We start from the raw sequence: 115,343 nt of genomic DNA on the forward strand, positions 1-115,343 counted from the left end.
GACCTCCTTCCGGAGCCGATCACACGGGAGCTTGACAGCCTGATGGATCAACTTCAGGCGATTCCGTTCAAGCAGGTCAAAGCGATTATTGAGCGGGATCTCGGAAAACCACCCGATGCCATCTACGAACGCATCGATTCAGACCCGCTTGGGTCCGCGTCAATTGCTCAGGTCCACCGAGCCAAAACGCAAGATGGGGATGACGTCGTGATCAAAGTCATCAAGCCGGGCATTCGCGACGTCATCACGTCGGATCTGAAGCTCCTGGAGTTTTTTGGCGTCTTTCTGCAGTGGATACTCCCGCGGTATCAGCCGAAGCAAATTATTGAGGAGTTTAGTGCATATACCAAACGGGAGATCGATTTCGACTACGAGGCGGATCACGCTGAGATCTTTGCAACCAACTTTCAGGACGTGCCCGGCGTCGTTTTTCCGGAAGTATACCGGACCCTGAGTACCGGAGACGTGCTCACCATGGAATACTTGGACGGCATTCGTCCGGGATCGGAGGCAGCCCTCCAACTGAGTGAGGCTGAGCGGCAGCAGGTGGTCGACCTTGGGGCCTCGGCCATCATTCGGATGCTCTACAAGGACGGCTTCTTTCATGCCGACTTGCACGCCGGCAATCTCAAAATCATTCCAGGGGATCGACCAGAGGACCTCAAAATTGGATTCATCGATCTCGGAATGGTGGGACGGTTCCGGTCCGAGTTGAAGCGCAGCATGCTGTACTACTATTACGCTTTGGTTCGGGGAGACGTGGAGAATGCAGCCCGTTACCTTCTCAATATGGCCCGCGTTGGGGAAGGGGGCGATCCACAAGGATTTCGTCGAGCCGTCTCTGACATGGCCCGTCATTTTCTGATGCGGAGCAAGCAGGGGTCGGTTAGTCTCGCGCAGGTCATCCTTCGCTCTTTGAGTCTGGGAGGGCAGTATCGGGTGTTCTTTCCTGTGGAAATGACGCTTATGGTCAAAGCACTCGTGACCTTCGAGGGGGTAGGGCGTACGCTCGATCCGGACCTGGACGTGGTGGCGGTATCGCAGCGCCACGTACGCCGCATCTTTCGGGATCGATTTGATCCGCGGGCGCTGGGATCGGAAATGCTGACCAGTGCGCCAGAGCTGGTGGACGTTGCGTTGAAGTTGCCGCAGCTCCTTACGTCTGGGGTGTCGTATTTGGAGGAATCGCTGACGGAGCAGCCCTCGAGTGACCCGTTTTCAGGACTTCGCAGCAGCATTATCGCGGGCTCGTGCATCGTGGGCGGCGTCATTTCTGTGGTACAGGGAGGCCCGGTATTGCTTTCGATCCTGCTGTTCGGCACTGGGGGAATCTTGGCGCTTTTTGGGTAAAGGCAGTTGCTAAAACCGGTCGAATCAGGACTGGAAGGAAACGGGACGGCTGTGGCATGTGTGTTCTCAAACATCCCAGAGGAGCAGCAGAGCCATGTCGGTAGTGCGACAAGGAATATGCAGAATACGGGGAGAGGAGAGACGCCGCTCTCAATATGGCGAGGAAAAGGGACATCGGATATGCCAGCATGCTCAGTGCGAGGGAGCTGTGAAACGCTCGACGCCGCCCGCTGCGTTTCTTCTCCATCAGGTCGGATTCGAGGAATGAGGAAATGAGGGCGAACGGAACGGTACCAACACACCATCATGCCGAATAGGCTCATTGTCGTGACGGGCGCCAACGGGAATGTTGGGGCTCCACTGGTCGATGCACTCGCGGAGCAGGGGATTTCTGTTCGGGCTGCCATTCACGGTGGGGAATCTGCGTTTACGGCTGACGTTGAGACGGTCCATTTTGACTTTACCGATCGGCAGACGTGGCCCTCGGCGTTCCGAGACGCACAAGGGCTCTTCGTGCTACGTCCCCCGCATCTCTCAAACGTGGAGACGACGATTCACCCGGCGCTGGATGCGGCCATCGCGGCAGGGGTTGGGCACGTGGTGACGCTTTCCGTGATGGGAGCCGGTGCCAATCCATTTTTGCCACACCGCCGGATCGAGAAGCATGTCGAATCACAGCCGGTCGCCTGGACCCACGTGCGACCTGGGCTCTACATGCAGAATCTGAGCGGAACGCACCGAGCAGGGATTTGCAAGCACGACGAGATCATTGTGCCTGCGGGAGAGGGGCGCGCCAACTGGGTTGACACGCGGGACATCGGCGAACTTGCCGCGATGGTCCTAGCGGAAGGGGCAGAACATGACAAGTGTATCTATGAGCCCACGGGGCCCGAGGCGCTTACCTACCATACCGTTGCCGGAATCCTTTCGGATGTGCTGGATCGGAAGATTCAATATGACCGTCCGGGGCTTTGGCGATATGTCCAGCACATGCGCTGTGATACAAACTTCGATCTCGGGTTCATTCTCTTCTCTTGCCTCCTCCACACGCTGGTGCGCCTGGGCCGCTCATCACGCGTCACAGACGATGTGAAGACGGTATTGGGGCGTCCACCGCGATCCCTTCGGGAGTTTGCCCAGGACTATGCCGACGTCTGGCGCTCATGAGACCTCCCTACGCTGGTGAATGGGGGATTAGCGCGGGGGCTGCCAGGGGACTCTTCCTGCCTCCTGAATGTGCCGACGGAGCGACTCGGCCAGGGACTCAAATTGTTCGGGGTGGGTTTTCTTTAGGTCCGTTTGCTCACGGGGATCTCGGCCCAGGTGGTACAGGTGGAAGGGCTCACCCGGTCGGTTCTGCAGCAACTTCCAGGGACCGTGCCGGACGGCGTGGGCCGCCTTTCCCATGTACTCTGGGCCGCCCTCCCGGCGTACCCAGAACAAGGTTCGGTCCTCACCGGAGGAAGTGGTGGTTCCGCGGAGCACGGGAAGCAGCGACCGACCATCGAGGTGGCGGTTTAGGCGTACATCCGCAACATCGGCCAGGGTCGGGTAAAGGTCCATGGTCATCCCGAGGTAGTCTGACTGGGTCCCCGCTTCTATGTGCCCCGGCCAGGTGATCGCCGTGGGGACTCGCACCCCACCTTCATACATGTCTTGCTTGCCCCCGCGAAGAGATCCGTTGCTAGCGCCGTGATAGAGCGCCCCTCCGTTGTCGGAGGTGAATACAATCATCGTGTTTTCGTAGGTGCCGGTTTGCTGGAGGGCCTCGACGACCCTTCCGATTCCGTGGTCAAGGTGTTCGATGAGGGCAACAATTCCCGTCCGCTTATCACTCAACTGAGGTTCACGCTCTGCAACCTGAGCCCGCCACTCTGCCGGTGGCTGGATGGGAGAGTGGGGAGCGTTGTAGGCCAGATACAGAAAGAAAGGGGCCCGGGACGAATCTTGCTGGAGAATGTAATCGCGCGACCAGTCGGTGAACAGCGTCGTTGCGTGGCCCTTCGGGTCAATCACGCGATCATTCCGACGCATGTAATTGTGACCGTGGCGACGGTGGGTGTAGTAGTCGTCCATCATGTCACCCAGAAAGCCCTTAAAATAGTCAAAGCCACGAGCCGTTGGGGTATTGGGAGGCTCAAGGCCTAGATGCCACTTGCCCACCATGGCCGTGTGATATCCCGTTCGGGCCAGCAATTGGGGCAGAAGCACCTCCTTTGGGCTCAGGTATCCCCAGCTGTTGCGGGCGTGCGTCCGAATGACGCCCGGCACTCCGGCGACATCCGGGTATTGGCCGGTGAGCAGGGACGCGCGGGACGGGGAGCAGACCGGTGAGTTGGCATAGAACCGGTCGAAACGCATACCGGCGGCCACGAGCGAATCAATGTGGGGCGTCTGCAGGGCGTCCGCACCGTAGCTGCTGAGATCTCCATAGCCGAGATCATCGACCATGATCAGGACAATGTTGGGTGGGCCTGAGGATCGTTGCTGTGCGTTCGCCGGAAGGAAGAGAAAAGCAGCGACAATGAAGGCAAGGGCCGAGCGAAATGTCATAAAACGGGGGCGACAGTCAAGAAATTCATGGTGGCTGCTTCATTCGCGGCCCCGAGGATATCAGAAACGAGACCAGGGCATCACCCCACTCAAAGCCCCCACGAGGTCAGTCCGAATCTCCGTCTTCAGAGGTCTCCCCAAACGTCTGCATCACGCGTGTGGCGAGAGCGGTAGACTGCTCGATTTCCTCCTCATCGGAATGGTCCTCGGCGCGGCGGCGAGCGAACAGAAGCGGATTGGTGGAGGTCGTACGGTCCTCTACACGTGCAACGTGCTCTTTCAGGCCGTCGCGGAGTGGATTCGGAAGGGTGACGGTACGGGAATCGCGCTGGTTGTCGCCGGGGAGGGTCAGGGCGGCCTCGTCCAGTCGCACATCTTCACGGCGGATGCGCAGGGCCTCGGTCAGCTCCACGTCGCAGCGGAGAAGCATTTTCGCAAAGAGGCTCTGGGTAGAGCGGGGGACCGACGCTTCTGGTTCGTCTTCTTCCTCCTCCGTACGGGTCTTGTGGACATCGGTAATGTAGAACATGATGCCGTCGAGGGCCCGGTTCCGCTCTGGAGGCGACACGTTCGGATGGGCGTCGAGAAAGTCCATAAAGTCCGATACACTGCTCATCCAGAGCCAGGGGATCCCCTGGTCCTTGCAGTATCGCTGAAAGCACACCGTCCATACCCCGTAGGTTTGGGCAAGCTTCGGTTTGATGTGGTGCTTCGGCGCGACCCGTCGGATCGCGTCGAGAATCTCGAGCTCCTCCTGATCGAGCGCAACGGTTTCTTTGTCGGGGATGGACATGGGGCAGATCGATCAAACCCGGAAGTGGTCGAGGCTGAGGCTGGCGAGGGAGCCTGGACTGTAGCGAACGCGTGCGAGCAAGGGACGATAATCCCGTGCCTCAAAACCCTTTACGTATAATGATTTATTTTGGTGCAGAGTTCGTTCTGCTTGTGCGGGCGCGTGGAGCCCTCTGAAAGGATAGGGGATGGGGGGGCTATCGGTTGAGCCACCCAGCGATGCCTCGGGCAATGGATCGAGGCGTAAATCGCACCATGGCGGCGCCGATCTTGTTGGGCCACCCGGGGACCGTAAGTGTGCGTTCCGCCCGAAAGCCTTCATATCCGGCCTGCGCCACGGTCTCCGGCGTCATGGGAACCCCCCATTGGAATAAGTGGGTTTCGTTCATGTTGGCCTTCTCGACAAAGGTAGTGCGGGTGGGGCCAGGGGCCAGACACGACACGGTCACGTTGGAAGCGTCGAGTTCGTCGGCCAGGCCTTCGCTGAAGGAGAGCACGTACGCTTTCGTTGCGTAGTAGACGCTCATGAACGGGCCCGGCTGAAAGGCTGCAGTGGATGCCACATTCAGCACGCCGCCGCGATTGCGCTCTTCCATGGCCGGCAGCAACCGGCGAGTAAGGTCCGTAAGGGCGGTCACGTTGACCTGGATCATGTCCACCTGCCGCTGTGGATCAAGATCCGAGAAGCGGCCGCGCACCCCAAAGCCTGCGTTGTTGACGAGCACGTCGACTGAAAGGTCGCGGTCGTTGAGGTTTTGGATGATAGTGGACCCGATGCCGGGAGTGCTCAAGTCGGCGGGAAGTACATGCGCGGTAATGCCGTAATCTGATTCGAGCGTTTCGGCCAGCTCCCGCAGCGCCTCCTCGGTGCGGGCCAGTAGGATGCAGTCGCTACCGGCACGAGCGAAGCAGCGGGCAAGCTCACGTCCGATGCCGGAAGACGCCCCGGTAATCAATACGGTTTCGGGGGAAACAGCCATGACGAAAGAAGGGCAGGGGCAAGTTTACAGGGGCAACCGGCGGATTCGTCGTCCGCTTGGAGGAAGATCGGCAGAAACGGCCTTTCGGGAGACAATGAAATCGGGCACGACGGGAAAAAAAGCCAAGGCAGCACGACGATCATTCCGTACCGAGGAGGGGGACAGGAGATCCCCAACGAGGGCATGTGTGTAGGATTGGATCCGACATGGAGATTGGGCGGCGAAGGAGGAGTTGCCATCTCCCTACGACCGCAACGAAACACCACTTCCGTCCTTTCGTCGGACAGGCGCGGTTTATTCTTGTCTTTTGTACTGAATGCCTTCCGATTATGGCCGATCATCCGCAGTGGGATGCGCCTCCCGAGATGCAAATCGATACCGACGCTGTGTACGAGGCGACAATCGAAACGAGCAAAGGCACCATCGAAGCCGAACTCTATCCTGAACACGCCCCCCGGACGGTCAATAACTTTGCGTTCCTCGCTGACGAGGGGTTCTACGATCAAATTGGGTTTCACCGGGTTATTGAGGGCTTCATGGTACAAGGCGGCGATCCCACCGGCACGGGACGCGGCGGCCCGGGCTACCAGTTCGATGATGAGATCGAAGGCAATCCGTTGACTCATGAAACCGGCGTTCTCTCAATGGCCAACGCCGGCCCCAACACGAATGGCAGTCAGTTCTTTATCACTCGCGCCCCGCAGTCGCACCTTGATGGCAAGCACACTGTGTTTGGCGACGTTGTCGATGGACAGGACGTAGTCGACGATATTGAGGAGGGCGATATGATCGAGAGCGTGACGGTAGAGAAGCGGTAGGGAACGATACTGGACAAAGGGGGCCGTGTAGGACGGAAGGGCGAGGTGCGTAATGCATATACACGCACGATTCCAGACGTACCGATAGGTGTCCCTCTCCCCATCGAACGTGTTCAATGCTATGAATGCCCGAAACGCCCTCATTGTCCTGGTACTGTTGACCATTGTGATGGCCCTCATTCGGTTCTTTCAGCAGGGCTGGATCATAGGCACTACGGCCACGATCGTGGTGGTTGGGGCAGGCTTCGTGGGGGGGAGCATGTACGTGGCTGGCGAAGAGGGGGCGAATCCGCGCCTTGCGCAGCTTGCCACCCGCCTGCGTGCCATTGGGCTCATCGTCATCGGGCTGGGGACACTCTTTGGGGCCATAATGCTACTCTTGTAGTTTAAGCGGGGGCACTAGTGCTGAAGGGCAGACCGCCCAGTCGCAAAACGGTCAAAGCCGAGAGTCCTGCACGCTTTTTGTCCTCTTCTCGTGGGATTTTCGGGAGAAGACGTATAGGAGATACACTCCGCCATCCGGAGGGAAAGGGGCTCGGCTTTCTCTCTTTCGGTCCGGACGTGTGCTCCATGGCCTCTCCTCTCCCGATCAGCGCTGACTCCATGTCCTTTACGCCGGCCTCGTCGTTTTGGGCGCGGCCTCTCTCGTCGCATCGTGTAGCTTAGAAGGGCTCCTCTGGCCATGGGGGACCGACATCCCCTCATGGTTTGCAGACAACCGGGCGAGGGATCCCCACCACATTTTTGCGGCAGCAACGGCCACAGCTCCGCGACTCCAGCTGGCGTCCAGCAAGGGGGCGACTAACAGAAGCACGTAGGTGTGTATCTCGACGATCGGGAATTTGTACACGCTGCTTCGAGTACAGGCGTCACCACTTTGCCCTTGACGTACGACGACTAGCAGAGTCACTACTAGACGGCCCGTCGCTTCGATGTGATATAGGCAATGTTTGGGGGAGCGAGAATCCACGTTTCGGTGTTGCCGTACGTGGACCGTCTCGTTCTCTATCGAAAATCTCTCCTCTTTTATGTCTTCCATTCCGAGCCGGACGCTTGCCGCCGGCGACACTCTCCCAATTGTTGGTTTTGGCACCTGGGACCTGTCTGAGGCCGATGTGCACGATGTTCTCCCAACAGCCCTCGACAACGGGTACACTCACGTCGATACGGCCGAGGGATACCAGAACGAGGAGGCCATTGGCGAGGTGATTGCGGAATATGAGCGCGACGACCTCTTCCTCACGTCCAAGGTGCTGCCCTCCCATCTGCACTACGAGTCACTGCTCGATGCGCTTGCACGATCGCTGGAACGCCTCGGCACGGAGTACCTGGACCTCTACCTCATCCACTGGCCGAATCCGGCAATCTCAATCCGTAATACGCTGCGTGCCCTCGAACGCGCCCACGAACAGGGCCTCATTCGAAACGTGGGGGTCAGCAACTTTAGCAGGTACCAGCTTCAATTCGCCCGGCGGATTGCGAACGTTCCCATCGTGGCCAATCAAATTGAATTTCACCCCTGGTACGTCCGGCAAGACCTGCTTGACTACTGTCAGGAGCACGACATCGTAGTGGAGGCGGCTGCTCCGCTCGCCCGAACCACAGTGCTCGAAGATCCGGTCATCAGAGAAATTGCCGACAGTCACGATGTCATGCCCGCTCAGGTGGCCTTGCGGTGGGCTGTGGAGAAGGATGTCGTGGTGCTCCCCAAGTCCACGAACCCTGATCACATCCGTGCCAATCTTGACCTCTTCGACTGGTCGCTCGATACCGAAGACATGGAGCGGATAGACCAGCTCGACCGTCAGGAGAACGTCTACATGATCGACCTGGACGACGAGGTATACGGCGTGCCGGCCTGAGCAAGAGGCGGGGCGAGAAGCCCCCGTTCTCGTTACGCCGCGCCTGTCTTGGGGGGCGGTCCCACGTACTGAGCTCGGGGACGAATCACCTGTCCCTCCTCGTACTGCTCGATCATGTGGCCCGTCCAGCCCACCATGCGGCCCAAAGCAAAGAGCGTGAGGGCGGCCCCGGAAGGGAGGTCGAGTGTGCGCTCCAGCGCCACCAGGGCAAAGTCGAAGGCCGGTGGTCGGTCGAGCAGGTCGGGCCCGACGGTCTGCGCCGCCTCGGCAAACGCCGTGCCTGTGGACATGGGCCGCGTCGCCTGCAGCATTTCGAGGATCATCTGAGCGCGCGGATCGCCGTCGGGGTAGAGGCGATGGCCGAAGCCGGGCACCGTGTCGCCTCGCCGCAGTCGCGCCCGGACCGTTGCGCGAAACTGTTCGGGTGAACCCGCTTCCTGCAGGAGTGCAGCGATGCGGGCCGTATTGCCGGTATGGCGTCGGCCACGCACGGTGGAGAGGCCCGCACTCACGGCGCCGTAGGGCGTGGTGCCCGATGACGCCACGCAGCGGACCGCGAAGGCGGTGACGTTCAATCCGTGGTCGGCACTCAAGACGAGGGCAGCGTTGAGGAGCGGCAATGCCGTTTCCTTAACCTTCCACGCTATTCCCAGCCGCTCGGCGACGGGGCCGGGACGCTCGGTCCCGTGGTTCGATTCGACGAGGGTGGTCAGCAGGTCCATCAGGCGTGATCCTGTGCGTACGATGCCCGCCTTTGATCGATCATAGGCGTGATCATCCGTGTCTTCCATTTGGGGGAGGAGCGCCTGCATCTGTCCTAGCGTCGATTCAGGATCCGACGATGGACGTTCGTAAGCTGGCAGGGAGGTCGAGTTGATGTCAATACGGTCGTCGGTGTCCCACAGCAGAGAGGCAACGTCTTCGAGCGAGTGCGTCTTGGCCAGATGGCACGCGTCATGCCCACGGTAGTAGAAGAGCCCGTCTTTGATGAGCGTGAGGGCCGACTCTGCCACCGGCAAGCCCCAGTCGAGCGCTGTGCGGGCGGCGGCTTCTGGGTCAGTCCGCTGCTGGGTCCGGCGCTTAAGCCGTTGCACGTCATCAGCTCGATAGCGGCGGGCGCGATGGCCTTCGTCGGCGGGCTCGGAGCGGAGCAGTCCTCGGCTCACATAGGCGTACAGCGTGTTTTTGGCAATGTCTAATTCGTCGGCCGCCTCCTCGGCGGTAAGGTAGCGGGGCATTGGCGGATGCGTGGAAGGATGAAAGATGAGCGGAACCGTCACTGTCCGGTTCGGCAATTCTTAAACACATTGATTCAAGAATCAAGATTGACAACATCAGCACCGAGGTCAATCTTGGGGCCACAGTCATGCTGAACCAGATGCCCTCGTTCACGATGTCTACGTCTCGCACCGTCGATGATTTTGCGACGCTCTTTCGGTACAATCGGTGGGCCAACCGCCGGCTGCTCGACACAATGCAGGCGGCCGAAACCACGCCGGAGCGTGCATTGGAGCTGTTCAGTCATGTGCTCCGGACTCAAGATCACTGGTACGGCCGCGTGCAGGACACCGAGGCTGCGACTCTCGACTTTTGGAAGACGGAGTCCCTCGCGGCCTGTGCCGAGCGTTTGGAGGGGAGCACCCGCCGATGGGAAGCGGTGCTGGACGGACGAGCGACGGAGGATCTCGACCAGATGATTGCGTACACGAACTCCAAAGGTACCCCTTACCAAACCTTTCTCCGGGATATCCTCACCCATATCGTAAATCACGGCACGCACCACCGGGCCCAAATTGCGCTCGTGCTCCGGAACGCCGACATTGCTCCCCCGGCCACGGATTATATCTTCTTCGTGCGTGAGGAATGAGCAGGAATGGGCGCGGGCTGTGGAGTTTGGCACACGGCCCCTGATCACGCCCGGGTTTGCATCCATCCCCGAATTTCTGTCTCCGAATCCAATTCAGGCTCATGCAAATGTCTCGCTGCTTCGTCCTGTTGATGGCTCTTCTGATTCTTCCCGTCTCGGTACAGGCGCAGGACACGCCGCCAGACGGGCACATCATCGAGGGCCTAGAACATCCCGAAAGTGTGGCAAAGGGGCCGGACGGAGATACCTTCTATGCCTCGAACATTGGCGCGAAACTCGCTCCCACTGCGAAGGACGGCGACGGCTCAATCGCGCGTCTCTCCGCGGACGGCTCCGTCGAGACGGCCCAGTTTCTTCCGGCGTCGGACGAGGCGACCCTCCACGCCCCGAAGGGCACGGTCGTGATGGACGGACGCCTCTACACCGCCGATATCGATCGGGTGGTGGGCTTTAGCCTCGAGAATCGGACACAAATCGCCGACATTGGTCTTGCCGACAAGGGGGTTTCGTTCCTGAACGACATTGCCGTCATGGAGCGCCAGACGCTTCTTGTTTCTGCCTCCAATCAGGGCACGATCTACCGGGTGGATCTGGAGGCGGGCACCGCGACGGCACTCGATGTGGAGATTCCTGGGGTGAACGGGCTTGCATACTCGTCTGCCGATGGCGTGCTCTACGCCGTGAATTTTGGTGGGGAGCAGGGGGGGCAGTTGTGGACCCTTACGCTGGACGAGAGTGGGGCGGTAGAGGGGAGCACCAGCCGTACTCTGCTGGAAGGAGGACGATTAGACGGCATCGTTCTGCGCCCGAACGATACAATTTTGATTTCGGACTGGGGCGTTGCGGCAGACGCAAGCCCGACCCGGGCCCTCCATCGGGTGGAAGACGGAGGTACCGGCTCGGTAACGACCATAGCGCTTTCGGACTGGAAGGGACCGGCCGACTTTACCTGCGCTCAAGGACGAGGATGCTGGATTCCGGATCTTCCGGCGAGCGCAGTGGAGGTGGTGCGTCCTGCCGAGCGGATGAAATAAGGGGAAGAGGAGATGTCAATTACTCCTCTACCATATCAAACATCGAGCGGCCTGGGTCGTCCACTAAGACGGTCCCCGGACTGTCTTCAGTGGACTCGTCTTCCGAGTCGGAGGCATTGTCAACGTGGGTCCGAAGGCGAGCGAGCGTGTCGTGCAGGTCAGATTCCTTCGCGTCCTCTTCCTCCTCGGTCAGGTCCTGCAGGCGTTCGCTGGCGGAGCGCAGGCTCTCCACAATGCTCGGGGAATCGTCGTCTTCCTTCGCATTCGTCTCCGAATCGGCCTCCGATGGGGTAGGGGCTTCATCGGGCGAGTGCGGAATGCTGTCTCCCGATTCGGGAGAGGGAGGAGATGGTTCCTCCGCCTCGCGCATCTTGGCGGTGAGGAGAGTGCGGAGCATGTGGTCCAGCGATAAATTTCGCTTTGCAGCCATCTGCTCCAGCCACTCGATTTGATCTGGCGTTAGTTTTACCTCAAGCGACTCTAGCTGGTCGGAATCGTCAAAAGCGTCGGTAACAGGAACGCGCATCCGGGACGTAGGGGACTACGAAAGGGTCAGAACTGAATCACTGCGTACGGATAAATCGGCGGATGCCCTGATGGTTTGTACCGAGATGTTGACGATTTCTGGGGCGTGTTACTGTGATGTAAACGCCCCCGATACAGTCATACTTGAATCATAAATCAGGGGGCTCGGCTGATGAATGCGAGCACGTGTTGGGCAATCGATGATCCCCGTTCTTCTTGGAGGAAGTGCTCGGCGTCGTCGAGCAGGATGTTGGGCTGATTCGAGGCAGTCGGAATGAGCGTTCGGAAAAACGAGTGGGCCTCACCCAAAATGGGATCGTTGGGCGCAAAAAGCACGAAGGCGGGTTTGGACCATTCTGCCAATCGTGCCCGCGTGCTGCGCATGATGTCCGCTCCGGGGGCGTCCGGCGTCATGGGCACTAGGAGCGGCCAGGCAACAGCTCCCGCCTTCGATTCGGGAGTAGGAAATGGGGCTTCATAGGCGGCCTCCTCCGCGTCGGAGAGGGAGGAGGGATCGGCGAGCCCCTGTTTCACGACTCGCCCGATGGGGAGGTCTGGTACACGCTCGACGAATCGACGCCATTGGAGGAAGGCTGGACTTTTTTCCTCCTCTCCCGTCGGCAAGAAGGTGTTCAGGATGACCAACCGCGCGATCCGCTCTGGGTGCCGGGCGGCGTAGGCAAGGCCCAAAAGTCCTCCCCAGTCCTGCACCACGAGCGTAATGTCGGTGAGGTCGAGTGACGCGATGAACGCTCGAAGGGTGTTATAGTGGAGCTCAAAGGAGTAGTCCTCCACCGCCGTCAATTTATCCGAGCGCCCGAACCCGATGAAATCTGGCACCACGACCCGGTGGGATTCACTCAGAGGCGGAATCATGTGACGGTAGAGGTACGCCCAGGTAGGAGCGCCGTGGAGGCAGAGAATCGGGGGGCCGTCGCCCTCGTCCACGTAGTGCATCCGCAGGTCGTCCTCCACCGTCACGTAGTTCGGCGTGTACGGAAAGTCGGGTAGACCCTCGAAGCGCTCAGCGGGGGTACGGTAAGGCATCGGCGGTTAGGGGGTGAGTGCGTGAGTAGGGCATTGTGGGGGAGAAACGCGGGAGGATTACACGTCCGGCTGTCTTGAAACGACAATAGCGGGTTCGCGACAGGCAACCATTGTGGACGTTTACAAATCACTCTGAGCAATTCGACCCCCCCTACTCACAAACATCCACACCCCTTACTCCTCAAAAATCAGGTCTTTCAAGAGAGAGGGAGGCGTTCGATCTTCAACGAAGGCACGCCCTTCTGCTTCTCCCTTCTCGCGCATCTCGTTGAGGGGGGCTTCACTCGTCACCGAGCCGTCGAGAATGATGCCGGTTGCAATGTCGGCCAGACGCTGGCCCAGGTCCCCCTCCCGCGGAAGGCCCTGTCGGGTGCCCCGTTCGAGGGTGCGAATCGTATGATTGCCTACGGGGATGTCGAGGGCACGGCTTACGCCCGCGGTGAAGCCCACGACATAGGCAGCCGGCTTGGCTTTTAGCAAGACCGGAGCATAATCGCCGGGCAGATCGCCGACCTGTAAGCGAAGGCCGTCGGCTACGGTCTCGATGGCCTCGTCGGAATTCTCATGCGGCATGGAAGAGACAAAAGGATTGATGGAAAAACGTCGGACGCCTGCTCAACGGCTCTGGACAATGCCCGTTCAGTCAAAGCACTGACCCGGCGGATCGACGCTGACGTTCGAAGAGAAGGCTGGAGACAAAAGGGAGCAGTCGTCTCATGCCCTCGTCGCCGGACCGTGTGCGTCCGGGCTACGGCGCAGAGGTTGGAGGAGTGGTGGCAACCCCTACCCGCGAGTCGGCGGCTCCATAGTAGAGGAACCAGCGGTCCTGGAAAAACACAAGTCCCTCCAGAAAGGTCGTGCCCCGCTCGTACTGCCCGGTTCGCTCGAAGGCCCGTTCGGGCTTGATAAAGGGCTGCGGCGTGCGGTCGATCAACGCCGTTGGATTCTCGGCGTCGTACAGCGCCTGTCCCCCCGAGTACGTGCGATCCGGTAGGTTTGGATCTCCAGTCTCGCCGTCATTGCCTGCGTTGTACAGTACGACAATTCCTTGATCCGTCAGGATCGCAGGCGGTCCGGCCTCCACCAGCCACGAATCGAAGTGACCGTCTCGGGGCGTCAACACTGGCTTCAGGGCTCCCGTCGAGTCTCGGAGGGGCGTCCAGTCTATGAGGTTTTCTGACCGGGCGGCGTACACGTTGGGCACGCCCCAGTACATCCAGTAAGTGCCGTTGACCTTCGTTGCGACCAGGCGGTTACCCTCGACACGACTGAGGATTGCTCCCGATTTCGTCTCACGGTCGAGGGAGGGGAAAATTGGCCCATGCTTTGTCCAGTGGACGAGGTCCGGAGAGGTGGCGACGGCCAGTTGGGGCTGGTCCCGGTCCCACTGTGTGTACGTAAGCACATAGGTTCCATCCTCGTTCTCAACGAGACGAGGATCCTCGACCCCACCGGGCCACTCATGCTGCTTCTGCTCGTCCAGCTTCGGATAAAACACGGGAGTCGGGCGACGCGAAAAGTGGAGGCCGTCGCTGCTCGTTGCCATTCCGAGCCGGGACGTATGACCTCCAATTTTCATTGTCCCTGTTTTGTCTTCGGCCCGGTAGAGCACCACGACGGAATCTCCTCGAACGGCGGCGGCCGGATTGAATGTCGCCATGGCCTCCCACCGAACGGTCCGCTTTCGAATCGGACCATAAAACGTGGAGGTGGAGTCGGGAGTAAAGAGCGGGTTCACACCCTCTGGGCGCTGAAACGGCCCGATCATCCACTCGGAGGGCGTCGACGTAGAGTCGACGGTCACGGGTGAGGACTGGCCGTGAACGGAAGAGACGCCCCCGAAAAGAGCCCCGCTCGCAAGCAGGCTCGTGAGAAGAAAAAAGAGACAGCGCTCCATTGGCATGAGGTGTAGGGACCGGACAGCGAAACCGTTTAGGTCTACTCGAACGGCTTCGTCGGCGTTTCATGCAGTCGGGCAGCGAAGGGGCTCGGATGGAGTTATTCGGTCTCTTGAGAGGCATACGGCCCGAGGTGGATCGAGGGCTCATCGTAGCCGAGGAGAGTGGTTTGTACCCAGGCCGTGGCGTCGCGCTGGAGCATGGCGAGCGACGGCACCATGAGCATGAGCACGGCGGTGCCGAACAGGATGCCGGCGCCGAGGCTCACGGCCATCGGGATGAGGAACTGGGCCTGGACGCTCTGCTCGATGATGATGGGAAAGAGGCCGAGGAACGTAGTGAGCGAGGTGAGCAGGATGGGGCGGAAGCGCATCTGTCCGGCCCGCACGAGGGCGTCGGCCCAGCTGCGTCCCTTTGCGCGCTGCTCATTCGCAAAGTCGAGCATCACGAGGGCGTCGTTCACAATGACCCCACTGAGTCCAACGATCCCGAAGACACTGAGCAGGCCCAGCGAGATGTCGAGCGCGAGGTGTCCGATCAGCGCACCGATCCACGCGAACGGAATGGTGCTCATGATGACGAGCGGCTGCAAGTACGAGCGGAAGGGAATGGCCAGCAGGGCGTAGATGGCGAACAGGGCCAGCAGGAAGCCGATGACGAGCGAACTCTGGGCCTTGCGCTGCTGCCGCTGCTGTCCGCCGAACTGGTAGGTCATGCCCGGAATATCGCGCTGGATGGAGGGCAGCACGCTGCTGTTGAGGTTGGCGGTAACGGCACTGCCGGTCGTCACCGCCGAGTTGACGTCGGCGGTGACGGTGATGACGCGGCGGCCGTCCTGGCGGTTGATTTGAGTGGGGCCGTAGCTGACCGCCGCCGTGGCCACTTCCTCCAGGGGCACGTCGGCCCCGGACGGGGTACGGATCCGGTACTCGTCCAGGTCGGCGATGGCGTTGCGTTCGTCGTCGGGGAGGCGGGCGTAGACGCGCACCTCGTTCTGCCCGCGCTGCAGACGGTACGATTCGACGCCGAAGAATCCGGCGCGCACCTGCTGGGCGAGGTCGTTCAACGTAAGCCCGAGCGTACGAGCGGCAGGCTTCAGGTTGAGCTCGATCTCGCGCTTGCCCTGGTCGCGGTCGGACTGAATGTCGAACACGCCCCCGAAGCGCTCCAGCGAATCCCGCACGGCCGTCACAGCCCGGTCCAGCCGCTCTTCGGATGGAGCCGAAATCTCGACAGATACGGGCTCGCCCACCGACACGACGCTCGCGGTGAAGGCGAGGGAGCGAGCACTCGGAATCTGGCCCGTCTTCTCCCGCCACCGCTCTTCAAACTGCACGGACGTGACGGCCCGTTCCTCCGGATCGATCATCTCGAAGCTCACCTCCGCCACGTTCGACTGCGTGGGCGTAAAGCCGGCAGCATCGGGGCCGCTCGTGGCGCGCGGCTGCTGGCCGACGGTCACGTACACGTTCTGTACGAGATTCTGTCCTGCCTGTGTCTCCAGCTCCTCAATGGCGTCATAGCCCGTTTCTTGGAGCCGAGCCGTGATATTTTCGGTGCGCTCCGGCGTGGTCCCAGCCGGCATTTCCAGCTGGGCGGTCACCAGCTTGCCCTGCACACTGGGAAAGAAGGAGAAGCCGATGTAGCCGTTCGCGACGAAGCTGAACGAGATGAGCAGCAGCGCCAGGCCGCCACAGATCGTGACGCCGTAGCGTCGGGTGGCAAAGTTGAGGGCGTCGGTGAGCGGGCCGCGGACGAACGTCCAGAGCCCCGCTGCCACGCGCCGCCGCACCCGGTTGAGGCCGCGCACGAGAAGAGCGGAGGCCTCGTCATCGCGTTTCGGACTCTCGGAGAGGTGGTACGGCAGAATGAAGAGCACCTCCACCAGCGAGAGCAGCAGCACGATAATTACGATCGTCGGGATGTCGCCCAGGAATTTGCCGATCGTGCCGCCGATGAAGAGGAGGGGCATGAAGGCGGCGACGGTGGTGAGTACGGCAAAAATCACCGGAATCCCCACGCGCTGCGTCCCCCGAATGGCCGCGTCTAGTGGATTGCCCCCGTTCTCCTGCTCCGTGAAGACATTTTCCCCCACCACGATCGCGTCGTCCACCACGATGCCGATGGAGAGGATGAAGCCGAAGAGGGAGAGGAGATTGATCGACACGTCCAGAAACTGCATCACGATGAACGTCCCGATGAACGATAGGAAGATGCCCACGGACGTCCAAAACGCGAGGCGGGGAGCGAGGAAGAGCGTGAGGGCGACGATGACAAGCAGCAGCCCCAGGATCCCGTTTTCGATCAGCAGATTGAGCCGGCTGCGCAGATTCTCCGCCTGATTCTGCCAGATGGCCGCTTCGATCCCCGCTGGCAGGGACGAGGCTAAGTCCTCATCGAGATAGGTTTTCACCGTCTCTTCCACCTGGAGGACCTGCTCGTCGCCCGTGCGGAAGACGTTGAGAATGGCGGCGGGGCGGCCGTTGAAGCGGGTGATGAGGTCCGAGTTGGTGGCGAACCCGTCCTGCACCGTCGCCACGTCACCGAGTCGGAGGGTGGTGCCGTCGGGACGGGAGAGCAAGACGAGGTCCTCAAAGTCGGTCTTCGTGTAGTTCTGCCCCTCGGTGCGGATGGTGATCTCCTCCTCGGCCGTCTCGATGTTGCCGCCGGGGAGGTCGAGGCTGCCCTCGCGCACGAGCTGGGCCACGCGGCCCAGGGTGAGACCGTAGCTGCGGAGTGCCTCACGCGACATTTCCACCGAAATCTCGTAGTCCCGCACGCCGCTCAGCTGGATGAAGGAGATCTGCGGGTCCTGCGTGAGATCGTCCTTGACGCGCTGGGCCAGCTCCTTCAAGACGCGCTCGCTGGCGTCGCCGTAGAGGGCAATCTGGAGGGCCTGCTGGCGGTTGGTGACCTCGGTGACGATCGGCTCCTCGGCCTGTACGGGGAACGCCGTGATGCGGTCGACTTCCGATTTGATGTCGGTGCGGGCCCGCGAAAGATCGGTGCCGCGCTTCAACTCGGCGGTTACGAGGCCCACGTTCTCGCCCGCGGTGCCCAGGATGCGGTCGATGCCCTCCACGCCTTCGATCCGGTCCTCGATGCGGCGGACGATGGACTGCTCGACCTCTTCGGGGGAGCCGCCGGGGTACGTGACGCGGACCTGGACGGCGTCGAGGCTAAACTCGGGGAAGACCTCCTGTACCGTAGTGGTGGCCGCGCCAATGCCGCCCAGCAGAATCAGCAGCATCAAGAGGTTGGCCGCTACCCCATTTCGGGCGAACCAGTCGATTACTTTGTTCATCTGTAGAACGTTGGCGGGTTGAAGGTTGGAAGGTGGAGGGTCGGAGGGTTCAGAGTTGGAGGGTTAAGGGTTGGATTGGTCCCAGTCGATTTCATAGCGCACCCGTCCCTCTTGCACTCTTGATGCATTGGGGCGGGACTTCAGGTAGCGGATGAGTCCGTGGATCTGCCGGGATGCTGTATCGCCGAGATTGTACGTCTTGTTGAACTCCTCCTCGCTGATGTACTCCCGATCTTTGGCGAGATACAACTGGGATTGCACCTCCGCGGCGGATCCTCGTGCGCGACCGAGCAGATCAAGGAAAACCTTTTGGGTGCGGCTGTTGAAGCCTTCCGCAATGTTACTCATCACCGACACGGCGGCCCGCCGAATCTGATCGCGAAGACCGAAGTCGCTGGCAAACGGGTCGTCGTCAGATAGACCATACACGAGATTGCAAAGTTCTCGTCCCGTCTTCCAGGCGTCCAGTTCCTCAAATCGCGTAATCGTGGCCATCGTCTCTCAGGTACGATTTTCGTCGTCGAAAGAACGCTCAACACACACAACTTTTAACTCCCACCAACCCTTAACCCCCAACCCACTAACGCTCAACCCGAACTCTCATACTGTCGGAGTGGACGCGCAGGTCGGTCGTGATGATGCGGCTATTCGGATCGAGTGTTGGGGCCAGAAACGTTTGGTTTTCAACAGTTTGAATGAGCTCGACCGGTTGCTCCACGAGCATCGAGTCGCCCACGGCAGTCCAGACGGTCGGGGGCTGGTCTGGCGCACGCGTGTGAACGGCCCGGCGTGGGACCACGTGGTACGTTCCCGATTGCCGTCCTTGTATGTCGACCGTCGCGTACGTGCCCACGGCCAGCGGCGGAGGCGCCGTCCCATACGACTCGTCCGGCATGTGCGACGCGACCGTCCCGTTGTCCTCCAACCGGTACGGATTTTCGACCCGCACCACCACATCCACCGTTCGCGTCTGCTCACTGATGGCGCCTTCGACGCGGTGAACGAATCCGTCCCACGAGAAGGAAGTGCCACCGTAGGTGTGTGACACCGTGGCGGGCAGGTCCACGGACGTGCGCCGGGCGGCGGTCGACCAGAGATTTTGGATCAGGGCCGCTTTGCTGGACGGGAGGGAGACGACAATTTCCACCACCTCCGTGCCGTAGACGGTGGCGACGGGCGTGCCGGGGGCAAGGTAGGCCCCGAGATCGGCCTGCTTGGTGCGCACCATGCCGTTGAAGGGCACCTCCAGCGTCGTGCGGGCCAGGCGCGTCTCGGCGTTGTCGAGGGCCGCTCGTGCACTTTCGAGGTTGGCCTCGGCCTGGGCCACCTGCGGCTCGTTGAAGACCAGTCGCCCGAGCTCCGTGCTGTCCGGCTCCGGCGCCTGCCCCGTCCGCTCCCGAATGCGCTCGTAGTCGCGACGGGCGGCGCCTGCCTGCTCACGGGCCTGCAGGAGCTGTACCTTTGCCTGCGTGACCTGCGCCTCGGCTTGCTGCACGGCGTTCCGGTAGTCGGTGGGATCGACTTGGGCCAGTACTTCGCCGGCTTCAAAGCGTCCCCCGCTCACGAGCGCTTCCGACACGTCGACGAGCCGCCCGGCCACCTGTGTCGTGAGCTGAATTTCACGAACGGGGCGGACGGTGCCGGTGCCCCGCACGAGCAGGCTCCCGGAGCGCACGTCTACCGGCACGGTCGACACGAGGGGCGACTGCGGCGGGGGCTCCTCCTTCGGCGGCTGGGGCGCCAAAAGCCGAAGCAAGACGACGATAGCGACGGCCCCCACGAGGAGTCCGCCTCCGATGAGGTACCACTTGTAGTTGCTGAAGTCCATGACGCAAGTCGGTTGCGAAAAAACGAACGGACGACGGTCTCCACTTCCCGTGTCCCGCTAATCCGTATGGGCGGACCGGCGGTCAGCCATACGTGGAGACGCACGCTGCACCTACTGGAACAGGCGCGGGTCCTCGACCGAGTCGGTATCGGTCCACGTGCCGCCTAGGGCACGGTGGAGGGCCAGCCGGGCATTCACGGCCGCCAATCGTGCGGCGGCGAGGCGCGTTTGGGCCTGCACGAGGCCTCGCTCCGCATCCAGGAGCGAGAGCACGTCGCCGATGCCGCTCTCGTAGCGGTCGCGTTGGGTCTGGAACGAGGCGCGCGCCGAAGCCACCTGCTCTTGCAGGAAGCGGACGCGCTGCCGCTGCTTGTCGTAGGCCACGAGCGACGCCTTGACCTCCCGAAACGCGGTGAGGACCGTGTTCTGGTAGGCGGCGGCCTGCTGCTCGTAGCGGGCCTCGGCGGCATCCAGATTGGCGCGGAGGCGTCCGCCCTGGAAAAGCGGGGCGGTTAGCTGCGCGGCAAAGTTTGCAAACCGCTGGTCGATGTTAATCAGGCTTGCGAGGTCGCTGCTCTGTGTGCCGCCGGTGGCGGTGAGGGACAGGCTCGGCAGCATCTCGGCCCGTGCCACCCCAATCTGCTGGCGGGCGGCCTCCAATCGGAGGGCACTTGCCCGCACGTCGGGCCGCTGCATCAGCAGGTCGGACGGCAGGCCGGCGGGAATCGGCGACAGGTCGAGCGAGGCATCAATCGAGTCGGGGAGGAGGGCCTGCTCTTCGCCCGCGAACCGTCCGAGGAGCGTGGCAAGCCGACTCTCGGCGTCGTACAGCTGGCTCTCCAGCTGCGGCTGCTCCGACTGCGCGGCTTCCAGGCTCTGCCGGACGGTATACAGTTGAAACGACGGCGTGAGGCCCCGCGCGTATCGATCCTTCGTAATTTCAAGGCGTTGCTGCAGCAGGTCCACCGCCTTTTGGCCCAGCGCCACCTGTCGCTGCAGCGCGGCGACCTGGAAGTAGGTGGAGATTGTTTGGCTGATGACGGAGATGCGGGCCGTCTGCAAGTCGGCCGCCGTCGCAAAATACTGGCTGAGTGCCGCCTTGCGCTGGCTCCGCACGCGCCCCCAGAAGTCGAGCTCGTAGGAGAGGCCAAGGGTGGCCTGGTAGGTGGAGAACTCGAAGCGATCCGGGAACGACTGTTGCTGTCCACCGCCGGGCGCACCGCCACCATTTTCGCCGTTGCCTCCGTCCCCTCCACCGCTCCCGATCGCCCCCCCGATGCCTGTGTTGGCCGGCTGGTTCTGATAATTCAACTGCCCGTTGGCATTCGCGCTTGGGAAGAGGGGCGCACGTGCAATCCGAAACTGCGCCGCCAATTCCTCCACGCGGGCCTGGGCGGCTGCGAGGTCAAAATTGGCGGCGAGGGCCGTGTCCACGAGCGTCGTGAGCGTGGTGTCGCCGAAGGCAGTCCACCAGCGCTGGGCGTCGTAGCGGGCCGTGTCGGCGGTTGCGGCAGGGAGGACCGTATCGGCCGGGGCAAACGTGGCGGGCAACTCCCGTTCGGCTTCCGGAGCGGGCATCGACGGGGTGAGCGAGCACCCCGGGAGCAGGAGTCCGCCCGACAACAGAAGCACGCTGAGTAGGAAGAAGAAAGCAGAACGGTGCATGGGAGAGGTCGGAAAACAAGAAGAGCCGACCGGGCGGGTCGGCTGTACATTACGGATTGGGTCCGGGTCGTTAGCTCGGCGCAAGGCCGTGGTAGACGAGGTCGAACAGGTGATCTTTTCGGTTTTCCACGAAGGCGTCCCAGTTATTCTCTGCCGGGGGATGTACGATCTTCACCGTCGGTTGGGAGACGAAAAAGAACAGACACATAGAGATAACGGAGATGACCGTATGAGTGGGGTCCACCGACCGAATCTCTCCGGCCTGAGCCGCCGAGGCAATGGTTTCCACGAGAAACTTTGGCGGAGCGTCCCCGGCCTTCATTGCTTCGCGCAGATGCGTTCCAAGAAGCGACCCGCCTGTGAGGTTTTCATTCACCATGAGCCGCATGGCGTTCTCATTCGCACGCACAAAGTCCACGTAGCCGTCGATGAAGGCGCGGAGCGTCTCTTCGAAGGTAGGCGCCTCCTCCAGCGATTCGCCAAACGACGCCATGAAGCGCTGCATCGTAAAGCCGAACACCTCCTCGTACAGTGTCTCTTTGTCGCGAAAGTAGTAGTGGAGCATGGCCTTGTTGATGCCGGCAGCATCCGCAATTTCCTGCATCCGGGCCCCACGTTTGCCCTCGCGGGCGAAGACCTGCAGGGCGGCGTCGAAAATGGCCCGCTCAGTGTCGGAGTAGTCGGCGAGCGGGTCGGCAGCGTCGGGCATGAGGCAACAGTCCATCTCAATCTCAAAAGCAGACACCCAGGCCAACGAGATGACAACCGCCTGGTTCAACCATTTGGTTAAAACAGATGGGTAAGAATGGGTGAAGGGCACCGGTCATCTGGGAATCCTGATGCGGTGACGGTCCCCGTCGCGTCCTCGACGAAAGCGGCCCTTAACCCGTTCCTCACAGAGTAGAAATGGGCATCGCCCCGGACCTGTCGTGTACCACGGACGAGAGTGCGCGCAGGGATTCTGCGCTTCGTGTTTGTATTCCGACATCAATTTCGACCTTCCTATGACGTTCGACATCCCCCTGTTTGCTTCGTTGCTCCGCCGATGGTCGCTGCTCGGCATCGGCGTGTTGGCCCTCGGCCTGGTCGTCGTGGGGTGTGACAACAACGGCGGCGTTCCCGCCGAGGAGCGCACCGTTGCGGGCATCGTGTCTCTCTCTCAGGCCAATACGAGTACGCTCGCTGGTGCCCTTGAACAGTCCGATCTCGCTGATTCACTGAGCAATGAGGATACTACCCTCACGGTATTCGCCCCAGTCGACAGTGCGTTCGACAACATCGACAAGGAGGAGTTGACCGAAAACGACGACCTGCTCAGCGAGGTACTGACGGCCCACGTCGTGCCCGGGCGCGCCCTTACCGCCGATCGGATTGAGGACGGGAAAACGGTGGTCACCATGGAGGGCGACAGCCTCACCTTGTACGTCGACGACGGGGCCGTGCAGGTGAACGGGGACGCCGTGATCACGGCCGACATTGAAGGGACGAACGGCGTGGTACACCTCATCGACGAGGTTCTTCTCAAAACTGCCGACGCGGTGGACCGCGTCCGGCTGGCGCCGCAGTTTGGCCTCTTTTCCGACCTGGTGGGAGAGGGGGAGCTTGCAAGTGCCCTTCGCGAGGAGGACCGCACCGTCTTTGCGCCGACCGATCAGGCTCTCCTGGAGGCCTTCGACGAAAACGACAACGGGACGCTCGACGACGACGAATGGCCGAACGACGCCGGATCGACAGTGCGGTACCACGCACTGCAGGCGGTCTACTTTGCCTCCGACGTGCCCCCCTCCGCCACCGAGTATCCGACGCTGGAAGGCTCGAACGTGACCCTGAAGCGGAGTGACGACACCGTCACGGTGAACGACGCCGCGGTGACGAGCCCGGACATCGAGGTAGAGAATGGAGTCCTCCATGGCATCGATGCCGTTCTCCACCCACCGAGCCAGTAGTGGGGTCGGCACGGGGCATAGCATCTCGCCAGCTCACCATTGCCCTGCGTCCTTCAGCGCCGGGCCCGCTCCGTTCCAGGAGCGGCGTCCGGCGTTTGGCGTCGCGGGGAGGATTGCGGTGAAGGGCGGCGTTTTCGGGTCTCGGCGCTTCGTACTGCGGACGTTCCCCCTACCGAATGACCCGCAGCTTGGCGAATTTCAGCTTCAGCTTCTTGTTGCCGATGTCCGAGCCGAAGTAGACAACCGCGGTGGCCTTCTCGCCCTCGCCCTCCACGGATTGCACCTTGCCGTCCCCAAATTTTGAGTGCTCCACCCGGGCCCCCGGCACGATCTCACCCTGACCCTCGTCGTAGACGACGCGCCGCCCGCTGCCGCCGTCGGTCGATTCGATGCGGCGGAGCCCGTCCGACGAGCCCTTGTTTTTTCCGTTGCCGCTCAGGTTTTGCCGGTAGTAGTGCGGGTCCATCTCGTCGTAGCTTTCGGTGGACCCGCCGCCGGACGTGAAGCGGTCGGACTCCTGCTCCAGTTCGCCACCGGCTTCGGTGCGCACCACGTCGCTATCCACTTCCTCCAGAAAGCGGCTGCGCGTATTGGAGGTCTGCTCGCCGTAGCGGTACCGGCTGCGCGCCCAGCTGAGGTAGAGGCGCTTCTCGGCCCGCGTCACACCGACGTAGAAGAGCCGCCGTTCCTCTTCGAGTTCGCTTTTTTCCTGCGTCGCCTGCTCCAGTGGAAAGAGCCCTTCCTCCAGTCCTGCGATGAAGACGACAGGATATTCCGTTCCCTTCGCGGCGTGCAGTGTCATGAGCGTCACCTTGTCCCCCTCGTCCTCCGCTTCGTCCTGGTCGGTCATGAGGGCCACCTCTTGCAGGAACGTGCTGATGGTGGCGTCGTCCGTATTCGCCACGTACTCGGCCAGCGCACTGATGAGCTCCTGCACGTTTTCCCAGCGGCGTAGATTCTCCTGCGTGTGCTCCTTCCGCAGGTCGCTGAGGACGCCGGCATCCTGGATGAGGTCGCGCGCCAGCTCGTCGGCGGGCGTGCTTTCGGCCTTTGAGGCGTAGCGGGCGATGAGGTGGCGAAACTTGTCGACCGCGTTCACGGCCCGCGTGCCCAGCGTCTCGATGCTCTCGGCCCGTTCGATGGCCTGCCAGAGCGAGAGATTGTGTTGCTGCGCGTAGCGCTGGAGCCGTTCCTGCGTCTTGTCGCCGATGCCGCGCGTGGGGTAGTTGATGACGCGCTGCAGGCTGGCGGAGTCGTTCGGATTCACCAGCAGCTTGAGGTACGCCAGCACGTCCTTGATCTCCTTCCGCTCGTAGAAGGAGGTGCCGCCGATCACGCGGTAGGGCACATTCTCCTTGCGCAGCGCCTCCTCAATGGCCCGGCTCTGGGCATTGGTGCGGTAGAGAACCGCAAAATCGCCATGCTCCATGCCTTCGCGCAGATGCAGGTCGCGGATCCGTCGCTCAATCTTCTGCGCCTCGTCCTTCTCGCTGAGCGCCTCCATGAGCGCCACGTACTCGCCCTCCGCATTGTCCGTCCACAGGCTCTTCTCGATCTGGTCGTCGTTCTGGTCGATGATCGAGTCGGCCAGCCGCAGAATGTTTTTGGTGGAGCGGTAGTTGCGCTCCAGCCGGATCGTGGTGGCCTCCGGGTAGTCCTGGTCGAACGAAAGGATGTTGGTGATGTCGGCCCCGCGGAAGGCGTAGATGCTCTGCGCGTCGTCACCCACCACACAGAGATTTTGGTGGCGGTCGGCCAGCTTGCGGGCGAGAACGTACTGGGCCTGGTTCGTGTCCTGGTACTCGTCAATGTGGACGTACTGCCAGCGCCGCTGGTACTTTTCCAGCACGTCCTCGTGCTCGTTGAAGAGCTCGATTGGCTTCAAGAGCAGGTCGTCGAAGTCGAGCGCGTTGGCCTGTTGCAGGGCGCGCTCGTAGGCCGGATAGATCTTCGCCGCCGCCTCCTGCTGATCGCCCCGCGCCAGACTCTTGTATTCTTCCGGCCCGATCATCTGGTTTTTGGCACTCGAAATCATGCGCTGTACGGCCCGCGGCTTCACCACGTCCCGGTTGACACCCGACAGCTGCCGGGACTGCATCTGCTGCTTGATGATGCGTTTCGAGTCGGAGGTGTCGTAGATGGAGAAGTCCTGCGAGTAGCCGATCTTGTCGCCCTCCATCCGCAGCAGGCGAGCGAACGACGAGTGAAAGGTGCCCACCCACATGCCGCGGGCGTCGTCGCCCACAAGGTCTTCTACGCGCTCCTTCATCTCGGAGGCGGCCTTGTTCGTAAACGTGAGCGCCAGAATGTCGCGCGGCTGGGCCCGACCGGTGGCTAGGAGATAGGCCATGCGGTGGGTGAGCGCGCGCGTCTTGCCGGAGCCCGGCCCCGCGATAATCATGACGGGGCCTTCGGTGGTCGTCACGGCCTCGCGCTGCTTCTCATTGAGGCCGTCGAGGATCCGTTGTTCGGCCTCTGGGTCGGGATCGACGGTCGTGGGCTCGTCGCGAGTGAGGTGAATGCGGCGCATGCGGGAGACGGTAGTTCAGAGAAACGGAAACACGACATCCCTATGTACGGCGTGGTCGGATCTGCGTTCGCCCCGAATGTTGCGGCGGGAGAGGCAGGACGCCGAGGGTCGGACACGATGAGAGGGACGTCAGCGCAGGCTCAGGACGTCGGGTAACGCGACGCATTCCGGGCTCCGTCTCCGGGAGGAAGAGCCGATTGCGGTTCCACGGCGGGCTCCAGGCGGAAGGCAAAGTGCTGACAGGCGAGGCCTGCGTCGGCGCAGGTGCGGGCAATCTGCGTCCGCTGTGCCTCCGAGGTGTTTCGGATAGGCACAATCACTTCGTCCACGTCGTAGGTCGCGGCGAGGTGCGAGAGATCCTCTGTGCTCCCCAGCACCTCGACTCCCTGTACTTGTAAAGCGTGTTGGGAGGGATCATCGTCCAGAAGGCCCACGACCGTGCGATCCATCCGGTGGCGGAGGTGGCGGAGGACGAGGAGGGAGGGATCGGTGCTTCCGTAGATGAGGACGTGTCGTCCGCCGCCGCGCTGCACGGCAAAATACTGGCGGAGCGCCCGGAAGCCGAACCGCGTAGCCCCAACGAGACCCGTTGCGATGATCCAGTCGAGAATGAGGGCCGACAGAGACACCGTTTCGGGGCCGTACAGGACGAACACCCCCCCGAGCGTGCCCGCCGAGGCCAGGGTAGAGGCCTTCACGAGCCGCACCACCTCCGGCGTGCCGGCGTGCCGCCAGACGCCGTGGTACAGCCCAAACAGGTAGAAGACGCCAATTTTTAGCACCACGATCCAGGGAAGGGCCTGCACCGTGAGGTCGATCTGAGCGGCCGGCGGGGTGCCCCCGAATCGCAGGTGCACGGCCACGATGAATGAGGCGACGACCACCAACAGGTCCGCGACCATGCCGCCGAGCGATTTCCAGTAGATGCCCCCGGCGATGGCCCGCATCAGAGCCCCGATTTTCTCGGTGAGACTGGGCGTATGGGGCGCAGGCGGATCGTACGACCGGCTCCCGACGAGGTACAGGCCGAACAGAATGCTTGCGACTCCTCCAAGCAGGATGAGGGCCAGGAAGAGCTGCGCCGTGCTCCAGAGGAGCGAAAGGGCCGCCAGCGCAAAGACCGCACTGATGCCACTGAGTCCAATGACGGCACCGCGCTCCGAGAGCCCAAGGCGGACGAGGCGATGGTGCGTGTGGTCGTTTCCGCCTTTCGTGACGCGGCGTCCGCCCAGAATGCGCGTCACCGTCACAAACGTCGTGTCGAAGATCGGGACGGCCAGCACCACGACAGGCACGAGCGTGCCGGTAATCGGCTCACCGGTACTCTGGACCCCAAGGGCGACCACGGCCAGCATATAGCCGAGGAAGAGGCTTCCACAGTCCCCCATGAAAATGCGGGCCGGCTTGGCGTTGTATACGAGAAAGCCCAGGCTAGCTCCCGTCAGCGTTGCCGCGACGACGGTGAGGCCCAACTGTCCAATGACGCCCCCGATCACCGCGAGGGCTGTACCGGTCACCGCCGTGAGACTGGCGGCAAGCCCATCGAGGCCATCGATGAGGTTGACGGCGTTCGTGACCCCGATGATCCAGAGAAAGGTGAGTGGGATCGACACCCAGAAGGGACCGCCTCGCCAGAAGGCATGGCCGGCGTAAAGCAAAAGGGCAGTGGCACTCACCTGGGCGAGGAGTTTAACCTCGGGACGGACATCCCAGAGGTCGTCGGCAAGGCCTACGCCGAAGATCAGACAGGCGCCGAGCCACACCGGCCAGGTATAGGTCGGCAGGGCACCGCCCCCCAGAATGCCCGTCGCTACGGCGAGAAAAATAGCAATCCCTCCCAGAAGGGCGACCGGCTGGTCGTGCCAGCGGTCCGTTTGGGGATGGGCGATCCATCCGCGGTGCCGGGCCACCCGCAGAACGAGGGGCGTAATCAGAAGACTTGTGAGAAGGGCAAGACTTCCTCCGATCCAAGGGGCGAGTGAATACCCACGGACGGATCCCGAGAGGACTGATCCCCACACGTTCAGGAGGGAGCCGTCAAATGGAAGAAGCGAGAAAGACATGCAGTGTAGCAATAAGGACGGGAACGGATTGGAGGCGAAATGAGATGCGACACCCATCACCGTTAATCAAGCCTGAAAGGTGTCCCTCAGGATAGAGGCCTCGAAGCTTTCTTATGAAGAGTTCCGAGATCTAGCGTAGAATTTCACAGTGGCGGTCTCGGAAGGGAGAGGTTCCAGGAGGAGAAGCAGTTTTGTTACTGATCAAAAACGGTGCCGATTATGAAGTCTGGGCTGTGAGACCCGTTGGCACCAAGGCTACAGGTCAGACTCTTCGTATTGTTCATGTTGATTCGAAACGGCAACTACTTTCCGTGCCTCCTCCAGGTCCTTCTCGACCATGTCGTGTGCAAGTTCTTCTAACGTGATTTCGGGAGACCATCCAAGTGCGTTCCGCGCCTTTTCGGCCTTGCCCAGCAGCTGGTGCACCTCCGTCGGGCGGTAGTAGCGCGGGTCGATCTCCACGACCGGCCGCCCGCTCTCCGCGTCGTACCCGACCTCGTCCTCATCTTCTCCTTCCCAGACCAACTCCATCCCCGCCGCCTCGAAGGCCATCTCGCAAAACCGCCGCACCGTCGTCGTCCGCCCGGTCGCCAACACGTAGTCCTCCGGCTCCTCCTGCTGAAGCATCCGCCACATCCCCTCCACGTAGTCGCGGGCGTGGCCCCAGTCCCGCTCCGCATCCAAGTTGCCGAGATAGGTCTTCTCCTGCAGGCCGGCCTGAATGCGAGCCGCCGCCCGCGTGATCTTCCGCGTGACGAAGGTCTCCCCCCGCCGCGGGCTCTCGTGGTTGAAGAGAATGCCGTTGGAGGCGTGAATGCCGTAAGCCTCCCGGTAGTTGACCACGATCCAGTAGGCATAGAGCTTCGCTGCCGCGTACGGGCTGCGCGGATAGAAGGGCGTCTCCTCGGTCTGGGGCACCTCCTGCACCTCCCCGTAAAGCTCCGACGTGGAGGCCTGGTAGAAGCGCGTCTTCTCCGTCAGGTCCAGGATCCGGATCGCCTCCAACAGCCGAAGCGTGCCCAGCGCGTCGACCTCCGCGGTGTACTCCGGCGTGTCGAAGCTGACCTGCACGTGGCTCTGGGCCGCCAGGTTGTAGATCTCGTCCGGCTGGGTCTCCTGCACGATCCGGATCAGGTTCGTCGAGTCGGTCAGGTCCCCGTAGTGAAGGAAAAAGTCGACGTCCTCCTCGTGGGGATCGGTGTAGATGTGGTCGATCCGGTCGGTGTTGAACTGCGAGGCCCGGCGCTTGATGCCGTGCACCTCGTAGCCCTTCTCCAGAAGGAGCTCTGCGAGGTAGGAGCCATCCTGCCCGGTAACGCCCGTAATCAGGGCCACCGGACGGTCTGCGCCCGCGCGGTCCTTCGGAATTTTGCTCGTGACTTCTTTGTCGGTTGGCATGAATGTGTGCGACGGTGAACGTAGAACGGAAGACGTGCAACGCAGAACGTTACTCTGTGCTGTATTCCGGGGGATCCTCACGGGCGCGACCGGAGTCGTCCCGATTCTTTAGGTGCCGGATGAGGTGATAGAGCTGACGCGACACTTTGTCGGCCAAATCAGACACGGCTCTAAACTCGTCCTCATCAAGATAGCCCTGATCTCGTGCGACGTACAACTGCGACCGCACCTCGCCGGCGGATGCCTTGGCCGTTCCGAGAAAATCGATAAATTGAGGACGCGTACGACTCTCGAATCCCTCTGCAATGTTGGACATCACACTAATCGCCGCCCGGCGAATCTGGTCTTTAAGTGTCCAGTCGTCCGTAAATCCGTCTTTCTTGCTCAGGGCGTAGACGTGGTTTGTCAGCGTTCGAGCGGACGTCCACACACGGAGGTCTTCAAATCGTTCGGCCATGACTCTCAACGCGAAAAGCGCCCGTTCAACGTTGTACGCTCAACGCCTCTTGTTCGCGGTACCAGTCGTAGGTGTTCTGGAGGCCCTCCCGAAGCGAGGTCTCCGCCTCCCAGCCGAGCGCGTCCAGGCGGCTCGTGTCCACCAGCTTCCGCGGGGTGCCGTCCGGCTTCGAGGGGTCGTGTTCAATCGGCCCGTCGTGGCCGACCACCTCCTGGATCAGGGCCATCAGGTCGTTGATCGAAAGGTCCTCCCCAACCCCCACGTTCAGCATGCCCTCCGGCGCCACCTCCCGAATCGCCTCCTCCGGCGTCTCCAGCACAAAGCGCACCGCATCGGCCAGATCCTGCGCGTAGAGAAACTCCCGCTTCGGCTCACCGGTGCCCCAGAGCGTCACCGGCGCGTCCGAGCCGTCCGGCGCAGCGCCCTTCGCCTCGTGGGCCTTTCGCAACAGCGCCGGCAGCACGTGGCTCGTCTCCAGGTCGAAGTCGTCGCCCGGCCCGTAAAGGTTGGTCGGCATCAGGGTCAACATGTCGTCCCCGTGCTGGCGGTGGTAAGCCTCGCACAGCTTGTGCCCGGCAATCTTGGCCACCGCGTACCACTGGTTCGTCGGCTCCAGCGGGCCGGTCAAGAGGCTCTCCTCCGACATCGGTTGGTCGGCGTGCTTCGGGTAGATGCAGGTCGAGCCCAGGAAAAGCAGCCGATCAACACCCGTCTCGTGCGCGGCCCGAATCACGCTCTGCTCGATCGCAAGGTTGTCCCCGATAAAGTCCGCCGGATAGCGGTCGTTGGCCAAAATGCCGCCGACGCGCGCCGCGGCCAACACCACAAAGTCCGGTTGCTCCTCCTTAAAAAACGCCCGCGTCGCCTGTGGGTCCCGCAGGTCCAGGGCCTCGGAGGTGCGGCCGATGAGGTTCGTGTAGCCGGCCTCTTCCAGGTGCGACCAGATGGCCCGCCCCACCATCCCTCGGTGGCCCGCAACGTAGATTTTTGCGTCGCTAGACGTCAAGCGCATGTTGGAATCGAGACGGATGATGAGGGGAGCCGGATTTCAAACTGAATGTATCGTAGGGGCGAGGGCCCCGAAAGGTTCTTCTTTTGGTTGAGGACATCATTATCTGCACGCGGAGGGACGGTGTAGACAAGCCGTGCGTTTGATGGTCGTCCGCTAGGCCAGAAGTGGGGGAGCTTCCGGAGATTACGTCTCCAGTACTGTTCGGAAGAGGCGGTCGAACTGCTCAATGGCCTCGGCCCGAGCGCTGGATACGGCACGGTGGGCGCGTTCAGATGCCTCGGCCCAGCGATTGGGATCTGCGTGCCATTCCTCAATGGCCTCTGCGAGGCGAAGGCCGGAGGGGGACGGAAGCACCGTGCCACAGTTGTGACTCTCAACCAGGCGGGCGGCCTCGCTGCCGGGAGGGCCAAGGAAAAGGGCAGGTCGTCCCACCCCTAGGGCTCCGTACAGCTTGCTCGGCACCACAAGTCCTTCGAGTTCCGATTCCATCGTGACGAGGTGGAGGTCGGCTGCACTCAGGCTCTGGGCAAGTTTCTCGCGGGGCTGGAAGGGAAGGAACCGGACGTTCGATAGGGAGCGTTGGTCGACCTGGGCTTGTAGCTCGTCTTTTCTGGGGCCTTCGCCCACGAAGAGGAAAAGGACCTCGGGCTGCTCGGTTGCAAGGCGGGCGGCGGCGTCGAGCACGGCGTCAAAGGGGTGAGCCAGTCCCATGTTGCCCGAATACATCACCACGAACCGGTCGTGCAGGTCATGCTGGTCCCGAAATGGATTTTGGTCGTGGGGGATGGGGGCAACCTCTGATGGAGGCCAGTTTGGAATGACCGATACCTTTGATTCGGAAAGTCCCCGTTCCTGGACGAGACGCTCCTGCATGCAGCGTCCGACGGCCACCACGTGATGATGATTCCGAAGCGCCCAGGTCGACAGGCGGCGCATTGTACGAGCGAGGAGCCCGTCGGTCCCGATGACGTCGACGCCCGCAGCCACTTCGGGATACAGGTCCTGCGCCCAGTGAACCGTTCGAGCGCCCGTGAGTCGCTCCAGAAGGGGGCCCAGCACCTTGAGCATCGGCGGGTCTGTTTTGGTGACGATCACGTCCGGCGCTGGAATTTGCAGAGCGCGTGCCACGAAGGCCGGAAAAAGAGACGCGTACGCCAGTCCCCGTTGCCACGTACGTTCCCGGGTGAAGGGAAGGGCACGAACTCGTTCAACATGCACGCCATCCTCCGTCACTTCGGTACGAGGAGCATCCGGGGCCGGGCCGGTGAGCACTGTGACCCGCCAGCCGCGACGGACGAGGGCCGGCGTAAGCTCGGAGAGGAGGGTGCCGGTGGCGCCTGAAACAGGAGGGTAGACGCGATTGAGGACGCAGAGGTGAGGGATAGTCGGAGTGGGACGGTTACAAAAGAAGCGGCGAGGTCGTCGGAGGAGAAGGTGCAATGGAAGGACATGTTTCCCGGGTCGGGGAGAGCGCTGACGAACGGATTCGACTTAGAACCTCTAACAATACCGTCCTGGCACACCGTCGCTCTGAGCTTGACTCAGAGCCCATCTACCCGAATGGTGAGGGCTCACCGATCGTTGGATAGGTTCTGGCAATCTAGATTGCCTAGATCAAGTTTGGACATCTAGATGCTGGGAATCTCAGATTCCCTGGAGCGACGAGGGAGAGTCGCTAAACCCTACTTGCCATTTTTGTTAGAGCCTCTTAGCACCTGACGCCCTCCGCGGGATTGACCCGTCGAGAAGGGAGCCCGTCCAATCTCTCAAGGGACCGGGACTCTGTCTCGATAACAGTATACGAGTCCATTCGCAACGTTGTCGGTCGGGTTTTATGATCTATCCAAACATTTCTTGTTCTTTCCACATCTATCGTTGGGGAGACGAATGTCTTTTATTGGTCGACAATTCCGAGCAACATCTCACGCCGAGGCCAGCAGCACGGCGCGCCGCAGTTCGGTCCAGCGTCCCTCCGTGGCCTCCGGATGATGTGGGTTCTTTTCCCGCAGCCACATCTCGACGGTCGTGAGGTGCACGTCGTCCTCCGCCCGGCGCGCCACCTCGCGAAACACGGCGTCGGTCGTCTCGACGTCCGGCTCGCCCATCACGTTCCACGCTATGGTCGCGTACTGTTGGGTGGTGGGGGGCACCTCGACCGTTTCGTCGATTCCGGCGGGACCGAGCGCGCGGCGACGCAGCTCGTGCTGGATCACCTGTCGGCGGACCGTAAGGGCATGGTAGCGGAGAGCCGTTTGGACGTGGGCGGCCTGCTCCTCCGCCGTCATCGGGCCCGTGGCCGCCATCGGGCCGGGATCCGGCAACTGTTCGCGCAGGGTCTCCAGCTCCTCGTCGATCGTCGCGCGCAGCGCCCGCAGGTCCGCCGGCCCCAACGAGTCTACCTGCGCGGTCGCATCGTCGCACGCCTGGCGCAGTCGCTCGCGCCACTCCGCTCGAAGGTGTTGAAGGGAGCCCGCGGCGGGATCGCTCATCGGCAGTGAAGGGGCCGTGATCGAGAATAGAGGAGGGAGAGGAAAAGCAGAGCGACAGGATGGGGTTCCATACCCCCTCGCCTATGTTTCTCGTGCTCTTGCCAACAAGCGGCTCGGAGTCCCCTCGTGCTGCAACAAGCAGCCCTGTCACACGCAACCCATTCCGGGACCCGCATGTACGTATGCACACGCCGTCGCTGTCCCCCCGGACGAATGATTCTGTGCCCATGCTTGGTGATTTGCAGGAGTTGAAGGCCTCGCACTACTTCGCCCTCATTGATGAGGACGACAACGGCCTCGTGGATGCGCGCGACTTTGAAATACGAGCCGAACGGCTTGCTGAGGCCCGAAATGTGACCGACTTCGACGCACAGGCCGAACTCCGCGACCGGGTCATGGCGTGGTGGGAGCATCTCTGCGCGGTCGCCGACCTGGACGACGACGATCGCGTGACGCGCGAAGAATGGGAAACGTACTGGGAGGCGCTGCAGGCCAGTGTCCGCCAGGCCGAGGAGGAGAAGGGACGAACGATCCAAAGCCTTGAGCGGGCGGCACGGGGGACCTTCCAGGCCATGAACATGACCGATACGGCACACGTGACCGAAGAGGAGTATGCCGCGTGGCTGGAGGCGTGGGGCGTGCCGGAAAGCAAGGCCGCCTTCGATCGCCTCGACCGCGACGACACGGGCGTGCTCACGGAGCAGGATCTCGTTATGGCCGTGAAGGAGTTTTATCTGTCGAACGATCCGCAGGCGCCCGGCAATGTCCTGTACGGAGAACTCCCGTGGTAGCCGGCCGTCTCGTCCAGCAGCTTTGACGAAGGGGCTTCTTGTCCATTTGCTCGTCCCGATATACAGCGTCGGTGGGCGACAGCATACTGCAGCGACGCCAGCGGACTGTTACACGTCATTTATCTGTTCTAAGCGATCTCAAAATTCCCCTGGCAGGTCGATCCGAGCGTGGCAATCTGAGATTGCCAAAGCCGAGGAGCCTTTCAAAAGCCATGGACTTCGGTAGGGATATTTCTCGACGATGGATATCTGAGAACGCGTTGTGCTATGGGGCAAGGCATGTGCACGGCTTTGGAAGACTGCTTCTTCCGAAGGAAAACATCACAACCGTCGCTCCAGGGAATCTGGGATTCCCAGCATCTAGATGTCCAAACTTGATTTGGAGCCCATCTACCGATTGCGGAGACCTCCTCGTCCAGTCGGATGGGTCCCAAATCAAGTTTGGGACGACAAAAAAAGCTTCTTTCTGACGTTTGGAAAGGGGCACACATACCGTCGACATATAGCACAAGCCGTTCTGAGATATCCTTGCTCGAAATGACGTGCCGTAATTTGGGAATTTTGAGATCGCGGCCTCAACTCGCATGTTCATCTGTAACGGTCCACTAGCGGCTGCGAGACGAGAACGCGCATGTGTCCCAGGACGACCCCCTCGTCCATCGAGTGGGCCCGCGTCAGTCTGACCCCCCCTTTGGAATCTCCACCCCCATATTCCCGTATCCACACTCCTCCGCTCAGCATCGGGCACGTCATTCGTACCATCAATTCACTTCCGCGACATGGCTGGCGACATTATCGACCGCAACAACGTGAGGATTGCCAGCGAGCACGGCCGGCCCATGCTCTTTGCCCATGGGTTTGGGTGTGACCAGACCATGTGGCGATACGTGGCCCCACGCTTTGAGGACGACTACCAGGCCGTTCTTTTTGACTACGTAGGGGCAGGCGAGTCGGATCTCAGTGCCTATGATCCCGACCGCTACGATTCGCTGGACGGATACGCGCAGGACGTTCTCGACGTGTGTGAGGCCCTGGACCTGGACGACGTGATCTTTGTTGGGCATTCGGTGAGTACCGTCATCGGCATGCTTGCTGCCATTGAGCAGCCCGACCGCTTCGGGGAACTCGTGCTCATCGGCACGTCGCCGTGTTATCTCAACGACCCGCCCGACTATTACGGCGGTTTCGAGCGGGAGGACCTGGAGGGGCTTTTGGAGATGATGGACAAAAACTACATGGGGTGGGCCGACTATTTTGCCTCCCTTCTCATGCAGCAGGCCGAAGAGGCCGACGACGTGGTCGAGGAGCTCGATCGGAGTTTTTGCTCCACCGATCCCCACATTGCGCGCCAGTTTGCCGAGGTTACGTTCCTGTCCGACTACCGCGACGCCGTGCCGGAGGTGCCGGTCTCGTCCCTCCTCGTGCAGTGCCGAGATGATATTGTCGCTCCGCCCGAGGTGAGCCGATACCTCGAAAAGCACCTGCCGGACACGACGTTGGCCATGCTCGATGCCGCCGGCCACTGTCCGCATCTGAGTCACCCGGCGGCCACAACAGATGCCATCCAAGACTATCTCTCGCCCAACGGGTCGACGTAACGCGACCGTCGATATGGATTCGCTCCTGGACACTGCTCCCTGCGGCTTCGTCTCGTTCACGGACGACGGCACGATTCAGGCCGTCAATCAGACGCTGCTGGGATTTACGGGTCGTTCCCGGACGGAGGTGGAGGGCACACACGTCGAGACGCTGCTCACGTCTGGGGCACAACTCTTCTACCACACGCACCTCTTTCCCCTCCTCAAGATGCAGGGGCACATTGATGAGGTGTATCTGTCCCTTCAAACCCGCACGGGCGATGATCTGAACTGCTTGCTGAACGGGAAGCGAACGCAGCGCGACGGGTGCACCGTGAACGACCTCGTTCTCGTTCCCTTCGAGGAAAGAAACCAGTACGAGGACGAAATCTTGCAGGCCAAACAGGCCGCCGAGCAGGCCAACCGGGCAAAGGATAAGTTTCTGTCGACGGTCTCCCACGAGCTCAAAACGCCCATCAGCACCATTAAAAGCCTGTCTCAGTACCTGGCGATGGGCGTGCGCGGGACGGTGACCGACGAGCAGCGGGACTATCTCCAGCGGATCGAGGATGCGGCCGATTACCTGAGCACGCTGATCGAGGACATTCTCGGTTTTGCCCAGCTAGAGGCGGGCACCGTCGACGTAACGCCGGGGCCCGTTTCGATGGCGGAGGTGTTGGCTCGGGCCGAGTCGCTGGTGGAGGTGCGGTTCGACGAGGCCAACCTGACGTACGAGCCGGCCTCGTGTCCGCCCGATCTGTACGTGCAGGCCGATCCTGATCGTCTGCAGCAGATTTTGCTTAACCTGCTCACGAATGCGATTAAGTTTACGCCTGCGGGGGGCACCGTGTCTATGAGCGTGGACACGACGGAGGAAACGGCACAGATCCATGTGCACGACACCGGGCACGGCATTCCGCAGTCGAAGCAGGCGCACATCTTCGACCCCTTCGTGCAGGCACAGGAGGGGGCAGGGTCAGAGTTGGACAGCGGGGTTGGGCTCGGACTGGCCATCAGTCAGGACCTGGTGGAGGCCATGAACGGACGCCTGGCTGTGGAGAGCGTAGAAGGAGAGGGCTCCACGTTCACCGTGACCCTTCCGCTCACTGCCCCACCGCACGGGGCGTAGCGGGACGAGCCGAGCCCGCATTGGGAGAGCCTCCGTCTATCACCGGCGGCGTTGTGCGGAGTCCGGAATGACCGTACGGGTCTTCACATTGCCGTTACGATGAAGTACGTATTGCCGACCGGTTCCCGAACCCCTTCTTTACAGGTGCCCACTTCCGCACTCCTTTACGGGAATCGTTGAGAATGAGGGGACGTTCGCGATTGGCTCGTCCGCTGGCTCGCGATGACAGGATCTTGAGGTAGCGAAGGAGCCCACCCGTCCCCATCCCTTTGGAATGGTCACAGCAGACGATTGGAAAAAGGCCGGCCGCAGGGGGAACTCATCCCTTCGCCCAACCTTCACTTTGCATGAGATTGGGCCGTTTCCCCTTGTCTTCTCGGCGGGGGACAGCATGGGGACGGATTTCGTGTCGCCGCATCATTTCTTTTCGGCGGGGGGCCTACCCGCGCCTCGTGCGGCACAGCGGCTCGATGGACATGGCTCTCGCCTGTTCTGCTCTTCCGAGTGTCTCCTCGTTTCCTGATGTCTTCTTCGAACGGATCGCCTGAACGCATTTCTGAGATGGGCTCACTCTACCCGGAGGCATCGGCCCCGACCGGGGGCGCGTCGCCCCAAGAGCATCTCCACACGCTGTGGCGGGGCAAATGGTTGATTTTTGGTCTCGTCGTTTTGCTCGGCGGGGCGGCCTACTTGTATTACCAGAGCCAGCCGCGGCAGTACCGGGCCACGACAGCCCTGCTCCTCAACGAGACGGACCGTCCGGAGCGGATGGCCGAATTTCTTCCGGTTCAGCCGTCCAACCAGGTGGGGCGCGACCTATACTTTCTGCGCAACTCGCAGGTATTCGCGCGGGAGGTGGCCCGAGTGCTTCGCACCCGCGCCGATTCGCTCCAGCCCAACGAGGGGGCAAGTCTGTTTTGGACGGCGGCGGGCACGCCGCGCTCACAGGCCGCCCTTGCGGCCCGCCTGCACGGGGCTGTGAGCGTACGTCGGGACGCGCAGGACGTGCCGGCCCTTCGGATCAGCGTGACGAGCTCACACCCGAAAGAGGCCGCTCTCGTGGCCAACACCTATGCCAAGGTGTATCGCGACCATCTGCGCCGCACCAACAGCGCCCGGATGCGGAGCACCCGGCAGTTTCTCGAGCAGCAGAAGGAGACGCTCCACGACCAGCTGCAGGCGCTCGAAGACTCGATTGCTGCGCGAGTGCGGGCCAGCGGCCAGCTCGGCCTTCTCAGTCCGGCCGACAGCGGGCTCGGGATTGTAGGAGAGGCCAATCAGCTTGCCCAGAAGATCTCGGATCTGCGGGTGCAGAAGGGGCAGGTGCGACTCGATCTCAAGATGGAGCGAGCGCTTCTCGACTCGGCCGAGGCGCGTCTCCGTCGCATACGGCCCAACCTTGCCGACCGGGCGGCCTCGATGACATCGGAGCGGCTCCGGCAGACGCACGAACAGATTGCGGATCTTGAGTCCGACCTGCAGGCCGTCAAGGCGCGAAACGAGATCCTCTCCGCCGAGATGCAGGCCCAGGTGGACAACATGCAGGCCCGCCTAGAATCGCTCCGGGAGAAGGCCAACCGACTGGCCAAGGAGTACGTGAACCAGGCGCTTTCCACTGACGCCATCAACCCGATGGGGGGGAGCGAAGGCGGGAGCCTGTCGTCCGTGGTGGACCTGCGGCAGCAAATCACGAAGCACCGCATCGCCATCACGCGCCTCTCGGCCCGGCAGGAGGTGCTCAACGAGCGGTTGGACGAGCACCGGGCGGCCCTCCAGCAGTCGCCCGACCGTACGTTGGCCCGGCTGCGCCGTCGCAAGGGCACGACGAAAGAGCTCTTCGTCTCGCTGTCGAAAAGTCTCCAGCGGGCCCAGGTGGCGGAAGAGTCGACACCCGAACAGGCGAGTATCATCCAGCGTGCTGGCCCCCCGTCTACGCCCATCGCCCCCGAGGTCTGGAGCAAGGTCCTGCTGGCCACTCTGCTGGGCGGCGTGGGCGGCTGCGGCCTCGTGCTGATGTACGATCGGCTTGACGATGTCGTGGAGGAGCCCGAGGATCTTGAGCGCAGTCCGAACGAGCTCTTTGGAGCCATTCCGGAGTGGGAGCCGGACATGATTCCGGATTCAGACAATGACCGGTCCGACTGGCCGGGCATTGCCTCGCCCTTTTCGCCAGCGGCTGAGGCGTATCGGCACGTCGCGACGAACGTCCGGCTCGGCCTTCCGCACGCGGTGACCACGCTTCTCGTCACGAGCCCCGGCGCCCGGGAGGGCAAGACAACGACCACCGCCAATCTGGGAGTGGCCCTCAGCGAGTCCGGGCGCGACGTGCTCCTCGTGGATGCGGACCTGCAGGGCCCGACTCTGCACAAGATGTTCGACATCGAGCGCACACCGGGGCTCACCGACCGGCTCGCCGACATTGACGACGGAATACGGCTCTTGCACGCGCCCGACGAGGCACAGGAGACTCCTGGGGGGGCAGATGGGGAGGCGCACGCGTTCCTGCAGCGCACCCAGCAACAGCAGATGGGACGGCTGGGCGTCCTGCCCGCCGGGACGGAGGTCCCGCAGCCCGCGCTTCTGTTGCAGGAATCCCACGTGGAGCCCCAACTTCAGACGCTTACCGAGCAGTGGGACGTGGTGCTCTTCGACACGCCGCCGGCGCTGCTCTACGATGACACCTTTCGCCTTGCGGCCCTGACCGACCTGGTGCTCCTCCTCGCCGCGGCGGGCGACACGCATCAGAGTGCCTTTCGGGACGTGCGCACGCGGCTGGAGACCGTGTGCCCGCACAGTGTGACGGCTCTTCTCAATCGTCACCGTCCGTCGCCCAGTACGACCTACGGATACACGTCCTATTCGTACCCGTCGACCCGAGCGGAAGAGGACCGAGCCGCGCGGTGGCGTCGCCGCGTCTCGCAGGGCCTGCGGCGCGTGGTGAAGGGATGAGCAGCTCCGTACGGTGTGCTCACCGGCAATAGGAGAGAGGCGCGGGGGCGAGGGGCGCATTCCTTCTCCGATCGCTTTATTCGGGAAGGGCAAGGCTTATTGTAGCGCCGCTGGACTGTGCCTTTGCGAGATTAACCGCAGGAGCGACACACCCCGGCACTGGATTTACCGTCTTCTGCAAAGGTCAATATTCTCTGTGTAGCGTCGTTGGAGTCCAACGACGCTATAATGGCTGTTCTGTGCGAGTTCGTATGCTCGCGTTCCTGACATCTGCATTCCAAGAGTGTTGGGGCACTACAGGAAGAGAGGATCGTCCGGTCGCCTTCGTGCCGTTCGAAGGAGACCGACTCACCCAGTTCTGAGCACACTCGTCACTCCGAGCGGAGCGCAGTGGAGCCGAGGAGTCTCATTGCGGGGAGGGGCCACTGATCTCGTGCACCTCTTCTCACGTCGAAAAAGTCCGACTTCCGTTCTGGGCGGACCCTGCCGGAAGCGTTATGGATTGGGGGGGGCAGAGTGTCTACACATCCTAATGCCCGTCGAAGCGTCCCCGGAGCCGGAGCCATGCCCAATCCGCCGTACTACGTCTACATCCTCAGCAACCGGCACCGGACGGTCCTGTACATCGGAATGACCAATGACCTCCGACGTCGTCTCCGAGAACACCGCGACGGGCGGGACGGAGCATTTACGACCCGGTACAATGTGTTTGACCTCGTGTATTACGAGCGGTACCCGACCTCCACCGCGGCCATCGAGCGGGAGAAGCAACTCAAGGGGTGGAGACGGGAGAAGAAGGACGCGCTCATTCGAAGGGAGAATCCCGACCTGGAGACGCTTTCGCCCCCGGTGGAGTGACGGCAGTGCTCCATTTCGAACGTCTCCGCTTCCGGTAATAAGATTCCTCCACTCCGGGCCGACAGTTGTCGGCCCTCCAGTCGGAATGACGATGGTGCGCATGACTGGCGCCTTCGCCCCATTCGTCCCTCTGGAAGATGTCAACCCGGCCAGTTCTGAGCACACACGTCACTCCGAGCGGAGCAACGCGGAGTCGAGGAGTCTTCTGAATATGAATCGGCGTCGCTCTTTGCGACGGCCGACCGTCACAGTTCGCGCACCACCGTTGCCGGGTTGCCCGCCACCACCGTCCGCGGCGGCACATCCTGCGTGACGACACTCCCGGCCCCGACGACGGCCCCCTCGCCAATCGTGACGCCCTTCAGAATGAGGCTCTCCATGCCCACGAACACGTCGTCCTCAATGACGATGGGCGCGGCGGCGCCGGCGTTGATATCCTCAGCGCGCGCCTCCGGGGTCAGGGGATGAAAGTCGAAGTCGACGATGGACGCATTGCCGCCCACCAGCACCCGATTGCCGATCTGTATCTCCTCAGCGGCGACGAGGGTCGTGCCCGTAAAGCCACAGTTCGTGCCAATGTCGATCGCGGCATCAGCCCGGCGGGTGGACAGCACGACGGGCGCGGTGGGGGCGAGGGGATTGGAACGGGGCCAGGAGCGGAGGGTGAGCCCGTTGCCCATTTCGATCTGGCTGCCGCGGTGCTTCTGGATGATGGGTCGCCCAAAGATCTTCCAGTCCTGACCCCAGGAAATGCCGTGCCACGCGAACTGGGCGCGGACGAGGGGCCAGGCAAGGCGGCGGCGCAGCTCCAGGGTCGCCGTCCAGGGCATGTTGCGGACTTTGGTCCAGGCGTTGCTCATGGAAGGCCGTCATTCATCACGAGGGGCATCGGCTGAATCGCGCAGCCGGGTATCCAGACGAGTAAGGGTCAGTAGGAGCTCGGCGTACGTGCGCTGGAGCGTGTAGTACCAGCCGGGCCAGCCGTCGAGGATTAGCCCTTGCCCGAAGAGACAGTAGAGGGGGACGAGGAGGGGGCCGAGCACGTCGGTTCGTCGCAGCCGGTCCGGAAGGTCGAGGTCGCCGCTGTCCCGCAGCTTCTCCGCTTCTAAGCGGGCGTACTGGCGCTGATTGTCAAACCAGCGATCCAGGGGCTTTCGGTCGTCGTGTTTCAATTCGGTGTCGAGGGCTTCTACGGCTCCATCCACAGACAGCCGTTGCGTGTGGCCGTCCTGCACGTACCGCGCCACCTTCTTGCGAAAAAGCACGACGCGTGGGGGGTACAGGTTGGCACGGATGGGACTTCCGAAAACGCAGTACGTGAACGTCGCCCGGTAGCCTGCAACGTCGGAGGATGGATTCAACGCCGTCATCTCCTCTACAAATGCAGTCGGAACCTGATAGTCGGCGTCGAGCGACAAGACCCAGTCGCTCTCGATCTGATCAAGCCCATAGTTCCACTGACTCGTGTGGTTGTCGAACTCACGCTGCACGAGGTCAACATTGTTGAAGGAGTCCGCTAGCTCGACGGTCGCGTCGTCGCTGTAGCTGTCGACGATTACCACGCGCTCGGCCCAGGTGAGCCGGTCGAGCGTGCGGCCGATATTGGCCTCCTCGTTGTAGGTAAGGAGGAGGGGGGTGATTTCCTCTACATTCATCCGGATGAATCATCAATGAACGATACGCTCGCGGGATTCTCTTCGAGAAGCCACTGGTAGGCGGTCTGCATCCGCTCCCCGACGGCTTGCCACGTGTACGTGGATTCCACGAGTTGTCGTCCCCGCCGTCCCATCGTCTTTCGCTCATCGTCCGTTCGGTGCAGTGCCGCATGTAAGGCTTCGCGGATCGCGTCCGGTTCCGGTTCGACCCACCATCCACAGTCGTGCTTCTCCAGCTCCTGCCAGGGGGTGCCCGTCGTCGTGAGGACGGGCACCTCCGCGGCCAGGGCCTCGGCCACGACAATGCCGAAATTCTCACTGTAGGTGGGCAGGACGAACAGGTCTGCAGCAGCGTATTTGTGCCACTTGTCGGCGTCGGGGACCGGTCCCGAAAACACGACCGTTCCGTCCAGCCCCAAATCGGCGGCCTGTGCTTCCAGCTCCACCCGATGGTCATCTTCACTGGGGCCAACCAGCTCCAGCGTCCACCTCTCAGGCCGCAGGGCCGCCCACGCGTCCAGCAGCATCGGCAGGCCCTTCTTCGGATGAATGCGCGACAGGAAGAGGGCTCGCTTTCCGTCCGTCGATGTCCCGTCCTCGGGCAGCGTGCTGGGCAACTCAACGCCGTTGGGAACCACAGCGACGGGTTGGGACATACCGAGGGCGCGCAGATTCTCAACCTCCGCCGGCGCCGTGGCGTGGAAGAGCGAGGCCTGGCGAAAGATGTGCTTCTGGTACAGGTGCCACGCGGCCCGTTTCTTCCCGGCCTGATGCGACAGCGACCAGTTCGTGACCATGCCCCGTGGTGTAGCGACGAGAGGCACACCGGCCCACCGCGCCACCCAGGCCGATATAGCATTGCTGGGCAGCCACGCCCCGTGGTCGTGAATCACATCGGGTTCCACTTCTTCGACGATATCCCACAGGCGGTGGTAGAAGCCGAGTGGACTCCGGAGCGTGCGCTGGAAACGGGTTCGCTCCTCGATGCAGTGAACGTGTACGTCGCCACCGGGAAGAATCGGTTCCTGGTCCGCCGTCGGATCTGCAGGGATGGATGTCACCAAGTGTACCTCAACGCCCTCCGCGTCCAGGGCCTCGCAGAGCGCCGGTACGCTGCGGGACGTCCCGCCGTGATCGGCGCGGGTACTTCCGACGATGTGAACGACGGTCAGCGACATTTACCAGACTCGATGGGACGTGTTATCGAGAAATGGCGAGATCATAGCCAAGTGACTTAAGCTGCTTTCCAGCGATCCGCTCAAACTCTTGGATTTCAGTTTGATTGAGTTCGTCTTTCCATTGACCAACGCTCGATGCATCGATGGACCGGTTGAGTCGATCAAATTTGTCGTGATGAGCACGCGGATCTTCAGCTCGACGGGTCATCGACAATTGTTCTTCCTCGAATGGAAGTCCGACCGCCTGCATGAGCAACACCAATTCCTTCTCTGGAGCCGACACCAAGTCCTCGTAGGCTATGTCGACAACCTGTTCCGTATTTACGCTGAGGCGCGCTCGAATGCATTTTGCCCAGTACCGAGCAAACTCGTCTACACTTTCGCCATGCGGGATGGAGGCCGAGCGGGCCGATCGGTAGCAGTCTCGCCCATCCCGGTGGATGTGGATGACGGTTGATCTTGGAAAGTGCTCTACCAAAAACGCCGTCTGTAGAATGTGTTGTGGCGTTTTTTCTACGAGAATTTGCCCCCCCCTCTCACTCCTGAATGCATGAGCGGCTGCGTCAAAGAACGCGACGAGGTCTGCATTTTCCTCGAAGAGTTTCTCCACACGGGACGGTTCCAGTCCAAAAATGCCTCGCTGTGAGATAAACACATTCTGCCACGTGAAAGCCGCCGTTTCTGCCTCCCACGTACAACACGCAGAATGATTTCCAAGCAGTACTTGCAGGAGCGTGGTCCCGCTCCGAGGTGCTCCGACCACAAAAATGTGCTTCTCGGTTGACGTGGAGGGCTGCCACCTCCAAAGTATATTCTTCACAAGATGATACGGATTTCGAAGATAAGCTTTTAGAGGATGGCGAACATTTTTGATCAGGTGTCTCCAGTTCATGGATGAGACTCTTTTCAGATAGTACTACTAGCCCAATGGTAAGGGGGAGGCTAGAAGCTGAGCGTACGTGTTCAGAAAGCGTTGGCCGGTGGCCTCCAGGGAGAAGAGTTCCTCTGTTCGCTCGCGTCCCCGCTTCCCGATCGTATCGGCGCGAGCTGGAGCACTGAGGATGTCTTGCATTGCGGCCGCAAGGCCTTCAGCGTCGCCGACCGGGACGAGTAGTCCCGTCTTTCCGTCAAGCACCGTCGTGGACGGGCCACCGCACGCCGTGCTCACCACCGGACGACCACTTGCCATTGCCTCTAAGATGGTGAGCCCAAGGCCCTCCTCGTCGGACGAGACCACGTAAAGTGCCGCGTTGCGGTATAGGTCCGCAAGCTCATCCTTCGACACGTCTGCTCGAAACGTGATTGCGGATCGAATGCCAAGTTCCTTAGCAAGATTCCAGGCGCCGGGGGACGGGGTCGAGCGACCGGCGAGTACGAGCGGAGGTGGCTCATCAATGCACTGGCTCAACTGTGCATATGCCTCGAACAAGAGCTGAACGTTCTTCCGCGGATCCGCGAACCGGCCCACAGACAGAATATATTCGCCATCGGAAGGTGGTGGGCCTGGTGTGAACTGTTCTGTATCCACGCCCGGAGGGGCGAAAATCACGTCGTCGGCTGGCACGTGGTCGGCGACGTGGTCATACATCCACTGGTTTTCAACGAAAATCGCGTCGACGTGCTGGAGCGCAGTGTGATCGAGTCGATCAGTGACTCGTGTCATCCACCGACGCCACAAGGCTGCAGGATGCAGTTGTCCATCGAGGGCTGACGTGCGCTCCTCCCGCGCCAGCGTGGCTACCTGGAGGGTCACTGGGGGAGCCACGTGCCGAGACACGTGGGCCCAAGCCGGCGTCCCGGCCACGACCTGCACCAGGTCGTACTGGTTCAGGCGCTCCGTGAGTATCGACCGGGGTTGGTAGCGGAAGTACTCAATCTCTGACGCCCACGCTCCAACGTGGTCATAGGATACGCCGTTCACGGACTCCGATCGTACCTGGACACCGTCGGCCCACGTCGACGGCGCTCGCAGATGAACACTGGCCCGGTCACTTGAGCCGAGCGCCACGGAGATGACATCTGCGTCGTACCGGTTAGATTCCGAGATCAAGTCGCGGAGGAAGTGGGCGACTGTTGCAACCCCGCCCGAGGTGGAGAGATCGGGGACGACGATGGCGATTGTTTTTGGCTTCGCCGTGGAATTCATACGAACCCGTTTCTTGGTTTTGTCTGGGCCGAAATCGGAACCGGGCGAGTTAACATCTCGGCAGTGGAGGGCCTCCGTAATAGTCAGAGATCATCAGGGTCCCGATGAATCACAGAGTCGGTGGTAGCAGCCACTCATGAACTCAGTAAGCGTGTCGGCGACTGCAGCGTTCCCGCGTTCATTTAAGTGAACGTGGTCTCGGTAAAATTTTTTCACTCCAGATCTCCGGGCCCATCCCTGAGCGAGATTGAGTACAGGCACGTGCATTGAATCTGCAACCTGAAGAAATTGATGTCTCCGGGTTGATGGTTCAGGTCCTTCTATCTTTCCGACAACCTCGCCCCTGTTCGGGGTATGCACGATTACGACTGGTGTCTCGGCCGCTTGAATATCACCAACCAGCGCTCGAAGGGAATCGAGATTTTGTTTCAGCCGAGCCTCGGGTTCAGGTGTGTTCGAAGGTGTGTCAGAATTCGATGATTGTGCCTTGCTCCCCCATTCAGGCAGGTATGGTTGAAGGCGCGGCCACAGGTAGCGCCTTCCCAACTCCCCGATCGCCAGTGTCGGGTTTTCGTTTGGATAGGAGGGATGGCGGCCCACGATCTCTCCCGTGCTTTTCGCCTGTACTAGATCGTGGGTACCGATTTGCAAAATCACGGCGTCACTCTCAAAGAGTCCATACCGGTCGACGTAGGCCTTCAGGTTCCCAATACCCCACGATCCGGCTGAAGCGTTCAGGACTTCAACCGGTGTTTTACATTGGCGATCCAGAATCTCTTCGGTCTCCTCCGGAATCGTTTGGGATTGATCCGTTAGTACGCCTCCCCACGTCACCGAGTCCCCCAGAAAGAGGATACGTGTGAACGTGGAATCCGGTCGGGTCATCAGGTTCTCACTGCGCTGGTGGTACCCGTTGATGTGCACGCGATTCGTGAATCTGTACGTGTTCTGATTCGCCTGAAACACGTACCCGATCGTCGAGTCCGCCTGAAGGAGCGGCGGTGTCCCCAGCCCCAATCCGGCCCGTAGTGACACTTCAAAGAGAATTGCCAGCAGGAAGAGCCCTATTCCCGTATATGCTGTGTATCGTGCCCATCTAGACTTCATTCCTGACCAGTCTCTTTCGCTCGGTTCTCTGACGAGGAAGGATTCACCACTTCAACCAGATGACGGACGACACGTCGGCGGTATGCGTCCCATGTGTAGTCTTTCGCAGCCGCAACGGCAGCCTCTCGCATGTCGGCAACAGCCTCAGGATGTTCGACGCACCACCGCATTCGATTGGCCAGTGCTTCTACGTCTTCGGCGGGCAGGACCCATCCACTTTCGCCGTTCGTCACCACCTCTTTCGCTCCCACGTGCTCGCTCACGAGAGCGGGAAGACCCGTGGCCATGCCTTCCACCACCACACGGCCGAAGGAGTCGAATCGCGAGGGGAGTACGAGTACGTCGGCCTGCCGGTAGGCGTGGGCCAGCTCGTCACGATTCAGATATCCAAGCCGGTCAATCTTTGGGCCACTATCTTCAAAGAGGCTCTCATCCCCCTTTCCTGCAACCAGTACCTGATGTTTCACTCCCTCGCCGTGTAGCAACTGGGACGCCTCTAGCAGAACGTCGGCGCCTTTTCGACGGTCGGCATGTCCAACGAGAAGAAATGTGAACGGGTCGCTCGGTCTCTCAGGTCGCGGTTGTTCCGGAGGGGCAAAGTCTGAGAGATTCGTTCCCATCGGCACGCTTGTCACCTGTTCGTTCGGAAGACCTGCCTCGACGTAGCTTTCTCGGGCAAGCTCGGATACAGTCAACACGTGATCGGCGAGGGCAATCTCTCGGTCTTTGTGCTTCGTAATTCGGTTGTGAGCTTCCTCCGATTCGAGAGGCTCGTACGCCGCGTCCTGCCACTCGTGATGAAAGCTTGCGGCATCGAGAATGGTCGTGGCCCCCTGCTGCTTTGCCGTCCGAAAGGTATGGAACGCCGCGTTCTCGTAACAGACGACGGCATCCACGTCTTTGGGAAGACGGGCTGCACACCAACGGTCGAACCATTCCATGGCTCGGTGCTGCCACACCACCGCCCGGGCGGGTGAGCACACGGCCTGCGCTACGCGCCGGACGAACGGCTCGACGTAGCAGTGCTGCACAACGTGGCCTGGCATCTTCAATGTGTCCTGTGGACTCCGACGGGCCAGCAGCCAGTACAGCGGCCCCTTGCTGCTGGGCAGAGCCGAGGGTACGCCCGTCCAGTATTCCGCCAGGTGCCCCTGTGCGTTTAGCGCCCGGGCCAACTGATGAGAGTGCTGCCGGCCGGGGTGAGTGACGAGGATGCGTGGTTTGCCCATTGGGGAAATCGAAAACGCGAGGTGCCGAGCGCGTGCTGAGTAGATGCGTGCCGTGACAAGTGTAGTTATCTTGTGGCGGTCGCAGCCTCCACAGGTGTTTTCTGTGGAGGAACCGCGTCTGTCCGCACTTGCTGATAGCTCCACGTGTATATCACGAAGCCAACGACGGTCCAGTATGTGATGGCTGCCATATTCGTGAATATGACAGGCAAGAGAATGTGGGTGATGCCTTTTCCGACACCGACAATGCCCACAACCACCTCGAATGCGGAGTTCGCGGCGCGGAATACCTGATAAGCCATCCAGGCCACAAAACATTTCAAACCGAAGAGCACGAGCCACCCGATTCCCCCAAGCTCGAGGACGAGACGCATGACCCCATTCTCTACATATCCTCCCGGGATCCACGATCGCCCCTGATTCCCAGATACGAGGCGAGGGGCCCCCTGGTGAAACGTCCCAACCCCATACCCGAGAATTCCTGCTCGCTTAAGCCCGTTAAGGGGGCCCAAGAGCGTGTTAATCGTTCGTTTCGACGGATCATCGTGCGCAGTCTCGACGCGATCCTGCAAGGCCATCCATCCCTCATCCAGATTCGTCTGCGCTGTAATACCAAACACCAGTCCCCCAACGAGGATTACACTCAGCACGAGCGCCGTTCCTCCCCTCTTCTGACCTAGAAGAAGTAGTCCAATGCCGGCGATGAGAATTCCAAGAATGAGAACCGGGCCGCGGGACCCGATCATCGGTAGTACGACAAGACACACACCGAAGAAAATGGCACCGCCCCAGGTGAGCAGTCGACGTTTCGTGAGGAATCCCGCCACGGCCACCGCAAATCCCAGGATCGTGTTGAATATCATGAAGGCCGACATGCCGTTCATGTATGCAAACGTTCCCGTAATCCGCGGTCGTCCCGCGACCGTCGATATGTTGGCGGTATCTGCAACATACTGGTTGACCCAGCTCGATGTGGGCTGGAAGAACTGGTAGATCCCAAGGAGCATCACCGGCAGAGCAACCAGCCCCATGTATACCAGAATAAGGTGATCGGGCGTCCATTCTCGCAAATGGGCGAGCAGCGCTGGTAAAAGGATCACGAGCGGGAGATACGCCAGATGGGCTTTGAGCCCAAGCACCCGTACCGCCACGTTCGGCTGAACGAAATTGAAGGCCTGCAGAATGACGACATACACATACAGGCCAAGTAGAACAGGGAACCATGTTCCCCGAATGGGCTGGGGATACCACCGTGAGTTTCGTCCAAGAGCGAAGAGAGTGAAGGCTACTCCGAGAACGATGTCTTTCAGTATGTAGAAGAGGAGCGACTGACTAGGAAACACCCATTTCCGCAGTGCCCCATCGAACACTGCAAGCAGAAAAAAAAGACCGGCAAGCCATTTCCAGAGCTTCATCTTACTATCTCAATAAACAACTCGGCGCAGAAGATGAAGGTAATCAGATGCAATGCGGGAAATGCGGTGACGGTCTACGTGTGACGGCATCGCTTCCCTAAGGGTCGTACGTACGTCCGAAAGTAGTGCCCGTTCGGCGGCGTCGGTTAGAGCCTCCGGATCGTCGGGAGGCACGACCAGCCCACAGTCGCCGACTGCCTCCGGCAGACCGCCAGTCTCCGACGCCACCACGGGACACCCGCTTGCAATCGCCTCCAGAGCCGCAACCCCAAATGTTTCAGAACTCGAGGGAACAAGCAGCAATTCCGAAGTCCGATAATACTCAGCTAAATCAGCGGGCTCGGTCCATCCCGTGAACTTCACGGCATCTCGCACACCCCCTTCTTCTACTCGCTGTTCCAATGCATCTCGTTCAGGTCCGTCGCCACAGATCGTGAGTGTTATGTCAAAGCCCCGTTTCCGGAGGCGTGAAAGGACATAAATTGCAAGGTCGGCCCTTTTTTCAGAGACGAGGCGACCGACGAACAGTAGTCCATTTCGTTGTTCATCCTCAACATCCAACTGGTCGAAGAGAGGACGAAAGGTGTTTGGAATACGAATGGTGGGTCCAGGTACGGTATTAGCGACGGCTCGGCTAACCGCGACATTGACCCCGAGGTAGGAGGCTCTTCGCTTGAGCCACGACCGAAGGGTAGGGGTTTCAGGGCCGGATAACAGTCCGTGATGAATGATCACCATTGGTGTGCCCGTCAACAGTGGTTCGTGAAGGCTCCGTAGGGAGACGCCACTCTGCACGAAGACATCGGCCCACTGGACGTGGCGCCGCATCGTGGCGGACGAGGGATTCCGGTCCACCGTCAGGTCGTCGAGCTCATCTTCGCCCTCCAGGGGCGTTATTGTCGCCACCCGGACTGCGTGCCCAGCATCCTGCCAGGCGGTTGCCAGCACCCGGCTCATCATTTCTAGGCCGCCGACGGACGGGTAGAACGCTCGGCTTTCGAGGAGAATGTTCATGGTGGAGGCTATTTCCAATGCGAGAGGTCCTTTCCCAACCACCTCTCAAGCTCCCGGTTGGGATCCTCATAGACCTGTTGGAGATAGGCCCGATCTTCCTCCGCCATTGACGGCTTGCTGGTATCAAACAACACACGACGGGCGAAGGATCGAAGTGTGTCGATCGCGTCCGGGAAGTACGTCTCAGCGCGTGAGAATACGATTTGCCAGGCGTTCCGAAGCGTGGCATACACCGTGCGGGAAGTGGGATACTTCGTGACGTTGTGACGCGATTCGACATCAGGGACAAACGACGCATCAACCCCAATGGTCTCATATAAATGTTGGACAACCTTCTTGGGATGTCGCCGAAGGTCCCGATGTAGGACGACCTCGATTTGGGCTCGCCTGAATGTGCGTTCGTAGCGTCGCAGGTGGTTGATGTAACGACCTTGATTGACGAGATCCCGTCCGAATTCCGTATTCTGCTCCCGAACTAGCTCGCCAAACGACTGATCGGGGTCGGCCCTCCCCGTATATAGATAAAAGTGATACTGCGAAAACGCCCGGTCGATGGGATTCCGGAGCAGGCAGATCAGCTGCACGTCCGGAATGTGGTTTACAATCCGCGCAGGTGCTTCCTCGCTCTGCAGGAGACGTGCCGTGCCCTCCCCGATGGCGGTCTCCCCATCCCAGTGCTCGAAGTGAGACGCAAACCAGTCAATGCCCTTGTGGTACCGGCGGTTAAAAAACCATGTCTCCTTGGGAAGACTAAAGCAGACATCTGGGTGCTGTCGGAGAAACTGAGACAACGCAGTTGTCCCTGCCTTCTCTGCACCTATAATCATAAAATTAGGCAAGACTGTGCTGCTTATCTCTCCAGTCTTGCCCTTCTCGATGGGCTTGTTCACCTGAGTTCACCTCCAATGAGAAAGATCACATTCCAAACGTTGTTCGGTCCACGAAATCGTATCCTTGTACACATCCCGGAGATACGTTCGTGCTTCCGGTTCCATTCCGGGGCGGTCGCGGTTCGTAAAAAGGTCTCGCGCCTTCTCGCGGAGCACATCGACTGCCACCGGAGCTATCGCTTGTCCTACCGCCTCCAATGGCTGCCACGCCCGACGAGCCCAGTAGAAAAGACCTGGTGAGGTTGGATGCTTCGTCGCGTTGTACGTGTCAGTCGCCGGGTCAAAGTCTGGGTCCACCCCGATGAATCGATACACATTCTCGACCACCGACGTGGTCTCGCTCTGCAGGTCTTCCTGCAGGATGATCGTCATCTGGTCGCGGTTGAAATAATCGTCGAAGCGAGGAATTTGCCGGTCGTATCGGCCGAGCCGAATGATCTCGTCCCGAAACTCGCTGTTTTGATCCCGGATGACCTCCCCGAACGAGGCAGGGGTGGTGGCCTTGCCGGTATAGAGGTGGTAGTAATAGTGCGAGTACGCTCGCCTGATTGGATTACGGAGCAGGAAGATCAACTTCACGTTTGGCAACCTCTCGGCAATCCGCTCGGGCGCCTCCTCCGAGGCCATGGTCATACTCGATGCCTCTCCTACCGCATCCTGTCCTTCGTACCCCTCAAAGTGAGACGCAAACCACTCCCATCCCCGGTTGTAGTGTCGCCCAAAAAAATCCGTCTCCTTCGGCTCACTCATCAACACCCCGGGGTGCTGGTCAAGGAACTTGTACAAAGCGGTCGTGCCGGCCTTATGGGCTCCGCAGATCAAAAAGGTGGGAAGCGTCATGTTCTTCTCGGTCCTACCCAGAAAACACATTCGCGTCGATTGTACGCAGGATTTCTCGCGCCACTTTCTGGCTACGTGCCTGCTCCCGGTACCACGTGTACCCCTGTCGGCTCAGGTTTTCCCAGTCAATGGATTTTGTCCCCGCTTGCTCTAGCGTCGTGTAATGCGTACCGCGTGAAAGAACCGGAGTATGCTCTGCAGACCCATTCGGAAGCACCACCGGCGGGACCCCGTGCGCCAGATACGCAGCTACAACCCCTGACTTGGTCAGCAGATCAAGGCGGCGGTGGGCAAAGCCGAGTCGGGCCCCTGCAAGCCATCGGCTCACCTGCTTCGCCGACTGAATTCCCTTTATTTTGTGTCGAATCGTTAGATCGGGAATGTGCTCCGGCCGCGGCCCGATGTCGACGAGCCGATCAACTTGTCCGGCGTCGAGCACCCGGCTAAGTGACTCCGACCGGGAATATAACATGTCCTTTTCTTGTTTCCCGCAAAAGACGACGGCATAGCGGTCTCGATGATCGAGCGGCGTGCGGGTATCCGGCTCACCAACATTTGAGAATACGGGCTGGAAGACCACTGTTGACGGCCTGGGCGTCCATTGCTGGAGTTGCTTCACACCGCTCGGACGATTGACAAACACTCTCTCGGAAAGCTGCACAAGCTGCTTGGCAACCCACCGATGGACGGGTGTGAGCCAGAAGGAACTCCTCCAGATCGGACCGGAGGCGCTAATTTCGTGAAACACCGTGACTAGTGGCATGCCGTCGTCGCCACATGCTCGCCGGAGGCCCCGTACGAGCCAGAGGGGAGCTCCTCGCTTCGCATAGCCGTAACCCGAGTATTCCAAGAGCACCACGGCCCGGCCCTTGACCTCGTCGGCCAACCGCTGTACGGTCTCGGCCAGTTCCGTCGCTGAGCACTGCCCGCTCAAGTCAAAAACGGGAAAGTCGCCCTCAATGTCTTCGGTGGACTCTTTGTTGGCGTGGACGAGCACCGGCTTTACGGCTCCGGCCGACACCTCCACGAGCCGCCGAGAGAGAATGGTGGTGTAGTCCGCTACGCCCCCAACTGTGGGTGGGAGTTCTGGGGCAATATGAATAAGCCGAATACTGCGGTCCATGATCTTTATTTCCTTTCGATCATCGACGGCTCGATAAGCTCGTACCCAAATGCTTGCACCACTCCCTCATCCACGTTCTCGTTCACGAACTCCACGACCTCTCGGGAAAGATCTCGTCTCCACTTCCGATTCCCGTAATACTGCCTGTAGAACGCAAGATCTTTTTCGTCGTCCTTCGTTGACGCTCGAACGTTCGAAAACGATTCATCCTTCGTACTCAGACCGTACGTATCCGACATCTCCTCGATCACCTCCCGCGTATTCAGCAGTACGTTCTCGTACTTCACGTTGAACACCTTGAAGGAATCGGCCAGATCGAGGTAGGTCCTGTTCTTTCTGTTCCATATCTCCACCGGACTCTCAAACTGCTTCACCATCCATCCACCCTCCTTGTACCGCACGTTCTTGCATTTCTGTCGGATGAACGCCTCCAGGTGATCCCGATTCGACAGGTCTCCGATGCCATAGGGCCTCCGGTAGGTGGATAGAAGCCAAGCATACGGGTTCTTTGTAACGGTCACAAACAATACCTCGCTCGCCCGACGCCCATCAATTTGCTCTACGTCAACGAGTCGGTGCTTCCATCCGAGGTTCTCTTTCTCGCTTAGATAAAAATAGAGATTTGCAAAATCGACGTGCCAAGCCCGTTCCCACCCAATCAATCGACTCGCGTACAAAAAGTAATTCGCGAGAATGCTAGACCATTCGGGAGGAGTACCGGGAACGAAATGGACATCTAAATTCCTCCGGATCAGCTGACGAATATAGTTTGTGCCGCTGTTTCTTTGTCCATATAGCTTAATTTCTTCTTTCCTCATATTATTTATTATGTCAGCTTTTCATAGAACTCTTCGAGTCTATCTGCAGCGTCATCCCACCGCAACTCCTGAACGCATTCATGACCGCACCTCGCAATTTGCCGGCGCTTCCCGTCATCGGCCGCGAGCGCAGTGAGCGCGCGGTGGAGGTGGGGGGACTGCTTCTGTGACAACAGGTAGGCATTATCCCCGTGACTGAGGCCGCTCGCAAATCCCACCCGCGTCGCGACCAGCGCCGCACCGCAAGCCATTGCCTCCGTCATGACCATTCCGAAGCTCTCATAGATCGAGGGGAGAGTGAAAATGGCGAGGTCACGATACCAGTCGAGGAGTGCCTCACGCTCAAGGTAGGGAATTACCTCAATTTGTGAGCGCACGTCCTTCGGAAAATTCTCCCTTACGTCCATATCACCGACCCCCACGACACTGAACATCCAGTTGGGGTGGTCTCGAAGGAAGGAGGGCACGTCGCTCTCCAAAAGGCGAATATTCTTGATGCGACTCCAGTTCCCACAAAATCCCACGCGCTTCGGCCGGTCGTACTGGACTGTCTGCCCGAGAAAGAAATCGGGAAGTGGATTCTGAATCGTGTACACTAGCTCTTCCGGGACGTACTCTCGCTCAATCAAGAATGGGACGTCGTACGTGCTCACCGTCACGATGGCGTCGGCGGCATGGAGTCCCCAGTCGTAGAGCTGCGACAGGTCCCACTGAAACCAGTGCTCAAGCTGTAAATCGTCTTCGGTCGTCTGTCGTTGGACCACCACACGGTGCTGCTCGATCCCGTTGGAGTGGTGCACGAGAGGCACTTCGGGATGGATCCACTGGAGATACAGAGCCAGTAGCCAGGTTGGCCCACCCCACAGCTCGACGAGATCATAGTCTCCCGGTCGGCAATGCCAAAATGCAAATATAGCGATCATGACCGGAAAGAAATACCGCCGGCCCCGTCGAATGTCCCCCCATGCCCAGTCGGCCGGCCCGTACGCGTCGACCGTATGACCGCGCTCACGCAGTCGTTCTACGTATCCCGTAATCACGTAGCCGCTTCCCTGGCTGGGATCGTGAGGCGTATTGCTGACGGAGAGGATTCGCACGAAATTTCTTTACTACTACAAAAACGATACACTTACTCCCTTCTTTTCGAAATATCATCCAAGGCCTCTCTGAAAGCCAATAATGCCATACATATACTCGATGGGTTTTTGGCAGCATCTCTTAACACGCAAATAGCATTATTAGCAAAACTTACAATCGATCTCTCGTATGCTATAGAATCCATTATTATTGTATAGTATTTTGACTTGGTATACTCTTTTGAGTCCCCTTCAGGCAATAGCCCACCTGATTGACCTTCTTGGTCTAAGTGGAATATATACGTTTCCTTGAGCTCCCTAATTCTATACCCTCGACTCTTTAGTCTGCTACCAAGCTCAAGATACAGATATCCTGCCCACGGCTTCTCTCGGTATCCTCCTTCTTCGGAAAACACCTTTTCTGGAAAAATCGCGGATCCATCGGCGATGGCCTTCGAGTTTTGGTCGTCCTCCGGAAGCACCGTATGCCCCTTCGGATGGATTTCACCCGGCCTTGCGATCGCATCCGAGTTCAGTCCCGTTCCGTAGTTCTTCTCCCCAATCACCCATACCGCTTTCGGGTCGGATTGAAGGGCCTCTACACACGTCTCCATGTGCCCTTCGGGAAATTCGTGGTCGTCATCCATCGTTCGGATGTGGGTCCCCCGGCAAGCCCGCGCCGCTCGGTTCCGGTTGGGGTAGAGCCCTTTCTTTGGTCCCTTCACGTACCGGCAATCGTACGTCTCCGCCACTCTCTGGACCTTTTCCACATACTTGGGATCGGAGTCGTCCGAGACTAAGACTTCGAAGGGCTGAACCCGCTGGGCTCGGAGCGATCGAAGCGTTCGCTCCAGGCTCTCGGGCCGGTTGCGTGTGACGAGAGCTACGCTCATGCGAATGTCCCTTTCGCGGAGATCACTGCTTTGGGATTCGTCGGGAACCATGCCAATTTCTATAGATCCTGCAAACAAATCTGTACACACTTCTCGAGGCGCTCTTTCTCCGCTGGAGAGTATCGCTCTCTCCACTTATGATTTCGGCTCTCTAGCTCTACGCGCTCAATGAACGACGCCATGCTTGGACTTTTTTTCAGTCCAATCGACCCCAAAATATCTTCCAGAGATCGTTCCGGGTTTGTCATGATGTCTTCGTATCGGACCTCACAGAAGCACTGCTTCTCCAGATGGGTGGCCTCTTCGACGATGCCCCTGACGAACGTCCCCCATTGGAACGCTGCAAACGTGAGCGGATCCTCGTATCGAGTCCTCCACACATTCTGCCACGGTTCCGGCCATCCTTCGATCCACCACTCCCGCTTTTCCCAGGCTCTCTCAAATGCTCCCGTCACGAGCTTTCGATGATACGACGCCGCGGCCGCGCGACCGTCCCGCCGAACGTGCACGAACACGGCGTCCGGAAAGACGCGTTTCAAGTACCGGATTCGGGGAAAATCCGTATACTTGGAGAGCAATCGGGGCTTGCCCTGGTAGCGGAGAACGGCCTGAACAGTATCCCGGACGCAATCAATCTCCCGGGAATCCACATCCTCCGGAGTTCGTCGACGGGGCGGATCCTCACCGTCTCGATCCCAGAGGAAGTCTTCCAAATGATGTCCCCAGAATCCCCAGGGCTCCACAGGCTCGGGCAGGTAGTACCGGATCTTCTCTGGGAAGCACTTCCGGCCTTGCGTGACCTCGTAATACAACGAGTCACCGAGTCCAGGAAGGTCGTACAGCCGGTTCAAAGTACTAATCGCCGGCACTTCCGGTCGGACGTGCTGATGCTGGGAGATCCAGCCCAGCTCCTCGTGCGCGGCCAGTAACTGCAGCGTGATGGTCGTTCCCGAGCGGGGACTTCCCACCAAAAAAACAGGGGGTTTCATTTTGCTCCTCAGCACACTTGAACGGCGATCGGCTCCTGCTCGGGACCAGAGATCGAAGGTCCTGCTCGTTCATCCCCCGGAGTGAACTTGACGGGTCTCCGGATCTTCCAAAGCAGAGACGTACCTCCGAATGATGTCACTCCACTGAAACTGTCCAGCTGCTTGCATACACTCCCGAGACAACTGCTCGTACGACGAGGGATCCAACGTCAAGAGATCCGATATTTTCCGACCCATGGACTCTTTCTCCGCGGCAGGGACCATCAGAGACTTCGGAAGTTTTTGCAGCATGTCCCGCGGTCCCGGCACGTCGTATGTTACGACAGGAATGCCCGCGGCCAGCATCTCGAGAACGGCATACCCGAACCCTTCGATGTAGCTCGGCAGAACTCCCACGGTGATCCCTCGCAAAAGTTGAGGAAGCTCCTCGTATGAATAGGAGGGTACGACTTCGACGTCGGACTGAAGGGGTTCGGGAATGTCCCGGAGCACCTCTGTTCGCGGCTGTCCCGTTCCCAGAAGACGGAAGGCGGCCCCGGGATGCTGCCGACGAATCGTTTGAAAAACAGGGGGCAAATCGAGCGCTCCTTTCCGCGGATTCCACACCCCAATATAACCAACTGTGGGCCGCTCTTCCACCCCGTCTTCGCTTGCCACTGAATTGAGCGCGGAGAGTCGCTGTTGGGACAACCCTCCCTGCTTCAGAACGACGTGCTTATCGGGAAAGTGCGACTCGGCAAACCGAAGTTCGTCCCGATTCATCGCCGAAATGGCGTCGGCGTGTCGGACGCTCTGTTCGATTAAAAATTCGGGCTTTGTGAGCTTGTTCGAGATATAACCGGCGAGCCGACCGAGCACAGAGCCACGGGTTCGGTTCTTCTTCCGTGATGGCGCCTTTTTTCCGTACGACTTATGATGGTGATACAACCCGTGCGAATTGTAAACAACGGTGGCGTCCGTTCGCATGTAGCGTTTGGAAGCCGGTAGATTCCCCTGATCAGCCTGAATCAGATCGTAGGACGTCTCTGAGTGCCGCACGTGCTGCACGGCCTTCCACGGAAACAAGGCCCCCCCGAAGTATCGAACGAAAACATTCTTTTCAGGAAACGCGTCTTCAAAGGTATACTTGTCCACACGATGCCCCATCTCGCGGAGGTGCTCCGCAAGCATGACGTTTCCCTGAGGTCCCCCAGCACTTTTCGTCCACGGCATGTGCGAAACAACGAGAACGTCCATGTCTATTCTATCCGATTTGTCATTTATCTATACATATTAAATTCCCTGCTATCGTATTTTTCAATTCTGCATTCTTTCACATATCTCTTGGCGATGATATCATCTATCTCATCTTACTATACTGATTAATGCCTTCCCCTTCTATCATTCCGTGATCATACTCTACATCGATAAAGCAACAAATCTTTCTCGTGGCTGCCTCCAGACTGGTCACAAGGTCATAAAAACGCACCAATCTCTTTACCTCACCGTACTCCTGTTTTGCACGGTGGATTGTCCGTACGGCCTGAGCCCATAGGTACTTTCCTTTTTTCGCCGTTCCCGGTCCGTACCGCCGTCGGATAGAATCAATCACATGGTTCGGGTTCCGCAGCATGGCAACGACCGTCGCTCCACGTTCTTCAATATACGTACGAATCGTGTCTCTTCGATCGGCCCGCCAGTGTGCATACGAAACGGGGAGATGGCGGGGGCAACCGACGAATGCTCGCATTGCATCTTCGAGTCGGGTCCACAAGGAGCGTTCGTCTATCGGAGAATCCAGAGTGATGTGGCTGGGAACACACAGCTTGTCTCCCCACACCTTCATCCCAATGCTCTTCTCCGCTCCCGGACCGTGATGCTCCGAAAGCATCCCAACATCACAGTGTGCAGCGATTATTGCTGCACACTGTGACGTGCCCGAGCGAGGCGCCCTGATACGAGGCATACATCACGTTCAGATGGCTTGTCATTCATATCTCACATGCCGTATTCGTCGTGAAAATCACTTCCTAACACATCAAGAGCACGGTTTACCTGCTCAATATTCCGACTCGAAAGCTCATTCTTCCATCCATATAGACGCTTCTCTCTGGAAACGTCTTTCCGTTCGGACTGTGTGGATGCACTCTCCTCAGCGAGAAAATCCTTTGTTGTCTCCGTTTCTTCAGGAAGAACTCGTGCGAGGTAATCCGCCCCGTGTCTCACCAACCGTTCGTAGCGGACCGGTATCACCATTCCCTCGTCTTCCAACTGTCTCACGTACCGTTCTACACATACCCAGTATCCCGTCAGACGCGCCGCAATTCCTCGTCGGTTGAGTTTCCGAAGCGCGTCGGCATCCTCCCGAAATAACTGTTCTCTTCCATCTCCGACCTCAAGAAGTTGCTCCACCAGCGAAAGGTCCGCTGGCCACTGCCAGTTTGTCCGCAGTATGCTGGCCACAACGGCACGCGGATCTCGGCGAATGTGCAGAATTGTGGGCCCAAACTCATTCCGGATTGCCGGAATCAGGAAATGTGCTCTCGTAAACTTTACCGCTACTCGGGTTCTCATTGCCTCCCGGAGACGGTGTGCGATTTTCCCCCAGGTCCCGTTTATCCCCAGTTTGTTTTCCGCGTCGTACCGCGGGGTCCGCGGGTACACTCCCGAAATCGACGACACGAGGGCTCGCCGAATGTACGCTCGGAGCGGACTCCCTTTTTCAAAGTGCTTGTCGGCGTAGGGCATGAGGGGAATCCGAAATGAGCGACGGAGGTCAAGCCCGTATGTCGAAGACAAAACAGAGGTTCGGTATGGCGCAAACTCGGAATACAGCGGCTCTAGGATCGGCTTGGCGTTTCGAGCTCGAGCAATCGATTGGAGAAGCCACGTAGTCCCGCTCCGCCAAAACCCTGTTACGACGATAGCTTCTGAAGGGTAAAGTGTCCTTCCGATGACCGAATCGATAGCCCATTCGGGATGCCGAAGACACACAAGCCGATTTGTATCTTCATAAAAGCAGGTCATCCCAATCCGAAGTGGTTCCTTGAATGATTGGCCTATTCTCTATCAGCCCTGGTTTGTGTAAGAGCCGACGGCCGCTTTTTGGGTGAGTTTTTTGTACGCGCGGAATGCTTCTGGATCATATGCGTCCAAATTATAGCTTTGAACGTCACGGTGGGCGACCGAAGGATCGATTTTCTCACGCTCATACTGACGCGCTCCACTGTGCCCCTCGATCATATCCAACGAGAACGGAAGACCTAAAAACACGCAGATATCCGACATAACAACCTTCGGCCGTTCCACCAGATCCACGAACCGGACGAGGTGTGTTCTATCAGGATACTCTTCACTGGCCCGACTAATGGTGCGAGCAGCTTGGGACCACCTCTCTTTTGCAAGGTCAACTGTCGACGCTGGCCCCCGCCGACGAATGGAGTCAACGACGTGGTCGGGATCCCGTATCATCGCAACTAACTTTGCTTCCTTCTCTACGTAGGTCCTGATCGTATACTGCTGAGAAGGAGGGGGAGGATACGACTCCATAAACTGTGGTCGACGTCGCGGACGACCGATTACTGCACGAACCCCGTCTTCGAGCCGACGCCAAAGGCTTCGATCATCCGGAATTGGATCCAGCCTAATCTGATTCGGGATGCAAAGCTTATTTCCCCAGACCTTGACTCCCGGAATCGTGTGGCCTGCGTGCCCCAGGTCCTCAATTACCATTCCCACATCCGGATGAGAACCAATCATTGTGGCACAGAGCGTTGTTCCGGATCGGGGAGAACCGACGAGAAGACACCCAGTTCTAGTTTGAGACATTTGCCGGTTCGTTGTAGAATAAAGAATCTTAAGAGACCGTCCTAGAGCGACTGCATCTCCACCATCTCTCGAAAGTCCCCATCCTCGCGCATCCGGAGTTCGTCGTACGTTCCGGCTTCCACGACGCATCCTTCATCAAGCACGTACACCCGGTCGGCATTCTTGACCGTTGAGAGCCGGTGGGCGATAATCACGACTGTCACCTCGCCCTTCAGCGCATCAATACTCTGCTGGATGTGCTGCTCGGAGGCGGTGTCAAGGTCACTCGTGGCCTCGTCTAGAAGGAGCAGGTTCGGCTCTTTAAACAGCTCTCGAGCCACAAAGAGGCGTTGGCGTTGCCCACCGGAAAGGCGCACGCCGCGGTCTCCAACCACCGTCTGATACCCATTCGGTAACTCCCTGATGAAGTGGTGTGCGTGGGCCCGTTCGGCGGCGTGGACCACCCGTTCCCGCAGGGCCGGATCGTCTTCAATGTCTCCCTGCCAGAGACTGATGTTGTTGGCCACCGTATCGTCAAAGACGACCGTCTCCTGCGAGACATAGCCGACTTGGTCCCGCCAGAAGGCGAGATCCACCTCGTCGTGCGGCACGCCGTCGATCGTGACCGTGCCCGTGCGGGGCTTCAGCATGAGCGTGAGCAGGTCCACGAGCGTCGACTTCCCGGCGCCGGATTCGCCCACCAGTGCCACCGTCGTGTTCGCTGGAATGTCGATGTTAATATCCCGCAGCACGTCGCCGTCCTCCTCATTGTAAGCGTAGCACACGTTCCGCAGCTCGATGCCCTCGTGGAGGACCTCTACTGCCTGGCGACCGCTCCTCTCCTGGTTCGCGAGGACGCCCTCAAACTCGTCGTCCACCATCTCCACCGATCCAATTTTATCCATCGTTCTCTGCCATCCACTCTGCAGTGAAATCATTGACTGCATGCCGCGGTGAAAAAGAAGCAGGGCCACAAAGATCGGCGCGATAGGATCGTTGAAGACGGCCACCTGAATGGCGATGAGCGAGACAATCAGGAGAACCGATACTGGTTCTTTCAACGCACTCGTAAAGGCCCCCGCCGTCCGCTGGCGCAAGATGTATCCAGTAAGCCGGTTCACGCTGTCGACCACACCCTCACGCAGATGCTTCGTCTGTCCGGTGGACACAATGTACTTGAACGCCTGGAGAGACTGAACGAGTAGCTTATTGAGCGTGCTCATCTCTGCGGAGCGCTTCCGTGAGAGCCGCCGCACGTAGGCATTTAAGTACTTGAAGAGAAATAGAAGCACCGCCCCCACTCCCATCGCCATGAGGGCAAATCGCCACGCAATAAAAAACGCGCCCGTAAAGTAGCTGACGGTGTTAACGGTCTGACTCGTGAAGCCGATGAAGCTCTTGAACGATTGGAAGAACCGGTTGACCTGCTGGTTGATGACGTTAATGAAGTGCCCCGCGTTCTGACGGATGTAGTACCGGTAGTCCATCCCGGTGTACGCGTCGAACAACTTCGTCTTCAGCTCGCGCAGGAGCTGGGCCTGCAGGTAGCCCTGGTATCCCCCTTTGGCGAACTGGAGTGTGCCTTTGGCCACGAACGTCACCGCGATAAACGCCAGGATGGCCACCATCGAGTCGGCAATGCCCATCCACGTCAGCAGGTCGTGCAGGACCTCCTCCGCCCAGCCCATGTCCTCGGGGTCCCCCCCGGACTGCGATGCCCGAAGCAGTGGGAGCAGCAGTGTGATGCCGAACACCTGGGCGACGGCCGTCGCCACCGTAAGCGCAAAGATCAGGTACATGCGCCGGCCGAGGTAGCGGCGGTAGATCCTCAGGTATCGAATGAGATCACTAAACGTCTCCATCAGCTAGAACCAATGATGAGCATTCGAAAAAACGGAGGCGTTCTCCGTCCGGGCTGGGGGACTACGAAATGACTTTCGAAACCGGGGTGTCTTCGACGAGGCAGTCCCGCAGAGCCCGGCCCGTGCGCACGAGAGGATGCTGTTGCCCAATTTCGTCCTCGAATCGCTCTCGCGAACGGGTCTTCAGGCGCCTGCGCTGCTCGGATGGCAGTGCATGATACCCCCGTTCGTCTCTAATGGACTCGACGTTCTCCTCCGTATGATCAAACCGTGCGAACGTAGTTCCGAACTGTCGGTTTAGCGCCTCAATCACTGTACCAAAATCATCGATAACCACCTCGAAGGGGGCTACGACGACGTGTTCGCGCACAGGTTCGATCCGCTCGTAGAACGCAATCCAGGCACGAAGTTGGACGAGGTGCGAAATTGCGAGGAGCGACGACCGTGTTTCCGAAACAACGCTGTTCTGCAGTTGAAGGGCACGAAAGGAAACCACCGCCTCCACAGGATCTCGAACGAGAACAATGGTGGGAACTCCCCGGTCCACAGCATCGAGAATCGGGGCGGGGGCGTGATTGTGGTGGGCAACTGTCAGGGGCTCCTCCTGTGCTTGCTTGAAAGCCCCAACGGCAAAGCTGTTGGCCGAGCGCGGAAAGCCCTCAATGCAAATATCCGTGTCGTCGTTCACTAAGCGGTCCTGATAGCCGTCGCGGTATTGGAAAACAAGATTGTAGAGCGTTGGGTGCTGGCCGACGAACTGCCGAACCCGATGCTGCAGTATCGTTTTGGCGCGACGAAGGAAAGACATTTCTCTCTCGGTAGTGAAAAGGTAAGCACCAGTGCGCCTCAGTCTGGGTCAACATGTCAGCTGTTTCACCAGTGCCGGAGGCTCTTCTGAACTGTCCCGCGCTCCGTGTCCTCGTAGTAATCCTGCAGCTGCTGGTAGGCGTAGGCGTACCCGTAGTTCGACCCGTCGCTGTAGAGGATAGATGAGGCGTCAAAGTGATTGAGGACGCAGCCGATGAGGTCCGCATCCACGTCCGTGATCCGGTCCACCGTGTGGTCGAACGCGTGCCCGTCCGTCTCGCCGGCCCGTGCCACGAGGATCGAGCCGTCACAGTGCGGGGCCAGGCCCAGCATGTCGCTGAACAGGAGGGCGGGGGGCGTATCGATGAGAACGTAGTCGAACTGCTCGTCGAGCGTGTCAATCAACTGTTTCATACGCCCCGACCCCAGGAGTTCGGCAGGATTCGGCACCTCGGCCCCCGCCGGAAGGACGGAGAGGTGGTCAATACCGGTTTCAAACTGTTCAAACGATGGGGCATCCTCGTACAGGATGGACGAGAGGCCCGGCTCCCGATGGAGCCCCAGGAGTTCATGCAGCCACGGGCGGCGCAGGTCCGCGTCGATGACGACGGTGCGTTCCCCGGCACTCGCCAGCGCCAGCGCGAGATTTGCGCAGGTCGTGGTCTTGCCGGCGCCTTTATCGGCACTGCTGACGGCAAGGGTATGCACCTCGTCGTCCGGCCGGGCGAACTGGAGGTTGGTTCGGATCCGGCGGTACGCCTCCGCGGCGGCAGACATCGGACTCACAATCATCGCGAGTGTGGTGCGGAGCTCTTGACCCTCCACCTCGATCGTGTCCTCGCCGCCGAACTCGTCCTCAATCTGCCGCGTCATGGACGGCACCACGCCCAGGACCTGATGCCCGTGGTCGCGGAGGTCGGCGGGCTGGTGGATCCGGGTGTCGAGCTGCTCCTTGAGAATCACGAGCCCACCGCCCAGAACAAGCCCCAGCATGAAGGCCAGCATCAGGTTATTGCGCGTATCCGGACCCACCGGGTATCCGGGGCCGGCCGGCCGGATCACTTCGGCGTACCCCATCTCGGACTGCTCCGCGAGACGGGCCTCCTGCAGCTTTTCCTGTACGAAACTGTAAATCTGCTCGGCGGACCGGCGCTCGCGTTGCAGTTGGGCCAGCGCCATTGACCGTCGGGGAATCTCCTGCAGCGACTGCCGATTTTCCTGCAGCCGGTCGCTGATGGCCCCAATGCGGGCCTGGAGCCCGTTAATTTCGATACGTTTCTGGGCGATCTCCCGGCGCTGCTGCGCCACGTATGACACCCCACTCGGTCCACCGTCCTCTCCGGAGGACGAGGCCACACCCCCGGCGGACAGCGATTCTTCTACGTAGCGGTTTGCCAGCGAATCCGTTCGGCGTGCCAGCGTCTGTGCCCGGGTTTTCATGCGTTGGAGCTCCCGGCCGAGTTGGCTGGTCGGCTCCAGGTCGGGATTATTGCGTTCCACCCGGTCGATTTTCGACTCTAGCTCCGCTTGTTCGGTCTGGAGGGACGACAACCGCTGCCCGAGGCTCGACGACAGCCGCTCGGCCAGCTTCGGTTCAATCGTGCCGAGCTCTTCTTTTTGTGTCTCCAGCGCCGCCTGCTGCATGTCGAGTTCGATGCGAAGCTCGGCACGCTGGGCCTCCAGCTCCGAAATCTGCTGCACGACTCTGCCGGTCTCTTGGTCGAGAGAGACCGCGTTCTCGCGCTGCATGTACTCCTCAATCTTCTGCTCGGCCGCCTGCACGTCTTGCCGCAGCGTGTCGGCCTGCTCTTCTAGAAACTGACGAGACGCGCGCAGGTCCTCCCGGCTGCGTTCCTGTGTGCGCTGGATGTATTCCTCGGCGTACAGGTTGGCCACCAGACTTGCTTCGTTCGGGTGGTGGCTGGAGGCAGAGATGTAGAGAGCGTCCGTCTCCTCACCGCTGGGTTGGGCACTAATCATGTTCTGCACCTGTCCCGCCACCGCGGAGATCGACCGTTGCTCACCCTCGGGACCGCGCAGAATCTGAAGAGGCTGTCCGGTGTCCGGATGCGTACCCATACGCTGGAGCTGTCGCGCGACCCGATTGGCAATGGTGCGCGACTGCCGAAGGATGAGGAGTTCGTTCTGGAGCGTCTGATCTTGTTGTAGGAAGGGGGACGTACGTCCTCGTCCCAGCCCAGAGAGCACGGAGGATTGCTGGTTGCGATCCACCAGAAGCAGGCTGGAGGTGCGGTACGTCGTAGGAATCGTGTACATGTATGCCGCAGCGGCCAGGACGACGGCCGTCACCACCCCGAGAATGATCCACTTGCCCTCCCAGAGCGTCTGGATCAGGTCGTGCAGCTGCGAGCTGCGCCGCGAGGTCGTATCCTCGTACAGTAGGTCCTCCACCGAGACCGACTGCGAAGAGCCGGGGTGTCCATTTGTAGACGCCATGTCTCAAGCCGGACCAATGAAAAGGATACGAGCGATGAAGGGCGATACTCGGAGGGGGCTAGACCCGCGTAAAGATGCGGAGTCCGAGCAGCGTGAGAGTGCCGAGCGTCGAAAGAACCGAGAGCACGTCCCGCCAGCCGAAGGGTTGCTTGGGCCGCACCGTCTCAACCACGACAATATCGTTGTCTTGAAGGGACGGGTAGGACGGACTCCCCCGCAACATTCGGTCCAGTTCCGACTCAAAAATTTGGTTTCGCCCGTCTGTGCCGGGGCGGTAGACGCGGACGGTAATGGTGGGCGCCTTCCGGTCCTCAACGCGGGCCTCCATCGGCGCTCCACCCGCCATCGTCAGCAGCTTGTCCAGGTCCGTTGTGTCGGGCACCTCGTAGACCCCAGGGCGGGGCACGGTTCCCCACACCGAGAGCTGTACGGTCGCCTCGCCCGGGCGCGCATGGTAAAAGTACGCAACGTTCGACTTTGTCTCCTCCACTCGGCCGAAGGCTTGCGCCCGGAGGGCCTGGGGGGCAACAAGGGCCCCGCAAACAACAGTGAGGAGGAGCGCAACTCCCCAAGCTTCCAGACGCATGGACGAGACGGTGCGCATTCCACAGTGGAACTGTACAGTGGGCGAAGTGAACGTGCGGCTCTATGCGTGATTTCAGTATCCGTTCCAAGTCGACGGTTCAGTTTCGTGGGAGTTTTCCTGTCGACGGTCCGTCCGACGCCTGTTCGGCGAAGGGGCACAGGCGATTGGGGGCGGGTGTGCCGTCGCCTTGAAGAAGCGATCCGGAACGGATCGTTTCCCCGTTAGGTAGGACGACTCCTGTTCCTGTTTCCGTTCTGATGGATCACAATGTCCACTGCAGACTCCGCCCCACCTATGAGTTCGCGCCGCCGGATTGCCGCGTTTATTGGCAAGGTGCTGGCGTTCTATGGGCTCTGGTACGTGCTGTACGATCTTTGGCTGTTGCCGGCCGGCACAGTAGACCAGTGGCTGTCGCTCAATGTGGCATCGGTGAGTGGAGCGTTGCTCAACGGACTTGGGTTTGAGGTGAGTGTGTCGGCGCGCGGGCTGTCGCTGCCGGGCGTGCCGGGCATCTATATTGCCAACGGCTGCAATGGGCTCTCCACGCTCGGTCTCTTCGTGGGATTCGTGCTGGCTTATCCCGGCAGCGCGTGGCGACGGGTGTGGTTTCTTCCGCTCGGCATCCTTGCGATCTACGCGACCAACGTGGTGCGCGTCGTAATTATGCTCTTGAGCCAGAAGTACTGGCCTGCGGCCTTCGAGCCGCTTCACGGCTTTGGGCTCACCACCATCTTCTACGTTGTGGTCTTTGGCCTCTGGGTCGCATGGGCGAACTACGGGGGCGATTCCGCCGCTGCTCGTGTCGATGGTGCGGATCCCACGCCCGCGGTCTCCCCGTCGTAAAGGGGGCACCTCGGGGTTTTTGGACCCATCCGTTCGAAATGCTCAATCTCCCACACCAAGATGGCCTCCTGGCTCCACCGAATTTTGCTGGCCGGTCTGCTGCTAGCAGCCTATCTCTTTGCCTGGACGCCGGCCCGCACCGCCTGGGTGACTCATCTCGCCACGCCCGTGCTGGAGTACAGCACGTCTCCAGAAGTGCAGGTCTCGGCGCGCGCCCGTGTCCACACCATCCGGGTACAAGCGCCCAGCGGAGCGAAGCTCACCTACATGGCACCGGCCGGCGTGAAGTTTCTCCTCCCTGGGCTCTTCCTCACCGTCTTTGTAGTGGCTCGTCCCCGGCTTGGTTTGTTCTTCGGCGGTCACCTTTTTCTGGGCGGCGTGGTTCTCCTCCTGGCCGTGGGCGGAGTGACCGGCATGCCGGGCGGACTGATTCTGGCCGATTTCGTGCAGCAGTACGGGATCGACGCCTACAGCCTCACGATGCCCACTCTCGTCCTGGTACGTTCCCTGAAGACACAAAATACGTAAACTTCCGCTTGACGAGTCCATGTAGCTCTCTTACCTTCCGAGTTCCAGTTTCACCCTTTCCGCTTGTAACGACGCTCTTTTTTAGTCGTCCTCTCCACACAAATGGATGCGGAGCTTGGTATCAACATGTGACCGGCATACATGTTGTAGTAGCCTATGTTGACCAGAGCAGTTGCTGCTTTCGATCCTTAGGCCACCGTGTCAGGTTAGGAGCCTCCCGGCCCTCTCCAATTTACTGATTTTTTATACTACGAAGTTTTATGACTGGTTTAATTCCCATCCGTAGTAACCTCTCTGTTGTCTCCGGAGTGAAGAAGACTTTCTTCATAATCTTTATCTCCTTGGTTGCCTTTCTTATTCCTGAGGACAGCTATGGACAGTGTTACGCTGTAAGCGGCGGACTCTGGGAAGATTCAGCAACATGGGCGGATAACTCTGGGGGTTCTGGTGGCACCTGCTCCCAATCGGAGGGCTACCCGAGTACAACATCCGAGGACGCTGTGATTGAGGGAGTAATTGTGGACGTAGACGTGGATGCTTCTGATACTCTCAAGGTCGGAAGCATAACTGTCGATGGGGGAATTATCCAGCCTGAACAAAAGCTTAGCCTCACCTCTCGTGTTCTTTATTCTGACGGGACACTCACAGTTAACGACCCTGGCTCGACTAGCGAGTTCACCTCTCAGAATAGTGACGCTCTTCTCGATGTCGTCATAACGGGAGATCTCAAAAACAATCGAACTGTAAACGTCGGAAATGGGATAATAAACGCGCAAGGGGCCTTCAGTGAAAACAACGGACCTAACGGATCAATAACGCTCTCCAACGGTGGCGTTCTTGATTTCGATGGTACCTTCAATAATAATTCCGGTGCGTCTCTTGATATTGGGACTGGTGAGCTCAAGCTCGCCGACGCCTTCGACAACTCGGGAAGCTTTACCGCTTCGGCATCAGGAGATCAGGTAGGACTCGTTCGGTTCGACGGGGGCGGGGCTCCTCAGGGCCTAAGCGGCGACTTTTCCGGAGGGAAGTCACTTCAATCAGTCGTCGTTTCGGGTTCGGCGTTTGTGGACCCGGCCGACGACCTCACATCCGCCAATAGCAAGCCCGTCGTTCTTGCGGACTCGTTCATCGTCACGGATGGTGCCACGTGGGGTAACGATCCTGAATCTGCTGACATGCAGTACGAGGGATTTAATTTCTCGATTAATGGAACTGGCCAATTTTATTCAAACAAAGTATCGTATAACAACACGAACTCTGATAGTGGCAACCCGGTTTTTGCCTCGGGTGAGGTATTTTCGCGAGTCGTGATCACCGGTTCTGGCACGTACGTTCGTGTAAATGAAGTATTTACCGTGAACGACAAACTCACAGTTTCCAGCGGTGACCAACTCGACCTTGAGTCTCCGGGGACACTAACTATAAATGATGATTTTGAGAATAACGGAGACTTCACGCCAGGCTCCAATAATGTCGCCTTCCGTGGCCAAACCGACACGGGTGGAGGAGACCCCAGTTCGACCAGTTGTAGTGGTATAGAGACGGACGATGGGGATTGCGAGCAAGACTTGATTGGCTCGGGAGACTTTTCCTTTGGCCCTGTCGACATCGACAATAACGACACCCGAGTCGTTCTTTCCCAAGCCGACGAGGTGGCCAACACCCCTGTCATTTCGACGCTAACGATCGATCCAGGAAATGACAATTCTAACGTTCAGTTTGTCTTAAACGACTCAGACTTAGACGTCACCGGGGACATCAATAACAACGGGTCGTTTTCGGCCGGAAATAAGCTGGTATCCTTCGTCGGGGGCACGACCCAGACGCTTAGCAGTCCGGATGGGTTCGACTTCGGACGGGTTCGTCTCTCGAACGGAAGTGATCCCGCCCTTGAGCTCAGTTCGAGCACCTTTAGCGTCGATAGTCTCGATATCGAGAATGGGCGCTTCCTCGTAAACAGTGGGGATGTGCTCCGTGTCAGACAGGAATTGCGTCTTGCTGGCGGGAATTCCAATCGGGTCAGCGTCGACGTGACGAATGACGGACGCGCCGTCCTCACGAATACGGGCATTCTCGAGTACTATGACAGCAATGACGACAACACTCTCGACGGTCGGGTCCGCGGGACGCTGGTGAAGCGACGTGACTTCACCCAGGGAAATCAGTGGTACTATACGGCGTCTGCAGTTGGGACATCCTCTTCCACCGACACCGTGGAAGAACTTTGGGAGCTTGGGCAAAGCACGAACGACCTGTGGACACAAGGCTTTACGGGATCAGATGCTCCGAACGCCAGTTCCGATAACTCCAACGTCCTCTACTATGACGAGTCGGCCGACGGTCCCGCTGATGAGAACGACAATGGGTGGACTTCGGTCGGGAGCGCCTCGGATGCTCTGGTCCCCGGGAAGGGATATGGCATATATGCCTACAGTGACGAGAATTACGACGGCACGCTTGAGGGATTTCCGAAAACCATTGACACCGATGTCGAGCCCCGTGATCAGATCTCGTTCGATTACAGTGCCGACGGTCCCGGTTTCAGCGTGACCGACAACGAGACCAACGATGGCAGTGTTGACCAGGCCGAAGGATGGAATCTGCTCAGCAACCCATACCTTACGACCGTCGACTGGGACGACTTCACCCGGACCAACTTGGATGACGTGGTGTATGTCTGGGATCCCCAAAATGACACCTACGCGACGTGGTCGACTAGCATGCAGAGCGGAACGGGAACAGGCTCGGTGCTGGAAAAAGGGCTCATTGCCCCGACGCAGAGCTTCTTCGTGAAGGCCAATGTTCTTGACGCCTCGTCGGTGAATCTCGAAATTCAAGATGTCACGACCGTACAGGCCGACACAAGTACGGTCTTCCTGAAATCGAAATCGACTGAGGAGAAACCGCCTCTCGTCGCATTCGATCTTGAACTTGAGTCGCTGGTCCGGGGGACGTCGGTCGGCTTTATCGAAAATACCACCTTTGGGAAGGATCCCCGGGGCGATGGGTACAAGTTCGGCTTGCCTGGCAAATCGGAGCCAGGGCTTGCCCTCTATTCGGTTCTTGACAACGGGGATGCCCTGACGATTCAGTCGCTACCCCGAAATCTGTCCGAGGAGGCAGTGGTCCCGATGGACGCACTGGCAACGGGATGCCGTGCCGACGACACAGCCTTTGGTGGCGACGCTACGATCAGCTGGCCCAAGCTGCGCAACATTCCCGCCGACTGGAATCTGAAACTTGTAGACACTGAGACAGGTGATCAATTCGACCTTCAGAACCAGTCGACGTCGCAGTATACGTTCTCTCTCCCCTCGGAAATGACGGATAGTGAGTGTGAGGAGCTGAGTACAAGTTCGAAGTCCGCCACTGAATCGGCTCGCGCCCCTTCGGGGCCGACAGTCCTCAATGTTGCTTCTTCGAAGGAGGGGGCCAAGAGCTCAGTCGACGCTCGATTCGAGCTTCACGTAGATCCGAACGGGGCTCTCCCGGTCGAGATGACGAACTTCACGGGTGAGACCGATAACCAACAGGTGGTTCTCTCCTGGACCACGGCCAGCGAACAGAACAATGCCGGCTTTCAAATTCAGCACAAACGAGACGAGAGCGGCGCCTCCTTTACGGACCTTACCTTCATCGAGGGCGCCGGGACGACCCAGGAGACGACCGAGTATCAATTCCGCACTGAGAACGAGCTAGATCCCGGGTCCCACACATTCCGTCTCAAGCAGGTTGACACGGACGGAGCGACCTCCTTCACCGATCCGATTACGGTAGATGTTGGGCTCTCGGGAGCATACCGATTGTCATCGTACCCGAATCCGGTACGCCGACAGGCCACCGTCGAGTTTGCGCTAAAGCAAAAAGGCCCGGTCACAGTCGCGATGTATAACACTCTCGGTCAGCGTGTCAAGACGCTCTACGACGGGCGCGTGAAGGCCGAAACGACGAAACGGCTGCAGGTGGAAGCTGAAGACCTCTCCAGCGGTCTTTACTTTCTCCGGATGGAGGGATCAGGCGTCTCGGCGACCAAGCGGGTGATGGTCGTCCGCTAGTTTCACTCCCTGGGAAACTCCAACGCCCGCCTCCTTTTTGGGGGCGGGCGTTTCTTTTTTTGATAAGATGTTGTGTTGCTGGATGTAACGTTCCGGAGGAAGCGACGCGTCGAATGGAGCTTGGTTCTTCAACACACCGATCAGGTGCTTAAACTCCAGCCCCATCGCTTACGCTCCCTTTAACATTACAAACTGAAATGGTCCTTTTATTTGGTTGTTAAACCTGTGTGAATAAGTTGAGGGAAGGCGCAGTCTGTTTCATATTCTGTTTTACTAATTTACAGATTGTTGGGTAAAAGAAACCCGAATATTGCTCCCTTTGATTTCCTCTCTACGACTCTTCTCATTGCACGTCCTTTTTTGTTTTGAGCCCTCTCGACACGATGTATTCTCGTCTCTCATTTTTTGCCCTCGCTTTCGCCGTTGTGTTGGCGTTGCCCAATACATCTCTTGCTCAACCTGACATCTACGTAGATGCGGACGCAACTGTAAGCGGATGTGGGTCGGCATCTTCTATTTCCGACCTTGACGGGTCGTCCTGGGACTGTGCCTACCCGGCTCTACAGGACGCCTTCGATGAGGTGAATAATAGTTCCTTCTCAACGTCGTTCGAGATTTGGGTCGCCGGGGGCACGTATTACCCGGATGTAGACAACGTAGACAACAATGGGGACGCAAGTACCGAGCACAGTGCCGAAAGTCGGAGCGAGTCCTTCACCCTCATCCGGGACGACGTTGCCTTTTACGGCGGGTTCGACGGTACGGACGGCTCGGGTGGAGGCACGCAAGAGAGTAACCGAAGTGATCGTGATCCGGAGGCCTATCCCGTGACGCTCTCCGGGGACGTGGATGAGGACAATAGTTCCGCGGGAAATGCCTACCATGTGGTTTACCTCGATGGTCGCACCGGGACCGGTACGACCCTCACGAGTACCACCGTGATTGACGGTCTGACGGTAACTGGGGGCAACGCAAACGGTTCGTCTCCGAACAACCGAGGGGGGGGACTCTACTGCGACGGCTCCGACGATGGAACAGGAGGGGGTGACGAGTGCAGTCCGGTTCTCCAGCGTCTAACGTTTGAAAATAATAGAACTGGGAATACAGGATTCGGTGGAGCGATCTACGTCGACGCCGAAGGGGGAATGGCGAGCCCGACGATTCGCGCCTCGAGCTTTCTGCAAAATACGAGTCAGGACGGGGGGGCTATTTTCAACAACGGGGATCCCGGAACGGCAAATGGGGAAATCGTTAACGCTACTTTTTTCGGGAATGGAGCTGGCAATGGAGGCGCCATTTTCAATGACGCCGATAATGGTACAGCGAGCCTCTCGATTATAAACGCTACCTTCGCTGGAAATACCGCATCAGGTAGCGTGAGTGGAGGAAAAGGAGGTTCTGCGATTATTACTCGCGGTGCCGATCTTGAGCTTCGAAACTCGATCGTCTGGGACCATACGAGCTATTCGGTTTACGAAGGAGGCTCCGGTCAACCGATCATTGCTCACTCGCTCGTAGAAGGAGGTCAGGGCGCTGTCTCAAATGGAGGCGTAGGCGGTTCCATCGATTACCATTCTAGCAATCTCGACGCTAATCCCCGATACCTCGGTTCAAACAGGGGAGCCGGTTCAGACGGAAGCTGGGGAACTTCCGACGATAACCTCCAGCGCAACTGGGCCTCTGCAGCCATTGATAATGGAGACGTCAGTGTGGTCCCCACCGACGTAACGGACATCGACGGAGATGGAAATACCTCCGAACTGGTCCCCGATCAGGATCTCACTGATCGGAATCAGGGAAAAACCGTCGACATCGGGGCCTACGAGCGTGGCGGGGTTGCACCGACCGGCGGCGTCGCACACGTCGACCAGGGTGCGAGTGGGGACATGGATGGAACCGACTGGACCAATGCGTACACCGACCTCCAGGCCGGCCTGCGGGCCAACGAGAACGCACAGGCGTCCGCCACTCCGGGCGACGTGACGGAGGTACAGGTGGCCACCGGCACCTACACGCCGTCCCGCCGTCGGGATGCGACCGACGTGCGGAGTCGGACCTTTTACATTGACGGAGACAACGTGGAGGTCTATGCCGGTTATCCTTCTGGGGGCGGCACGCGAGATCCGGAGGCGAATCCGGTCGTCCTTTCCGGAGATCTAGATGGCGATGACGACCCGTATGCCCCGCAGTCCGACACTGATGGGGACGGGACCACCCCCAGTCAGACGGACCATCTAAAGAACGCGAACGCGTACAGCGTACTCTTTCTTGATGCTGTTTCTACCGACATCACCGGATCCACGATTTTGAATGGGTTGACGGTCACCGGAGGTCTGGCGAACGGAGGAGGCACTCCCGCCGATCGGGGCGGTGGACTGTTCTGTCGGGCCGGGAGCGGACGGACTTGCAGCCCCACCCTTTCTGGGGTCAGCTTCTACGGGAATCATGCTGCCACGGCCGGTGGTGCCATCTATAATGGTGCGGAAGGGACGGCCAACTTCTCGGCAGAGAGTGTTGTTTTTCGAGGGAATGCCACCGGTGGGAATGGCGGTGCCATCGCGAACGACGCACAGAACGGAACGGGCACGGTCAGCCCCTCGCTGACAAATGCGACGGTCATCGCGAATGCTGCTCTTGGGGATGGGGGCGGCATCTGGAACCACGCCGCGTCGTCCGGAGAAACCGCAAGTCCTTCGATCACGAATGTCTCGTTCACCGGCAACACTGCTGGCGGGAGCGGGGGCACTCTGTACGGTGAGTCGACCGATGGCACCGTTAGCCCGACCGTCGCAAACTCCATTCTGTGGGGAAACGGGATCGAGGTTGCGGGGTCCTATTCGACACTCACGATTGACCACTCCATCGTAGAAGGAGGATGTCCTAGTCAAGCTAATTGCACCGGAAATCTCCTCGACCAAAATCCGCAGTTTGCAAATCCAGATGGCTCCGATAATGTGCTGGGGACAGCGGATGATGATCTCCGCCTGCAGGGACCGGGCTCATCCGGAGGGGCGTCCCCCGCTATTGATGCTGGGAATAACGACGAGATTGCAGTCTCTCAAGATCTTGGAGGCAATCCCCGACCTCAAGATGTTCCATCGGTGACGGATACAGGGAGTCCCGCTGGAGATGCGCCGTACGTCGATATGGGGGCTTTTGAGTCGAATGGAGATGCCCTCCCCGTCGAATTCACCAATGTGAGCGGCCAGGTGGAAGAGCAGGACGCCGTGATCAAGTGGTCCACCGCCAGCGAGACCAACAATGCTGGCTTTGAGGTGCAGCGCCGCGTCTCTGATGCAAGTACTCCTGGAGCGCGGAAGACGGACGGCTCCTTCACCAGCCTTGACGGTGCGTTCGTCGAGGGCGCGGGCACGACCAATGAGCCGCAGTCCTACTCCTATCGCGTTGAGGACCTTGACGCGGGGACGCACACGTTCCGCCTCAAGCAGGTCGACACCGACGGTTCGGCCTCGTACAGCGATCCGATTGAGGTCGACGTGGGGCTCGATGGCCCGTACAGCTTTGCGGCGTACCCGAACCCGGTGCGGCAGCAGGCGACGGTCGAGTTCGCTATGAAGGAGAAGGCGGACGTCACCATCGCGCTCTACAATACGCTCGGCCAGCGGGTGCAGACGCTCTACCGCGGCTCGACGCCCGCGGAGCAGACGCGCCGCGTCTCGGTGGATGCGGCCACGCTCTCCAGTGGTGTTTACTTCGTCCGGATGCGGGGCGGTGGCGTGACCGCCACGAAGCGAATTACCGTGGTCCGGTAGGTCCACATTCCTCCCTACATGCCGGCGTCCTCGGGTACTCCGGGGACGCCGGTTTTTTATTTGTGACGGATCGTTTCTACCTGTGGGGTGGAGGATCTACATCGTCGACTGGCGGCCGAATGGGGATGCGTCCTGCTTTTTCGGTCTGGCGTCATCCTTGCAACTTAGGGACAACGACGATTCATTTTCATCCAAGACTACGTCTACAGTCCATGCGGTATGTCTTTTCCCTGCTCCTTCTCGGGGCGCTGTTTGGGACCGGTTCCAGCGTTGCTCAGGTGAAATCCGAGGTCAGCGAGGTGACGGGCGTGAAGCGAATTGAGAGCAAGAGTATGCGCTCGCTTCACTCCGAGACCTATGCAGGCACCCACGCGTCCTTCCGGGCCGAATACATGAACGATCCCGATGAGGGGCCCGCCTGGATCCTTTCCTTCTATGGATTCGCGAAGGAGAAAACGCAGGTCAGTCAGACGAATCAATTCCGCGTGACGGCCGATGGGCAGCAGTTTGAACCCAGACGTCTCGAATCGAAAACGCGTACGGTCAACAACTCACTCCTCGAGGTGAAGCGGGCCTTCTTTTCCCGCTCGGCCTTCCAGATGATCGCGGAGGCGCAGAAGGTGACCATCTCGGTGGGGAGCGCACAATTTATGGCCATCCGGCCGCGGCGCAGTGACATGCGGCAGATTCTGGATCGGGTGCCGGAACAAGACGGGCCTCAAACGGCGAGTAACGACTCCTCCGGCAGCCGGTAGGCCGTCCTCAATCTGAGACGGGGACATCTCCCGTAGTGTCGATCCGTTTCGAGTAGATCGGTGGTCCCCGAACGAAAGGCGTCCTCACTGGTGTGAGGGGGCCTTTTCTTTTGACGCACGTAACGTTATTATTGTGAAGGCGATTTCATGAAGTCGTTGCGGATCACAGACGACCGCCGCGCCTTAGCTGTTAATCCCGTGTCAAATTCACTTCTGGAGCACGACGTCCGGATTCATTGGAAGCCCCACGACTCCCATACCGCCATGCGTTTCTTTCTCGTTTTTGTGCTCGCGCTCGCTCTGCTCGCCCCGTCGACGGGATGGGCGCAAATCAAGAAAGAGACCAGTGAAGTGACGGGGACAATGCGCCTCGTTAGTACGGAAATGCGCTCTCTCGTCACCGATTCGTACCCGGGACATGCCAGTTTCCGGGCAGCGTACGAAGCAAGCAACACGGACACCACGTGGACCCTCTCGTTTTACGGCTTTGCGGAGGCGGCTACGGATATGAGTGCAGCAACGCAAGTGCGGGTACAAGCCGACGGGCGGCCCGTGTCCACGCAGGACGTGCGTTCGAATACACGGTCGATGGATGACTCCATTCTCGAAATCAAACACGCGACGTTCACGCGCTCGAATTTCCAGCGCCTCGCCACGGCGGACCGGGTCGCGGCGACCATCGGATCCCATCAATTTGAGCTCACGAAGCCTCTTCGTAAAGATCTGCGTCTGATCCTTGAACGGCTTCCCAATCGAAAAGGGCCGTCGACGGCCAGCACGGAGGACTCGGAATCGAACCGGTAGGAAAGGAGGAGGCATCTACCGGGGGCGAGGACGATTGGGAACGTACTCATACCAGCAACCACGGATCGTTGTGCATTTCATCGGTCTGCAGAGAGCGGGGGCCGTCGCGAGGCGCCTCGCGGCGAGACTTTCCGAAGACCCTCGTAGTGAAGTGCACAGTCATCCTTAGCAATAGGCCTCGGCACTGCATCGAGAGCTGATTTCTCTTCTCCTGCCCTCGCTGCGTCTCTACGCTTCTGCTCTGGAGCGGTCCCCAGTCTGCTTTTCTCTCAGATTGAGGAGTCTGTGCGCGATGGGCTGGTTTCTCTTGAGCACGCCGTTTTGATAAAGGCGTCCGAATCTATAACAATAACAGAGGCTTTGGGGGAGAAGGGAGGTAAAACGCCCTCAGAAGTTATCCACAGGGTGTGCACATTCTATGCGGAATTGGCACAATAACAGACATTTGTTTTTGGGCGATTCGGGCCGAACTGGGGCGTCGAGCGGGTTTTTGTTTCTGTTATTGGGCGCAAGTAGACGGAGATCGGTCTCTTCCCGAAAGTTATCCACAATTTCCACGGCCTTCCTCCCGGATACGGAGGGTAATTGAATCAGCTGGTACTCACCTCCACCCATGCGATCTCCAGGGAAAGTAGTTTTAGTGTGGAGGGGTGGCATCGGTTTGGGTTGTCGTTTCCAGCAGGGCATCCGGGGCGGCATCCAGGAAGGGAGAGGGGCGGCGGGTGTAGCCGCGTTCCTGCTTCGGATAGGTAAGCACGAGGTGGCGCTCGGCGCGCGTCATGCCCACGTAGAGGAGGCGTCGGCTTTCCCGGCGCTCCTCAGGATCGCGGGCAAAGTACGGGGGAAAGGCATTGTCGTGCACGTCCATGCACACCACGCGCTCAAATTCAAGTCCTTTTGCGCTGTGATAGGTCGAAAGGGTGACCACGTCGTCGCCCGTCGCGGTGTCATTATCGCCCCAGAGCGCGAGGTGCGTCAGCAACTCCTCCAGCGCGTCGCTTAGGAGCGGGCGGTCGGCATACGGAGAAAACAGAGCGTTGAGGCGGCGAGCGAGGCCCGGTTGCAGTCCACTGTCGGCCGTGGGAATGGTCTCTTCCTTGATGAGGGTGTAGAGCAGGTGTTGTCGAAGCCGGTCGGTGAGAGCGCGGGGGAGCATGGAGCGCAGGTCGGGGCCGGCGGGCGATGCGTCGCGGAGGGCCCACACGTAGCCGACCTGGAGCAATGCCTCAGCGTCCGGCGACAGGGCGTCGGGCGACGGCTCTTCGTAGGTGAGGGCCGCCGCAAGCAGTGGCAGCAGCGACTCGTGGGCCTGGATGCGATGCTGGCGGGCACGCTCTTGTTGAAAGTGGGTCAGCAGGCGCTGTTGATCCTTGCAATCATCGAGGGCGCGGTGGGCGGTCGAGGTTGTGTCGTCCAACAACTGGGCCCGAAGGGCTGCGGCGCTGTAGCGGCGGAGGTCGGGGAAGAGCTCGTGCGCGGCGGGCAGGAGGTCGTAGGTCGTGGTCCAGCGGGCGTCGGCGGCGTGCTCGGCGTCGAGGCGGCGCAGGACACGGAAGTCGTACCGCTGGCCGTTGTGGGCCACGAGCGGCGCGGTCCCGACGAAGTCGCAGAGATCGGCCCACACCTCCGCCTCCGGGCGCGCGTCTGCAAAATCGGTGCCCGGGTCGAGGTCACACACCTCCCGCAGCGTCTCGCGCTCGTCCTCGGTCAGGTCGTCGGGCAACTCAACCAGGGCGGAAAATTCGTCCACGATCGTTCCGTTACGCACCTTCAGCGCCCCGATCTCGGCTACGCGGCACTGGCGGGGATCGGTGCTGGTGGCCTCCAGATCAACCATAACGTACTCGGGAAAGAGCGGCTCGGCGGCGGACGGTCCCGTGGCGGCCTGCAGGCATTTGAAGAGCCGGACCGATGGACTGTGAAACGTCTGCTCCGGATCCACCACGGAAATGTCGCTCGGATCGAAGCCGAGCAAGGTATTCTGCTCCGCTGGCAGCGATGCGTCGGGGGCGAGCAGCAGAACCTGGGGCGGCGTATTCGGGTCGGGGAGGGCGTCGGTACGGTCGGCCCAGCGGAGGAACGCCTCCAGGTCCGTTGTGAGAACGATGTCCTGCGGCCCCAGCGGGGGAATGCCATCCTCTGCGGGTCTCGCGAAGAGGGCCTCCTGTGCTTCGGGCAGCGGCGCGGGCGGATCGGACTCCAGGTTGAGCGCCCGTCGCACGAGTTGACGCCAGAGCCGGGTGATCTGCGGCGTCCGGTGGTGCAAGAGAAGGCGGGGAGGGGGCGAGGAGTGCTGAGCCGTTGCCCACTGCGAGAGCACCTCTCCAGCCTCTCGAATCGAGGGCAGCTCCGTCGGGTCGGTGAGGGACGCTGTATGTTGGGAGAGCAACTGGAGGGGGCCGCCGATTTGGCGCAGGGCGTCCGTCACGAATCCGCCAATGGTCCGATCGTCGTTCCGGGTCATGGGGAGGAGGTTGCGAATGGTGGCGTAGACGCGGTCGAGCCGATCGTTGGCCTGGTCGAGTCCGGCCGCGTGACGGGCCTTTTGGTTGGAGACGACGGTCTGGAAGACGGTCCAGTCACTGTGATCGGGCATCTGGCGGCGCGCAAAGTCGCGGAGGCGGGCCATAACCTCGTCCGGCAGCAGCTGGTCGAGCAATTCATTCATCGGCGCCTCGACGGGACGGTCGCGGCGGCGGGCGTCGATCACGCGGAGCAGGGCATGAAGGGCCCGGGCCGGAGGGGTATCGAGCAGATTTTCGGCACTGCTCGTTTCGCAGGCAATGCCGGCCCGCAGCACGTCCCGCTCCAGGGCCGCCAGGCGTCGGTTCCAGCGCGTGAGAACAGCGATTTCGCCCCGATGGGCTCCGTCCTCGATCCACTCCTGAATCTGCCGCAGGGCAAAGAGCCGCTCGTGCTCTCTATCGTCGCAGGCCACGAGGCGCACCGGGGCCGTGCCGTCGGCCTGCGTGTGGATCTCGCCCCGTCGTTTCAGGCGCTCCTCGCCGTCGAGCACGGCCTCGGCTACCGAAAAGATGGAATGGTCCGAGCGGTAGTTGGTGGTGAGAATGTGTAAGGTGCCGTTCTCTTCCCGGCAGTCGAACTGGTCGATGAAGCGATGCACGTTTTGGGGGCGTGCCCCGCGGAAGCGGTAGATGGACTGGTCGTCGTCGGCGACGCAGAAGAGGTGAACGCCCTCCGTGCCCAGGCGCCGCACCACGTCGAACTGCACGGGATCGGTATCCTGAAACTCGTCCACGAGAATCGCGTCGGTCTCTTCCACCAAAGCCGCCCGCACGGCATCGTGCTCACGAAGCAGGTCGCGCGTGTTCACGAGCAGGTCGTCGAAGTCGAGCGCCCCGCGGTCGGCCAGCATCTCGTTGTAGGCGTGCAGGCCCTCGTTCAGACGCCCGGACACCGTGTCGATGCCGAGCTTGATGCGACTGATGCGTGTTTTGACCTGCCGGTAACTGCCCAGATAGTTGCGCTCGCACCACTGCTCATTCTCCTCGTACCACCGCTGCCAGAAGGCGTCGGTGACCGAGTCGTCCACCACGACGAAGTCCTCCGGGACGTCGCCCCGATCGGGAAAGGCGCGGAGCGTTTCGTAGCAGAAGTGGTGGATGGTGCCGGCACGCACATGCTGCGCCTCGGGGCCGACGAGGGCGGCGAGACGGCGGGTGAGCTGGGCGGCGGCCCGGCGCGTGAAGGTGATGAGGACGAGGTGCGACGGCGTCAGTCCGGCGTGCTCAATGAGGTGGGCCGCTCGGCACACGAGCACGCGGGTTTTTCCGGTGCCCGGCCCGGCGACCACGAGTTGCGGTTCCATCGAGGCCGTCACGGCAGCTCGTTGGTCGGGGTTGAGGTCGGGCCGGTCGGCGTTTTTCGTCATTGAGGACAGAGGGGCGTGGGGACAGGACGAGGTGCTGTGTTCGGGATGCTACGCCGGGATTCTGGTTGAAGGTTGGGGGAGGGCGTCAGTTTTTGTTGTTGCGGAGGAAGGGGACGAAGCGGACGGGGGCGAGTTCGCGGGTCGAAATCTCGCCGTTCGCTTTCGTGACCAGGGTGAGGCGCTGCGTACGGCCGGTCGGGCCCACCGGAATGATCATGCGGCCGCCCTCGGCGAGTTGTCGGATGAGTGGGGGCGGAATCGTCTCCGGGGCCGCCGTCACGATGATGAGGTCGAAGGGGGCACGCTCGGGCCAGCCCTTGAAGCCGTCGGCATTTCGGACGACGACGTTGTCGTAGCCCAAATTCTGGAGTCGCTTCGTGGCGGTCGTCGCCAGTTCCGGGAGGATTTCGATGGTGTAGACCGAGTCGACGATCTCGGCCAGCACCGCGGCCTGATAGCCGGAGCCGGTGCCGATCTCTAGGGCGCGATCCGTTGAGTCGGGAGCTGCCAGTTCCGTCATGCGCGCCACGATGTACGGCTGCGAGATCGTCTGCTCGTGGCCGATGGGGAGGGGCCGGTCCGCGTACGCCAGTTCCGGGGGATGATTGGGGGCGAAGCGGTGGCGCGGCACCGAGCGCATGGCGTCGAGCACGTCAGGATCGGAGATGCCTCGTGCTTCGATTTGCTGCTCCACCATTTGGGTGCGGAGCCGCTGGTGCTTCCAGCTCGTGTCCGGCGGGACGGTCAGAAGGAGGGAGGCAAGGAGGAGGACGAGCATGCCATGGGAGTCCCGTTTGAAGAGGTGTTATTTCAGATAAGATAAACGGGGCGGGTCGATTTGCGTTCTATTGCCGTCACACGCAAATGAGAACGTACGTGATGACGAAATCCTATTCGGCTGCACGATGGAATTCCATATCGGGCCGAGCAACTCCATCCGGTGAGGCTGCCGAACAGACCGACGGCCTATCACGAAGTACATCTGGGTACAAGGGAGCTTGCTCCAATCGGGAGTGACCGGTACGGCGAAATTCGGCGCGTCCGTGAGACAGGAGCTGGTCCCGTTCCCATTGTCACGAGTGGCGGTCGGGGGCTATCGCGTCGAGGAGTCTTCCGGCCAGTGGAATGTGATCGGGACGTCAATGTCGGGATGCAAGCTCTCGTCCACCGGGCAGTGGCGGGCGGCGCGCTCCAGGCGCTCGCGGGTTTGATCGTCGAGGGGAGCCGGCATCGTCACCTCCGTTTTCAGGGAGTCGATGCGACGCGGGTTGGAGGCCATTTCCTTCTCCACCGAGATCTCGATGCCGTCCAGGTCGAAGTCGTGTTTATCAGCCTGGATGCCCAGAATCGTCGCGATACAGCTCCCGAGTGCTGTGGCCACGAGGTCGGTGGGCGAAAAGGAGCGGCCCTGCCCGTGGTTGTCGGTAGGCGCGTCGGTGGTAAGCGTCACCCCAGAAGGAGTGTGCTCCGCTTTGCAAAGGAGATCGCCGAGATACTTGGTGTCAATCTGGACCATGGAGAAAATCGTGTTTCAAGAAGAGGCGGAAAGGCGTCCCGACGGGGCGCCTTTCCGCTTGACATAGGATACTGGTATGCTTGCCGCAAAGCGCTCCTCTCCGACATCGCTCTCGTGGGACGCGAGGAGCGTCCTCTCGGTGGGTCCTGGCAAGGCGTGTTCGGGTCATTCGGTTCCGTTGGACAGCTCGCACAGATTGTCCGAGCCGATGCCGAGGGGGCGGTTGAGGAGGTTGTAGTAGTTTTCCAGCGCCACCAGCCACGTGAGTTCCACGACTTCACGCTCGTCGAAGTGTGCGCGAAGTGCATTGAACGTATCGTCCTCTGCATCCACGGTGCGCGTCACCTCTTCCGCGTACGTTAGGGCGGCCCGCTCGGCCGCGTCGAAGGCCGGATGCGACTCGTACTCCAGGAGCGCGTCCCATTTCTCGGACGACACGTCTTCCGCCTGCGCATCGGCCTGCGCGATGTCCTGGCAGAAGGCGCAGCCGTTGATGGTGGCGACGAGTTCCTTCACGAGAAGGCGGAGCGTCGGGGTGAGCGTAAGCCGGCCTTCCAGTTTGTTCATCTCGTAGGCGAGGCGCAGTCCCTCGGGCATACGGGCCCACACGACCTTCAGCGGCGTGATGACGGTGCCCTGCTGCCAGCGCGCGAGCATGTAGGTGAGTTGGGTTTTCCACGCGGACGGGTCCTCAATAGGGGCGAGGCGGGGCGATTCGGTCTCGTCGTCGGATGCGGATTCGGAAAGCGGCGGTACTGCGTCGGTCATGGGGAATGAATGTTGATGAACGATCATCGATCATAGCATTCCCATGACGACGAGGCGGCGCCCTACGTGACAGTCCAGTGGCCGATTCATTGTGTCTTTACGCGCGTCGGGCGATGAATCCGTTCGCAGGGGGCGTCCCGTCGGCCTTATTCGTCGAGAGGAGCGTGCAAAAGACTGTCGAGTGAGGGCAGCTGGGCATCCGGAATCCGAGTATCGGGGAGGCGATCGAGGGGACGAGGGAGAAGAAACGAGAGGGTGACGGCACAGTGGTCGGACGGCGGAGGAGATGCCCCACACCGGATGTTTGCGTCCGTGGGGGCAATGCGTCCCGGCCGATAGAAGATGTAGTCGACCTTCCGGCGGGGCGTGTCGGCTGGGTGGGTGGCGACGGACTGGCCCGTCACGCGGGCCCCCTCTGCGAAAAAGGCCGGCTGCAGGCTCGTCCCCCGCAGCAGAAGCTCGACCGTGTCATTGTCCGAGGAGGTTGGCTCGCTGTTGGAGGCGAGGGCCGAAGCGGAGGACATCGGGCCGTCGATGCTTCCGACAATGAGAACCGGCATCCCCAGGCGGGCAAGTCGCAGGTATAATCGGTTCACCTCGCGGGCGTGCTGCTCACGGGTGGCCACGGTGGGAGCGTCCAAGTTGATGTTCATAATGAACAGCGGCCATCCGCCAATGTCGACGACGGTGGTGTGTACGACCGGGTCGGGCCGGAGCCATCGTTCCCAGAAGGCCTGAGAGGAATCTGTCATGCGGGTCCGAACATGTTGCCGAATCGGAAATCGGCTCCAGACTGTCTGGCCAGACACAATGGACCCCAGTCTCGGCGCGTAGGGACTGTACCGGTCGTTCCACCGCACCGCACTCACGGTGCCCTTCATTCCAAGTTGCAGCGCCATCGAGTCAAGCACAGAGGAGGACCGCCCGAAATCGACCTCCTGAAGGCCGATAAAATCGGCGTTCGTCTGGCGGAGAAGGGCCTCGACGCGCTGCAGGACGGACGGGGGCGAATCGCCGCCTTCCGCCAGGTGGCCGAGATTGTAGGTGGCCACCGTGAAAGTGTCTTGGGTCGACGGGGGCAGGGGCGTAGGGTAGCTCGTACGCTGAGTAAGGTCGGCCTCGGGGCGGGGGCCGGCGTCTGCCCACAGAAAAAACAGACCGAGACAGACAAGAAGCATCGTTCCCGAGACAAGGACGAAGAGAGTGCGCTTCATATTCGAACGACACATACAAAATGAGCGAGGAGTAGAATCCGATCTCTCTGGGCGGGGCGCCGAAACAGGAATCCGTGGATCTTTCCTTCCAAACGCAAACGGCACGAGAGGCGCCGCGTCAATGCAGAATCGCACTGACATCTCCACATACGAAAGGGCCTGACCGTGACCGGCCAGGCCCTTCCATCTCGTGGTGCGTCACGTTTTCCACGTCGGGTAGAACGATGGCCAGTCGACTGTATTCAGGCCGCAGAATGCCGAATTCAACACAGCGTGTTCAATTCGGCATCCGACAGCCTCAGCTTGACTGACCATCGGGAGAGAAGCGTAGAAAAGACGCCGAAACGGTGCGTTAGTATTCCGGATTCTGTTCCAGCTTGGGGTTCACGCTGATTTGGGCTTCCGGAATCGGGAAGAGCGCCCGGTAGTTATCAGACGGCTCCTTGAACCGCCACGGTCCCGTGAAGGACGGAGCGTACGGCTCATCGACCCGTGTGCCCCCGTGGGCGAACTCGTACCGAATCTGGTCCTGTCGGCGCAGCATTTCAAAGTGAAACTCAAAGCCGCGCTCCTGCAGGATGAGCTGATACATCTCCTGCTCCGAGGGCGATCCGGAGAGCTTGTCGGCCCCTGTGCGGGTCCGCACCATATTGAAGGCGTCCATGGCCGCCGGGGTCGGAGTGCCATTGGCGGCCGTGAGCGCCTCAGCCTTGATCAGGTACATCTCTGCCAGTCGGATGAGCGGGAAGTCATTCCCCATGTTGGACGCCGACGCGTTCGGGTCCAGCTCAAACTTCATCGGACGGGCGCCGGGCTGTTCGAGCGCCTTCGTGTCCCCTTCCAGAATGATGCTCGGAATCTTAGGGGTGAAGTTGATCTGATCACTCGAGTTACGGGCCTCCACGATGTTGTTGCCATCGCCGTCGAGGTCCGCGGAATTCGGGTTGCTGAAGCAGTCGTCGCCGGCGCAGCCCTGATTCGGACCCTCGTACTGCAGACCGGTCATAAACTGGTCCTGCCGCACGTCATTGTTCGGCACGTTGTCGTACGAGTTGTAGAAGTCGGCGATCGTGGTGAAGCCGTTCCAGGGCCCCGCCTTCCAGGGCTGGTTGTAGTGGAGCATCGCCTGCTCCTTCTGAAAGCCCTGTCCGGACTTGGCGTTGTAAGTGGCCGCAAAAATGATTTCGTCGTTTCCGGCATTGTCGGCCGCAAAGGGCGCGAAGTAATCCTCCGCGAGGTCGTAGTTGGGCGAGTTGAGCACCTGGTCGGCCGCCGCAGCTGCCTGTTCATACAGCTCCGGACCCGTGCCCAGCACACTGATGTCCTGATTGTTGGGACCGCCCACCGCAACGCCGTACACCTCAGAGTTGAGGAGCAGGCGGGCAAGGAGCCCGTACCCGGCGCCTCGGGTCGCACGACCGTACTCGATATCCCCCTTCGCATCCAGGTTTGCGATGACGGAATTCTCACTTGGGTTGTTCACGTCATCCACGGAAATCTCCCCGGAGGAAGCCCCGACCAGTTCCTGCAGGAGGAAGTCGTACACCTCCTTTCGGGTATTGTGAGGAGGACGATTTTCGGTTGAAACGTTGTTCTGACTGATGAAGTCGTACTGTTCGTTTCCTTCTTCCACCACAATGGGCACACCGCCCCAGACGTCCATGAGCCAGTAGTAGTAATAGGCCCGGAGAAAGCGCATCTCAGCCTTGAATTTCGTGGCCTGCTCCTCCGTCAGGTTTCCGGACTCGGCGGCCGCATTCACCGTTGAGAGCAGGCTGTTGGTTCGAGACACGCCCGTCTGGAGGTTGCCCCAGGTCGGGTTCAGGTCCGGGTGGGTGGCACTCCACTCGTGCTGCGTGAGCCGACGCCACTGTCCCCCATCGGCCCAGTCCCCGCCCCGAGTAGGCACCATTACCTCGTCCGAGGTATGCTCTACAAGGTTGAAGGGGGAAAACTGAAGGTTCCGAAGAGGGGCATACGTTGCCGCGGCGGAGGAGCGGAACTCACTTGCGTTGGTCGGGAAATTCCCCTTTTGAATCTGCCCGAAGGTCTCCTGCTCGAGCTGTGAGTCACACGCCGTAAACGCAAACGGAAGGGCGAGGATGGTGAGGAGGGCCGTGAGGCGTCCCCACCGGCTGGTATGGAAAGAAGCAATATTCATCAATCTGCGTGGTTGGATTCGGTAGAGCGAGACAAGAGCTCCGGGCATCTAGATGCCGATCTCGATGCCGAACGTGATGGACCGCTGGCGGGGATAGCTGGTGTAGTCGATCCCACGCGACGGGGTCGCGAGACTCCGGAAGCCGAGTCCCTCGCCGCTGGTGTTCGTATTGAGCTCCGGATCAAACCCGCTATACGGCGTGAGGACAAAGAGATTCTGACCGGACAGGTACACCCGCAAATTGCGCAGGTTGTACGCCGTCGTGTTCGGGAAGGTGTATCCCAGGGTCAGCTTATCCAAGCGAAAGAACGACGCATCCTCGATCCAGCGGGAGGAGTAGGAGGGAGAATGGCCTGAGCCCGTCCCATCGTTGACCGTCTCCTCCAGCACGTTGAGACGTCCCAGCAGGCTCTTCGTCGTAAGCTCTGCCGCGGTGTTGTTGAAGAGCTCTCGCCCCTGTTCGCCGCGGAAGAACGCGCTAACATCGAAGTTGCCGTACTGGAAGCGCGTGTTGAATCCATAGGAGATGTCGGGCACCACGTTGCCGAGGTACTGGTCTGCGGCCTGGCTCACGTCCGTCGTCGTGCCGCCTTCGCCGTCTTCGTATACCTCCTTGCCATTTTCGATACCGACGAACACCGGTCCGTAGAACGACCCAATGGGATGGCCGGGCTCCAGGCGCTGCGCCTGCACGTCGGTCAGGCCCTGGCCGCTCACAGTGCCGTGGTCGATCGTGCCTCGACCGCCAAGGTCTTCAACCAGATTCCGGTTCGAGCTGGCGTTCAGGCCCACCGTGAGGCTAAGATCGTCCTGGTCCAGAACGTACGCCTCCAGGCTCGCCTCTACTCCCTGGTTCGACACGGCCCCAACATTATCGAGCACCGTTTCCGAGGGCGCCGGCTGCTGCACGCGCACGTCCAGCAGCAGGTCGTCGGTGTACTGCCGGTAGTAGTTCACCGTGCCGTCGAACCGGCCGTACGTGAAGTCGAGGCCCACGTTGACCTCACGCGTCTCCTCCCACTTCAGTCCCGGGCTGGCGGCGCGGACCTGGGTGACCCCGATCACTTCCTCTTCTCCGGACCCGAAGATGCCGGCGTCACCGGCGCTTGGGGTCAGCAACGGAAGCGACTCGTACGGGGGGACTGCCTGATTGCCGCTAATGCCGGCCGACACCCGGAGCTTCAGCTGGGTGAGTCCGTCCACGCCGCTCAGGAACGACTCTTCGGCAGCATTCCACCCAACGGAGGCCGAGGGGAAGTAGGCGAACTTGTTATTGCGCCCGAAGACGGACGAACCGTCGCGGCGCACCGTCGCCTCAAAGAGGTACTTGTCCTGAACGTTGTAGTTGAGCCGACCAAAGATGCCGATCTGATCGACCTGCTCCTTGTTTGAGAAGGGAGGCAGAATGTTCGTTCCGCTCCCGAGGTTGTTATAGAGGGTCGCGTCGGTCACGAAGTTCTGAACCGTGGTGCCGACCTGCTTAAAGTTTTCGCGCTGAAACTCGAACCCACCGAGGAACTGAAACGAGTGGTCCTCAAACAGCTCCCGATTGTAGCGCAGCGTTGACTGGGCCACGATATTCGTGAGGCGGCGTTCGTTCTGGCTGGCACTGCCCCCCACCGTTGCCCCAACGGCATTCGCCTTCGGGACGTACGCCCGGCGGATGCCATTGCTCACGTCGGCGCTCATGGTTCCCTTCAGTGTCAGGTTCTCTAGGAGGTCCGCTTCAGCAGAAAGACTTCCGAGGATCCGTTCCTGCTCGGTATTGTCCGTAATCTGTTCGAGCAGCCCAACGGGATTGCGCACGCTTCGCAGGTACTCGAAGTAGGTTCCGTCGTCGTTGCGAACGGGACGTCGCGGGTCAAAGGAAAGGGCACTCTTGATCGCTCCCCCCTGAAAGCCTCCGCCCTGATTGAAGAAGGCGTGGTTCCGGTTCGTCCGGACGCCGGTCAGGCTCAGGTTCAGGCGGAGCTGGTCCTCCAGGGTTGAGTGGCTGGCATTGATCCGCCCGGAAAAGCGTTCGAGCCCCGAGTCCAAGAGCACGCCCTCCTGCGTCGAATAATTGGCCGATGCCCGAAAGGAGGTCTGCTCGGTCCCGCCAGAGAACGACAGGTTGTGGGATTGTGAGAGCGTCGAGCGGAAGATTTGATCCTGCCAGTCCGTACTGGCGCCTGGCTGGGCGGAGAGCGACGTATCGACGGCCTGCCGGTATTCGTCGGCCGACAGAAGGTCAAGAGTGTTGGAGACCTGACCGCCGGTGATCTTTCCGTTATAGGTGGCCTGAATCCCGCCGGACGTCCCGCTCTTCGTTTCAATAAGCACAACCCCGTTCGAGCCCTGCGATCCGTAGATGGCCGTTGCGGAGGCGTCCTTCAGGATCTCGATGGACTCAATGTTTTGAGGGTTGATCATCGCCAGGGGGTTGGTGTCGGTGGAGGAACTCACGCCTCCTGCATCCGCTCCTCCCGGCGTCATGTTCGTCGTGCTGATGGGGACCCCATCGATCACATACAGCGGGTCGTTGCTAGCACTCAAGGACTTCTGGCCGCGCACTCGGATCCGCATCCCGGCTCCGGGCTCCCCACTGTTGGAGATGATTTGCACGCCGGCGACTCGGCCCTGGATGAGGTCCTGTGGACTTGTGTTTTGGCCGGTGACGGCGTCCGCCACATCAACCGAGGCCTGGGCGCCCGTAATATTTCTGCGCTGCTGGGTGCCATATCCGGTGACCACAACCTGGTCGAGTTGCGCGACGTCCTCTTGAAGACTCACGTCGATGACGGTTTGATCGCCAACCTCGACCGTCGTTTCGCGATACCCCACGAACGAAAATGCGAGCGTGACGTCCGGACCGGGCACCTCAATCTCGTACTGCCCTTGGGCGTTCGTCGTCGTTCCCGTCTGCGTGCCCTGGATCGTGACGTTCACCCCGGGAAGCGTCTGTCCCGATTTGGCATCCGTCACGGTTCCGCGCACCGTTTTCTCCTGAGCGAGGACACTGCTCACGCAAAGGCAGGAAAGGAGTAATACCGCTGCTGCACTCTGCAATATCGATCTATTCATGTCTCGTGCTGGACCAATTCTAGCTAGAATATGCGATCATGAGAAGCTGTTGGGCGAACGTTCTGTGGCCTTACGACATCGCGGAACGTGTGCAAACGTCTGCATCGCCAATTAGCCCCACACGCCAAGTTGGCTTGTCAACCTCATTCGAGCGCCATTTTGCGGCTTCGACCACTGTGTCTCGGCTGAGTATCGATCCATCAAACCGCTTCTGACTCCACTACTCGTACTTCGACAACCGGAAAGGGGGCTCTTTGTAAATCCACGATGAATCGATCAGGGAAGTACGCTTGTTCCCGGCCAGATTGCCGTGAGGGGACTGCCGCCGGACCCCAACCCGTTCGCGCTGCGGCCGAATACTCAAGAGCCGCCTGGGTGGAATCGTTTTCATTTGGAACCGATTCCATGGTAAGGGAAAGAGGCGATGGCGTCAAGTTTTAGGGCGAAGAAAGGAAGCGTGAAGCCCGTCCCGACGAGACCTTCCAGTTTGGTTACGGAGTCGTGGACGTCCGGAACGAAGTTGCGGATCGATTGAGGGGAGAAGGGGACGCTCCCTGGGAAATGCGGTAGGCCTGGTCCGCGTCGAGTCCGGTGAGGGTCTGGGTTGGCCGGTCGGCGGTGGGCCAGGTGACGCGCAGGGTGTCGATTTGTGTGGCGTCCCCCAGCCCGATCGTCGCTTGCAGGGGGGCGGCCCCGAAGCTGCCGCCCGTTCGCACTGTGCGGTGGATCGTGCGGGTCGTCCCGTCGGGGCGCCGGGCCGTCACGGCAATGCGCGCGCCGATGGCCGACCGGTTGGCCGACGTGCCCTTCAGGTCGAGCGTCACCGAGTGGTGGCCGTGCCCGGGATTCTCAAAGAGCACGTTCTGGAAGGAATCGCCGGGAATGGCCCCGCCCATGACGCTGTAAATGTCCTGATCGCCGTCGCGGTCAAAGTCGGCGAACGCCACGGAGTGGCCCTTCTGGATGTGCGCAAATCCGCCGTCGTAAGATACCTCTTCGAAGGAGGCGCCGTCCTGGTTGTGAAACATGCGGTTTGGCACAATTGAGCTAAAGCTGGGCGCGCCGGTCCCGGCGTAGAAGTCCTGGTACCCGTCGTTGTCGAGGTCGCCGTAGTTGGCCCCCATCGTAAAGAGTACCTTGTCGAGGTTGAGGCGGGCGGACACCTCCGTAAACGTGCCATCCCCATCGTTTCGGTACACGCGCGGTGTCTCGGCGGACGACTCGCCTAAAAACTCGGCGGCGACGGCGTGGGAGACGCGGTTGAAGTACCGCATGTCGAACCCGGAGACGAAGAGGTCCTGATGGCCGTCGTTGTTGTAGTCCCAGAACCAGACTGGAAAGCTGAAGATGGGCTCGCGGACTCCGGCCTCCTTCCCGCGTTCTTTGAAGGTTGGAACGCCGTTCGGACCGGGGCCCTGGTTGACGAACAAACGGTTCGGACCGCCAAGCACCGAGACGTAGAGGTCGGGCCATCCGTCGTTGTTGACGTCTCCCCATGCGGAGCCCTTCACGTAGGCCGTCACGTTCAGGTTTGCTGCGGCGGCCGTGTCCGCAAACGTGCCGTCGCCCTGGTTGAGGTACAACTCGCTCGGGTGAGGCGACACCGCCGTGTTGGTCGTATCGCCCGAGAAGGGGTCGATGGCCGTGCTCGATTCATTGCCGACGAACAGGTCGATGTGCCCATCCCCGTTCACGTCCGCCCAGGCAGCCGTTTGCGTCGGGTGATAGGCGTCGAGGCCGGCTTGATACGTCACGTCGGTGAACGTGCCGTCTCCATCGTTGCGCAGAAGAGAATTTGGTCGCCGTCCCTGCTCGCCGAGCCACGCCCCCCGAAGGACGAAAATGTCTTCGTAGCCGTCATTATTGTAGTCGGCATGGACGGTATTGAGGCCGGCGACGAGGCCCTTCAGCCCGGCTTCCTGCGTCCGTTCTTCAAAGCCGCCCTCGCCATCGTTGACATAGAACCGCGGCTCATCATCGAGGCCGTACGACGTAACGAAAATATCGAGGAAGCCGTCGTTGTTGAAGTCTTCGACGTTAACGCCGCCCGCAATTGCGTTGTGATTGACGCCGAGCGGCCCGGCCACGTCCTGGAACTGGTTGATGGGACCCTCGTCGTCCGCCCCAATTCCGGGAATGCGGAGTCGAGGATGCGAGAGGCCGTCGGGGTACTGTCCGAGGGTCATGTGGGCAATATTCAGCAGCCACCGACTCTGCAGGTCTCGGGGGAATCGTCGGGCGATGTGGCGGTAGATCTGGATGGCGTTGCGAGATCCTTCCGGGTCGGTATGGACGCCGGCCCCTCGAATCGGCAGGATGCACGACCCGGCCGAGTGGTTCTTGATGCAGTTCTGCTGCTCTCCAAGCCGCAGGTACGCGAATCCCAGCAGGTTGAAGATGGGCCTCGACTGTTGAGAGACCTGCGGGAGTCGGAGATTCGCTTCTTGAATGAGGGTGTTGAGCGCTTGAAGCGATGCCTCAACGTCTCCGGCGTAGAGCAGCTCGTGCGCGTAGCGGTATCGAAGCCGCATGCGCTGCCGCGACGAGGCGGTATCGAGACGGCGCTTCAGCACTTCGGCCCGCCGGCCGTTCAGGTGAAAGTAGTCCATCGGGTGCTCGTAGGCCCGTTCGTTGAGCGCGGTGAGCACCGCCCGCATCTTCTCGGTGCCATCGGCTTCAATGGTGTCGACCCGAATGGGTGGGCCTCCTGTAGCTGGACCATCTGCGGAAGATGAGGACGAGCGCTCCGATTGACATCCACCGAGGAGGCCGGCGAGGAGGACACCGACGAGCAAGAGAACGGCCGTGCGCATGAGACTGGAGGACTGAGATGCAGAGAGACAGTTATTCCGTCGGGGTTGCCCTCGACGGTCCGAGTGCTGTTGTGTCGGAGCGGAGGATTACTTGCGGCGGCGCATCATTCCGCGCAACGATCACACGCCAAGTTCCCTCCGGTCCCCGCAGCAGACGCAGGGCGCGCACTTCTCCCTGGAGATACAGGTTGCTCTCGACCGGCGGCACGGCGGTCCAACGCCCGTCCCTGTCTCGAAGGAGCGTGCCGTAGCTGGCGTCGTAGCGGCCCTGCCGGGGGCGCACAGCGTGGAAGTTGCCGCCGAGGAGCACATCCTGCGATTCATTGCCGGTCAGGTCGTGAATAAGCGTGCCGTAGACGGGGGCAAACTGGGCGCGGGACGGGAGCGAGGTGACCGTAAAGGTGCCGTTGTCCTGGCTCTCGACGTACGCACTGGCGAAGATCTGAGCGGTTTCTACAGTGGCGTCCTGAATCTTTGCAGAGGGAAAAAGGTCGTCGATCTGCGCGGCACCGAAGGACGCGTACGTGGGAAATTTCTCTTTGAGGAAGGGGAAGCGCTGAATCAGTTGGTCGCGCCCGGCCCATGGATAGGACGTGCCGCCGTTGAAGCGGGTCAGAACGGGATCGGTCTGTCCGTCGTCATCAAAGTCGTTCCGGTAGAGGCGGACGGGCGACTGCGGCGCGGCCTGAAGTCGAGCGTTCAGCCCAAAGTTGCCGGCGATGAGATCGGGCGTCTCGTCCCCGTTGAGGTCCGCGGCATGGACCGCGTTCCACCATCCGTTTGTGTCGGAGAGTCCGGCGGCCGCCGTCCGGTTGACGAGTTGGCCGTCGTGCTGTTCGAACACTGTGATTGGCATCCACTCGCCGACCACGACGAGGTCGAGCGCCGCACTGCCGCGCACGTCGGCCCAGGTCGCGTCGGTCACCATACCCACCCGGCGGAGGGCCGGCGCCGCCTTGTCGGTCACGTCGGTAAAGTGGCCGGTGCCGTCATTTTCGAGCAGGTAGCTGGTCGGGGCCTCGCCGTACTCGTGGGCCACCACGCGGCTGCCCACGAACAGGTCCATGTCACCATCTCCGTCGAAATCGGCCGGGGCCACCACAGCGCCGTTTGCCGTCAGGGCGTCCGGCAGCGCCTCCTTTGCCTGCCGGAAGCGTCCCGTGCCGTCATTGAGGTAGAGACGATCGCGGAGGGCGTCGCTGCTGCCCGAGAACTCGTTGCCCGCACTCACCACGTAGAGGTCGGGCGCCCCGTTGCCGTTGGCGTCGAAGAAGGCGGCGTCGACATCTTCGTGGAGCTGGTCGGCCTGCCAGAGCGAGTCATGGGCCGTGAATCGCTGGAACTGCCCATTCGATTGCTGGAGATAGAGGGCACCGGGCTGTCGCTTGGCACCGCCGAGGTACACGTCGTCCAGCCCGTCCCCGTTCACGTCGGCCACCGCGAGGGCCGGTCCTTCCGTCGACAACCGACGCGGCAGCAGCGGTTCGCGCTGGAAGTCGTCGTACGACGTGTTTTCCCGGTGGCGGAAGTCAATGCCCAGCGTGTCGGCGGACATCACAGAGAACCGCGGAGCGTCCGCCGGGGCCGGTTCGGGGGCCGGGGGGACGGCGTCGGCCTGGCGAAGCGTGAGGAGTGTGTCGACCGGCACCGACGTGCGCGTGTCGATGCGACCGTCCGGCCACGTCACCGTGACCGAGTCGACGGCCCGTGTGCCCAGCCCGACGTGCAGGCGCGGATCGACGGAGGATTGGTAGCCGCGGGTGGGCATCTGCTCGAGCAACTGGGTCCGATCACCCTGGTGGACACGCACCTTCGCCCCGATGCCGGCCGTGTTGGCGTCGTCCCCCTCCAGCCGCACTGTCAGGGAATGACGGTCGCGGAGAGAGTCGACCCGGTTCTCGTAGATCGACGCCGGGGCGTTGATGTTGTTGACGACGAGGTCGAGCGACCCGTCGTTGTTGAGGTCGGCGTACGCCGCGCCGGTGGAGAAGCCGGACCGGTGTAGGCCCCAGGCGGTCGTGGAGTCCGAAAACGTGAGGTCGCCGTCGTTCCGGAAGGCGAAATTCGAGACGGGCCGCTGCGGCAGGCGATCCTGGATCGAGAGGTCCTGCTTCTCGATGGTCTCCATCTTCCGCACGACCGACGGCCGGGAGGCGTAGTTCACGAAGTCGAGGTCGTTGGGCCGCCGGACGATGCCGTTCGTAACGAAGAGGTCTTTCCGCCCGTCGTTGTCGAGGTCGGCAAAGAGCGGCGCCCAGCTCCAGTCCGTCGCCGCCACGCCCGCGAGGAGGCCAATCTCACTGAAGCGGCGATTGCCCTGATTGAGCTGGAGCGTGTTGCGGTCAAGCTGGTGGTGGTACCCGTAGCGGCGCTTCATTTCGTAGAGCCGCTCCGTGTCGGCCCCGGCGGAGGTGTTCTGGACCTTTTCCTGAAAGGGCAACATGTCGAGCACGGCAAGGTCCGGGCGGCCGTCGTTGTTGTAGTCGGCGGCGTCCACGCCCATCGAGGAGTAGCTGACGTGCCGGGTGGCCGTTTCGATGGCCTCGGTGAAGGTGCCGTCGCAGTTGTTGTAGTAGAGGTAGTCGTGCTCGTGGAAGTCGTTGGCCACGTAGAGGTCGGGGCAGCCGTTTCCATCGAGATCGCTCACCGCCACCCCGAGGCCGTATCCCGTGCGCCCGCTGTAGATGCCGGCCTCTTCGGTCACCTCCACGAAGGTCGAGTCCACATTCTCATAGAGCCGATCACCGGCGCGCTGGCTTTTCTTTTTGCGCAGGGAGGCCCGTCCGTAGGTCTGCTCTTCGTGGACGGAGGAGTTGAGGAGGTAGGCATCGAGGTCGCCATCCTTGTCGTAGTCGAAGAAGGCGGCCTGCGTGCCGAAGCGCCGCTGGTCGAGGTTGTAGGCGGCGGCGCGCTCCTTGAAGGTAGGGACGCCGTGTTCACTGGTCCCCTGGTTGATGAAGAGCTGGTTGTGGCCCTCCAGGCCGTGGATGCCGCTCACGACGGACACGTAGATGTCGAGCCGCCCGTCGCCGTTCACGTCCGCCATCGTCACGCCGGTCGACCAGTCGGCGCGGCCCGCCACCCCGGCCGTTTCGGTTACGTCGCGAAACTGGAAATTGCCCTGGTTCAGATAAAGCGCGTTCGGCCCCTCGTTGGCGGTAAAGTAGAGGTCGACGCGCCCGTCGCCATTCACGTCGCCGACGGCCACCCCGCCGCCGTTGTAGTAGTAGAGGTAGTTTAAGATGTTGAGATCGGCGGACGCAGCGAGCGTGTTCTCGAACATAACGCCGGTCCGCTCCGGCGCCAGACGGTCGAAGAGAGGCGGATCGGCAGCGTCGTTGCAGCCCGCCGTGCCGAGCACGAGCAGCAGGCCGAGAAGGAAGAGGGGGAAACGTGGGGACATGTGCGAAACCGTGCCGAACGAACGGGCAGGTACGAGTTGCGAAGGGGCCTGTTGATGCGCAACGCGGGACTGACGGCGTTCCGGGGGAGCACGTTTCACGCATCACGGAACAGCTCCCGTACGAGGCTGCATCTGTAGTTTTCAACAGAACGTCAGGGGGCCGTAGGCGCGACAATCTGAAGGGGGGCGTCGTTCTTGGCAAACACGAAGACGCGGCCGTTCTGGGCCGTCTGGAGGACCGCGATGTCGCGGACCTGGTCGCGCACCAGGAGTCCGCTTTCCCGAGAGGGCACGGCCGTGAAATGGCCGTCTTCCTCTCTGCGCAGGACGGTGCCGTAGCTGCCGGCCATGCGGCCGAGACGGGGCGGCATGCCATGGAAATTCCCCGCCATCAGGAGGTCGGTCGTACCGGTGCCGGTCACGTCGTCGGCGGCGAGGCCGAACATTGGGGCAAACTGGGCGCGCTGCGGCAAGGGCCGCATATCGAACGCACCGTTGCCCTGATTCTCAACAATAACACTGTTGAAAGTATGCGCCGTCTGGACGGTCGCTCGGCTCCGTTGGTCGGCGCTCAAAAGGTCATTGATCGTCGCATCGGCGTACGCCTCGTGGGAAGGGAAGCGCCGGCGGACGAAGCCCATTTCTCGAACGAGCGGGCCCCGCAGGGAGACCGGCACTTCTTCGCCGTCGACGTAGTGGGTGAGGAGCGTGCCGGAGTGCCCGTTTCGGTTAAAGTCGCCCACGTACATCGACACCGGAGTGTCGGGGGCCGCGGACAGCCGCATATTCTGACCGAAGTTGCCGACGACGAGATCGGTGCGTCCATCGCCGGTTACGTCCTCGGCCAGCAGGCGCGTCCACCAGCCCCGGCTGTTCTCAAGCCCGGCCGTGTCCATGCGTTCGAGGCGCTCGCCCGTGTTCTGAAAGATCGTAATGGGCATCCAGTCGCCCACGACGACGAGTTCGGCGCGTGCATCGCCGGTGACGTCCGCCCAGGCCGCGTCGGTCACCATGCCGATCTCGCGAAGGCCGGGCGCCACCTCGTCGGTGACCTCGGTAAAGTGCCCCGTTCCGTCATTTTCGAAAACGTAGCTCTTGGGCGTTCGGCCGTACGCCCACGGGACGACCCGCCCCCCGACAAAGAGGTCCTGATCGCCGTCTCCGTCAAAGTCAATGGCCTCAACGGTCGCGCCACTTTGGCGGAGACGGGGCAGCCGCCGCGGGGCGCGCTCGAACGAACCGGTGCCGTCGTTGATGTACAGGCGGTCCTGCAGGGCCGGGGCGGTGTCGGAGAACTCGTAGCCGCCGCTGACGACGTAGAGGTCGAGGTGCCCGTTCCCCGTTGCGTCAAAGAAGAGGGCCTCGATGTCCTCCGAGGTCGCGTCTTTGGAAAAGACGTCCTCGTTGGTGGAGACGAAGCGCCCGTCGCTCTTTTGGATGTAGAGGGTTCCTGCGGTTCCCTTCGCCCCGCCGACGTACAGGTCGTCGAGCCCATCGCTGTTCACGTCGCCCACGGCCAGGCGCGGACCCTGCGTTGAGAGCTTGCGCGGCAGCAGGGGTTCGCGCTGGAAGTCCGAAAAGTCGTTCTCTTGGTGGGTATGGTTTAGTCCCACCTCCTCGGTAACGTCTTCAAATGAGTAGGAATCGTCGGCCGGCTTCTCCGGACGGGGGGGTGGGGAGGCCGTAGAATCGGGAGTAGCGTCGGCGTAGCGGGCGACGAGCTGCTGGTCGGTCGCTACGTTTGTTCTTGTTTCGACGCGCCCGTCCGGCCAGGCAACGGTCACCGTATCCACCGTATCGGCCCGGCCGGCGCCGATCGTGAGCCGCGTCCCACTGGCCGACTGAAACCCCCGCATCGGGTACTGCTCCCGATAGTAGGTCTCGTCGTCGTGCGTGACGGTGACTCGGGCGCCGATGCCGAATGGTTTTCGGGGAGGGCCCTCCAGCCGAACCTGGAGGTACCGGTTCTCTGTTATCGTCGTGGCCTCGTTGCGGTACACGAAGCTGCCGTGGCCGAGGTTGTTGACCACCAGGTCGAGGTCGCCGTCGTTGTCGAGGTCGCCGTAGGCGGCCCCGTTGGAAAAGCTGGGCGTGTCGAGCCCCCACGTTGCCGCGGCATTCTCGAACTGCAGGCTATCCTCGTTGCGGAAGGCATAGTTGGAGAGGCGCTCCGACGGGATGTCCTCGATCAGATTCAGAAACTCGGCCCGGCCCCGCTCCTTCATGCGCTGGGCGGTTTCGCGGGTGGTGAGCTCAGCGATAAAGTCCTGATCGGTCACGTCCTTGTAGACGCCGTTGGACACGAAGAGGTCGGTGTGCCCGTCGAGGTTAAAGTCGGCGGCCAGTGCTCCCCAGCTCCAGTCTGTTGCGTGCACGCCCGCGAGCGGGGCAATGTCGCTGAACGTGCCGTTGCCGTTGTTGAGCTGGAAGGTGTTGCGCTGCAGCTGATGATGATACCCGCTCGCTACCTTCGTCCGGTACGTCGACCACGGCTCGAACGTCATGGTCGTCTTGAGCCGGTCGTTTCGATCAGGCAGCATGTCGGTCACAAAGATCTCCGGCCACCCGTCGTTGGTGAAGTCGGCAATGTCGGCGCCCATCGACGAGAGGCTAGTCGTGGGCATCTGCTGCGATAAGACCTCTCGGAACGTGCCGTCTTTGTTGTTGAGGTAGAGGTAGTCCCGCTCAAAGAAGTCGTTGGACACGTAGAGGTCGGGCCAGCCGTCGCGGTTGACGTCGCCGACGCTCACGCCGAGGCCGAACGCAATTTCGCTTTCGTAGAGGCCCGCCCGCTCCGTCACGTCTGTAAACGTCCCGTCGCCATCGTTGCGGAACAGTTTGTCCCCACCCAGCGAGTCGCGCTGCCCCCGTCGGTTCTTCCGCATGTCGAACTCGCTGATGGGGGTGAACGCGTTGTTCAGAAGGTAAAGGTCAAGGTCCCCGTCCTTGTCGTAGTCGAAGAAGGTTGCGTGCGTCGAGTAGCCCGGATGGTCGAGCCCGTATTCGGCTGCGCGTTCCTCGAATTGGGGAACGCCGTTCTCGTTGTTGCCCTGGTTGATAAAGAGCTCGTTCCGGCGGTCATCGTTGGGCATTTCGCCAGAGTTGCAGACGTAGATGTCGAGCCGGTCATCGCCGTTGACGTCGGCGACGGCGACGCCAGTGGACCACGCCCGTGTGCCTCCAACGCCTGCAGCGTCCGTCACGTCGTCGAACCACCAGTCCCCCCGGTTCAGGTAGAGCCGGTTGTCCTCCTGATTGGAGGTGAAGTAGAGGTCCTGTCGTCCGTTGCCGTTGAGGTCCCCAATGGCCACGCCCCCGCCGTTGTGGTAGTTGCGGTAGGTGAAGACGTTGGTGTCTTCGGTGTAGGTGAGCGTATTCGTGAAGTCGACGTTCGTGTAGGCCGTTGGGAGCTCGGTAAACAGCGTTTCCCCGGCCTCCACGGTCGGACGATTGTCTTTTGAGCGCGACGAGTCCTCGCTGCTACAGCCCGAGGAGAGGAGGGCCATGACAGTTACGAAACAGAGAAGAGCACGATGGACGAACGGATGCATCGAAGCGGCAGAACGAAGACTCAGAAATCATGAGACAGGGGGTTCCTCACGGTCCGGAACGAGGGGGCGAAGGCCTCGAGGTCGTCCTTAAGGGACGGCAGACGGTACAGCAGAGACGGGGGAAAACGTTCCCATTCGGCCAAAAGGGTACAGAACCGCTCTCATCTGCCGGGCGAAGGATCTCCCCCGTGGAGCGCACTCTAAAAGTACTTCTTCCCTGGAGATCCCAGATCTCCTTCGGTCAGGGCGCAGTCTAAAACCACTTCCTCCCTTCGGTCAGGGCGCCGTTGGGGTGTGCCTTTGCGAGGTTAACCGCAGGAGCGACACACCCCGGCACTGGATTTACCGTTTTCTGCAAAGGTCAATATTCTCTGTGTAGCGTCGTTGGACTCCAACGACGCTACAATGGGGACATCTCCCTCGTCCGGCGGATAATTTTGCAATCCTACAGTTCAACGGCGCTACGAAGAGAATGAAGACTTTTTCAGGGGGGGCGGTAGCGCGGGAGGTCGGGCCTTCGATTATTCTCGCAAAGGCAAAACCCAACGACGCTTCGGGTGGGTCTTCCGACCATCAATCTGCCCGAGTACCGCTGGATTGTCGCGAGCGGTCGGAGTAGGGCAGCCGGTTAGGCCTTCGTAATCAAAGGGCGCGGTTCCATTTCCCATTTACAGGTTTCCCTTCTTCATCTCCTTCGTGGCATAGTCCACGGCACGGGCGGTGAGAGCCATGTAGGTAAGAGAGGGATTTTGGCAGGCAGCGGAGGTCATGCAGGCCCCGTCGGTGACGAACAGATTCTCCACGTCGTGCGCCTGGTTCCACTTGTTGAGGACCGATGTGTCTGGGTCGCGGCCCATGCGCGCACCGCCCATTTCATGGATGCCCTCGCCCGGCCAGTAGCGCGACTCATACGTGCTCACGTCCTCCCCACCCGCCGCCTTGAGCATCTCGGCGGCCTGCTGCTTCGCATCCTCGCGCATCGCTTCCTCGTTCTCCCCCATCGAGACGTGAAAGCGAAGGACCGGCATGTCCCACTCATCGGTCTCGTCGTCGTCGAGCTCGACGTAGTTGTCCTCGCGCGGCAGCATCTCACAGAACGCCGTGAGGGCCATGCGCCACTGCCCCGGATCGCGAAGATTCTCCTTCAGGCTTTCGCCAATTCCTTTCTCCCCGATCGCGCGGCTCCAGCCTTCCCGGTACGCGCTGCCCTGATAGCCGTAGCCGCGGAGGAAGTCGACCTTACTCTCCTGCCCCGGCATGTTGCGGAAGCGCGGGATGTAGATGCCGTTCGGGCGCTGGCCGTAGTAGTACGTGTCCTCAAACCCCGGGAAGGTGCCCGAGGCGCCGATCTTGAAGTGGTGGTCCATGATGTAGTGCCCGAGCGTGCCGCTGGAGTTGGCCAGTCCGTTCGGGTAGCGGGAGGAGGTCGAGTTCAGCAGGATCTTGGTACTGCCGAGCGCGGAGGCGCAGAGAAAGACGACGCGGCCCTTAACCTCGCGCATCTCCTTCGTATTGCGGTCCACCACGCGCACCCCGGTGGCCTTGCCGGTGTCCGGGTCGTGGATGACGCTGTGGACGATGCTGTCGCACTGTAGGGTGAGGTTGCCGGTGGCGCGGGCGGCCGGCAGGGTGGAGCTGAGGCTGGAGAAGTAGGCGCCCACGGTGCAGCCGCGCGAGCACGGGCCGCAGTAGTGGCAGGCCTGCCGGCCCTTGTGTTGCTGGGTGAGCACCGCCGCTCGCCCGATCGTCATGTCGCGGTTCGGGAACGCGCCCTCGATTCCCTTCTCCACGTGCTGTTCCACCGCATTCATCTCCATCGGCGGCAGAAACTCGCTGTCCGGCAGCTGGGGCAGGTCTTCCTCCATCCCACTGATGCCCACGTGCTTTTCGACGTACGAGTACCACGGCGCGATGTCCTCGTACCCGATGGGCCAGCCCTCCGTCACGCCGTCGCGCTCGTTGGCGCGGAAGTCCATCTCGCTCCAGCGGTACGACTGTCGGCCCCACGTAATCGACCGTCCGCCCAGGTGGTAGCCCCGCACCCACAGAAACGGCTCATCGTCGTCGAAGGCGTACGGGTGCTCGCTGTCCTTCACGAAGAAGTGCTTGTTGTAGGCGTTGACGGGCCCAGCCATTGACTGCAGGGGATAGTGCTCTTCCATCTCCTGCTTGTTGCCTTGCCCGTGGAAGTCCATCTCCCAGGAGGGCTTGTGCTCCGTGATGTAGTCTTCGCCGTGCGTTACGTTGCGCCCGCGTTCAAGCACCAGCGTGTCGAGCCCCTTCTCGGTGAACTCCTTCGCGGCCCACCCACCGGTAATGCCGGACCCGACGACAATCGCGTCGTATTCCTTTTGCTGCGGGGCGATGTGAACATCTTTATTCATGGTTGTAAGCGGTACCAATCAGGGGAAAGAGGCAAGGGGGGACGGCAGGGCGTTCCGGACGTGGACGGGGGCGTGATTATGGATGCGGGACGGCGTTGCGGCAGCCCTTCACGCATCACGTTTTCACGCATCACGCCTACTCTTCCGAAAACGCATCTTCGAAGCCGGCGTCGGCCGGCGGAAAGTCGACAGCGTGGACGTACTCGTAGGCTTCCTCGGCGCCGTGCTCACGGTTCATGCCGCTGTCCTCCCACTCAATGGAGAGAGGACCCGTGTAGTCCATGCGGTTGAGGCGGCGGATGATGCCTTCGAAGTCGATCTTGCCGCGGCCGATGGAGCGGAAGTCCCAGTAGCGGTCCTCATGGCCAAAGGGCAGGTGCCCGCCGAAGACGCCCGCTTCCTGGCGGCGGTCGGCCCACCAGACGTCCTTCATGTGGACATGGTCGATGCGGTCGGCAAATTTCTCCAGGAAGGCGAGGTAATCCACGCCCTGGTAGCCAAAGTGACTGGGGTCATAGTTGAAGCCGAAGGCTTCGTGGCCGTCGAGTGCGTCTAGGGCCCGCTCCGATGTGCTGAGGTCGAACGCGATTTCGGTGGGATGCACCTCCAGTGCGTACTGCACCCCCTCGTCGGCGAAGACGTCGAGGATCGGCGTCCACTGGTCGGCGAACGTCTCGTAGCCCTCGTCGATCATCTCCTGCGGGGTGGGGGGGAAGGCGTAGAGCAGGTGCCAGACGGGCGAGCCGGTAAAGCCGGTCACCACGTCGATGCCGAGGGCGCTGGCCGCCGCGGCGGTGCGCTTCAGTTCTTCGATGGCGCGCTGCGTGACGCCGTCCGGGTCGCCGTCGCCCCACACGCGGTCGGGCAGCACTTCTTCGTGCCGCTCGTCGATGCGGTCGCTCACGGCCTGGCCCACGAGGTGTTGGCTGATGGCCCACACCTCCAGGTCGTGCTGGGCCAGCTGGTCGCGCTTTTTGCGAATGTAGCCGTCCTCGTTTACGGCCCGTTCGACGTTGAAGTGGTCGCCGGCGCAGGCCAGTTCGAGGCCGTCGTAGCCCCAGCCGGAGGCCTTCTCGGCGAGGGTGTCGAGCGGCATGTCGGCCCACTGGCCGGTGAAGAGGGTGATGGGTCGGTAGGACATTGGCGAGTTTGGATTTTCGAGTTTCGAATGTGGAGTGACGGTGGGCAAGGGCAGAGGATTGAAAGGCGCTGTCAGACGTCCGACGCTCCTTCGAGGTATGATGTCTGAACGAAGGTGGCTGCTCGCTCAATCACGTTTTGCACAGTGTCATCTGTGAGGTCGGCTCCCGAGTAGTCCGCCTTCTGCCGAAGATCGAAGATCCGCCGAAGGTTACGTCCCATTTTTGGGGGAAACGTTCCGGTCTTGACGAATTGCTTCCCGAACTGCGTCTGCAAGCCTTTGTGCGTATTGGGCGTCATCTCATATTTCAGAAGTGCCGCTTCGGCTCCGTGGGCCATCGCGTAGTACGCTCGCGAAACCGCATCATCAAAGAAGCCTCCTTCATGCAAATAGCGTGAAGCATCCAGTCGTTTATGTGCTCGCCGCAGGAGATCGCGCTGGGCGTTCGTCATACCTTCACCCCCTCTCGATGAACGTTCATGAGAAGAGGGGTGTTGTGGTTCTCAAACTCGGACCGGGAAATTGGGAAAAGGGTGATCATTTCCTCCGTTTCCAGTTCCAGATCGTAGACGGGCTCCGACATCCGCTGGAGCTCTTCCCAGGCATCCACCTCCCCTTCCAGCACCACCATCACGTCCACGTCGGACGCCTCCGTGGCCTCGTTACGGGCATGGGAGCCGTACAGCACGACGGCGTGCAACCGGTCGCCATACACGCGGTCGAGGCGAGCCCGAAGCTCTCGAAGGAGCGGACGGATGGTGGAGGGGATGGGGGCTGTCGAGGGAGGCATCAGAGCACTGGATTCACGAGTGTAGTAGGGAAGTCAGATGCCGGGTGGGGAGTAGGAAGCGTCGACCCAGGCTTCTTTCTCACTGCTGTCGAGGGCGGTGTGGATGAAGTGCACGCCGATGGCGCCGTCCTGCACCGTCGGGTAGTCCTGTGCCCAGGACTCGGGCTCCTCTCCGGCCTCGTGTGCGGCAATGGCGTGGGCCGCGCTGCGGTAGATGTTGGCGAAGGCCTCGATGAAGCCCTCAGGGTGGCCCTGTGGCGTGCGAATGAACGGCTGCACCGAGTCGGCGAGGGAGGCGCGCCCGTGGCTGTACACCTGCTGCGGCTTGTCGCCGTTGATGTCGGTGAGGAGCGTGAGGCGGTGCGGGTCCTCCTGCTGCCAGTCGAGCCCGGCCTCGGTGCCGTAGACGCGGAGGCGAAGGTTATTTTCTTCGCCGGCGGAAATCTGTGAGAAGTGAATGAGGCCGCGCACCCCGCCTTCGTAGCGGGCCAGGATGCTGGCGTCGTCGTCGATGCCGCGCCCCTCGACGACCGTGCCCACGTCCGCACACATGCGCTCCAGCGAGAGGCCGGTCACGTACCGGGCAAGCTGCTCGGCGTGCGTGCCGATGTCGCCCAGCGCGCCCGCCCCCGCCTTGTCCGGGTCGGTGCGCCAGGATGCCTGTTTGTTGCCCTTCTCCTCTAGCCGGCGGTTCAGCCAGCCCTGCGGGTACTCCACGACGATCTTCCGGAGGTCGCCGAGGCGGCCCTGCTCCACGAGCGCGCGGGCTTGCTTCACCAGCGGATAGCCGGAGTAGTTGTGCGTGAGGGCAAAGACCACATCCTGCTCCTCCACGCGGCGGCAAAGGTCCTCCGCGTTGTCCAGTGTGGTCGTCATCGGCTTGTCGCAGATGACGTGGAAGCCCTCGTCGAGAAAGGTCTTCGCCACGTCGTAGTGCAGGAAGTTCGGCGTGACGATGGAGACGGCGTCGATGCCGTCGGGCCGCGCGGCTTCTTCCGCGGCCATCTCCTCGTAGGAGCCGTAGACCCGCTCCGGGTCGAGGTTCAGGTTGTCGCCCTGCTCCTTCGACTTTTCGGGGGAAGAGGAGAAGGCGCCGGCGACGAGGTCCATCTCGCCGTCGAGGGCGGCGGCGGAGCGGTGCACGGCGCCGATGAATGCGCCGGGGCCGCCCCCGACCATGCCGTAGCGAATGTTGCGATCAAGTGCCATAAATCCTGTAGGGGTTGGGGGTTGTGACGAAAGGGGTGCAGTGGGTCGGGAATGAGAAATTTGGAGTGTGGAATGCAGAGGGGATCCGTACTGCTCCCTGGATGCGAATCATTCCACATTCCGAATTTCCCACCCCCCATTCGTTAGAAGGTAAGCTGACTGAGCGTCTTGTGGCTGGCTTCGATGCTCTGCATCGGAGCCTCGGGGTTGTCGTGCTCTACGAAGTAGTGCTCGAAGTTGCCCGCCCGGAAGATCGCGGCAAAGTCCATTTGCCCCGCCCCCACGCTCACCATCTCGCCGTCTGCCGTCCGGTCCTTCACGTGGCAGAGCGGATAGCGGTCGGGATTGCGCGTGATGTAGTCGGTTGGATCGTGGCCGGCCGCCGCGATCCAGTAGAGGTCCAGCTCCATCTGCACGTGCGACGGATCGGTTTCCTCCAGCAGCACGTCGTAGGGAAGCGTGTCGTCCATCGCCTGAAATTCGAAGTCGTGGTTGTGATAGGCAAACTGGAGCCCAGCGTTCGTGCAGCGCTTGCCGAATTCGGAAAACTCGGACGCTCGCTGCCGATACGCATCGAGGCTTCCGCGGTCTGCCTCGCGGAGGTAGGGACACACCAGATAGTCGTGCCCGACGGCCTGCGCCGTTTGAATGAGCGCATCTGGGGCTTCTCGAATTTGCTGAAGGGGCACGTGGGCGGCGGGGGCGGAAAGGCCGAGGTCGTCGAGCATTGCCCCGATCTCTTCGGGACTCCGGTCATAGTATCCAGCAAATTCCACCTCGTCGTAGCCTATTTCGGCCACCGTCTCCATCGTTCCCGAGAAATCGTTCTCCAGCACACTCCGCACGGTGTAGAGCTGGAGTCCAACAGCGGGGAGCGAGGCGCTCACCGTGCCGTTGGAAGAGGCGTCGGAGGATTCGGCATCAGAGGCGTTGGAGCACGCCGCAAGCCCCAGTCCCGCCCAGGCGATCCCGGCGGCCTGGGCGGACGTGGTGAGGAACTGGCGTCGATCCATAGCGAGGAAGCGGGCGGAGGGAAATGAAACGGCACTGAGGAGGTCGACGGAGGGACACGCTACGTCCCGGCCCCCGACCAGGCCCGGCCAACCTCTTCGTACGGGACGTCGCCGTCGTAGTAGCCGGGCACGACGTTGGTTTTCAGCTCCTGCGTTGCTCCAATTTCGGAGGTGTAGTACCCGACGATTACGAGCTCCTTCATCATCCGGAAGAAGGACGGCTCCTCGCGGTCGGTCGGGGCATCTGCGCCGAAGGTCTCCTCGTCCAAGGCCGCGACGAGACTGCGCTGCTGCTCGGCGCTACAGTCGACAAACGAACTGCCGTAGTCCGTCTTGCAGCGGGCGTTGATGTCTTCTAGGCCCTTCATGAATCGTTTTCGGTCCGGCTCGCGATAGCTTTCCCCGACCATCGCGTCGATGAAGCGGTTCACGTTTGCGGCGCTCGCGCCGGGCGTGTCTGTGGCCGGAATGATGATCTCGGCAATGGTATCGACCATCTCGTTTTGCTCGGCGGAGAAAATCGAGGGAGTCCAGTCGGGTCCTGTTTGCTGCTGGCAACCGCTCAGAACACCGGCCACGGTGGGAGCGGAGATCACCCCGCCCAGCAGGGCGCCGACGCGGCGAAGGGCTTGGCGACGCGTGAGGTCGTGGGAGGCACTCATGGCGAATGGGGAGGTCGGGGGAGAGAAGGACAGTAATGGACACCCGGGCGTCCTCTTTCGGACGGAGAACGGAATCGAGGGAGCAACTACTCTTCCGCGTCGGGAGACAAGGGACGGATCTTCACGTCGCGGTACCACACGGGATGTCCGTGGTCCTGCAGAGCAATGTGTCCCTCGTCCATCTGACCGAAATTCGGCCAGTTGGAAAACTTCGTACTCTCTACACGATTCGTCCACGTGTCGCTACCAATCTCGGCTTCTAAGAGTTTCGTTCCGTTCATCCAGTGCTCCACGTGAGAGCCGCGGACTACAATCCGGGCCTCGTTGTACTCGCCGATCGGACGGGTCACGTCTTGTGCCGGTGCGTAGAGCCCGTACAGGGCGCCCGACGTGTGAATCGTATCGTCCGGGCTGAGGGTCGCGTTGTCAAGTACCTGGTATTCCGGTCCCGTCTCGTAAGGTAGATCTTCCTGCTCCGAGACGCGGTACATGACGCCGCTGTTGCCCTCCGAGGCGATTTTCCATTCCAGGCGAAGCTCAAAGTCAGCGTACATAGAATCCGTTATGAGCGTGAGCGGCGGTTCTCCCTCTTGGGTTGAGGGCTGTCCCGTAAAGTGCATTGCCCCGCGTTCTACGGCCCAGCCCGCAGGCACCGAGTCGCGCTTGAATCCGCGCCAACCGTCGAGCGACCGGCCGTCGAACAGCAGTTGCCATCCGTTCTGCTGCTCCGTGTCGGAAAGGGTGTTGAGGGAGTCGGGGAGGGAGCCGGTATTGTTCGCAGAAGACCCGGAGTTGTCGGGGCCCCCGCCGCACCCCGCAATGAGAAGAACGAACGGCAGGATTCCCAACGCCAGTAGTGCCCGGAGAAGACGATACGGTGAGGGCATGGTCGTAAGAAAAAACGGTTTGAAAAGAGGGAAAGGGGTTTCAAATATAAAAAAGAGAATGACGATTGCACATGGACGTGCTTTCGTCGAGATTTCGGGAGAAGAAAAGCCCCAGAGTATGCGTCTGTGTGCTGGCACATGCCGACTGGGCAATCCGGTGGGCGCTCTCGTCCCGAAGGATGGATCCGGACGATGCTCCCTCCCGAGTAGCACGATGCGAATGGCATTGTGCAGTACACCTCGAATGACATTGTACAGATCCCACTTTTGCTCTTATGCCTTCTCGCTTTCGTCGGCTGTGGACGATGTGTAGTCTCCTTCTCCTCGCTACCGTCGTCACGGCGCAGGCTCAGATCACGCCCACCGCCGAGCCTGAGACGGTCGGTATGTCGGCGGATCGACTGTCGCGCATCTCCGAGACCCTGTCGCCCCACGTAGAGAAAGGGCAGATCTCAGGCCTCATGACGATGGTGTACCGCCAGGGAGAAGTGGTGCATTTCAATACGTACGGCGACCGCGACCGTCAGACGGATGCGCCGATGACGAAGGAGACCCTCTTTCGCATCTACTCGATGACAAAACCCATCACGACGGTCGCGGCGCTGATGTTGTACGAGGAGGGGCACTTCCATCTCGACGATCCGGTGGCCGAGTATCTGCCTGCATTTGAGGACGCTCAGGTCTACGACACCACGGCTGCGGGGCAGCCCCGGAAGGTGCCCGCGCGGCGGCCCATCACCATTCGCGACCTGATGACGCACACCTCCGGGCTCACGTACGGCGTCTTCGGCAATACGCCGGTGGACTCGATGTACACGGCGGTCGGGGTTCTCGACAACGATCAGACCCTCGCCGCGGCCATCGACACGCTTGGCACGCTGCCGCTCCTCCACCAGCCCGGTGAAACGTGGCACTACAGCGTTTCGACCGACGTGCTCGGGCGTCTCGTGGAGGTCGTGTCCGGCACGACGCTCGATACGTTCTTCCGGACCCGCATTTTTGAGCCTCTCGGGATGGACGACACGATGTTTGAGGTTCCGTCCAGCGAAATGGATCGCTTCGCAACGAACTACGCCGTGGGCAAAGACGGGTCGCTCGTCGTGCAGGACCGGAAGGCGTCCAGCGAGTTTGCGGCGCCCGTCCAATTCCTGTCCGGAGGCGGCGGGCTCGTGTCCACGATGGACGACTATCTCCGGTTTGCACGCATGCTGTTGAATGAGGGCGCGCTCGACGGCACGCGGCTCCTCAGTCCGAAAACAGTGGCCCTCATGACACAAAACCACCTGGATGGGACGCACGCGCCGGGATGGGGCTTTGGGCTCGGCGTTCAGGTTTGTACCGACCTTGCAGCGGCCCAAACGATCGGGTCTGAGGGCATGTACGGATGGTCGGGAGCCGCCAACACCTTCTTTTTCATTGACCCGAAGGAGGAGTTGATCGGGATGGCGTGGACACAGCTCTTTCCCCACGGCCGGTACGAAATTGGATCGACGTTTCGGGTCAGCGTCTACCAGGCCATCGTGGAGTAACGTCTTTCAGGCCGCGGGCGACGGGGCTGGAGGGGGCTTTGGGGAGAGGACACATTCTATTCACTGGCACCCCGCCCCCGCGCAGGTGACAATGCCACCGACACTCCCTATGTTGATTGGGGAAGCAATCATCACCTAATGCGTTCGGGGGGACGGAGCGATCTTGTGCCCCGGTCGCACGTGCAAGAGGGGCAATGCGCCGATCACGGACGGGAATGGGGCATTGCTCTGCAAAGGCGAAGCGGAGGACGGCGGACGTGGACCGGCTCCTCCGTATCTCCGTACTGACTAGCATTCCTTTAACAAATCAAAACCTCCATGCCCAGGGAGACCCTCCACGCCACGGATCTCGAAACGAAGGCGATCAACACCATTCGCTTTTTGTCGGCCGACGCGGTCGAGGCAGCACAGAGCGGTCATCCGGGCGCGCCGATGGGATTGGCCCCGGTGGCCTATACGCTGTGGACGCGCCATCTGCGTCACAGTCCAGAGCACCCGGGCTGGCCGAATCGCGACCGGTTTGTGCTTTCGGCGGGTCATGCGTCGATGTTGCTCTACAGTCTGCTCCACCTTTCCGGCTACGACCTGTCGCTGGATGAGATTAAACACTTCCGGCAGTGGGGCAGCAAAACGCCGGGGCATCCCGAGGCGCACCTGACGTCAGGGGTAGAGACGACGACCGGTCCGCTCGGGCAGGGCTTTGCGAACGGGGTGGGCATGGCCTTTGCCGAGCGCCTGCTGGCCGACGAATTTAACACGCCGGACCATCCGGTCGTCGATCACTACACCTACGCGCTCTGCTCGGATGGGGACCTCATGGAGGGCATCTCGCAGGAGGCAGCCTCGCTGGCCGGGCACCACGATCTTGGCAAGCTCGTCTACCTGTACGACGACAACGAGATTACGATCGACGGCGACACGGACCTCACGTTTACCGAGGATGTCGCGGGCCGGTTTGAGGCCTACGACTGGCACGTGAGTCGCGTCGACGACGCCAACGACCTGGACGCCGTGGACGCAGCCATCGAGGAAGCGAAGGCCGTGACGGATCAGCCCTCGCTCATCGTGGTGAAGTCGCACATTGGGTATGGCAGCCCCAACAAGCAGGACACCGCTGCCGCTCACGGCGCGCCGCTTGGAGAGGAGGAGGTGCGTCTCACGAAAGATGCCCTGGGCTGGCCGACGGACGAGACGTTCCACGTGCCGGAGGGCGTGTACGATCACGTCCAGCAGGCCGTCAGCGACGGCGCCGAGCAGAAGGCGGCGTGGGACGACCTGATGGAGGACTATGAGGAGGCGCATCCCGAGCGGGCAGCTGAGTACCGGCGATGGCTCCACCGAGAGCCGGGAGAGGGATGGGAGGCGGCCGTGCCGACGTTCGACCCCGACGAATCGCTGGCGACGCGGAAGGCGAGTGGACTCACCCTCAACGAACTGGCGCCCGAAGTGGGGTATCTCATCGGGGGATCCGCGGATCTCACGGGCTCCAACAAGACCGACGTGCCGGGGCGCAGCGACTTCCAGCCGGACAATCCCGGTGGCCGGTACTTCCGCTTCGGGGTTCGCGAACATGCTATGGCAGGGGCGATGAACGGGATGGCCCTGCACGGGGGCATTCAGCCATACGGCGGTACGTTCCTCATCTTCAGCGACTACCTGCGCCCGTCGTTGCGCCTCAGTGCGCTGATGGAGCAGCCGGTCGTGTACGTCTTTACGCACGACTCGATCGGGATCGGAGAGGACGGGCCCACACACCAGCCGGTCGAACACCTGATGGCCCTGCGCGCCATTCCCAATCTCACGCTCCTACGCCCGGCCGACGCCAACGAAACGGCCGAGGCCTGGAAGGTGGCCGTGCAGAACACCGAGGGCCCGACGGCGCTCGCGCTGACCCGACAGACCCTCCCCGTCTTCGACCGCGAGGAGGTCACTCCGGCGCGGGGCGTGGGGCGAGGCGCGTACGTGCTTCGGCCCACCGAGGGGACTCCGGACGTGCTTCTGATCGGCAGTGGCAGCGAGGTGCAGCACGCCCTCGCGGCCGCTCGCACCCTGGCCGACGACGGCATTGAGGCTCAGGTGGTAAGCATGCCCTCCTGGGAGCTCTTCGATGACCAATCCGAGACATACCAACACAAGGTGCTTCCGCCCGAGGTCACGGCTCGCGTCTCCATCGAAGCAGGCGTGACGCAGGGATGGGAGCGCTACGTTGGCCCCGACGGGGCATGCATCGGCGTCGACCGGTTTGGGGCCTCTGCGCCCGGTGAGGTGGTCATGGAGAAGTACGGAATCACTGCCGAACACGTGGCTGAGCAGGCACGACAGCTCGTGGCGTGATGCGGGAGGGGCGTACATAAAGGAGAAGAGGCCATCGCGCCTCGCACACCGTGACGAAATTGCCAGAACTGCTGAATTGAACTGTACATTCTGCTATGAAATTTTTTGTCGACACCGCTAACCTTGAGGAGATTCGCGAGGCCAATGATATGGGCGTCCTCGACGGCGTCACGACAAACCCCTCGCTTGTGAAGGCCGAGGGCAACGTCGATTTTCACGAGCGTGTGCTGAAAATCTGTGAGGTCGTCCAGGGAGACGTTTCGGCCGAGGTGACGGCCACCGACTTTGACGGCATGATGGAAGAGGCCCACACGCTGGCCCAGATTCACGACAATGTCGTCGTCAAGATTCCGCTGATCAAGGAGGGCATTAAGGCGCTCCGTGCGCTCGACGACGAAGGCATCCGCACCAACTGTACGCTTTGCTTTTCGCCGACGCAGGCGCTTGTGGCTGCAAAGGCGGGGGCCGACTACATCAGCCCCTTCATCGGGCGGATTGACGACATCTCGTCCGACGGCATGACGTTGATTGAGGAGATCGTCCAAATCTACGACAACTACGACTTTGAAACGGAGGTGCTGGCCGCCTCGATTCGGCATCCGACCCACGTGAAGCGGGCAGCTCTTGCCGGGGCCGACGTGGCGACTATGCCGTTCGAGACGATGGTGAAGCTGCTCGACCACCCGCTTACGGACCGGGGGCTGGAGCGCTTCCTGGAGGACTGGGAAGAATATCAGGAAGCGAAGGAGGAAGAGGCTGCCACAGCGGCAGTGTAGTCGAGAGGGCCGCTGGAGAAGCACGTTTGGGGGCGTCCGAGTCGCAGGGAATGCCTGATTGAGGACGTCCAGGGGGCGGGACTCCGGGGAGAGGTATGGGGACGTGCGTCGAAGTGACCGCCGGCACTCTCCAAAACTACATATTCGATCGGCTCTCAGCGCATGGGGAGAGGCGCCAGAGTTGCTTACAGACAGCGCTTTGGGCGTCCGTTCTTGTAGGTGCTCCGAGAAGTGCTTTGCTGGACACGTGTCTCGTAGAGAGAAATCTCTGCCAGCGACAGGGTGCCGTCGGCGGTTCTCAGAGCTCTACTGCCCTCTTCCCTGGCCGTCCTCTCTCCCATGTCTCTCTACACCGAACGATGGATTGCCCGGCCCGCATGGCTGGCACTTCCCATTTCCGAACGCATTGCCTATCTCGATCAGATGGAGGCGGGGATGCGTGCCCTTGCCGACGCAGGAGCCATACTCATTGGACTTGTTCTGGACGAGGCACAGCATCCGGTACACAGCAGCGACCGATACCTTGCCGTCTGGGTGATGCCGGAGGAGGCCCAGGTTCGCATGCTCGAGTCAATGCTGAAAGAGGCCGGATGGCATCGCTACTTTCGCCGGGCCGACGAAACGTCGGAAGCAGAACGCACCCGCGCGTCTTTGTTTCCGTCTACGCCCCCGTCCCATTGGCACGTGAATGGGCGGCGCAAGTGACATCCGATCGGCAGCGGCTTACAGCCAGTCCTGTTCCCGATACCAGTTCACCGTTTCGGCAACACCTTCTCCGAGCGGAATGCGGGGGGCATACCCGAAGTGCTTCTGCGCTTTCTGGCTGGAGCAGGCGGTGATTGCGTGGCGAATTTCGCGGGCCTTGTCGCGGTTGAGGGGCGGGTAGGTGCCAGTGAGCTTTCCCCACGCCTCGGCCAGCGTCCCGACGACGCCCACGACGGGAGAGGGCACCGGGAGCGTAACGGCCCAGGTGTTGAGGGCGTCGGTGGCGGCGCGCTTCACCTCATTCCACGTGTAGGGCTGTTCGCCGCCGAGCAGGTAGGTCTCCCCCGCAGCCCGCGACGACCGACTTGCCTCGACCATGCCGCGGGCAAGGTCGCGAGCATGCACGAGGCTCAGGCTCCGCTCGGCCCCGCTGCCCACGACGGGGCACACGTGTCGTTGGACCGCCCTGAAGAAATCCAGGATGTCGCGATCGCGCGGGCCGTACACGGCGGGAGGGCGGACGACGGTAAGCGGGAGAGCCTCCCAGTAGGATTCCGTCATGTCGTGAGCGTCGCGCAGCGCCGCTTCCATTTGCGCCTTGCTTTTGCCGTAGCGGCTGACGGGACGGAGGGGATGCTCCTCGGTTGCCACCTCGGCGTCGCAGCGTCCCACTGCGGCGAGGCTGCTGGTAAGGAGGATCCGCTCCACGTCCGGCGCGGCGTGCTTGACGGCGCCCAGAAGGTTGAGCGTGCCCTGCACATTGACCTCGTAGAAGGAGGCCCATTCGGGGGCGCGGGTGATGCCGGCAAGGTGATAGACGTGCGTCACCCCGTCGAGCGCCGTCCACAGCGTCTCCACGTCCGACAGGTCGCCGTGCACGTAGGTGACGTCCAGGTCCGACAGCCATTTCGGATCGGAGCGGACCATGCAGCGGATCTCGCTCACTCCGCGGCGCAGGAGCTCTTCCACGAGGTGGCTGCCAACGAAGCCGGTCCCGCCGGTGACGAATGCGATCTTGGAGTCAGACACGATTCAGTGGTGGCTTGCCGGGGGAGAGGCGAGGATCGAGGATTGAGAATCGAGGGGGGAGAGGCGAAGGGGGAGGAACTAGAAGATCGAGCATTGAGGGGGCGTTGAGGAGGCGAACGTTATGATCAGCTTGTGCCACGTGTCTCCAAAGGGCAGCGCACATTGCACATCCATTCAGTCATTATGGCGAAGATCGAGAGTTTTCGGGAACTGAATGTGTATCGACGGGCGCATCGACACGCCAGCGTCCTCTTTGAACGATCTCATCAGTTTCCAAAAGAGGAGAAGTATGCGCTTACAGATCAGATCCGTCGTTCTTCCCGAGCCGTCACCGCTCTTCTGGCGGAAGCGTGGGCACGTCGACGGTACAAGGCTGTCTTCATCAATAAGGTGAACCAGGCGCTAGGGGAGGCAATGGAAACGCAGGCGTGGCTCGATCATGCTCGGTCCTGTGGCTATCTCGATGAAGACGAGTACGAGAAACTCAACGACGCCTGGAATCACATTGGGGCCATGCTCAGACGCATGATTCAACGTGCTGACGGGTTCTGTAGCTCTTCTCCGTGATCGAGGAAGCAGCATGCAATCCTCGCTTCTCAATCCTCACGACTCTCCTACTCTACGGTGGTTGCCTGATCCCGTCTGGTATCCAGTTCCATCTCACTCGTCATTCCTCACCTAATCATCCCGCGTCAATCGAACCACGTTTTCCACGTGCGGCGTGTGCGGAAACATGTCCACCGGCTGCACCGCGTCGATGCGGTACGTGTCGCGCAGGCGCTCCAGGTCGCGCACCTGGGTTTGCGGGTTGCAACTCACGTAGACGAAGCGCTCTGGGGCCAGCTCGGCGATCTGTGCCACCACGTCTTTGTGCATACCCGCCCTTGGTGGATCCACGATGAGAACGTCGGGCTCGCCGTGCGTCTCAACGAAGGCAGAGGTGAACAGCTCCTTGAGGTCGCCGCTCACGAACGTGCAGTTGTCCACCCCGTTCATCTCCGCGTTCGTACGCGCGTTGGCGACCGCGTCCTCCACCAGCTCCGCTCCGATGACCTCGTTCACGTGCTCGCTCATGTAGAGGGAAATCGTGCCCGCGCCACAGTAGAGGTCGTATAGCCGATCGGACGGACGGAGCTCGGCAAACTCGCG

87 protein-coding genes (2 of these 87 only partly in view) are annotated in these 115,343 nt (G+C 60.8%); 24 read left to right on the forward strand and 63 right to left on the reverse strand.

The genetic code is table 11. The features are described 5' to 3' along the window. A protein-coding gene (locus tag BSZ35_RS10820; protein WP_105012444.1) for an AarF/UbiB family protein crosses the window boundary here: on the forward strand, positions 1-1,350 show its 3' portion. Its footprint begins 480 nt before the window's first position; 1,350 of the gene's 1,830 nt are visible here — the last part of the coding sequence; its start codon lies beyond the left edge, outside the window; the stop codon is at positions 1,348-1,350. A 306-nt stretch (positions 1,351-1,656) separates the two neighbouring features. Further along, a complete protein-coding gene (locus BSZ35_RS10825; protein WP_105012445.1) occupies positions 1,657-2,517 on the forward strand; it encodes an NmrA family NAD(P)-binding protein in 861 nt (286 codons plus the stop codon). 27 nt (positions 2,518-2,544) lie between these two features. Here BSZ35_RS10825 and BSZ35_RS10830 read toward each other — a convergent pair whose 3' ends face one another. The 3 genes from BSZ35_RS10830 to BSZ35_RS10840 all read right to left on the reverse strand — a co-directional run bounded on the left by BSZ35_RS10830 (position 2,545) and on the right by BSZ35_RS10840 (position 5,675). Beyond that, complete coding sequence (locus BSZ35_RS10830) at positions 2,545-3,903, reverse strand: sulfatase-like hydrolase/transferase (RefSeq protein ID WP_105012446.1); 1,359 nt, start codon at positions 3,901-3,903, stop codon at positions 2,545-2,547. Between the two features lie 106 nt (positions 3,904-4,009). Further along, complete coding sequence (locus BSZ35_RS10835; protein WP_105012447.1) at positions 4,010-4,696, reverse strand: hypothetical protein; 687 nt, start codon at positions 4,694-4,696, stop codon at positions 4,010-4,012. Between the two features lie 196 nt (positions 4,697-4,892). Continuing rightward, positions 4,893-5,675, reverse strand: coding sequence for an SDR family oxidoreductase (locus tag BSZ35_RS10840; protein ID WP_105012448.1), 783 nt, complete (start codon positions 5,673-5,675; stop codon positions 4,893-4,895). Positions 5,676-6,004: 329 nt separating this feature from the next. On the opposite strand from BSZ35_RS10840, the gene BSZ35_RS10845 reads away from it, so the two are divergent. The 3 genes from BSZ35_RS10845 to BSZ35_RS10860 all read left to right on the forward strand — a co-directional run bounded on the left by BSZ35_RS10845 (position 6,005) and on the right by BSZ35_RS10860 (position 8,355). Further along, complete coding sequence (locus BSZ35_RS10845; protein WP_105012449.1) at positions 6,005-6,493, forward strand: peptidylprolyl isomerase; 489 nt, start codon at positions 6,005-6,007, stop codon at positions 6,491-6,493. A gap of 121 nt (positions 6,494-6,614) precedes the next feature. Further along, entirely contained in the window at positions 6,615-6,878 is a 264-nt protein-coding gene (locus BSZ35_RS10850) for a hypothetical protein (protein WP_105012450.1), read from the forward strand. Between the two features lie 643 nt (positions 6,879-7,521). Further along, positions 7,522-8,355, forward strand: coding sequence for an aldo/keto reductase (locus tag BSZ35_RS10860; RefSeq protein ID WP_105012452.1), 834 nt, complete (start codon positions 7,522-7,524; stop codon positions 8,353-8,355). Between the two features lie 32 nt (positions 8,356-8,387). Here the strand turns inward: BSZ35_RS10860 and BSZ35_RS10865 are convergent, their stop codons facing one another. Further along, positions 8,388-9,593, reverse strand: a complete 1,206-nt coding sequence (locus BSZ35_RS10865) for a citrate synthase family protein (protein WP_105012453.1) — start codon at positions 9,591-9,593, stop codon at positions 8,388-8,390. A 155-nt stretch (positions 9,594-9,748) separates the two neighbouring features. Here BSZ35_RS10865 and BSZ35_RS10870 point away from each other — a divergent pair, with 155 nt between their 5' ends. After that, a complete protein-coding gene (locus tag BSZ35_RS10870) occupies positions 9,749-10,222 on the forward strand; it encodes a DinB family protein (RefSeq protein ID WP_181149291.1) in 474 nt (157 codons plus the stop codon). A gap of 107 nt (positions 10,223-10,329) precedes the next feature. Beyond that, entirely contained in the window at positions 10,330-11,256 is a 927-nt protein-coding gene (locus tag BSZ35_RS10875; RefSeq protein ID WP_105012455.1) for a hypothetical protein, read from the forward strand. A gap of 19 nt (positions 11,257-11,275) precedes the next feature. On the opposite strand, the gene BSZ35_RS10880 is transcribed toward BSZ35_RS10875, so the two are convergent. The 9 genes from BSZ35_RS10880 to BSZ35_RS10920 form a co-directional block, all read right to left on the reverse strand. Next, positions 11,276-11,782, reverse strand: a complete 507-nt coding sequence (locus BSZ35_RS10880; protein ID WP_105012456.1) for a hypothetical protein — start codon at positions 11,780-11,782, stop codon at positions 11,276-11,278. A 155-nt stretch (positions 11,783-11,937) separates the two neighbouring features. After that, positions 11,938-12,828 carry a haloalkane dehalogenase gene (locus BSZ35_RS10885; RefSeq protein ID WP_105012457.1) on the reverse strand — a complete coding sequence of 297 codons (891 nt, stop codon included), beginning with the start codon at positions 12,826-12,828 and terminating at the stop codon, positions 11,938-11,940. Between the two features lie 174 nt (positions 12,829-13,002). Continuing rightward, positions 13,003-13,401 carry a hypothetical protein gene (locus BSZ35_RS10890; RefSeq protein ID WP_105012458.1) on the reverse strand — a complete coding sequence of 133 codons (399 nt, stop codon included), beginning with the start codon at positions 13,399-13,401 and terminating at the stop codon, positions 13,003-13,005. A 175-nt stretch (positions 13,402-13,576) separates the two neighbouring features. After that, positions 13,577-14,725, reverse strand: coding sequence for a glycoside hydrolase family 130 protein (locus tag BSZ35_RS10895; RefSeq protein ID WP_105012459.1), 1,149 nt, complete (start codon positions 14,723-14,725; stop codon positions 13,577-13,579). 101 nt (positions 14,726-14,826) lie between these two features. Beyond that, a complete protein-coding gene (locus BSZ35_RS10900; protein ID WP_105012460.1) occupies positions 14,827-18,030 on the reverse strand; it encodes an efflux RND transporter permease subunit in 3,204 nt (1,067 codons plus the stop codon). Between the two features lie 63 nt (positions 18,031-18,093). Next, complete coding sequence (locus BSZ35_RS10905; protein ID WP_181149292.1) at positions 18,094-18,525, reverse strand: four helix bundle protein; 432 nt, start codon at positions 18,523-18,525, stop codon at positions 18,094-18,096. Between the two features lie 85 nt (positions 18,526-18,610). Next, entirely contained in the window at positions 18,611-19,858 is a 1,248-nt protein-coding gene (locus BSZ35_RS10910; RefSeq protein WP_105012461.1) for an efflux RND transporter periplasmic adaptor subunit, read from the reverse strand. 111 nt (positions 19,859-19,969) lie between these two features. Next, complete coding sequence (locus BSZ35_RS10915) at positions 19,970-21,523, reverse strand: efflux transporter outer membrane subunit (protein WP_105012462.1); 1,554 nt, start codon at positions 21,521-21,523, stop codon at positions 19,970-19,972. Between the two features lie 70 nt (positions 21,524-21,593). Further along, positions 21,594-22,232: a TetR/AcrR family transcriptional regulator gene (locus BSZ35_RS10920; protein WP_258096191.1), complete on the reverse strand. Its 639-nt coding sequence runs from the start codon at positions 22,230-22,232 to the stop codon at positions 21,594-21,596. 295 nt (positions 22,233-22,527) lie between these two features. Between BSZ35_RS10920 and BSZ35_RS10925 the strand changes: the two genes are divergently transcribed. Next, positions 22,528-23,469: a fasciclin domain-containing protein gene (locus BSZ35_RS10925; protein ID WP_105012463.1), complete on the forward strand. Its 942-nt coding sequence runs from the start codon at positions 22,528-22,530 to the stop codon at positions 23,467-23,469. Positions 23,470-23,638: 169 nt separating this feature from the next. On the opposite strand, the gene BSZ35_RS10930 is transcribed toward BSZ35_RS10925, so the two are convergent. The 7 genes from BSZ35_RS10930 to BSZ35_RS10960 form a co-directional block, all read right to left on the reverse strand. Continuing rightward, a complete protein-coding gene (locus BSZ35_RS10930) occupies positions 23,639-25,999 on the reverse strand; it encodes a UvrD-helicase domain-containing protein (RefSeq protein WP_105012464.1) in 2,361 nt (786 codons plus the stop codon). A 140-nt stretch (positions 26,000-26,139) separates the two neighbouring features. Next, complete coding sequence (locus BSZ35_RS10935) at positions 26,140-28,062, reverse strand: hypothetical protein (protein WP_181149293.1); 1,923 nt, start codon at positions 28,060-28,062, stop codon at positions 26,140-26,142. A 255-nt stretch (positions 28,063-28,317) separates the two neighbouring features. Further along, positions 28,318-29,460: a GDP-mannose 4,6-dehydratase gene (gene gmd / locus BSZ35_RS10940; protein WP_105012466.1), complete on the reverse strand. Its 1,143-nt coding sequence runs from the start codon at positions 29,458-29,460 to the stop codon at positions 28,318-28,320. A 49-nt stretch (positions 29,461-29,509) separates the two neighbouring features. After that, on the reverse strand, positions 29,510-29,917 hold the full coding sequence (locus tag BSZ35_RS10945) for a four helix bundle protein (protein WP_105012467.1): 408 nt from the start codon (positions 29,915-29,917) through the stop codon (positions 29,510-29,512). A gap of 25 nt (positions 29,918-29,942) precedes the next feature. Beyond that, positions 29,943-30,929: a GDP-L-fucose synthase gene (locus BSZ35_RS10950; RefSeq protein WP_105012468.1), complete on the reverse strand. Its 987-nt coding sequence runs from the start codon at positions 30,927-30,929 to the stop codon at positions 29,943-29,945. Between the two features lie 183 nt (positions 30,930-31,112). Beyond that, positions 31,113-32,369, reverse strand: coding sequence for a glycosyltransferase family 4 protein (locus tag BSZ35_RS10955; RefSeq protein ID WP_105012469.1), 1,257 nt, complete (start codon positions 32,367-32,369; stop codon positions 31,113-31,115). 482 nt (positions 32,370-32,851) lie between these two features. After that, positions 32,852-33,418: a hypothetical protein gene (locus BSZ35_RS10960; RefSeq protein WP_105012470.1), complete on the reverse strand. Its 567-nt coding sequence runs from the start codon at positions 33,416-33,418 to the stop codon at positions 32,852-32,854. A 227-nt stretch (positions 33,419-33,645) separates the two neighbouring features. Here BSZ35_RS10960 and BSZ35_RS10965 point away from each other — a divergent pair, with 227 nt between their 5' ends. The 5 genes from BSZ35_RS10965 to BSZ35_RS10985 all read left to right on the forward strand — a co-directional run bounded on the left by BSZ35_RS10965 (position 33,646) and on the right by BSZ35_RS10985 (position 40,722). Next, on the forward strand, positions 33,646-34,209 hold the full coding sequence (locus BSZ35_RS10965) for a hypothetical protein (protein ID WP_105012471.1): 564 nt from the start codon (positions 33,646-33,648) through the stop codon (positions 34,207-34,209). Positions 34,210-34,988: 779 nt separating this feature from the next. After that, positions 34,989-35,807, forward strand: coding sequence for an alpha/beta hydrolase (locus BSZ35_RS10970; protein WP_105012472.1), 819 nt, complete (start codon positions 34,989-34,991; stop codon positions 35,805-35,807). Positions 35,808-35,820: 13 nt separating this feature from the next. After that, positions 35,821-36,915: a PAS domain-containing sensor histidine kinase gene (locus BSZ35_RS10975; protein ID WP_181149294.1), complete on the forward strand. Its 1,095-nt coding sequence runs from the start codon at positions 35,821-35,823 to the stop codon at positions 36,913-36,915. A gap of 522 nt (positions 36,916-37,437) precedes the next feature. After that, a complete protein-coding gene (locus tag BSZ35_RS10980; protein ID WP_105012474.1) occupies positions 37,438-39,864 on the forward strand; it encodes a polysaccharide biosynthesis tyrosine autokinase in 2,427 nt (808 codons plus the stop codon). Positions 39,865-40,428: 564 nt separating this feature from the next. Continuing rightward, the gene (locus BSZ35_RS10985) at positions 40,429-40,722 is read left to right on the forward strand and encodes a GIY-YIG nuclease family protein (RefSeq protein WP_105012475.1); all 294 of its coding nucleotides are present in this window, start codon (positions 40,429-40,431) and stop codon (positions 40,720-40,722) included. Positions 40,723-40,967: 245 nt separating this feature from the next. Here the strand turns inward: BSZ35_RS10985 and BSZ35_RS20050 are convergent, their stop codons facing one another. The 23 genes from BSZ35_RS20050 to BSZ35_RS11105 form a co-directional block, all read right to left on the reverse strand. Then, positions 40,968-41,582, reverse strand: coding sequence for an acyltransferase (locus BSZ35_RS20050; protein ID WP_272483054.1), 615 nt, complete (start codon positions 41,580-41,582; stop codon positions 40,968-40,970). Between the two features lie 9 nt (positions 41,583-41,591). Then, entirely contained in the window at positions 41,592-42,377 is a 786-nt protein-coding gene (locus BSZ35_RS10995) for a glycosyltransferase family 2 protein (protein WP_105012476.1), read from the reverse strand. Beyond that, the gene (locus BSZ35_RS11000; protein ID WP_105012477.1) at positions 42,374-43,555 is read right to left on the reverse strand and encodes a glycosyltransferase; all 1,182 of its coding nucleotides are present in this window, start codon (positions 43,553-43,555) and stop codon (positions 42,374-42,376) included. Before BSZ35_RS11000 ends, BSZ35_RS10995 begins: the two co-directional genes overlap by 4 nt. Before the next feature lie 22 nt (positions 43,556-43,577). Continuing rightward, a complete protein-coding gene (locus tag BSZ35_RS11005; RefSeq protein WP_105012478.1) occupies positions 43,578-44,447 on the reverse strand; it encodes a sulfotransferase in 870 nt (289 codons plus the stop codon). Positions 44,448-44,474: 27 nt separating this feature from the next. After that, positions 44,475-45,701, reverse strand: a complete 1,227-nt coding sequence (locus BSZ35_RS11010; protein WP_105012479.1) for a glycosyltransferase family 4 protein — start codon at positions 45,699-45,701, stop codon at positions 44,475-44,477. Positions 45,702-45,794: 93 nt separating this feature from the next. After that, positions 45,795-46,808 carry an SGNH/GDSL hydrolase family protein gene (locus BSZ35_RS11015; protein ID WP_105012480.1) on the reverse strand — a complete coding sequence of 338 codons (1,014 nt, stop codon included), beginning with the start codon at positions 46,806-46,808 and terminating at the stop codon, positions 45,795-45,797. Next, entirely contained in the window at positions 46,805-48,037 is a 1,233-nt protein-coding gene (locus BSZ35_RS11020; RefSeq protein WP_181149296.1) for a glycosyltransferase family 4 protein, read from the reverse strand. The genes BSZ35_RS11015 and BSZ35_RS11020 overlap by 4 nt, the downstream gene beginning before the upstream one ends. A gap of 65 nt (positions 48,038-48,102) precedes the next feature. After that, a complete protein-coding gene (locus tag BSZ35_RS19555; protein ID WP_219846628.1) occupies positions 48,103-49,068 on the reverse strand; it encodes a hypothetical protein in 966 nt (321 codons plus the stop codon). Positions 49,069-49,461: 393 nt separating this feature from the next. Next, entirely contained in the window at positions 49,462-50,466 is a 1,005-nt protein-coding gene (locus tag BSZ35_RS11030; RefSeq protein WP_105012483.1) for a glycosyltransferase family 4 protein, read from the reverse strand. Positions 50,467-50,474: 8 nt separating this feature from the next. Then, positions 50,475-51,293, reverse strand: a complete 819-nt coding sequence (locus tag BSZ35_RS11035; RefSeq protein ID WP_105012484.1) for a sulfotransferase domain-containing protein — start codon at positions 51,291-51,293, stop codon at positions 50,475-50,477. Between the two features lie 69 nt (positions 51,294-51,362). Further along, complete coding sequence (locus tag BSZ35_RS11040) at positions 51,363-52,196, reverse strand: sulfotransferase domain-containing protein (RefSeq protein WP_181149298.1); 834 nt, start codon at positions 52,194-52,196, stop codon at positions 51,363-51,365. A gap of 13 nt (positions 52,197-52,209) precedes the next feature. After that, the gene (locus BSZ35_RS11045; protein ID WP_105012486.1) at positions 52,210-53,319 is read right to left on the reverse strand and encodes a hypothetical protein; all 1,110 of its coding nucleotides are present in this window, start codon (positions 53,317-53,319) and stop codon (positions 52,210-52,212) included. Between the two features lie 5 nt (positions 53,320-53,324). Then, positions 53,325-53,840 carry a sulfotransferase domain-containing protein gene (locus BSZ35_RS19560; protein ID WP_181149299.1) on the reverse strand — a complete coding sequence of 172 codons (516 nt, stop codon included), beginning with the start codon at positions 53,838-53,840 and terminating at the stop codon, positions 53,325-53,327. Between the two features lie 305 nt (positions 53,841-54,145). Then, positions 54,146-55,234, reverse strand: coding sequence for a glycosyltransferase family 4 protein (locus tag BSZ35_RS11055; RefSeq protein WP_105012488.1), 1,089 nt, complete (start codon positions 55,232-55,234; stop codon positions 54,146-54,148). A gap of 32 nt (positions 55,235-55,266) precedes the next feature. Then, the gene (locus BSZ35_RS11060; RefSeq protein WP_105012489.1) at positions 55,267-56,157 is read right to left on the reverse strand and encodes a glycosyltransferase; all 891 of its coding nucleotides are present in this window, start codon (positions 56,155-56,157) and stop codon (positions 55,267-55,269) included. An 8-nt stretch (positions 56,158-56,165) separates the two neighbouring features. Then, on the reverse strand, positions 56,166-57,095 hold the full coding sequence (locus BSZ35_RS11065) for a sulfotransferase (protein WP_105012490.1): 930 nt from the start codon (positions 57,093-57,095) through the stop codon (positions 56,166-56,168). A gap of 69 nt (positions 57,096-57,164) precedes the next feature. Then, a complete protein-coding gene (locus tag BSZ35_RS11070; protein WP_105012491.1) occupies positions 57,165-58,331 on the reverse strand; it encodes a glycosyltransferase family 4 protein in 1,167 nt (388 codons plus the stop codon). 741 nt (positions 58,332-59,072) lie between these two features. Continuing rightward, on the reverse strand, positions 59,073-60,101 hold the full coding sequence (locus BSZ35_RS11080) for a sulfotransferase (protein WP_146110061.1): 1,029 nt from the start codon (positions 60,099-60,101) through the stop codon (positions 59,073-59,075). 42 nt (positions 60,102-60,143) lie between these two features. Further along, positions 60,144-61,031 (reverse strand): sulfotransferase, encoded by an 888-nt coding sequence (locus BSZ35_RS11085; protein WP_105012494.1) that lies wholly within the window; start codon positions 61,029-61,031, stop codon positions 60,144-60,146. Then, complete coding sequence (locus BSZ35_RS11090; protein WP_105012495.1) at positions 60,944-62,743, reverse strand: ABC transporter ATP-binding protein; 1,800 nt, start codon at positions 62,741-62,743, stop codon at positions 60,944-60,946. Before BSZ35_RS11090 ends, BSZ35_RS11085 begins: the two co-directional genes overlap by 88 nt. 61 nt (positions 62,744-62,804) lie before the next feature. Continuing rightward, positions 62,805-63,551: a hypothetical protein gene (locus BSZ35_RS11095; protein WP_105012496.1), complete on the reverse strand. Its 747-nt coding sequence runs from the start codon at positions 63,549-63,551 to the stop codon at positions 62,805-62,807. Positions 63,552-63,616: 65 nt separating this feature from the next. Next, on the reverse strand, positions 63,617-66,007 hold the full coding sequence (locus tag BSZ35_RS11100) for a polysaccharide biosynthesis tyrosine autokinase (RefSeq protein ID WP_105012497.1): 2,391 nt from the start codon (positions 66,005-66,007) through the stop codon (positions 63,617-63,619). 58 nt (positions 66,008-66,065) lie between these two features. Beyond that, entirely contained in the window at positions 66,066-66,593 is a 528-nt protein-coding gene (locus tag BSZ35_RS11105; RefSeq protein ID WP_219846629.1) for an SLBB domain-containing protein, read from the reverse strand. Between the two features lie 294 nt (positions 66,594-66,887). On the opposite strand from BSZ35_RS11105, the gene BSZ35_RS11110 reads away from it, so the two are divergent. The 6 genes from BSZ35_RS11110 to BSZ35_RS11135 all read left to right on the forward strand — a co-directional run bounded on the left by BSZ35_RS11110 (position 66,888) and on the right by BSZ35_RS11135 (position 77,354). Continuing rightward, positions 66,888-67,436 carry an archaeosortase/exosortase family protein gene (locus BSZ35_RS11110; protein WP_181149301.1) on the forward strand — a complete coding sequence of 183 codons (549 nt, stop codon included), beginning with the start codon at positions 66,888-66,890 and terminating at the stop codon, positions 67,434-67,436. A gap of 60 nt (positions 67,437-67,496) precedes the next feature. Beyond that, a complete protein-coding gene (locus BSZ35_RS11115) occupies positions 67,497-67,964 on the forward strand; it encodes a hypothetical protein (RefSeq protein ID WP_105012500.1) in 468 nt (155 codons plus the stop codon). A gap of 500 nt (positions 67,965-68,464) precedes the next feature. Beyond that, positions 68,465-72,022 carry a T9SS type A sorting domain-containing protein gene (locus BSZ35_RS11120; protein WP_181149302.1) on the forward strand — a complete coding sequence of 1,186 codons (3,558 nt, stop codon included), beginning with the start codon at positions 68,465-68,467 and terminating at the stop codon, positions 72,020-72,022. Between the two features lie 383 nt (positions 72,023-72,405). Continuing rightward, positions 72,406-75,795 carry a T9SS type A sorting domain-containing protein gene (locus tag BSZ35_RS11125; RefSeq protein WP_105012502.1) on the forward strand — a complete coding sequence of 1,130 codons (3,390 nt, stop codon included), beginning with the start codon at positions 72,406-72,408 and terminating at the stop codon, positions 75,793-75,795. A gap of 212 nt (positions 75,796-76,007) precedes the next feature. Next, positions 76,008-76,550, forward strand: a complete 543-nt coding sequence (locus BSZ35_RS11130; RefSeq protein ID WP_105012503.1) for a hypothetical protein — start codon at positions 76,008-76,010, stop codon at positions 76,548-76,550. A gap of 264 nt (positions 76,551-76,814) precedes the next feature. Beyond that, positions 76,815-77,354: a hypothetical protein gene (locus BSZ35_RS11135; protein ID WP_105012504.1), complete on the forward strand. Its 540-nt coding sequence runs from the start codon at positions 76,815-76,817 to the stop codon at positions 77,352-77,354. Positions 77,355-77,991: 637 nt separating this feature from the next. Here the strand turns inward: BSZ35_RS11135 and BSZ35_RS11140 are convergent. From BSZ35_RS11140 to BSZ35_RS11225, 18 genes are all read right to left on the reverse strand, one after another. Further along, on the reverse strand, positions 77,992-81,246 hold the full coding sequence (locus BSZ35_RS11140; protein ID WP_105012505.1) for a UvrD-helicase domain-containing protein: 3,255 nt from the start codon (positions 81,244-81,246) through the stop codon (positions 77,992-77,994). An 85-nt stretch (positions 81,247-81,331) separates the two neighbouring features. Further along, positions 81,332-82,024 (reverse strand): protein-L-isoaspartate(D-aspartate) O-methyltransferase, encoded by a 693-nt coding sequence (locus BSZ35_RS11145; protein WP_105012506.1) that lies wholly within the window; start codon positions 82,022-82,024, stop codon positions 81,332-81,334. 315 nt (positions 82,025-82,339) lie between these two features. Then, complete coding sequence (locus tag BSZ35_RS11150; protein ID WP_105012507.1) at positions 82,340-82,762, reverse strand: OsmC family protein; 423 nt, start codon at positions 82,760-82,762, stop codon at positions 82,340-82,342. Positions 82,763-82,927: 165 nt separating this feature from the next. Beyond that, a complete protein-coding gene (locus BSZ35_RS11155; protein ID WP_181149303.1) occupies positions 82,928-83,530 on the reverse strand; it encodes a carboxymuconolactone decarboxylase family protein in 603 nt (200 codons plus the stop codon). Between the two features lie 146 nt (positions 83,531-83,676). Beyond that, the gene (locus BSZ35_RS11160; protein ID WP_219846630.1) at positions 83,677-84,744 is read right to left on the reverse strand and encodes an endonuclease/exonuclease/phosphatase family protein; all 1,068 of its coding nucleotides are present in this window, start codon (positions 84,742-84,744) and stop codon (positions 83,677-83,679) included. Between the two features lie 352 nt (positions 84,745-85,096). After that, positions 85,097-86,905 carry a RagB/SusD family nutrient uptake outer membrane protein gene (locus BSZ35_RS11165; RefSeq protein ID WP_181149305.1) on the reverse strand — a complete coding sequence of 603 codons (1,809 nt, stop codon included), beginning with the start codon at positions 86,903-86,905 and terminating at the stop codon, positions 85,097-85,099. Positions 86,906-86,953: 48 nt separating this feature from the next. Further along, on the reverse strand, positions 86,954-89,911 hold the full coding sequence (locus BSZ35_RS11170) for a TonB-dependent receptor (protein WP_181149306.1): 2,958 nt from the start codon (positions 89,909-89,911) through the stop codon (positions 86,954-86,956). 548 nt (positions 89,912-90,459) lie between these two features. Continuing rightward, entirely contained in the window at positions 90,460-92,781 is a 2,322-nt protein-coding gene (locus BSZ35_RS11175; protein WP_105012512.1) for a CRTAC1 family protein, read from the reverse strand. A 31-nt stretch (positions 92,782-92,812) separates the two neighbouring features. Further along, positions 92,813-96,184 carry a VCBS repeat-containing protein gene (locus BSZ35_RS11180; RefSeq protein WP_105012513.1) on the reverse strand — a complete coding sequence of 1,124 codons (3,372 nt, stop codon included), beginning with the start codon at positions 96,182-96,184 and terminating at the stop codon, positions 92,813-92,815. Between the two features lie 152 nt (positions 96,185-96,336). After that, the gene (locus BSZ35_RS11185) at positions 96,337-99,690 is read right to left on the reverse strand and encodes a VCBS repeat-containing protein (protein ID WP_181149307.1); all 3,354 of its coding nucleotides are present in this window, start codon (positions 99,688-99,690) and stop codon (positions 96,337-96,339) included. A gap of 713 nt (positions 99,691-100,403) precedes the next feature. Further along, on the reverse strand, positions 100,404-102,119 hold the full coding sequence (locus BSZ35_RS11190) for a GMC family oxidoreductase (protein ID WP_105012515.1): 1,716 nt from the start codon (positions 102,117-102,119) through the stop codon (positions 100,404-100,406). 136 nt (positions 102,120-102,255) lie between these two features. Further along, positions 102,256-103,260, reverse strand: coding sequence for a sugar phosphate isomerase/epimerase family protein (locus tag BSZ35_RS11195; RefSeq protein WP_105012516.1), 1,005 nt, complete (start codon positions 103,258-103,260; stop codon positions 102,256-102,258). Positions 103,261-103,331: 71 nt separating this feature from the next. After that, positions 103,332-103,712: a HEPN domain-containing protein gene (locus tag BSZ35_RS11200; RefSeq protein ID WP_105012517.1), complete on the reverse strand. Its 381-nt coding sequence runs from the start codon at positions 103,710-103,712 to the stop codon at positions 103,332-103,334. Then, complete coding sequence (locus BSZ35_RS11205) at positions 103,709-104,050, reverse strand: nucleotidyltransferase domain-containing protein (RefSeq protein ID WP_105012518.1); 342 nt, start codon at positions 104,048-104,050, stop codon at positions 103,709-103,711. The genes BSZ35_RS11200 and BSZ35_RS11205 overlap by 4 nt, the downstream gene beginning before the upstream one ends. A 33-nt stretch (positions 104,051-104,083) precedes the next feature. Next, a complete protein-coding gene (locus tag BSZ35_RS11210; protein WP_105012519.1) occupies positions 104,084-105,259 on the reverse strand; it encodes a Gfo/Idh/MocA family oxidoreductase in 1,176 nt (391 codons plus the stop codon). 143 nt (positions 105,260-105,402) lie between these two features. Next, positions 105,403-106,272 (reverse strand): sugar phosphate isomerase/epimerase, encoded by an 870-nt coding sequence (locus tag BSZ35_RS11215; protein ID WP_105012520.1) that lies wholly within the window; start codon positions 106,270-106,272, stop codon positions 105,403-105,405. Positions 106,273-106,331: 59 nt separating this feature from the next. Next, complete coding sequence (locus BSZ35_RS11220; RefSeq protein ID WP_105012521.1) at positions 106,332-106,934, reverse strand: gluconate 2-dehydrogenase subunit 3 family protein; 603 nt, start codon at positions 106,932-106,934, stop codon at positions 106,332-106,334. Between the two features lie 86 nt (positions 106,935-107,020). Next, positions 107,021-107,821 (reverse strand): DUF1080 domain-containing protein, encoded by an 801-nt coding sequence (locus BSZ35_RS11225; RefSeq protein ID WP_105012522.1) that lies wholly within the window; start codon positions 107,819-107,821, stop codon positions 107,021-107,023. 275 nt (positions 107,822-108,096) lie between these two features. Between BSZ35_RS11225 and BSZ35_RS11230 the strand changes: the two genes are divergently transcribed. The 4 genes from BSZ35_RS11230 (at position 108,097) to BSZ35_RS11245 (ending at position 113,165) form a co-directional block, all read left to right on the forward strand. Next, positions 108,097-109,350, forward strand: a complete 1,254-nt coding sequence (locus tag BSZ35_RS11230) for a serine hydrolase domain-containing protein (protein WP_219846631.1) — start codon at positions 108,097-108,099, stop codon at positions 109,348-109,350. 318 nt (positions 109,351-109,668) lie between these two features. Next, positions 109,669-111,684, forward strand: a complete 2,016-nt coding sequence (tkt, locus tag BSZ35_RS11235) for a transketolase (protein WP_105012523.1) — start codon at positions 109,669-109,671, stop codon at positions 111,682-111,684. Positions 111,685-111,779: 95 nt separating this feature from the next. Then, the gene (gene fsa / locus BSZ35_RS11240) at positions 111,780-112,460 is read left to right on the forward strand and encodes a fructose-6-phosphate aldolase (RefSeq protein WP_105012524.1); all 681 of its coding nucleotides are present in this window, start codon (positions 111,780-111,782) and stop codon (positions 112,458-112,460) included. 339 nt (positions 112,461-112,799) lie between these two features. Next, a complete protein-coding gene (locus BSZ35_RS11245; RefSeq protein ID WP_105012525.1) occupies positions 112,800-113,165 on the forward strand; it encodes a DUF6616 family protein in 366 nt (121 codons plus the stop codon). Positions 113,166-113,183: 18 nt separating this feature from the next. Here the strand turns inward: BSZ35_RS11245 and BSZ35_RS11250 are convergent, their stop codons facing one another. Further along, positions 113,184-114,194 carry an NAD-dependent epimerase/dehydratase family protein gene (locus tag BSZ35_RS11250; RefSeq protein ID WP_258096192.1) on the reverse strand — a complete coding sequence of 337 codons (1,011 nt, stop codon included), beginning with the start codon at positions 114,192-114,194 and terminating at the stop codon, positions 113,184-113,186. 183 nt (positions 114,195-114,377) lie between these two features. On the opposite strand from BSZ35_RS11250, the gene BSZ35_RS11255 reads away from it, so the two are divergent. Next, complete coding sequence (locus tag BSZ35_RS11255; protein ID WP_105012527.1) at positions 114,378-114,761, forward strand: four helix bundle protein; 384 nt, start codon at positions 114,378-114,380, stop codon at positions 114,759-114,761. 111 nt (positions 114,762-114,872) lie between these two features. On the opposite strand, the gene rlmD is transcribed toward BSZ35_RS11255, so the two are convergent. Continuing rightward, positions 114,873-115,343 carry the 3' portion of a 23S rRNA (uracil(1939)-C(5))-methyltransferase RlmD gene (gene rlmD, locus BSZ35_RS11260; RefSeq protein ID WP_105012528.1) on the reverse strand. 936 nt of this gene lie beyond the right edge of the window, so the window shows 471 of its 1,407 coding nt (coding positions 937-1,407); its start codon lies beyond the right edge, outside the window; it ends in the stop codon at positions 114,873-114,875.

Source organism: Salinibacter sp. 10B (assembly GCF_002954405.1).
GTDB lineage: Bacteria > Bacteroidota > Rhodothermia > Rhodothermales > Salinibacteraceae > Salinibacter.

Excerpts from the sequence above, each read along its gene's own strand:
- BSZ35_RS10865 (WP_105012453.1), bottom strand. The coding sequence starts at position 9,593 with ATGCCCCGCTACCTTACCGCCGAGGAGGCGGCCGACGAATTAGACATT.
- BSZ35_RS11175 (WP_105012512.1), bottom strand. The coding sequence starts at position 92,781 with ATGCGCACGGCCGTTCTCTTGCTCGTCGGTGTCCTCCTCGCCGGCCTC.
- BSZ35_RS11210 (WP_105012519.1), bottom strand. The coding sequence starts at position 105,259 with ATGGCACTTGATCGCAACATTCGCTACGGCATGGTCGGGGGCGGCCCC.
- BSZ35_RS10950 (WP_105012468.1), bottom strand. The coding sequence starts at position 30,929 with ATGCGCTTGACGTCTAGCGACGCAAAAATCTACGTTGCGGGCCACCGA.
- BSZ35_RS11230 (WP_219846631.1), top strand. The coding sequence starts at position 108,097 with ATGCCTTCTCGCTTTCGTCGGCTGTGGACGATGTGTAGTCTCCTTCTC.
- BSZ35_RS11030 (WP_105012483.1), bottom strand. The coding sequence starts at position 50,466 with ATGAACATTCTCCTCGAAAGCCGAGCGTTCTACCCGTCCGTCGGCGGC.
- BSZ35_RS10870 (WP_181149291.1), top strand. The coding sequence starts at position 9,749 with ATGTCTACGTCTCGCACCGTCGATGATTTTGCGACGCTCTTTCGGTAC.
- BSZ35_RS11020 (WP_181149296.1), bottom strand. The coding sequence starts at position 48,037 with ATGGGCAAACCACGCATCCTCGTCACTCACCCCGGCCGGCAGCACTCT.
- BSZ35_RS11105 (WP_219846629.1), bottom strand. The coding sequence starts at position 66,593 with ATGCGTCTGGAAGCTTGGGGAGTTGCGCTCCTCCTCACTGTTGTTTGC.
- BSZ35_RS10915 (WP_105012462.1), bottom strand. The coding sequence starts at position 21,523 with ATGCACCGTTCTGCTTTCTTCTTCCTACTCAGCGTGCTTCTGTTGTCG.
- BSZ35_RS10970 (WP_105012472.1), top strand. The coding sequence starts at position 34,989 with ATGGCTGGCGACATTATCGACCGCAACAACGTGAGGATTGCCAGCGAG.
- BSZ35_RS11005 (WP_105012478.1), bottom strand. The coding sequence starts at position 44,447 with ATGAACTGGAGACACCTGATCAAAAATGTTCGCCATCCTCTAAAAGCT.
- BSZ35_RS11135 (WP_105012504.1), top strand. The coding sequence starts at position 76,815 with ATGCGTTTCTTTCTCGTTTTTGTGCTCGCGCTCGCTCTGCTCGCCCCG.
- BSZ35_RS11095 (WP_105012496.1), bottom strand. The coding sequence starts at position 63,551 with ATGTCTTTCCTTCGTCGCGCCAAAACGATACTGCAGCATCGGGTTCGG.
- BSZ35_RS11195 (WP_105012516.1), bottom strand. The coding sequence starts at position 103,260 with ATGTCCTACCGACCCATCACCCTCTTCACCGGCCAGTGGGCCGACATG.
- BSZ35_RS11150 (WP_105012507.1), bottom strand. The coding sequence starts at position 82,762 with ATGGTCCAGATTGACACCAAGTATCTCGGCGATCTCCTTTGCAAAGCG.
- fsa (WP_105012524.1), top strand. The coding sequence starts at position 111,780 with ATGAAATTTTTTGTCGACACCGCTAACCTTGAGGAGATTCGCGAGGCC.
- BSZ35_RS11115 (WP_105012500.1), top strand. The coding sequence starts at position 67,497 with ATGGCCTCCTGGCTCCACCGAATTTTGCTGGCCGGTCTGCTGCTAGCA.
- BSZ35_RS11140 (WP_105012505.1), bottom strand. The coding sequence starts at position 81,246 with ATGACGAAAAACGCCGACCGGCCCGACCTCAACCCCGACCAACGAGCT.
- BSZ35_RS10880 (WP_105012456.1), bottom strand. The coding sequence starts at position 11,782 with ATGCGCGTTCCTGTTACCGACGCTTTTGACGATTCCGACCAGCTAGAG.
- BSZ35_RS10890 (WP_105012458.1), bottom strand. The coding sequence starts at position 13,401 with ATGCCGCATGAGAATTCCGACGAGGCCATCGAGACCGTAGCCGACGGC.
- BSZ35_RS11200 (WP_105012517.1), bottom strand. The coding sequence starts at position 103,712 with ATGACGAACGCCCAGCGCGATCTCCTGCGGCGAGCACATAAACGACTG.
- BSZ35_RS11015 (WP_105012480.1), bottom strand. The coding sequence starts at position 46,808 with ATGAAGTCTAGATGGGCACGATACACAGCATATACGGGAATAGGGCTC.
- BSZ35_RS11165 (WP_181149305.1), bottom strand. The coding sequence starts at position 86,905 with ATGAATATTGCTTCTTTCCATACCAGCCGGTGGGGACGCCTCACGGCC.
- BSZ35_RS11000 (WP_105012477.1), bottom strand. The coding sequence starts at position 43,555 with ATGTCGCTGACCGTCGTTCACATCGTCGGAAGTACCCGCGCCGATCAC.
- BSZ35_RS11255 (WP_105012527.1), top strand. The coding sequence starts at position 114,378 with ATGGCGAAGATCGAGAGTTTTCGGGAACTGAATGTGTATCGACGGGCG.
- BSZ35_RS11035 (WP_105012484.1), bottom strand. The coding sequence starts at position 51,293 with ATGATTATAGGTGCAGAGAAGGCAGGGACAACTGCGTTGTCTCAGTTT.
- BSZ35_RS11220 (WP_105012521.1), bottom strand. The coding sequence starts at position 106,934 with ATGAGTGCCTCCCACGACCTCACGCGTCGCCAAGCCCTTCGCCGCGTC.
- BSZ35_RS10930 (WP_105012464.1), bottom strand. The coding sequence starts at position 25,999 with ATGCGCCGCATTCACCTCACTCGCGACGAGCCCACGACCGTCGATCCC.
- BSZ35_RS10830 (WP_105012446.1), bottom strand. The coding sequence starts at position 3,903 with ATGACATTTCGCTCGGCCCTTGCCTTCATTGTCGCTGCTTTTCTCTTC.
- BSZ35_RS11125 (WP_105012502.1), top strand. The coding sequence starts at position 72,406 with ATGTATTCTCGTCTCTCATTTTTTGCCCTCGCTTTCGCCGTTGTGTTG.
- BSZ35_RS10850 (WP_105012450.1), top strand. The coding sequence starts at position 6,615 with ATGAATGCCCGAAACGCCCTCATTGTCCTGGTACTGTTGACCATTGTG.
- BSZ35_RS10960 (WP_105012470.1), bottom strand. The coding sequence starts at position 33,418 with ATGAGCGATCCCGCCGCGGGCTCCCTTCAACACCTTCGAGCGGAGTGG.
- BSZ35_RS11215 (WP_105012520.1), bottom strand. The coding sequence starts at position 106,272 with ATGGATCGACGCCAGTTCCTCACCACGTCCGCCCAGGCCGCCGGGATC.
- BSZ35_RS11085 (WP_105012494.1), bottom strand. The coding sequence starts at position 61,031 with ATGCGTCGTGGAAGCCGGAACGTACGACGAACTCCGGATGCGCGAGGA.
- BSZ35_RS11155 (WP_181149303.1), bottom strand. The coding sequence starts at position 83,530 with ATGACCGACGCAGTACCGCCGCTTTCCGAATCCGCATCCGACGACGAG.
- BSZ35_RS10885 (WP_105012457.1), bottom strand. The coding sequence starts at position 12,828 with ATGCCTTACCGTACCCCCGCTGAGCGCTTCGAGGGTCTACCCGACTTT.
- tkt (WP_105012523.1), top strand. The coding sequence starts at position 109,669 with ATGCCCAGGGAGACCCTCCACGCCACGGATCTCGAAACGAAGGCGATC.
- BSZ35_RS11080 (WP_146110061.1), bottom strand. The coding sequence starts at position 60,101 with ATGACCTGCTTTTATGAAGATACAAATCGGCTTGTGTGTCTTCGGCAT.
- BSZ35_RS11060 (WP_105012489.1), bottom strand. The coding sequence starts at position 56,157 with ATGGTTCCCGACGAATCCCAAAGCAGTGATCTCCGCGAAAGGGACATT.
- BSZ35_RS11040 (WP_181149298.1), bottom strand. The coding sequence starts at position 52,196 with ATGACGCTTCCCACCTTTTTGATCTGCGGAGCCCATAAGGCCGGCACG.
- BSZ35_RS11180 (WP_105012513.1), bottom strand. The coding sequence starts at position 96,184 with ATGTCCCCACGTTTCCCCCTCTTCCTTCTCGGCCTGCTGCTCGTGCTC.
- BSZ35_RS11110 (WP_181149301.1), top strand. The coding sequence starts at position 66,888 with ATGAGTTCGCGCCGCCGGATTGCCGCGTTTATTGGCAAGGTGCTGGCG.
- BSZ35_RS11245 (WP_105012525.1), top strand. The coding sequence starts at position 112,800 with ATGTCTCTCTACACCGAACGATGGATTGCCCGGCCCGCATGGCTGGCA.
- BSZ35_RS11160 (WP_219846630.1), bottom strand. The coding sequence starts at position 84,744 with ATGAAGCGCACTCTCTTCGTCCTTGTCTCGGGAACGATGCTTCTTGTC.
- BSZ35_RS10860 (WP_105012452.1), top strand. The coding sequence starts at position 7,522 with ATGTCTTCCATTCCGAGCCGGACGCTTGCCGCCGGCGACACTCTCCCA.
- BSZ35_RS11045 (WP_105012486.1), bottom strand. The coding sequence starts at position 53,319 with ATGGACCGCAGTATTCGGCTTATTCATATTGCCCCAGAACTCCCACCC.
- BSZ35_RS10975 (WP_181149294.1), top strand. The coding sequence starts at position 35,821 with ATGGATTCGCTCCTGGACACTGCTCCCTGCGGCTTCGTCTCGTTCACG.
- BSZ35_RS10825 (WP_105012445.1), top strand. The coding sequence starts at position 1,657 with ATGCCGAATAGGCTCATTGTCGTGACGGGCGCCAACGGGAATGTTGGG.
- BSZ35_RS10840 (WP_105012448.1), bottom strand. The coding sequence starts at position 5,675 with ATGGCTGTTTCCCCCGAAACCGTATTGATTACCGGGGCGTCTTCCGGC.
- BSZ35_RS11070 (WP_105012491.1), bottom strand. The coding sequence starts at position 58,331 with ATGGACGTTCTCGTTGTTTCGCACATGCCGTGGACGAAAAGTGCTGGG.
- BSZ35_RS10995 (WP_105012476.1), bottom strand. The coding sequence starts at position 42,377 with ATGAATGTAGAGGAAATCACCCCCCTCCTCCTTACCTACAACGAGGAG.
- BSZ35_RS10910 (WP_105012461.1), bottom strand. The coding sequence starts at position 19,858 with ATGGACTTCAGCAACTACAAGTGGTACCTCATCGGAGGCGGACTCCTC.
- BSZ35_RS11065 (WP_105012490.1), bottom strand. The coding sequence starts at position 57,095 with ATGAAACCCCCTGTTTTTTTGGTGGGAAGTCCCCGCTCGGGAACGACC.
- BSZ35_RS11225 (WP_105012522.1), bottom strand. The coding sequence starts at position 107,821 with ATGCCCTCACCGTATCGTCTTCTCCGGGCACTACTGGCGTTGGGAATC.
- BSZ35_RS10835 (WP_105012447.1), bottom strand. The coding sequence starts at position 4,696 with ATGTCCATCCCCGACAAAGAAACCGTTGCGCTCGATCAGGAGGAGCTC.
- BSZ35_RS10925 (WP_105012463.1), top strand. The coding sequence starts at position 22,528 with ATGACGTTCGACATCCCCCTGTTTGCTTCGTTGCTCCGCCGATGGTCG.
- BSZ35_RS10985 (WP_105012475.1), top strand. The coding sequence starts at position 40,429 with ATGCCCAATCCGCCGTACTACGTCTACATCCTCAGCAACCGGCACCGG.
- BSZ35_RS11100 (WP_105012497.1), bottom strand. The coding sequence starts at position 66,007 with ATGGCGTCTACAAATGGACACCCCGGCTCTTCGCAGTCGGTCTCGGTG.
- BSZ35_RS10895 (WP_105012459.1), bottom strand. The coding sequence starts at position 14,725 with ATGGAGCGCTGTCTCTTTTTTCTTCTCACGAGCCTGCTTGCGAGCGGG.
- BSZ35_RS10965 (WP_105012471.1), top strand. The coding sequence starts at position 33,646 with ATGCTTGGTGATTTGCAGGAGTTGAAGGCCTCGCACTACTTCGCCCTC.
- BSZ35_RS11130 (WP_105012503.1), top strand. The coding sequence starts at position 76,008 with ATGCGGTATGTCTTTTCCCTGCTCCTTCTCGGGGCGCTGTTTGGGACC.
- BSZ35_RS11090 (WP_105012495.1), bottom strand. The coding sequence starts at position 62,743 with ATGGAGACGTTTAGTGATCTCATTCGATACCTGAGGATCTACCGCCGC.
- BSZ35_RS10845 (WP_105012449.1), top strand. The coding sequence starts at position 6,005 with ATGGCCGATCATCCGCAGTGGGATGCGCCTCCCGAGATGCAAATCGAT.
- BSZ35_RS11205 (WP_105012518.1), bottom strand. The coding sequence starts at position 104,050 with ATGCCTCCCTCGACAGCCCCCATCCCCTCCACCATCCGTCCGCTCCTT.
- BSZ35_RS19555 (WP_219846628.1), bottom strand. The coding sequence starts at position 49,068 with ATGGGGCTGGTTGCTCTGCCGGTGATGCTCCTTGGGATCTACCAGTTC.
- BSZ35_RS20050 (WP_272483054.1), bottom strand. The coding sequence starts at position 41,582 with ATGAGCAACGCCTGGACCAAAGTCCGCAACATGCCCTGGACGGCGACC.
- BSZ35_RS10920 (WP_258096191.1), bottom strand. The coding sequence starts at position 22,232 with ATGCCCGACGCTGCCGACCCGCTCGCCGACTACTCCGACACTGAGCGG.
- BSZ35_RS10900 (WP_105012460.1), bottom strand. The coding sequence starts at position 18,030 with ATGAACAAAGTAATCGACTGGTTCGCCCGAAATGGGGTAGCGGCCAAC.
- BSZ35_RS11145 (WP_105012506.1), bottom strand. The coding sequence starts at position 82,024 with ATGCTCGTCCTCCTCCTTGCCTCCCTCCTTCTGACCGTCCCGCCGGAC.
- BSZ35_RS11010 (WP_105012479.1), bottom strand. The coding sequence starts at position 45,701 with ATGAATTCCACGGCGAAGCCAAAAACAATCGCCATCGTCGTCCCCGAT.
- BSZ35_RS10875 (WP_105012455.1), top strand. The coding sequence starts at position 10,330 with ATGTCTCGCTGCTTCGTCCTGTTGATGGCTCTTCTGATTCTTCCCGTC.
- BSZ35_RS10935 (WP_181149293.1), bottom strand. The coding sequence starts at position 28,062 with ATGTCTTTCTCGCTTCTTCCATTTGACGGCTCCCTCCTGAACGTGTGG.
- gmd (WP_105012466.1), bottom strand. The coding sequence starts at position 29,460 with ATGCCAACCGACAAAGAAGTCACGAGCAAAATTCCGAAGGACCGCGCG.
- BSZ35_RS11190 (WP_105012515.1), bottom strand. The coding sequence starts at position 102,119 with ATGAATAAAGATGTTCACATCGCCCCGCAGCAAAAGGAATACGACGCG.
- BSZ35_RS11185 (WP_181149307.1), bottom strand. The coding sequence starts at position 99,690 with ATGGCCCTCCTCTCCTCGGGCTGTAGCAGCGAGGACTCGTCGCGCTCA.
- BSZ35_RS10905 (WP_181149292.1), bottom strand. The coding sequence starts at position 18,525 with ATGGCCACGATTACGCGATTTGAGGAACTGGACGCCTGGAAGACGGGA.
- BSZ35_RS10945 (WP_105012467.1), bottom strand. The coding sequence starts at position 29,917 with ATGGCCGAACGATTTGAAGACCTCCGTGTGTGGACGTCCGCTCGAACG.
- BSZ35_RS10980 (WP_105012474.1), top strand. The coding sequence starts at position 37,438 with ATGTCTTCTTCGAACGGATCGCCTGAACGCATTTCTGAGATGGGCTCA.